This is a genomic window from Polyangiaceae bacterium, from assembly GCA_020633235.1.
In the GTDB taxonomy this organism is placed as follows: domain Bacteria; phylum Myxococcota_A; class Polyangia; order Polyangiales; family Polyangiaceae; genus JACKEA01.
This window is the reverse complement of record JACKEA010000002.1, coordinates 229,124-344,466: the sequence shown is the minus strand read 5'-3', so window position 1 is coordinate 344,466 and position 115,343 is coordinate 229,124. Positions and strand designations below refer to the sequence as shown.

At 67.7% G+C, this 115,343-nt stretch carries 97 protein-coding genes (2 of these 97 running past the window's edge); 45 read left to right on the top strand and 52 right to left on the bottom strand.

Going from position 1 to position 115,343, the window contains the following annotated elements:
• Positions 1–843 carry the 3' portion of a patatin-like phospholipase family protein gene (locus H6717_12080; GenBank protein MCB9577750.1) on the top strand. The gene continues 78 nt to the left of window position 1, outside the view, so only the last 843 of its 921 coding nucleotides appear in the window; its start codon lies off the left edge, out of view; the stop codon is at positions 841–843.
• Between the two features lie 86 nt (positions 844–929).
• Here the strand turns inward: H6717_12080 and H6717_12075 are convergent, their stop codons facing one another.
• The 3 genes from H6717_12075 to H6717_12065 all read right to left on the bottom strand — a co-directional run bounded on the left by H6717_12075 (position 930) and on the right by H6717_12065 (position 3,177).
• Positions 930–1,712, bottom strand: a complete 783-nt coding sequence (locus H6717_12075) for a zinc ribbon domain-containing protein (protein ID MCB9577749.1) — start codon at positions 1,710–1,712, stop codon at positions 930–932.
• 3 nt (positions 1,713–1,715) lie between these two features.
• A complete protein-coding gene (locus tag H6717_12070; protein ID MCB9577748.1) occupies positions 1,716–2,231 on the bottom strand; it encodes a hypothetical protein in 516 nt (171 codons plus the stop codon).
• 115 nt (positions 2,232–2,346) lie between these two features.
• A complete protein-coding gene (locus H6717_12065) occupies positions 2,347–3,177 on the bottom strand; it encodes a class II glutamine amidotransferase (GenBank protein MCB9577747.1) in 831 nt (276 codons plus the stop codon).
• A 264-nt stretch (positions 3,178–3,441) separates the two neighbouring features.
• Here H6717_12065 and H6717_12060 point away from each other — a divergent pair, with 264 nt between their 5' ends.
• Together H6717_12060 and H6717_12055 are read left to right on the top strand one after the other, a co-directional pair.
• Positions 3,442–4,152: an iron-containing redox enzyme family protein gene (locus H6717_12060; protein ID MCB9577746.1), complete on the top strand. Its 711-nt coding sequence runs from the start codon at positions 3,442–3,444 to the stop codon at positions 4,150–4,152.
• Entirely contained in the window at positions 4,149–4,841 is a 693-nt protein-coding gene (locus H6717_12055; protein MCB9577745.1) for an NAD(P)H-binding protein, read from the top strand. Before H6717_12060 ends, H6717_12055 begins: the two co-directional genes overlap by 4 nt.
• A 25-nt stretch (positions 4,842–4,866) precedes the next feature.
• Here H6717_12055 and asnS read toward each other — a convergent pair whose 3' ends face one another.
• Positions 4,867–6,159 (bottom strand): asparagine--tRNA ligase, encoded by a 1,293-nt coding sequence (asnS, locus tag H6717_12050; protein MCB9577744.1) that lies wholly within the window; start codon positions 6,157–6,159, stop codon positions 4,867–4,869.
• 51 nt (positions 6,160–6,210) lie between these two features.
• On the opposite strand from asnS, the gene H6717_12045 reads away from it, so the two are divergent.
• The 5 genes from H6717_12045 to H6717_12025 all read left to right on the top strand — a co-directional run bounded on the left by H6717_12045 (position 6,211) and on the right by H6717_12025 (position 12,398).
• Positions 6,211–7,041, top strand: coding sequence for a PDZ domain-containing protein (locus H6717_12045; protein ID MCB9577743.1), 831 nt, complete (start codon positions 6,211–6,213; stop codon positions 7,039–7,041).
• An 80-nt stretch (positions 7,042–7,121) separates the two neighbouring features.
• Positions 7,122–8,024: a folate-binding protein YgfZ gene (locus tag H6717_12040; GenBank protein MCB9577742.1), complete on the top strand. Its 903-nt coding sequence runs from the start codon at positions 7,122–7,124 to the stop codon at positions 8,022–8,024.
• Positions 8,025–8,060: 36 nt separating this feature from the next.
• Positions 8,061–9,020 carry a cysteine synthase A gene (cysK, locus tag H6717_12035; protein MCB9577741.1) on the top strand — a complete coding sequence of 320 codons (960 nt, stop codon included), beginning with the start codon at positions 8,061–8,063 and terminating at the stop codon, positions 9,018–9,020.
• A gap of 8 nt (positions 9,021–9,028) precedes the next feature.
• The gene (locus tag H6717_12030; GenBank protein ID MCB9577740.1) at positions 9,029–9,655 is read left to right on the top strand and encodes a TetR/AcrR family transcriptional regulator; all 627 of its coding nucleotides are present in this window, start codon (positions 9,029–9,031) and stop codon (positions 9,653–9,655) included.
• 85 nt (positions 9,656–9,740) lie between these two features.
• Complete coding sequence (locus H6717_12025; protein MCB9577739.1) at positions 9,741–12,398, top strand: penicillin acylase family protein; 2,658 nt, start codon at positions 9,741–9,743, stop codon at positions 12,396–12,398.
• A gap of 4 nt (positions 12,399–12,402) precedes the next feature.
• On the opposite strand, the gene H6717_12020 is transcribed toward H6717_12025, so the two are convergent.
• Positions 12,403–12,855, bottom strand: a complete 453-nt coding sequence (locus H6717_12020; GenBank protein ID MCB9577738.1) for a hypothetical protein — start codon at positions 12,853–12,855, stop codon at positions 12,403–12,405.
• 163 nt (positions 12,856–13,018) lie between these two features.
• Between H6717_12020 and mazG the strand changes: the two genes are divergently transcribed.
• The 6 genes from mazG (at position 13,019) to H6717_11990 (ending at position 20,304) form a co-directional block, all read left to right on the top strand.
• A complete protein-coding gene (mazG, locus tag H6717_12015; GenBank protein MCB9577737.1) occupies positions 13,019–13,864 on the top strand; it encodes a nucleoside triphosphate pyrophosphohydrolase in 846 nt (281 codons plus the stop codon).
• Complete coding sequence (rlmN, locus tag H6717_12010) at positions 13,861–15,024, top strand: 23S rRNA (adenine(2503)-C(2))-methyltransferase RlmN (GenBank protein ID MCB9577736.1); 1,164 nt, start codon at positions 13,861–13,863, stop codon at positions 15,022–15,024. Before mazG ends, rlmN begins: the two co-directional genes overlap by 4 nt.
• Before the next feature lie 39 nt (positions 15,025–15,063).
• Complete coding sequence (locus H6717_12005; protein MCB9577735.1) at positions 15,064–16,782, top strand: phospho-sugar mutase; 1,719 nt, start codon at positions 15,064–15,066, stop codon at positions 16,780–16,782.
• Positions 16,783–16,802: 20 nt separating this feature from the next.
• Complete coding sequence (locus tag H6717_12000; protein MCB9577734.1) at positions 16,803–17,417, top strand: hypothetical protein; 615 nt, start codon at positions 16,803–16,805, stop codon at positions 17,415–17,417.
• Positions 17,418–17,539: 122 nt separating this feature from the next.
• The gene (locus tag H6717_11995) at positions 17,540–19,789 is read left to right on the top strand and encodes a hypothetical protein (protein ID MCB9577733.1); all 2,250 of its coding nucleotides are present in this window, start codon (positions 17,540–17,542) and stop codon (positions 19,787–19,789) included.
• Between the two features lie 56 nt (positions 19,790–19,845).
• Positions 19,846–20,304 carry a hypothetical protein gene (locus H6717_11990; protein MCB9577732.1) on the top strand — a complete coding sequence of 153 codons (459 nt, stop codon included), beginning with the start codon at positions 19,846–19,848 and terminating at the stop codon, positions 20,302–20,304.
• A gap of 284 nt (positions 20,305–20,588) precedes the next feature.
• Here H6717_11990 and H6717_11985 read toward each other — a convergent pair whose 3' ends face one another.
• The 4 genes from H6717_11985 to H6717_11970 are packed head-to-tail and all read right to left on the bottom strand — an operon-like array spanning position 20,589 to position 25,337.
• Positions 20,589–21,908, bottom strand: coding sequence for an insulinase family protein (locus tag H6717_11985; GenBank protein ID MCB9577731.1), 1,320 nt, complete (start codon positions 21,906–21,908; stop codon positions 20,589–20,591).
• Positions 21,905–23,269 (bottom strand): insulinase family protein, encoded by a 1,365-nt coding sequence (locus H6717_11980; GenBank protein ID MCB9577730.1) that lies wholly within the window; start codon positions 23,267–23,269, stop codon positions 21,905–21,907. Before H6717_11980 ends, H6717_11985 begins: the two co-directional genes overlap by 4 nt.
• Position 23,270: 1 nt before the next feature.
• Complete coding sequence (lepA, locus tag H6717_11975) at positions 23,271–25,076, bottom strand: elongation factor 4 (protein ID MCB9577729.1); 1,806 nt, start codon at positions 25,074–25,076, stop codon at positions 23,271–23,273.
• A gap of 60 nt (positions 25,077–25,136) precedes the next feature.
• On the bottom strand, positions 25,137–25,337 hold the full coding sequence (locus H6717_11970) for a ribbon-helix-helix domain-containing protein (protein MCB9577728.1): 201 nt from the start codon (positions 25,335–25,337) through the stop codon (positions 25,137–25,139).
• Between the two features lie 397 nt (positions 25,338–25,734).
• On the opposite strand from H6717_11970, the gene H6717_11965 reads away from it, so the two are divergent.
• From H6717_11965 to H6717_11955, 3 genes are read left to right on the top strand one after another with little or no spacing between them, the layout of a single operon-like run.
• Positions 25,735–26,349, top strand: coding sequence for a hypothetical protein (locus H6717_11965; protein MCB9577727.1), 615 nt, complete (start codon positions 25,735–25,737; stop codon positions 26,347–26,349).
• Positions 26,346–27,101 carry a hypothetical protein gene (locus H6717_11960; GenBank protein MCB9577726.1) on the top strand — a complete coding sequence of 252 codons (756 nt, stop codon included), beginning with the start codon at positions 26,346–26,348 and terminating at the stop codon, positions 27,099–27,101. The genes H6717_11965 and H6717_11960 overlap by 4 nt, the downstream gene beginning before the upstream one ends.
• Positions 27,098–27,907: an rRNA pseudouridine synthase gene (locus H6717_11955; protein ID MCB9577725.1), complete on the top strand. Its 810-nt coding sequence runs from the start codon at positions 27,098–27,100 to the stop codon at positions 27,905–27,907. The genes H6717_11960 and H6717_11955 overlap by 4 nt, the downstream gene beginning before the upstream one ends.
• Here the strand turns inward: H6717_11955 and H6717_11950 are convergent.
• The 6 genes from H6717_11950 to H6717_11925 are packed head-to-tail and all read right to left on the bottom strand — an operon-like array spanning position 27,894 to position 32,424.
• Positions 27,894–28,517, bottom strand: coding sequence for a DUF2238 domain-containing protein (locus H6717_11950; GenBank protein MCB9577724.1), 624 nt, complete (start codon positions 28,515–28,517; stop codon positions 27,894–27,896). The genes H6717_11955 and H6717_11950 overlap by 14 nt on opposite strands.
• Complete coding sequence (locus tag H6717_11945; GenBank protein MCB9577723.1) at positions 28,514–29,479, bottom strand: hypothetical protein; 966 nt, start codon at positions 29,477–29,479, stop codon at positions 28,514–28,516. The genes H6717_11950 and H6717_11945 overlap by 4 nt, the downstream gene beginning before the upstream one ends.
• Positions 29,476–29,865 carry a hypothetical protein gene (locus tag H6717_11940; GenBank protein MCB9577722.1) on the bottom strand — a complete coding sequence of 130 codons (390 nt, stop codon included), beginning with the start codon at positions 29,863–29,865 and terminating at the stop codon, positions 29,476–29,478. The genes H6717_11945 and H6717_11940 overlap by 4 nt, the downstream gene beginning before the upstream one ends.
• Positions 29,862–30,485 carry a hypothetical protein gene (locus tag H6717_11935; protein ID MCB9577721.1) on the bottom strand — a complete coding sequence of 208 codons (624 nt, stop codon included), beginning with the start codon at positions 30,483–30,485 and terminating at the stop codon, positions 29,862–29,864. The genes H6717_11940 and H6717_11935 overlap by 4 nt, the downstream gene beginning before the upstream one ends.
• Positions 30,473–31,768, bottom strand: a complete 1,296-nt coding sequence (locus H6717_11930; GenBank protein MCB9577720.1) for an aminopeptidase P N-terminal domain-containing protein — start codon at positions 31,766–31,768, stop codon at positions 30,473–30,475. The genes H6717_11935 and H6717_11930 overlap by 13 nt, the downstream gene beginning before the upstream one ends.
• A 44-nt stretch (positions 31,769–31,812) precedes the next feature.
• Positions 31,813–32,424, bottom strand: coding sequence for a hypothetical protein (locus tag H6717_11925; protein ID MCB9577719.1), 612 nt, complete (start codon positions 32,422–32,424; stop codon positions 31,813–31,815).
• Positions 32,425–32,510: 86 nt separating this feature from the next.
• Here H6717_11925 and H6717_11920 point away from each other — a divergent pair, with 86 nt between their 5' ends.
• Genes H6717_11920 through H6717_11905 form a run of 4 tightly spaced genes read left to right on the top strand, consistent with a single transcriptional unit; the run spans position 32,511 to position 36,938 of the window.
• On the top strand, positions 32,511–32,987 hold the full coding sequence (locus H6717_11920; GenBank protein ID MCB9577718.1) for a hypothetical protein: 477 nt from the start codon (positions 32,511–32,513) through the stop codon (positions 32,985–32,987).
• Between the two features lie 50 nt (positions 32,988–33,037).
• A complete protein-coding gene (locus H6717_11915; GenBank protein ID MCB9577717.1) occupies positions 33,038–33,424 on the top strand; it encodes a hypothetical protein in 387 nt (128 codons plus the stop codon).
• A complete protein-coding gene (locus tag H6717_11910; protein ID MCB9577716.1) occupies positions 33,421–36,063 on the top strand; it encodes a prolyl oligopeptidase family serine peptidase in 2,643 nt (880 codons plus the stop codon). The genes H6717_11915 and H6717_11910 overlap by 4 nt, the downstream gene beginning before the upstream one ends.
• 2 nt (positions 36,064–36,065) lie before the next feature.
• Entirely contained in the window at positions 36,066–36,938 is an 873-nt protein-coding gene (locus tag H6717_11905) for a prolipoprotein diacylglyceryl transferase (protein ID MCB9577715.1), read from the top strand.
• Between the two features lie 29 nt (positions 36,939–36,967).
• Here the strand turns inward: H6717_11905 and H6717_11900 are convergent, their stop codons facing one another.
• Positions 36,968–37,894, bottom strand: a complete 927-nt coding sequence (locus H6717_11900) for a diacylglycerol kinase family lipid kinase (GenBank protein MCB9577714.1) — start codon at positions 37,892–37,894, stop codon at positions 36,968–36,970.
• 173 nt (positions 37,895–38,067) lie between these two features.
• Here H6717_11900 and H6717_11895 point away from each other — a divergent pair, with 173 nt between their 5' ends.
• The 7 genes from H6717_11895 (at position 38,068) to H6717_11865 (ending at position 46,467) form a co-directional block, all read left to right on the top strand.
• Entirely contained in the window at positions 38,068–38,931 is an 864-nt protein-coding gene (locus tag H6717_11895) for a hypothetical protein (GenBank protein MCB9577713.1), read from the top strand.
• 230 nt (positions 38,932–39,161) lie between these two features.
• Positions 39,162–40,196 (top strand): rod shape-determining protein, encoded by a 1,035-nt coding sequence (locus tag H6717_11890; protein ID MCB9577712.1) that lies wholly within the window; start codon positions 39,162–39,164, stop codon positions 40,194–40,196.
• Positions 40,197–40,249: 53 nt separating this feature from the next.
• Entirely contained in the window at positions 40,250–41,122 is an 873-nt protein-coding gene (mreC, locus tag H6717_11885; GenBank protein MCB9577711.1) for a rod shape-determining protein MreC, read from the top strand.
• Positions 41,123–41,128: 6 nt separating this feature from the next.
• Positions 41,129–41,653: a rod shape-determining protein MreD gene (gene mreD / locus H6717_11880; GenBank protein MCB9577710.1), complete on the top strand. Its 525-nt coding sequence runs from the start codon at positions 41,129–41,131 to the stop codon at positions 41,651–41,653.
• A complete protein-coding gene (mrdA, locus tag H6717_11875) occupies positions 41,650–43,575 on the top strand; it encodes a penicillin-binding protein 2 (GenBank protein MCB9577709.1) in 1,926 nt (641 codons plus the stop codon). The genes mreD and mrdA overlap by 4 nt, the downstream gene beginning before the upstream one ends.
• Complete coding sequence (gene rodA / locus H6717_11870; protein ID MCB9577708.1) at positions 43,575–44,693, top strand: rod shape-determining protein RodA; 1,119 nt, start codon at positions 43,575–43,577, stop codon at positions 44,691–44,693. The genes mrdA and rodA overlap by 1 nt, the downstream gene beginning before the upstream one ends.
• A gap of 184 nt (positions 44,694–44,877) precedes the next feature.
• Positions 44,878–46,467 carry a hypothetical protein gene (locus tag H6717_11865; GenBank protein ID MCB9577707.1) on the top strand — a complete coding sequence of 530 codons (1,590 nt, stop codon included), beginning with the start codon at positions 44,878–44,880 and terminating at the stop codon, positions 46,465–46,467.
• 10 nt (positions 46,468–46,477) lie between these two features.
• Here the strand turns inward: H6717_11865 and H6717_11860 are convergent, their stop codons facing one another.
• On the bottom strand, positions 46,478–48,361 hold the full coding sequence (locus tag H6717_11860; protein MCB9577706.1) for a hypothetical protein: 1,884 nt from the start codon (positions 48,359–48,361) through the stop codon (positions 46,478–46,480).
• A 264-nt stretch (positions 48,362–48,625) separates the two neighbouring features.
• Here H6717_11860 and H6717_11855 point away from each other — a divergent pair, with 264 nt between their 5' ends.
• Complete coding sequence (locus H6717_11855; protein ID MCB9577705.1) at positions 48,626–49,069, top strand: hypothetical protein; 444 nt, start codon at positions 48,626–48,628, stop codon at positions 49,067–49,069.
• 73 nt (positions 49,070–49,142) lie between these two features.
• Here the strand turns inward: H6717_11855 and H6717_11850 are convergent, their stop codons facing one another.
• From H6717_11850 to H6717_11830, 5 genes are all read right to left on the bottom strand, one after another.
• The gene (locus H6717_11850) at positions 49,143–52,442 is read right to left on the bottom strand and encodes an SNF2 helicase associated domain-containing protein (protein MCB9577704.1); all 3,300 of its coding nucleotides are present in this window, start codon (positions 52,440–52,442) and stop codon (positions 49,143–49,145) included.
• Positions 52,443–52,472: 30 nt separating this feature from the next.
• Entirely contained in the window at positions 52,473–54,641 is a 2,169-nt protein-coding gene (locus tag H6717_11845; protein MCB9577703.1) for a sodium/proton-translocating pyrophosphatase, read from the bottom strand.
• 296 nt (positions 54,642–54,937) lie between these two features.
• Positions 54,938–55,546 carry a biopolymer transporter ExbD gene (locus tag H6717_11840; protein ID MCB9577702.1) on the bottom strand — a complete coding sequence of 203 codons (609 nt, stop codon included), beginning with the start codon at positions 55,544–55,546 and terminating at the stop codon, positions 54,938–54,940.
• Entirely contained in the window at positions 55,543–56,094 is a 552-nt protein-coding gene (locus tag H6717_11835) for a biopolymer transporter ExbD (GenBank protein MCB9577701.1), read from the bottom strand. Before H6717_11835 ends, H6717_11840 begins: the two co-directional genes overlap by 4 nt.
• A gap of 22 nt (positions 56,095–56,116) precedes the next feature.
• Positions 56,117–56,749, bottom strand: a complete 633-nt coding sequence (locus tag H6717_11830; protein ID MCB9577700.1) for a MotA/TolQ/ExbB proton channel family protein — start codon at positions 56,747–56,749, stop codon at positions 56,117–56,119.
• 624 nt (positions 56,750–57,373) lie between these two features.
• On the opposite strand from H6717_11830, the gene H6717_11825 reads away from it, so the two are divergent.
• From H6717_11825 to H6717_11810, 4 genes are all read left to right on the top strand, one after another.
• The gene (locus H6717_11825; GenBank protein MCB9577699.1) at positions 57,374–58,033 is read left to right on the top strand and encodes a MotA/TolQ/ExbB proton channel family protein; all 660 of its coding nucleotides are present in this window, start codon (positions 57,374–57,376) and stop codon (positions 58,031–58,033) included.
• Between the two features lie 73 nt (positions 58,034–58,106).
• Positions 58,107–58,673 carry a biopolymer transporter ExbD gene (locus tag H6717_11820; protein MCB9577698.1) on the top strand — a complete coding sequence of 189 codons (567 nt, stop codon included), beginning with the start codon at positions 58,107–58,109 and terminating at the stop codon, positions 58,671–58,673.
• 7 nt (positions 58,674–58,680) lie between these two features.
• Positions 58,681–59,262 carry a biopolymer transporter ExbD gene (locus H6717_11815; protein MCB9577697.1) on the top strand — a complete coding sequence of 194 codons (582 nt, stop codon included), beginning with the start codon at positions 58,681–58,683 and terminating at the stop codon, positions 59,260–59,262.
• A 36-nt stretch (positions 59,263–59,298) separates the two neighbouring features.
• Positions 59,299–60,420, top strand: coding sequence for a hypothetical protein (locus tag H6717_11810; GenBank protein ID MCB9577696.1), 1,122 nt, complete (start codon positions 59,299–59,301; stop codon positions 60,418–60,420).
• Here H6717_11810 and H6717_11805 read toward each other — a convergent pair whose 3' ends face one another.
• From H6717_11805 to H6717_11785, 5 genes are read right to left on the bottom strand one after another with little or no spacing between them, the layout of a single operon-like run.
• Positions 60,421–61,260, bottom strand: a complete 840-nt coding sequence (locus tag H6717_11805) for an ABC transporter ATP-binding protein (protein ID MCB9577695.1) — start codon at positions 61,258–61,260, stop codon at positions 60,421–60,423.
• Between the two features lie 20 nt (positions 61,261–61,280).
• Positions 61,281–64,802 carry a hydantoinase B/oxoprolinase family protein gene (locus tag H6717_11800; protein ID MCB9577694.1) on the bottom strand — a complete coding sequence of 1,174 codons (3,522 nt, stop codon included), beginning with the start codon at positions 64,800–64,802 and terminating at the stop codon, positions 61,281–61,283.
• Entirely contained in the window at positions 64,799–65,782 is a 984-nt protein-coding gene (locus H6717_11795) for a DUF4339 domain-containing protein (protein MCB9577693.1), read from the bottom strand. The genes H6717_11800 and H6717_11795 overlap by 4 nt, the downstream gene beginning before the upstream one ends.
• Before the next feature lie 10 nt (positions 65,783–65,792).
• Positions 65,793–66,884: a MaoC family dehydratase gene (locus tag H6717_11790; GenBank protein ID MCB9577692.1), complete on the bottom strand. Its 1,092-nt coding sequence runs from the start codon at positions 66,882–66,884 to the stop codon at positions 65,793–65,795.
• Positions 66,885–66,896: 12 nt separating this feature from the next.
• On the bottom strand, positions 66,897–68,600 hold the full coding sequence (locus H6717_11785) for an acyl-CoA/acyl-ACP dehydrogenase (GenBank protein MCB9577691.1): 1,704 nt from the start codon (positions 68,598–68,600) through the stop codon (positions 66,897–66,899).
• Between the two features lie 172 nt (positions 68,601–68,772).
• Between H6717_11785 and ccrA the strand changes: the two genes are divergently transcribed.
• Positions 68,773–70,014, top strand: a complete 1,242-nt coding sequence (ccrA, locus tag H6717_11780) for a crotonyl-CoA carboxylase/reductase (GenBank protein MCB9577690.1) — start codon at positions 68,773–68,775, stop codon at positions 70,012–70,014.
• 140 nt (positions 70,015–70,154) lie between these two features.
• Here ccrA and H6717_11775 read toward each other — a convergent pair whose 3' ends face one another.
• Positions 70,155–70,295: a hypothetical protein gene (locus H6717_11775; protein MCB9577689.1), complete on the bottom strand. Its 141-nt coding sequence runs from the start codon at positions 70,293–70,295 to the stop codon at positions 70,155–70,157.
• Positions 70,296–70,557: 262 nt separating this feature from the next.
• Here H6717_11775 and H6717_11770 point away from each other — a divergent pair, with 262 nt between their 5' ends.
• The gene (locus H6717_11770; GenBank protein MCB9577688.1) at positions 70,558–71,751 is read left to right on the top strand and encodes an acetyl-CoA C-acetyltransferase; all 1,194 of its coding nucleotides are present in this window, start codon (positions 70,558–70,560) and stop codon (positions 71,749–71,751) included.
• Between the two features lie 124 nt (positions 71,752–71,875).
• Here H6717_11770 and H6717_11765 read toward each other — a convergent pair whose 3' ends face one another.
• The 3 genes from H6717_11765 to H6717_11755 form a co-directional block, all read right to left on the bottom strand.
• Positions 71,876–73,588 (bottom strand): hypothetical protein, encoded by a 1,713-nt coding sequence (locus tag H6717_11765; GenBank protein ID MCB9577687.1) that lies wholly within the window; start codon positions 73,586–73,588, stop codon positions 71,876–71,878.
• A gap of 404 nt (positions 73,589–73,992) precedes the next feature.
• Entirely contained in the window at positions 73,993–74,745 is a 753-nt protein-coding gene (locus H6717_11760) for a hypothetical protein (GenBank protein MCB9577686.1), read from the bottom strand.
• An 850-nt stretch (positions 74,746–75,595) separates the two neighbouring features.
• The gene (locus tag H6717_11755) at positions 75,596–78,130 is read right to left on the bottom strand and encodes an AAA family ATPase (GenBank protein MCB9577685.1); all 2,535 of its coding nucleotides are present in this window, start codon (positions 78,128–78,130) and stop codon (positions 75,596–75,598) included.
• Between the two features lie 65 nt (positions 78,131–78,195).
• On the opposite strand from H6717_11755, the gene H6717_11750 reads away from it, so the two are divergent.
• Both H6717_11750 and H6717_11745 read left to right on the top strand, forming a co-directional pair.
• On the top strand, positions 78,196–79,362 hold the full coding sequence (locus tag H6717_11750) for a hypothetical protein (protein MCB9577684.1): 1,167 nt from the start codon (positions 78,196–78,198) through the stop codon (positions 79,360–79,362).
• Positions 79,359–80,939 carry a hypothetical protein gene (locus tag H6717_11745; protein MCB9577683.1) on the top strand — a complete coding sequence of 527 codons (1,581 nt, stop codon included), beginning with the start codon at positions 79,359–79,361 and terminating at the stop codon, positions 80,937–80,939. The genes H6717_11750 and H6717_11745 overlap by 4 nt, the downstream gene beginning before the upstream one ends.
• Position 80,940: 1 nt before the next feature.
• On the opposite strand, the gene H6717_11740 is transcribed toward H6717_11745, so the two are convergent.
• The 8 genes from H6717_11740 to H6717_11705 all read right to left on the bottom strand — a co-directional run bounded on the left by H6717_11740 (position 80,941) and on the right by H6717_11705 (position 90,559).
• Positions 80,941–81,912 (bottom strand): sel1 repeat family protein, encoded by a 972-nt coding sequence (locus H6717_11740; protein MCB9577682.1) that lies wholly within the window; start codon positions 81,910–81,912, stop codon positions 80,941–80,943.
• Between the two features lie 200 nt (positions 81,913–82,112).
• The gene (locus H6717_11735) at positions 82,113–82,415 is read right to left on the bottom strand and encodes a hypothetical protein (protein ID MCB9577681.1); all 303 of its coding nucleotides are present in this window, start codon (positions 82,413–82,415) and stop codon (positions 82,113–82,115) included.
• Between the two features lie 145 nt (positions 82,416–82,560).
• Entirely contained in the window at positions 82,561–83,355 is a 795-nt protein-coding gene (locus tag H6717_11730) for a hypothetical protein (protein ID MCB9577680.1), read from the bottom strand.
• A 170-nt stretch (positions 83,356–83,525) separates the two neighbouring features.
• Positions 83,526–85,808 carry an ATP-dependent Clp protease ATP-binding subunit ClpA gene (clpA, locus tag H6717_11725; protein ID MCB9577679.1) on the bottom strand — a complete coding sequence of 761 codons (2,283 nt, stop codon included), beginning with the start codon at positions 85,806–85,808 and terminating at the stop codon, positions 83,526–83,528.
• Positions 85,805–86,149: an ATP-dependent Clp protease adapter ClpS gene (gene clpS, locus H6717_11720; GenBank protein ID MCB9577678.1), complete on the bottom strand. Its 345-nt coding sequence runs from the start codon at positions 86,147–86,149 to the stop codon at positions 85,805–85,807. Before clpS ends, clpA begins: the two co-directional genes overlap by 4 nt.
• 50 nt (positions 86,150–86,199) lie before the next feature.
• The gene (locus H6717_11715; protein MCB9577677.1) at positions 86,200–87,639 is read right to left on the bottom strand and encodes a LamG domain-containing protein; all 1,440 of its coding nucleotides are present in this window, start codon (positions 87,637–87,639) and stop codon (positions 86,200–86,202) included.
• Positions 87,636–89,843, bottom strand: coding sequence for a VCBS repeat domain-containing M23 family metallopeptidase (locus H6717_11710; protein ID MCB9577676.1), 2,208 nt, complete (start codon positions 89,841–89,843; stop codon positions 87,636–87,638). Before H6717_11710 ends, H6717_11715 begins: the two co-directional genes overlap by 4 nt.
• Complete coding sequence (locus tag H6717_11705) at positions 89,840–90,559, bottom strand: hypothetical protein (GenBank protein ID MCB9577675.1); 720 nt, start codon at positions 90,557–90,559, stop codon at positions 89,840–89,842. The genes H6717_11710 and H6717_11705 overlap by 4 nt, the downstream gene beginning before the upstream one ends.
• A gap of 142 nt (positions 90,560–90,701) precedes the next feature.
• On the opposite strand from H6717_11705, the gene H6717_11700 reads away from it, so the two are divergent.
• Positions 90,702–91,676, top strand: a complete 975-nt coding sequence (locus H6717_11700; protein ID MCB9577674.1) for a hypothetical protein — start codon at positions 90,702–90,704, stop codon at positions 91,674–91,676.
• A 31-nt stretch (positions 91,677–91,707) separates the two neighbouring features.
• Here H6717_11700 and H6717_11695 read toward each other — a convergent pair whose 3' ends face one another.
• Together H6717_11695 and H6717_11690 are read right to left on the bottom strand one after the other, a co-directional pair.
• Positions 91,708–92,793, bottom strand: coding sequence for a hypothetical protein (locus H6717_11695; GenBank protein ID MCB9577673.1), 1,086 nt, complete (start codon positions 92,791–92,793; stop codon positions 91,708–91,710).
• A 133-nt stretch (positions 92,794–92,926) separates the two neighbouring features.
• Positions 92,927–93,712: a zf-TFIIB domain-containing protein gene (locus H6717_11690; GenBank protein MCB9577672.1), complete on the bottom strand. Its 786-nt coding sequence runs from the start codon at positions 93,710–93,712 to the stop codon at positions 92,927–92,929.
• 90 nt (positions 93,713–93,802) lie between these two features.
• Here H6717_11690 and H6717_11685 point away from each other — a divergent pair, with 90 nt between their 5' ends.
• Complete coding sequence (locus H6717_11685) at positions 93,803–95,761, top strand: protein meaA (protein MCB9577671.1); 1,959 nt, start codon at positions 93,803–93,805, stop codon at positions 95,759–95,761.
• 29 nt (positions 95,762–95,790) lie between these two features.
• On the top strand, positions 95,791–96,705 hold the full coding sequence (locus H6717_11680) for an ArgK protein (GenBank protein ID MCB9577670.1): 915 nt from the start codon (positions 95,791–95,793) through the stop codon (positions 96,703–96,705).
• A gap of 1 nt (position 96,706) precedes the next feature.
• Here the strand turns inward: H6717_11680 and H6717_11675 are convergent, their stop codons facing one another.
• Both H6717_11675 and H6717_11670 read right to left on the bottom strand, forming a co-directional pair.
• Positions 96,707–96,847, bottom strand: coding sequence for a hypothetical protein (locus H6717_11675; GenBank protein MCB9577669.1), 141 nt, complete (start codon positions 96,845–96,847; stop codon positions 96,707–96,709).
• A 48-nt stretch (positions 96,848–96,895) separates the two neighbouring features.
• Positions 96,896–97,837, bottom strand: a complete 942-nt coding sequence (locus H6717_11670) for a 3-hydroxyacyl-CoA dehydrogenase family protein (GenBank protein ID MCB9577668.1) — start codon at positions 97,835–97,837, stop codon at positions 96,896–96,898.
• Between the two features lie 176 nt (positions 97,838–98,013).
• Here H6717_11670 and H6717_11665 point away from each other — a divergent pair, with 176 nt between their 5' ends.
• Both H6717_11665 and H6717_11660 read left to right on the top strand, forming a co-directional pair.
• The gene (locus tag H6717_11665) at positions 98,014–99,519 is read left to right on the top strand and encodes a DUF2083 domain-containing protein (protein ID MCB9577667.1); all 1,506 of its coding nucleotides are present in this window, start codon (positions 98,014–98,016) and stop codon (positions 99,517–99,519) included.
• A 63-nt stretch (positions 99,520–99,582) separates the two neighbouring features.
• Complete coding sequence (locus tag H6717_11660) at positions 99,583–100,401, top strand: hypothetical protein (GenBank protein MCB9577666.1); 819 nt, start codon at positions 99,583–99,585, stop codon at positions 100,399–100,401.
• A 622-nt stretch (positions 100,402–101,023) separates the two neighbouring features.
• On the opposite strand, the gene H6717_11655 is transcribed toward H6717_11660, so the two are convergent.
• The 3 genes from H6717_11655 to H6717_11645 form a co-directional block, all read right to left on the bottom strand.
• Complete coding sequence (locus tag H6717_11655) at positions 101,024–102,046, bottom strand: 2-oxoacid:ferredoxin oxidoreductase subunit beta (GenBank protein ID MCB9577665.1); 1,023 nt, start codon at positions 102,044–102,046, stop codon at positions 101,024–101,026.
• A 2-nt stretch (positions 102,047–102,048) separates the two neighbouring features.
• Complete coding sequence (locus tag H6717_11650; protein ID MCB9577664.1) at positions 102,049–103,920, bottom strand: 2-oxoacid:acceptor oxidoreductase subunit alpha; 1,872 nt, start codon at positions 103,918–103,920, stop codon at positions 102,049–102,051.
• Positions 103,921–104,083: 163 nt separating this feature from the next.
• A complete protein-coding gene (locus H6717_11645) occupies positions 104,084–104,524 on the bottom strand; it encodes a hypothetical protein (GenBank protein ID MCB9577663.1) in 441 nt (146 codons plus the stop codon).
• 154 nt (positions 104,525–104,678) lie between these two features.
• Here H6717_11645 and H6717_11640 point away from each other — a divergent pair, with 154 nt between their 5' ends.
• Complete coding sequence (locus tag H6717_11640; GenBank protein ID MCB9577662.1) at positions 104,679–106,355, top strand: protein kinase; 1,677 nt, start codon at positions 104,679–104,681, stop codon at positions 106,353–106,355.
• 78 nt (positions 106,356–106,433) lie between these two features.
• Here H6717_11640 and H6717_11635 read toward each other — a convergent pair whose 3' ends face one another.
• Positions 106,434–107,621, bottom strand: coding sequence for a hypothetical protein (locus tag H6717_11635; protein MCB9577661.1), 1,188 nt, complete (start codon positions 107,619–107,621; stop codon positions 106,434–106,436).
• Between the two features lie 129 nt (positions 107,622–107,750).
• On the opposite strand from H6717_11635, the gene H6717_11630 reads away from it, so the two are divergent.
• A complete protein-coding gene (locus tag H6717_11630; protein MCB9577660.1) occupies positions 107,751–108,746 on the top strand; it encodes a hypothetical protein in 996 nt (331 codons plus the stop codon).
• A gap of 155 nt (positions 108,747–108,901) precedes the next feature.
• Here H6717_11630 and tgt read toward each other — a convergent pair whose 3' ends face one another.
• From tgt to H6717_11605, 5 genes are read right to left on the bottom strand one after another with little or no spacing between them, the layout of a single operon-like run.
• The gene (tgt, locus tag H6717_11625; protein ID MCB9577659.1) at positions 108,902–110,005 is read right to left on the bottom strand and encodes a tRNA guanosine(34) transglycosylase Tgt; all 1,104 of its coding nucleotides are present in this window, start codon (positions 110,003–110,005) and stop codon (positions 108,902–108,904) included.
• The gene (gene queA / locus H6717_11620) at positions 110,002–111,045 is read right to left on the bottom strand and encodes a tRNA preQ1(34) S-adenosylmethionine ribosyltransferase-isomerase QueA (protein MCB9577658.1); all 1,044 of its coding nucleotides are present in this window, start codon (positions 111,043–111,045) and stop codon (positions 110,002–110,004) included. Before queA ends, tgt begins: the two co-directional genes overlap by 4 nt.
• A 4-nt stretch (positions 111,046–111,049) precedes the next feature.
• A complete protein-coding gene (locus H6717_11615; GenBank protein ID MCB9577657.1) occupies positions 111,050–112,087 on the bottom strand; it encodes an ATP-grasp domain-containing protein in 1,038 nt (345 codons plus the stop codon).
• Positions 112,084–113,130 (bottom strand): hypothetical protein, encoded by a 1,047-nt coding sequence (locus H6717_11610; GenBank protein ID MCB9577656.1) that lies wholly within the window; start codon positions 113,128–113,130, stop codon positions 112,084–112,086. Before H6717_11610 ends, H6717_11615 begins: the two co-directional genes overlap by 4 nt.
• Positions 113,131–113,136: 6 nt before the next feature.
• A complete protein-coding gene (locus H6717_11605) occupies positions 113,137–114,567 on the bottom strand; it encodes a sigma-54-dependent Fis family transcriptional regulator (protein ID MCB9577655.1) in 1,431 nt (476 codons plus the stop codon).
• 135 nt (positions 114,568–114,702) lie between these two features.
• On the opposite strand from H6717_11605, the gene H6717_11600 reads away from it, so the two are divergent.
• Positions 114,703–115,343, top strand: the beginning of a protein-coding gene (locus H6717_11600) for a response regulator (GenBank protein MCB9577654.1). It continues 829 nt past the right edge of the window; 641 of the gene's 1,470 nt are visible here — the first part of the coding sequence; it begins with the start codon at positions 114,703–114,705; its stop codon lies beyond the right edge, outside the window.

Genomic DNA, 115,343 nt, shown 5'->3' with positions numbered 1-115,343 from the left:
TGCGAGGAGCTCGGCATCTATCCGGAGATCTTCGTCGGCGCCAGCGCCGGCGCGATCGTCAGCGCCACCTACGCCCAGGGCATCCCCCTGGACGTGCTGCTCGATGGCTACCGCCTGCCGTGGAAGCGCCGCCACCGAGGGCCGCGCTTTCACATGCGCACCTTCTTCGGTGCGCCGAAGATTCGAGATCTGCTCGACCCGGGCTACCTCACCAGCGGCCTTTTCTCGATCGATCGTCTGGAGCGCTATCTCCGCCGCCACCTTCCGGTGAACGACTTCCGTCAGGTCGATCGGCGATTGATCGTGACCGCCGTCGACATCGATCGCGCCGAGCGCGTGCTGTTCGGCCGCGGCTACGATTCCGAGACGCCGATCAGTCGCGCCGTCGCCGCTTCGTGCTGCGTGCCCGGGCTGTTTCGACCCTACGAGATCGACGGCCGCTATCACCTCGACGGCGAGGTGGCCCGCACGTTGTCCGCCGACGTCGCCGTGGAAGCCGGCGCCGACGTGGTGATCATCTCCAACATCTACCGGCCCGCTCCCGGGGGCCGTGAGAGCCGCAGCATGGCTCGCCGGGGCCCGCTGCAGGTGATCAACCAGTCGTTGAACATCATGCTCACGGAGAAGGAGCGACGCGGTGTGGATCTGTATTCGCACGTTCATCCGCGCTGTCACTTCATCGACGTGGCGCCGGACATCGGGCGTTACGGCTACTTGAATCGCTTCGCGGCGCGCTCGCTGGTGATGCGCGGCTATCGTGCAGCGCTCCAGGCGCTGGTCGTCGCCAAGGAGCAGGGCGTATTCGACGTCCCGCGCTCCGCCGTCTCCGGTCCCCCGAACTGAGCGCAGATCGCTGCCAGCAGCCAGATCTTGTCGGGGCGGCGCGGCCACGTCGCGCTGCACGACACGGCGCGAGCACGCCGTCTCGGTCAGCGCACCATGATGGCGCAGCTCTGGCCGTCGAGGGTGCGGGTGTCACCTTCGCCGCCCGCGGCGCGGGCGGTCCACACCGCGCGATCGTATTTCTGGTTGTGGGCGTAGCTCAGCGTCAGCGCCTTGCTCGACGGGAGCCCCGACGCGACGGCGGCGCGCCAGGCGGCGTCCAGGGTGCAGCTGGGCTCGGCCACGCCCACGCTCTTGTCCGCGTCTTGCGCTTGCTTCTCCGAAGCGCCGACGACGGTGACGGTGACGACCAAGCGGGCGGGGCCGACGGGAGCACCGGGACCGAGGCGTCCCGTGGGTTTGCCCCAGGTGACGACGACACTGGCCTTGGGATCGTCGAGCTTGCCGGCGGCTACGGGCGCGGCTTCGATGCTCAGCAAGCTCGCGTCACGGTACCAGCTGGTCGCTCGGCGCCGGGCGTCGGTGAGCGCCTGAGACAGCTCCACGGACGTCGGAGCTGCGCTGTCGGTCGGGGCCGGCGGCGGCGGCGCGGCGGCGCTGGCCGAGGGCGCGGGCTTCGCGCCGGCGCCCAGCGTCCACCAAAGCAGGAACACGCCCACGATGATCACGGCGCCGCTGACCATCAGGATGGCCATCACCGGGGCCTTTGGCTTCGGCTTGGGACGCGCCATGACGCCGCGATGCACTTGCTGTGGAACCGAGCCCATCACTTCCGGAAGCAGTGCACCGCAGGACGGACAGCGACCGCCCCCGGTGGAGACGAAGGTGCCGCAAGCGGGGCAGGCGTGGGAGTGCGGAAGGTTCGACATGGGTCAGGGGATCTGAAACTCCTCGAGCATCTCCACGATCACGAAGCCGGTGCCCGAGGGCCGCAGCAAGAACGCGATCTCGTCGCCGAACAGGCGCGTGCGCCCCGTTCGCGGCACGGCCACCGGAACCTTGATCAAGACGTCGTCGCCTTGGACCGACATCGGAAGGGCGCGCGGCGGACGGAGCTCGTTCACGTCCTTGGCGCTGTAGGTCTCGAGGTCCGCCTCTCGAAAGATCACCTGACCGGCGAGGGAGCCGTAGTCCAGACGGCTGAGGCGCATCTGCCAGAAGCTCCGGGCGCGCTGGCGACCGCCGCTCGACCCGCCGTTGACCCAGGCCTGCTCGTCCAAGAGTGGCTCCAGGTCGTCGTAGGAGCTGCGGGCGATGGCGCTGAAGAACTCGCGCACCACGTCGCGTGCACGCTCCGGATCCGCCGGCGCGTCCAGGCTCACCAGTCCGCTCTCGGTGTCCGCTTCCGCGCGCGGCGGTGGAAGCTCCGGCGCGGGATCCACTGCCACGCCCGGTGCGTGTCGCGGTTCGTCCGAGAGCTCGCCGGTGGTCGGGAAATTTGGTGGCCGTTGGCCACACGCGCTCAGCACGAGCAGGCCAAAGGCCCAGGGCCCGAGGCTTCGATCAGAGCGGCTCCGTGTGCGGGTCATCCGTGCGAGTGAGCGTCACGATGCACGGGCTTTCGACGGCTGTCCAGCCCGCCGGAATGGCATCCAGCTCCGAGCCGATCACGGTGAAGCGGGTACTGTCGATGCTGGGGATGCGCGTCTTGCGCAGGCCCTCTTCGCCGAGCAGCTCCTCGACGTCGTGGCGGCCCTTGAGGACGCGGTAGGCCATGGTCCCGTTGCGGTGCACCGCGAGCATGTGCTCGCCGTTGGTGACCAGGATGTCCCCGCGGTTTTCGGCGTGGCCTTCCTCGGCGCTCAGGCGATCCACCAAGGAAATGCTGCTGCGCAGGGCCTGGGCCACGTGCTCCGGGGCGACGTGGGTCTGGTTCAGATGCCCCGCGTCGTGCAGGAACGACAGGAACAGGTAGAAGAACATCTCGCTGTCCGTGTCCCCGCGGATGTTTCGACTCAGAAACTCCGGCTGGGAGGCGAGCAGACGATCCCGGAGGCGCTCGAAGCCCACGATGGTTCCGGTCTGGGCGAAGAGCCAGTTGCGGTAGCGGAACGGGTGGGTGTTCTCGGTCCTCAGCGTGCCCACGCTCGGATGACGCACGTGGCCGACCAGGATGTCGGTCCGGATGTTCTCCGCGGCCTCGGCCAGGTCGATCACGTCTCGCTCGTCCACCGGGCGGCGGCGCAGAAGGACTTCCCCAGACTGATAGAAACCAATCCCCCAACCGAGCGGTTCCTCCGGCGACGCTTTCACGCGCAGCACCGGTGCGTGCAGCGCGAGCACACGCGCGCCCAGGTCTGCACGATTACCGATGAAACCGAACATGCGGGCCATCAATTCCTCCGGGCTTCCCTCGGGAGTCGAGACATCCTCGTTAGCATGGGTCCTCGGAAGCGAGTTGTCACATCCGCTTTGACATCTGCAATGACCCAATCCGTGGCTCCGGAGAAACGAGCCCGCTTCTCACCATGCGTCAAGAGGCAGACCGCATGTTTTTCGGCCAATAGGCCGAGCAGCGGGACTCGCGTTGCTCGCCAGAGCGCGCTAACACCCGAGATCGTGACTGGTTCGGACTTCAAGGAACGCCTGCTCGCCGTCATGGAACGGAAACAGCACTGGGCGTGGCCGGCGTTTCAGAGTGGGTTGGTGCCGGCGGCGCGCCTACACGTTCACCTCGAGCAAGAGTACGCGACCTACGTGCGCGACTTTCCGATCATGGTGGCGCGCGCCTACGTCACGTGTCCGATTGCCGCGGCTCGCCGCGAGCTGATCGAAAACGTGTACGAAGAGGAGACCGGCGGGCTCGTGGCCGGTCGTCCGCATCCGGAGTTGTTCTTGGACTATCCGCGGGGGCTGGGCATGGATCTGGAGCGTTTCGAGCACGTCGAGCTGCTGCCGGGAGCCACGCGCTACCGGGCCTACCTGGACGACGCCACCCAGCAGCGGGGATGGGACGTGGCCGCTGCCGTAACGACACTCTTCGTCGAAGGCACCCGCTTCGAGCGGGGCGAGCTGGATCCCGCAGCGGAGCGCCGCCCGGAGCCACCCCTGTCCGAGCATCCACTGGTGAAGCACTACGGCCTGCCCCTCGAGCGGCTGGCCCTGACCAAGGCGCACCGTCAGGTGGAGGGCTCGCATCGCGCGGCGGCTTGGCGCGTGATCCTCGAGCATGTCCCCGAGGCGCGGCAAGACGCGGTGGTGGAGGGGCTGTCCGGGGCTCTCGAGGCGTGGCTCGACTACCGCGACGACGTGGCTCGGGCGGTAGGGCTCGTGCGCGGGCCGAGCGGCGAGATCCGGGTGACTTCGTGAAGACGGCCTTCGTGGGCGGCGCCACCGGCTACACCGGCCGCGAGGTCGTGCGCCAGCTCGCCGAGCAGGGCGTTCGCGTGGTGGCTCACGTGCGACCCGACTCTGGACGCCTCGCGGAGTGGCGCGAGCGGTTTTCCGCCATGGGGGCGGAAGTGTCCACCGCCGCCTGGGAGCTCGGGGCCATGACCGAAGAGCTCACGCGCCTCTGTCCCGAGGTGGTGTTCGCGCTGCTCGGTACCACGAAGAAGCGCGGCGCGACGACGGGGGACAGCTACGAGAGCGTCGACTACGGCCTCAGCGCGTTGTTGCTGAAAGCCGCCGAGGGGTCGGGGGTCGCGCCGCTGTTCGTGTACCTGTCCGCGGCGGGCGTGAGCGACACGGCGAAGGGCGGTTACTACGGCGCGCGGGCGCGCGTGGAAGGGCTGCTGCGCGACTCGGCGCTCTCGAGCGTGATCGCGCGACCGTCGTTCATTACCGGGCCGGACCGAGACGAGTCGCGCCCTGGGGAGCGTATCGGAGCGACGGTGAGTGACGCCCTGCTCACGACGCTGTCGTGGGTGGGGGCACGACGTCTCAAAGAGCGGTACCGATCGACGAGCAACGTGGAGCTTGCTCGCGCTCTGGTGCGCGCCGCACCAACACCCAATGAAAAAATGCTGATTCTCGAGTCCGAGGATCTCCGCAGCTGATTTTCCGGCCTCGGCGCGATCCCCGTCAGGGCGAGAGGCGGTTCAGCATGCGGGGGAAGGGGATCGTCTCCCGAACGTGTGGCAGGCCGCACATCCAGGCCACGGTGCGCTCGATGCCAAGGCCGAAGCCTGCGTGGGGGAAGCTGCCGTAGCGGCGGACGTCGAAGTACCACTGGAAGGCGTCTTCCGGCAGGCCGTGGGTCTTCACTGCGGTTTCGAGGACCGAGAGATCGTCTTCGCGCTGTCCGCCGCCGATGACCTCGCCGTAGCCCTCTGGGGCGAGCACGTCCATGCACAGGCTGAGCTCGGGGTTTTCGGGATCGCGCTTCATGTAGAAGGCCTTCAGCGCTGCCGGGTAGCGATGCACGATCACCGGACGATCGAACTTCTGGCTGATGACGGTTTCCTCGTCGCCTCCGAAGTCGTCGCCGGGCTTCGCGTCGTGACCGGCCTCGCGCAAGATGTCGATGGCCTCGTGGTAGGTGATGCGCGGGAACGGCGCCTTTATGGCTTCCAGCTTGCTCACGTCGCGCTCCAGGACCGCGAGCTCCTGCCGCCGCGTGGCGAGCACGTGAGCGGCGATGGCCGACAGGAAGTCCTCCGCAAGTTGCATGTCACCGGCGAGGTCCATGAAGGCGACCTCTGGCTCCACCATCCAGAACTCCGCCAGGTGGCGTCGCGTCTTGCTCTTCTCCGCGCGGAACGTGGGGCCGAAGCAGTACACCTGCCCGAAAGCAGCGGCGGCGGCTTCCATGTACAGCTGGCCGGATTGCGTCAGGTACGCCTTCTGCTCGTGGTACGTCGTCTCGAACAGCGTGCTGGTGCCTTCGCATGCGTTGGGCGTGAAGATCGGGGCGTCCACCAAGGTGAAGCCGCGATCGTCGAAGAAGCTGCGCACGGCCTGGATGATCGCGTGGCGCACCCGGATGATCGCGTGCTGCCGGCGGCTGCGAAGCCACAGGTGGCGATGGTCCATCAAGAAGTCCGTGCCGTGGTCTTTCGGCGAGATCGGGTAGTCGTCCGACGGCGCCAGAACGGTGAGCTCCTTGACGCCCACCTCGAAGGTGTCTTCGTGCTTGGGATGGGCACGCACTTCGCCCACCACGCGCAATGACGACTCCTGCCCCAGGCCGTCGGCCAGCTGGAAGAGCTCGGGGCTCACGTCTCCCTTGAACACGATGCACTGCACGATGCCGGTGCCGTCGCGAAGCTCCAGGAACACGAGCTTCTTGCTGGAGCGCTTGTTGTAGAGCCAGCCTTCCAGGGTGACGGTTTCGCCGACGTGGGAATGGAGGCTATCGATGCTGACGCGGGCCATGGGGGCGAGATAGCTCATTATCGCGTCGATGTGGTAGCCTGCGCGGCTGTCATGAAGTCCCTGCGGGATTCGTTCGCCAATTTCGCGCTCCCGCTCTGCGCGGCGGCGCTGGTCTGCGTCCTTGCGGCCTTCGGTTGCGGTGCCGTGTACCCGGAGATCAAGACGCCGGTGCGGCCGGCGCCTGCGGGCAAGGAGCTGTCGCCACCGCCGCCGGCGGACGTGCTCTACCTGGCGTTCGAGGGGGCCACCATTCCCAGCACCACGCGGGATGGCCGGCGTTGGGACGCCGTGGGCGGCGCGGCGCCGGACCCCTTTGCCAAGCTGTTTCTGGGGGAAGAAGAGATCGTCCGCACGCCGGTGCAGTCCAACACCCTGACGCCCACCTGGCCGGACGGGGTGAAGAGCAACTACCGGGTGCCCAAGGGCAGCGTGCTGCGTGTGGAGCTTTGGGACAAGAACCCCATCAACAACCATCCCATCTGCGTTTGGGACATCAAGCATCCGCATCGCGAGGCGCAGCAGGGGAGCCTCGACATCTTGTGTGACAGCGGCGCCAAGGTGCGGCTCGCCATCGCCCCGGCCAAGGCCAAGATTGGCGTGGGCTTCTACTACGAGCTCCGGACCCAAGACGTGTACGTCAGTCGCGTGGTGGCGGAGTCTCCGGCTGCCCGCGCCGGCGTGAAGCCCGGGGATCGCATCATGGCCATCCAGGGCAAGGACGTCCGCAAGATGGAAGAAGGCGAGCCCAAGAGCCTGATCAACACCAACTCGCAGGTGGGCTTGCACCTGACCCTGAAACACGACGACGGCTCGGTGGTGGACGTCACGCTGAAAGACGGTCCCATGTACCCGCTGCACAGCGAGGAAATCCCCGTCGAGTAGGTGTTTGGCTCGCCGCTGGCTCGCCGTCGCTGGCGACGGTGCAGCTTGACGCCCCCGGGGGACGGGCCAAGAGACAGGCCATGACTTCGCTGCAAGATCGCGCGGCGCGAGAAGGCGCGCTGGTCGTCGCTGCGCCCGAGCTCGGCTGTCTGGAGGTCACGGGAGCGGACCGGGCGAGCTGGCTGAACGCCGTGCTCACCTGCGATACCGCGGGCGTGGCGCCGGACCGAGGCGCTTGGGGCCTGTCGCTGACCAAGCAGGGAAAGATCGTGAGTGACCTGGTGCTGGTGGCCAGCGCGGACGCCATCTACTCGAGCGCGGCGCCGAACCGCACGGCGGAGCTCTTGTCGCATCTGGATCGGATGCTGGTGATGGAAGACGCGGAGATTGCCGACCGCAGCGCGGAGCTCGGGTTCCTGTTCCTGCACGGCCCCAAGGCGACGGAGCTCGCGCGGGACGAAGGCGCCATCGCTCTGGGCGCGGTGGACCTCACCGGTCTCGGGGGCGCGGCGGTCGTGGTGCGCCGAACCGACGCTCGAGAGGTGTTGGAGCGGCTCACGAACGCGGGCGCCGTCGTCGGGAGTGCGGAGGACTGGGAGCGCCTGCGAGTGGAACGCCGGGTGCCGCGCTTCGGGGTCGACTTCGACGCCGGGGACAATCCCCACGACGCTTCGCTGGCGGAGCGCGCGGTGTGTTGGACCAAGGGCTGTTACCTGGGGCAGGAGGTCGTCTACATGCAAAACGCCCGAGGCAAGACCAAGCGCAGTGTGATCACGCTGCGACTGTCCGCAGACGCGACGCCCGGCATGGCGGTGAATGCGCCCGGACACGACGCGGCGGTGGGCGAGCTCACCACGGTGGCCAACAGCGCCGTCGCCGGGCAGCTGCTGGCGCTGGCTCGGGTTTCTGCTGCCTTTGCGGAGCCGAAGACCCGGCTCTTGGTGGCGGGAGCCGAGGCGGAAGTGCTCGCCGAGCCCGTCTGATTGCAACCGGCGAGGCCGACCACTACCGTAGCCGAAATGGCGTCGAAGAGAGAGTCCGTGCTGCCCGGCGAAGACCACCGCACCGAGAGCGGCTACCGCGTCGCAGAAGGAGTCTTGGGGCTGATCGGCGCGACTCCCCTGGTGCGGTTGGCACGGGTGTCGGACGCCGCTGGGGCCACCGTGTGGGCCAAGGCGGAGCTGATGAACCCGGGCGGCAGCGTGAAGGACCGCCCGGCCTTCGGCATGATCCTCGGCGCGGAGCGGGAAGGTCGCCTGAAGGAAGGCGCCACCATCGTGGAAGCCACCAGTGGCAACACCGGGATCAGTCTGGCGATGATCGCTGCGGTGCGCGGCTACCGCTGCGTGCTGGTGATGCCGGAGGACATGAGCCTGGAGCGACGCTACATCTTGCGCGCGTACGGCGCGGAGATCGTGCTCACCTCGGCGCTCGATGGCATGGCTGGCGCCGTGGACAAGGCCGAGGAGATCCTGGAGCAGACCGACGGCGCCTTCATGCCGAGTCAGTTCGATAACCCCGCAAACCCCGAGTCTCATGCCCGGGGGACGGCGCACGAGATCCTCGAGCAGGCGGCGCCGGGCCTCGCGGCGTTCGTGGCGGGGGTGGGCACCGGGGGTACCGTCACCGGCGTCGGCCGCACCCTCAAGCAGCACGACAAGAACATTCGCATCGTTGCCGTGGAGCCCCAGGCCAGCGCGGTGCTCAGCGGCAAGCCGGCGGGCATGCATGGCATTCAGGGCCTGGGCGCGGGCTTCGTGCCGGAGATCGTCGACCGCAGCGTGATCGACGAGGTGGCGGCGGTGAGCGACGTTGCTGCCGAGCGCATGGCACGGCGTCTGGCACGGGAAGAAGGACTGCTCGTCGGCCCATCCTCCGGCGCCAACGTGCACGCCGCCTGTGAGCTCGCCAAGACGCTGCCCAAGGACTCGAAGGTCGTCACCATCTTGTGCGACTCCGGCGAGCGCTACTTGTTCTGACCGCGGTCGTGTCCAGCAACACCCAGCCGCGGCGGCGACCGAAACGGCGCTCGGGCCGTCAGATCGTGGAGAGCATCCTGGATGCGGCCCGCGCGATCTTGGTCGAGCAGGGGTTCGACAAGCTCACCACCAACAAGATCGCGGAGCGTGCCGGCGTGAGCGTCGGTTCGGTGTATCAGTACTTCCCGAACAAGCAGGCGGTGGTGGCGGGGCTCACCCAACGCATCAACGACGCCATGCTGCTCCGCTTGCGAGAGGTGATGGCTGCGGAGCTCTCCACGACGGAACGCCTGCGGTCGGCCCTCGACGTGCTTTGCTCCACGAGCGTCGCGGATGCCGAGCTGAGGCGCGTGCTGCTATTGCACGTTCCCCGGAGCTGGGAGCACACCGGCATCGTCGACGCGGAGCGCGAGGTGCTCGAGGTGGCACGAGGCTTCGCCCGGGAGCTCGCGCCGGATCGCTCGGACACGGAGCTCGAGGATTGGATGCACGTGATCATCTTCGCCACTCGGGGTGCGGCGCAGGGCGCACTTTTGTATCGACCCGCGCTATTGGAAGAGGGCCGCCTCACCGCGATACTGCTGGACATGTTCTTGGCCGCGAAACCTGAGCAAAGTCAGGGTCCATCGCGCTAAGCGCTCGGATTCGAGAAGGATTTTCGGCTTCCTAGCGCGAGTTTCGACGTCGGGCTTCGGACGCTAGCTTCGCTTCGAGGAAATCATGCGAGGCGCGAAGATCCTGGCTTCGATGGCGTGCGTGTTGGCCCCGCTCGGTTGTGGGGACGGGGAATCCCCGGCCGAGGTGGCGAGTAGCGGGGGCGCGGGAGGACAAGCGGGAGCTGGCGGCGCGGTGGGCGTCCAAATCTCAGGGTTGTCTGCGCCGGTGGAAGTGTCCTTCGACGATCGCGGCATCCCGAGCATGAGCTGCCAGACCAACGCGGACTGCATCGCCACGCTCGGCTACTTCCACGCTCGAGATCGGTTCGTGCAGATGGACCTGCGCCGCCGGATCAGCACCGGCAGGCTCAGCCAGGTCATTGCCGAGGGCCTCAGGAACGCGGCGCTGAACATCGACGTAGAGAACCGCGGCCGCTACTCCACGCGAACGGGCGAGCCGCTGGAGAGCTCGATCGTCGAGAAGTCCGACGCCGAGACCCAGGCGATGATGGAAGCCTACAGCCGCGGCGTGAACGCGTGGATCGCCGACGTGAAGGCAGGACGAAACGGCGCGCAGTTCCCTCGCGAGTACCAGCACACCGGTCTGCTCGACTACGACGCTGCCCGCATCCCGGAGTGGACTCCGAGCGACTGCGTGGCGACGATCCTGGCGCTCGTCGACTCCCTCACCAATCGCGCGGGTGTGGAGATCGAGCGAGGTCGGCATCGGGCCGAGCTCAAGGCACGCTTCGGCGACGTCCAGGGCGAGACGATGTTCCGCGACCTGTTCGACATCCGGCCCGACATCGATTCGCCCATCTTGCCGGGCTTCGGCAGCGCCACGGCGTCGCTCTGGCACGCGCCCAATCGATCCGTGATCAGCGGCAATCCCGCTCTGCCGCCGGGCCCCGGGCCTCACCGCGGCCTTCTGGATCCGCTGCTCCCGAGCCCGGAGCGGGAGACCGGCATCGGTTCCAACAACTGGGTGGTGAGCCCGGACAAGAGCGCGACGGGCAACGCCTTCCTGTCGAACGATCCGCACCTCGGCATGAGCAACCCCGCCCTCGCGTACTTGGCTCAGCTGGACAGCAAGACCCACGGCACGGGGGACTTGCACGTGGCGGGCATGACCTTTGCGGGCATGCCCTTCGTGCTCATCGGTCAGAACGAGCACTTGGCCTGGGGCGCGACCAACAGCAACTTCGACCTGACCGACGTGTACGTGGAGGAGGTGAGCGCGGACGAGGGCAGCGTGACCTTCAAGAACAGCCAAGTGCCCATCATCGAGAAGAAGGTGAGCTTCACTTTCTCCGACGGCAGCTCGGTGGAGCGCGAGCTCCAGTTCGTTCCGCATCACGGCCCCGTCTTGCCACGGAAGAGCGCGAGCGATCCGATGATGACGCTACGCTGGACCGGCAACGACATCGACACCGACGTGAACTTCCTGATGAAGCTGGCCAAGGCCAAGGACGTCTTCGAGGCGCAGACGGCCCTGAAGAGCATCACCGGTGTGGGCTCGAACTGGGTCGTCGCCGACGTGTCCGGTAACATCGGCTATTTCCCCTACAATCGCGTGCCGAAGCGCCCCTGGGCCACGGGGTACTCGCCGGCCAGCGGTGTGGAAGCCGTACCCTGGTTGCCGCTGGACGGCCGTGGCGACTTCGAGTGGGAGAGCTACTACTCGTACGACGAGCTGCCGCAGGTCATCAATCCGGATCTCGGCTACGTGGCGACCGCCAACAATGACATGACCGGCGCGCTGTTCGACGGCGATCCCACGGACGCGCCGCACGGCGTGTTCCAGACGAACATCGAAGCGGGATATCGGCATCGGCGCATCATGGACTTGCTGGGCGCCACGGATGCTCACGACATGGCGAGCATGGAGGCGTTGGTCTCCGACACTCACTCGCTGATCGGTGAGCAGCTGGTCCCGCACTTGCTGACGGCCGCGAGCTCGCTTTCCTTGTCGGCAGCAGGGCAGAAGGTCCTGAGCGCCCTGGCGCAATGGAAGTTTGGCTGCCCGACGGGCCTGACGGGAACGGACGGAGCCAAGGCGCCGCTCGTCAGCGACGCTGCGGTGCTGCAAGAATCCGCGGGCTGCGCAGCGTTTCACGTGGTGCTGTTGGACATCAACCACGCCACGGTGGACGACGAGGGCGTGATCGGCGAGCGCGGGCCGAACCTCGTGGTCGTCAAGATGCTGAAGGGGGAGCCGACGCTGGAGGGCGGCGAGTACTGGGACGACGTGGATACTCCGGTGGTGGAGACCAAGGACGACATCCTCACGGCCTCCTTCGACGCAGCGGGCGAGTATCTGGTGAAGGCGTTGGGGGACGACGAAACCCAATGGGCCTGGGGTCGGATCCACACCGTGACCCTGCGTTCGGATCTGGATACTGCCAGCGGCGGCCTGGTGCACGACTTCAACGAGTACGGCTTCGCCAACGACGGCGGCATGTTCACCGTCGACGTTGCCAATCCCACCGACGACATCACGCAGGCGGAAGGCGCCGCCATGCGCTTCGTGTGCGAGGCAAAGCCCGATCGGCCGCATTGCACCATCCAGCTGCCGGGGGGCGAGTCCTCGCATCCCGACTCCCCGCACTACCTGGACATGCTGCCCGACTACTTGGCCAATGTTTCCCGACCCCTGCCCATGGATGTCGATGCCGAAAGGGAGTCCGCCGAGACCACGATGGTCCTGACCCCCGCGCCCTGAAGCCTCAGAAGTCGTCCGCGACCGGCCATGAGCCCTCGCTCTCGAACCGGTCCCACACGTCCGTGATGCCGTAGTCGGGGTCGTCGATGCCGTCGAAGTAGCCGTCTTCGATGCTGCGGGCGTGCTGATAGTCGATCTCGTCGTAGGCCAACGTGACGTGGGCAACGTGGGAGTAGCCCCGCGCACCGTGCTCTTCGCAAACGAGACCGACCAGGTCCAGCGCCTGCATCAGGCCGCGAGAGTCGCTTTCGTCCGTCTCGTCGTAGAGCAGCACCAGCGTCTTCGCGTTCGGCCACTCCACGGTCCACGCGGCGTGGCCCTGCCACTCGTCGAGGATCTCGCTGACGGGCGTGTCGCCCCACTCTTCGTCGCCGCCGGGCTCGCCACCTTCCGGCAGTGTCACCGCGCGAAGCGCGCTTTCATCCATGCCTTCGATGCGGATCAGCGCGTTGAACATGGGCGGAAGATACCACCGAGATTGGTGCCCAAGGTTGCCAAAGGTGTCGGACGTTCGCGACGGGGATCGCGCCGGGCCAACAAGAAGATCGGAAAGCGCGGCGAAGTGCGAGGCCGGGGCGTGCCTCGTTCTCTCGGGAGATCCGTGCTAAGTCGCGCGCCTCATGGGCGCATCGTTCGAGGTTCCGGAGAAGCTGCCGCTCGCCGAGCAGCGCGGGCAGACCTTCCCGCGGCTGGTGGAGCTGATGCAGCAGTTGCTCGCGCCGGAGGGCTGCCCCTGGGACCGCGAGCAGGATTTCTCCACACTGCGGCGCTACGTGCTGGAAGAGGCGTGCGAGGTGATCGACGCCATCGACAGTGGGGATTTCGACCACTTGTGCGAAGAGCTCGGGGATCTGGCGCTGCAGGTGGTGTTCTTGGGGGAGCTCGCGCGGCGTGAAGGGCACTTCGGTCCCGACGACGTGGTGCGCGAGATCTGCGACAAGCTGGTTCGCCGCCATCCCCACGTGTTCGGCGATCTGGACGTTGCGGATGCGGACGAGGTGTTGCGGAACTGGGAGGCGATCAAGGCCAGCGAGAAGGCGGAGCGACCGCTCTTGGCCGGGGTCCCTCGCTCGCTCCCCGCTCTCTATCGCGCGCAGCGCATGAGCGACAAGGCGAGCCGCGTGGGGTTCGACTGGCCGGACGGGCGCGGCTCCCGGGACAAGGTGAGCGAGGAGATCCGCGAGCTGGACGAGGCCGTTTCTTCGGGAGACGCGGAGCGCATCGAGCACGAGCTCGGAGATCTCTTGTTCGCGCTGGTGAACCTCGCGCGGCACCAGAAGGTGGACGCGGAGATCGCCTTGCGCAAAGCTGGGGATCGCTTCGCGGCGCGCTTTGGTCACGTGGAGGCGCGGGTGAAGGAGCGCCACGGCGGTTGGCCGCAAGGGCAGGACGCAAAGCCTGGCCGCGGCATTTCCCTCGAGGAGCTGGACGGCTACTGGGACGAGGCCAAGCGAGCGGGGAAATGAGCGACGAGGCCACGGACCTGCACCCCCTCGGGCGCCTGCCGGAGGATTGGCAGCCAGTGCTGGCGGCGCTCGGGGAGCCGCCGTATCGCGCGCGGCAGGTGTTCCGCTGGCTCCACAACGGCGGCGCCACCGACGTGGGTAGCATGACCAACCTGCCGCGGGCGCTCCGGGAGCGGCTCCGGAACCTGGATCTGTCGCTGCCCGCCGAGGTGCTGGACGTGCATCGCGCGGCGGACGGCACGCGCAAGATCGTGCTCGGCATGGCGGACGACGCGCGCGTGGAGTGCGTCGTGATCCCGATGACCAAGGAGCCCTCGGCGGATGCGGACGTGGCCGCCGCGCCGGACGACGACGAGGACGAGGAGAGCGAGCGGCGCCAGCGGGTCACGTTGTGCATCTCCACGCAGTTCGGCTGCGCCATGGGCTGTACCTTCTGTGCCAGCGGACGCGCCGGGCTCACCCGCGGGCTCACGGCAGCGGAGATCGTCGCTCAGGTGATGGTCGCCAAGAGCCACCTCGAGCCGAACGAGTACCTGCGGAATCTGGTGTTCATGGGCATGGGGGAGCCGCTGCACCACTACGACGAGACGGCCCGGGCGATCCGACTGCTCACCCACGCCGAAGGCCACGACATGAGCCCGCGCCGCATCACCGTGAGCACCGTGGGGCTGGTGCCGGGCATTCGTCGCTTGGGGCAGGACTTCGACGGCAAGGTGGGGCTTGCGGTGTCGCTGCACGCGCCGGATGACGCCACGCGGGATCGCATCGTGCCCATGAATCAGCGCTACCCGATCCGGGATCTGCTGCAGGCGTTGCGCGAGTACCCGTTGCCGCGACGCCGTCGCATTACCATCGAGTACACGCTCATCGACGGGCAGAACGACGGCGCCGAGCACGCGCGCGCTCTGGCGGCGCTGCTGCGGGGGCTCAAGGTGAAGGTGAACCTGATCCCGATGAATCCGGTGGAGGGATCGGGGCTATCGGCTTCCAAGCCGGAGGTGGTGGCACGCTTCCGCGAGGCGCTGGCCGGGGCGGGGCTCTCGTGCTTCGTGCGGACGCGCCGGGGGGACGACGTGAGCGCGGCCTGCGGGCAGCTCGCGATGAAGGGTGGGGACGTTCCTGCGGAGCGGCTGCGGGGCATTCGGCGACAAGGTCGCTGAGGCGTTGTTCGCCCGGCGGCTTGGCGTATGCTGGCGCCGATGGCCGACAAGAGCCCCGTGGAACGTGCGCGTGAGTGGATGGACCAGGACCCGGATCCGGAGACTCGAGCAGACCTTTTGGCGCTGATCGACGCCGGCAACGAGACCGAGCTCGCGGAGCGCATGCACGCGCCGCTGGAGTTCGGCACCGCCGGCCTGCGCGGCGTGGTGGGCGCGGGCATCAATCGCATGAACCGCGCCGTCGTGATCCGCGCCACCCGCGGCCTGGCGGACCGGCTGTTGAAGGAACCCGACGCCCGCACCCTGCCGGTGGTGGTCGGCTACGACGGGCGCACCCACAGCCGGCAGTTCGCCGAGGACGCCATCGCCGTACTGGTGGAAGCCGGCATCCCGGTGCGCTGGTTCGACGGACCCACGTCCACGCCGATGGTCGCCTACGCGGCGCGGGAGCTCTCGGCCCAGAGCGCCATCGTGATCACCGCGAGCCACAACCCGCCGGAGTACAACGGCTACAAGGTGTACGCGCCGAACGCGGCGCAGATCGTCCCGCCGTGGGATACCGAGATCGCCGAGGCCATCGACGCCGTGGGGCCTGCGAAAGACGTTCCGCTGGCCCAGGACGCCCTCAGCCGGGCGGAGACGATTCCGGACAGTCTGTTCGATCGCTATTTGGCCGAGGTGGGCGCGGTGCGTCCCAAGATCGCGACGGACCCGAGCCTCACCATCGTGTACACGCCGATGCACGGTGTGGGCTGGCGCTTCGCGAAGCAGGCCTTCAGCTACGCGGGCTACGAACACGTCCACGTGGTGCCGGAGCAGGCGGAGCCGGACGGCCGCTTCCCGACGGTGCGTTTCCCCAATCCGGAAGAGAAGGGCGCGATGGACCTCGCCCTCTCCCTGGCAGACAAGCAGAAGGCCGAGCTCATCTTGGCCAACGATCCCGACGCGGATCGCCTGGCCGCCTGTGTGCCGACGGCGGCGGGGCGTTGGGTACAGCTCACGGGCAATCAGATCGGCCTGTTGTTGGCGGACTTCATGCTGGCGCACGCCTTGAAGGCGCCCCAGCCGCTGGTCGTCTCCAGCATCGTGAGCTCGCCCATGCTGGGTAGCATCGCCGAGGCGCACGGCGCGCGCTTCGAGCAAACGCTCACGGGTTTCAAGTGGATCGCCAACTGTGCCATGGATCTCGAGCGCGACGCCGGCGTGCGCTTCGCCTTCGGCTACGAAGAAGCGCTGGGTTATTCCGTCGGACGCATCGTGCGGGACAAGGACGGCATCAGCGCTGCGGTGCTGCTGGCGGATCTCGCGGCGCACCTGAAGACCGAGAACAAGACGCTGCTTGACCAGCTGGACGCCCTGTACCGCCGCCACGGGCTGTGGGTCAGCCTGCAGAAGAGCATCACGCGTCCCGGCAGCGAAGGGCTTGCGGAAATCGCGAAAGCCGTGGAGCACGTGGCGGCGAACCGCCCGGAGCTCCTGGCCGGCCAGGCCGTGACGGCCATGACGGACTATCGCAGCGGCGGCGACGAGCGTCCGCGCTGGCTGCCCGACACCAACATGGTGGGTCTGGCCCTGGGGCCCAAGGGCCGCGTGCTGGTGCGCCCCAGCGGTACCGAGCCCAAGCTCAAGATCTACGTCGATCTCGCCGTGGAGGTCTCGGCATCGGCGAGCGTGCGGGACAAGGAGGCCGAGGCCCTCGACACCGCTCGCGCCATCGCGGATGCGGTGGCCGAGCATGCGGGGCTCGGCGCGGAATGAGCAACACAGGAGGACTCGACATGCGGAAGCTCATCTTCACCACGACAGTGGCGGCAGCGTTCTTGGCAGCGAGTGCGGCAACGGCGGAGCCCCGCCTCGGATACAAGGGCGACGCGGCGCTGTCGGCGGATCGCATGATGGGGTTCACCTGGTCCCGAGCTCACCGAGAGTTCGGCGGCCAGTCCGAAACCGTGAACGTTACCGGTGCCACGTTCATGTGGCGCGGCCGCGCGCAACCAACGCCCTTCGAAGCACCGCGCTTGTCGTTCGACTACTTCGTCATCGATTCGCTGAACATCGGCGGGACGGTAGGATACGCTTCCTATGGTGACGACGCAGATTCGGAGCATTTCCTCCTTGCGCCGCGTGTCGGCTACATGTTCGGGATCTCCCAGGCTTGGGGTTTCTGGCTCCGCGGTGGCCTGACATATCACTCCGTGAACGGGCCCGGGAACAACGGCGACGAAGACGGCATGGCGCTCACCGCCGAGGGCATGTTCACGGTCACGCCGGTGGACCATTTCGGTTTCACCTTCGGGCCGACCTTCGACATGGACATCACAGGCAGCGCGGGAGACGCGGACCAGACCTACCGGAGCTTCGGCATCAACGCCGGCCTGGTCGGCTGGTTCTAGTCGTTCCTTTTGTTGGCGCGGCGCGGAAACGTCCCGCGACGGGCGTCGCGCCGCGCCAACATCAAGCGGACGCTGACGGTCGGCAGGGCGGTCCGCGGTCCGGCGCGCTATGCTCGTCGATCATGGCGGCACGATGGGCGGTGTGGGCGTGTGCGGTGGCGCTCGGGCTCGGCGCGGGCGTGGCGTGCGGTGGCGGCTCGGACGACCCCGCCGGCGGCGCGGGGAGCGGCGGCGGTGGTAGCGGGGGCGGTGGCGGCACCGGCGGCAAGGTCGAGCCGGTGCCCCTGGAGCCCGGGCAGTACACCTACACCCTGGAAGAGAGCCCGGCGAACCTGCCGCTGTGGACGACGCCGGCCACCCACAAGATCACCACGGCGGATCTGCCGCCGGCGGAGAAGCGCGCCGGTGGCCTCGAGCTGAGCGCCGCGCGGAACGAGTTCGAGCCGGTGCAGCTCGCGTTCGGTCCCGCCAGCGGCAGCGTGACGGTGAGCGTCGCGCCATTTCCGGATCTGGGTAGCGGCCAGCGTGTGGAGCTTTCCACCCTACGCTACGAGGGCGACTGGGCGGAGTACCTCGACCCGATGGCGTCCGGCGGCTCCATCACGCTCAGCGGCGGACGCGCCGAGGCAGTGTGGCTCACGGTGTACGTGCCCGAAGGCGCACCCAAGGGCGAGCACACCACCACGCTCACGGTGACGCCGGCGGGCGGCAGCGCCATCGACATTCCGGTCACCCTCACGGTGTTCGACTTCTCGCTGCCCAAGGAGATCGGCTTCGCCACCCAGCTGAACGTGAACGTGCAGTCGCTCCGCGGCGGCGGCAGCGTGGATCAGGCCAAGAACCTGCTCTACGAGCACCGCATGACGCCCAAGAGCGTGACCTGGCCCAGCGGTTTCAACTGGGGCATCACCTGGGACAACGGTCAGCCCGGCGCCTGCACCACGTTCTACGACGAGCCGAATGACGGCGAATACTCGATCAAGCTCCTGTCCAAGAAGTACATCCTGGGAGAGGGCTGGAATGGCGTCGGTTTCCCCAACGCGATGATCTTCCAGTTCGTCGATAACTCCACGCCCCGGCCGGACAGCTTCTGCGGCATTCCGCGGGGGGACGCCTTCGGCAGTGCCGCCTACAACGCGGAGTGGAGCGAGTTCCTCGGCGCGCTCAACACGTACCTGGTGCAGAACGGCCTGGAGAAGAAGGCCTACTACTACGTGCAGAACGAGCCGCAAGATGCCGCCGACGACAAGCTTGCCGCGCACTTGTGTCGACTCACCAAGCAAGCGGCGCCGGATCTTCGCATCGCCATCAGCGAGCAGCCCAAGCCGAGCATCGCGGAGGACCCGGACGGCGCCTGCGGTTACGACATCTGGATCGCCTACATTCGCGACTACGAAGAGAAGTACGCCTGGCAACGTCAGAAGGACCACGGCGAGACGGTCTGGTTCTACAGCTTGGACCAGGATCCCGATCCGTACTTCAACCCCACCCGGGTCGACCGTCAGGGCATTCACGAGCGCATCATTCCGTGGGCGGCCTGGAGCCACCGCATCCGTGGCTGGGCGTACTACGACGCGAACCGCTTCTTCGACGGTAACCACCCGACGATCCGCGCGGAGCTGTTGCGCGAGGGCTTCGAAGACTACGAGTACCTGCTCTTGGCCAACGGCGGGCAGCCCCAGGTCGACGTGACCGAGGGCGCGGACGCGACCGTGAAGAGCGTCGCCGCCAGCATGACGAGCTTCACCAAGGACGTGGACGCGCTGATGGCATTGCGCCACGAGCTCGGGCGCTACATCGAGGGCTCCCGCACCACCTGGCCGGTGCTCTCGGTCTCGAACAGCGTACGCCCCCGCGGCGCCTACTACGTGAACTTCCAAGACCCAGCGGGCCAGCCCACGGCCGACCCCCTCGTGATCGACGGCAAGACGTACATGAAGGTGGGCTGGCAGCCGTTCGACGCGAAGCTCGGCCTCGGCTGGTCCGGCGAGAACATCGGAAATCCGTCGATCGCGCTGTTCGGCTTCGACGACGTGTCCGGCTACAGCGACGCGCAGAAGTCCTACGTGTACGACGACTACGGCCGCGACAACCTGTTCGAGTTCGCTATCGAGCCCGGCAAGTACCTGGTCACCGTCGGCGTCGGCCGCCCTGCCAAGGGCTACCCCGGGGATCCGCACAACGTGTCGGTGGAAGGGCAGAAGCTCATCGACGACCTCGTGACGACCGACGCCGCGCCCACCATCGAAAAGAGCACCACGGTGGACCTCACGGACGGCAGCATTTCCGTCGTGGTCGGCGGCAAGAGCGCCTCTACCGGTAATTGGGCCTACACGTTCCTGTCCTACCTGTGGGTCGAACCCGCGAATTGACGCGCCCGCAGCTCCCTGAGACGTCCAACCTGACGACCGACATCCCGACTCTCGCAGTGCAGATCCGTCGCCTGTTCGCCAGCGGACCTCCAAATGGATGGCTGCTCGGCTGGGACCGGGACAGGGGGTTCGACGACCTGTCCGCTTTGGTCGCTCCCCTCGCTGCGACGAACAACACCAGTTTCGACTACGCCTTCTGCAACCACTTCGAGGTGAGGCTGTCGCTGGCCGAAGAGCGCTACGCGGTGCTCACAGTGCTGACGAGCTTCGTGGCCGACGTCTTTTCGGTGCACTGGACCGTCTACGATCCCGGTGGGCAAGCGGGTCGCGTCGTGGGCCAACCGCCGGAAGGAAAGCGCATCGAGGCGGATGTGCGCGCCTGGCTCGGGCGACGGGGCTTGCGGGAGCTTCCCGACGAGCTGTTGCGGCAGCCCATTCCGGGCATCGAGCTCGAGCTCAGCGGAGCCGACGATGTGACCCTCGGCAAATGTCTGTTCCGCGACTCCGCGGGCTGACGGCCAGAGCACGCGGCGCTGTGGCCCACATTGGCGGCCGTGCGTACGGTGCGACCATGAACCGGGAAGAGCTCGCTCGGACGTGTGTGAATGGCTCTATCGAACGCTGGAAGCGGACCCTGCCGTCAGACCGAGGTAGGCGTCGCGACCACCAGAGCCAGCTAGCAGATTGCCAGCGCTGAATTCCTGCCAGGGGTGTGCTGGTGCGGTGCGAGCCACGGCGGCGGGGCGCGACGGGTATCGCGCCGGACCAACATTCCCTCGAGAAAACTGCGGGGAGGGCGTCAGTCTTGGTCGAAGGGGACGACTTCGACGTTCTCGAGGCCGTCGATGGCTTCACGGACGGGGCCGCCGATGTCGGACTCGGTGCCCACGACGGTGACCAGCAGATCTTCCGCCGAGAGACGGTGGCGGAGGGCGGCGTTGGCTTCCTCCAGCGTGACGGCCTGCACGCGATCCGTGTAGCTCTCGTAGTAGCCGGCGGGCAGGTCGTAGATCAGCGCGTCGAGCTCGAGGGCGACGCGTTTGGAGGCGGTGTCCAACGCGAAGGCGTGGCTGCGCACGAGGTAGCGCTTGGCCCAGGCGAGCTCCCGCTTGGTGATGCCGTTGTCGATCAGGTTCTTCAGCATGTCGAGCTCGACCCGGATGCAGGGCGCGGCGTCGGATGCTTTCGGGAAGGTCCACATGGAGAAACCGCGACGGTGGCGGTCGTAGGGCATGCTCGAATAGGCGCCGTAGGACCAACCCCGCTTGGAGCGGATCTCGCGGGTCATGCGTGCGGTGAAGGTGCCGCCGAAGACGGTGTTGGCGACGTGCAGCGCAATGTGATCCTGGTCGTGGGGGTGAGAGCCGGAACCCCCGATGAGGATCTGCGTCTGCGTGCGCTCGGGTTTGTCGACGATGACGAGGCGGCGGCCCTTGGCCATCACCGGATCGGACAGCTTGTCGGAGATGGCGGCGCCGCGGGACAGCCCCGAGGCGATGCGCTGGGCGACGGCTTCGGCCTGCGGGCGATCGATGTCGCCGGAGAAGGTAAAGACGAGGTTCTCCTGAACGAAGAGCCGCGCCCAGTGGCGGCGGACGTCGGTGTCGCCGAAGGCCTCGATGGTGGGGATGCGGCCGACGGTGGTGCGGCCGTAGGGGTGCCCTTCGTACAGCTTTTTGCCGAAGAAGTAGCGGGCCAGGGCACGGTCGTTGTCGCGGGCCTCGATGAGCTCCGCCTCGGACTCGCGCTTCAGGCGCTCGAGCTCGTCGGCGGCGAAGCTGGGCTCCGCGATGACCTCGCGCACCAGCTCCACCATGGGGTCGAGGGAGCGCGCGATGAAGGTGCTCTGGAAGCCGGCGGTGCTGTGGGAGGTGTCCACGCCCAGAGACCCGCCGAGTGCGTCGACGGCGATGTCTATCTCTTGCGGCGTCTTGCCGCCGCCCGTGCGGCGCATGAGGCGGCCGGTGAAGCGCGTGAGGCCTTCTTTCCCGTCGGGATCCTCGATGGCGCCGGTGCGCAAGGAGACCGCGAGGGAAACCAGCGGCAGCGCGCGGCTCGTTTCCACCAGGACGGTGGGAGTGATGGCGGTGGTGGTGACGGGGGCGGCGGCGGCGCTCACTCTGCGGCCTCCTGAGTGGCTTGGGCGGAGGGACGCACGAACACGAGGGTGCGCGTGGAGTCCGTGAGGTATCGACGGGCGACGCGACGCAGATCGCTCGGGCCCATGCGGCGCACGGCGTCCAGCCGCTCGAAGGCGGCGGCGGGGCGGCCGAGCACGGTGTCGAAGAAGCCGATGGTGCTGGCCTTGCCGTCCGCGGTCTCCAGCCCGGCAAGGAGGGAGAGCTCGAAGCGCGCGCGGGCGCGCTCGATCTCCGCGTCGGCGATGGGCTCTTCGCGCACCCGGGCGAGCTCCGCGTCCAGGGCGGCGAGCAGCTCTTCTGCGCTGTGCTCGCCGCGGGCGACGCAGAAGATCTCCGTCAAGCTCGGGTCCCGGAAGGGGCCGACGAAAGCGCGGACCTCGGAGGCCAGCTCCAGATCCCGGACCAGCTTCTGGTGCAGCCGGCTGGCGCGGCCGCCGAACAAGACCTCGATGAGCACGCTCATGGCGACGTGATCGAAGTCGCCGAGAGCCGGGCTCTTGTAGCCGACGCACAGCTTCTGCGTGGCCGTGGGCTTGTGCACCTCGCGCCGCCGCTCTTCGGTCTGCGCCGGCTCGGGCCTCACGTCTTCCGCGGGGACGTTGCTCGAGGGCAGGCTGCCGTAGGCTTCCTGCACCAGGCGGAGGAGTGTCTTCGCGCTCGCGTCTCCAGCCACCACCAGCGTGGCGTTGTTGGGCGCGTAGTAGGTTTTGTAGAAGTCGACGCAGTCCGCCGTCGAAAACGCCTCGATGTCCTGCATCCAGCCGATGGTGGGCCAGTGGTAGGCGTGGGTCGTGAAGGCGGTGGCCCACAGGATCTCACTGACGGCGCTCTCCACGTCGTCTTCCACGCGGTAGCGGCGCTCGTTGGCGACCACTTCCTTCTCGCTGGCCACCTGGGGGTCCCGCACCACCAGGCGGGACATGCGCTCCGCCTCCAGGCGCACGACCAGGCCGAGCTGACCCTTGGGGATGGCGACGTGATAGTTCGTCCAATCCAGCCAGGTCCCGGCGTTGCTTTCGGCGCCGGCTTCCTCCAGCTTGCGATCGAACTCGCCGGCCTTCAGGTTCTCGGTCTCGTTGAACATCAGGTGCTCGAACAGGTGCGCGAGCCCGGTCTTGCCGGTGACCTCGTGGCGCGAGCCGACGTGGTACCAGGTGTGGAACGCCACCACGGGAGCGCTCTTGTCCTCGCAGTGCAGGATCTCGAGGCCATTGCCCAGGCGGTAGCGCTCGACGCTGAGGCTGGGTCCAAACGGGCCGCTGCCCAGGTACTCGACCCGAGACAGCTCCGTGGCGCCGGCGTTCAGCTCGGCGAGGATCTTGTCGACGTTCTTCGGCATGTCAGTTCTCGATCTTGAGTATCGCCAAAAAGGCTTCCTGGGGAACGTCCACGCTGCCGACGGACTTCATACGCTTCTTCCCCTCTTTCTGCTTCTCCAAGAGCTTGCGCTTGCGGGAGATGTCACCACCGTAACACTTCGCGGTCACGTCCTTGCGCAGTGCGCGCACGGTCTCTCGGCTGATGATCTTGGAGCCGATGGCCGCCTGGATGGCCACCTCGTACTGCTGCCGGGGTACCAGCTCCTTGAGCTTCTTCGCCAGCGCGCGCCCCCGGGTGTAGGCGTTTTGCCGGTGCACGATCACGGACAGGGCGTCCAGCGGCTCGGCGTTGAGGAGCAAGTCCAGCTTCACCAAGTCGTCTGCTCGGTAGCCTTCGAGCTCGTAGTCCATGCTGGCGTAGCCCCGGGACGCGCTCTTGAGGCGGTCGTGGAAGTCCAGGATCACCTCCGCCAGGGGTAGCTCGTAGGTGATGACCACGTGGGTCTTGGTGGCGAAGTGGATGCCGAGCTGAGTGCCACGGCGCTCCTCGCACAGGGCCACCACGGCGCCCACGTACTCCGCGGGCGTGTGCACGGTGACCTTCATGATCGGCTCTTCCACCAGCTCCAGATCGCCGACGGCCGGCATCTTGGAGGGGTTGTCGACCGTGATGACCTCGCCGTCCTTCTTGTGGGCCCGGTACACCACGCTGGGGGCAGTGGTGATGAGATCCAGGTTGTACTCCCGCTCCAGCCGCTCCTGGATGATCTCCATGTGGAGCAGCCCGAGGAAGCCGCAGCGGAAGCCGAAGCCGAGCGCGTCGGAGGTGTCCGGCTCGTAGTGGAAGGACGAGTCGTTCAGGTGCAGCTTGCTGAGGGCGTCGCGCAGGTCCTCGTAGTCCGCCGAGTCCGTGGGGTACACGCCGGCGAACACCATGGGCTTCACTTCCTTGAAGCCGGACAGCGGCTTGTCCGTGGCACGAGACGCCAGCGTGACGGTGTCGCCGATCTTGGTGTCCTCCACGCTCTTGATGTTGGCGGCGATGAAGCCGACCTCACCGGTGGTGAGCTCCGAGAGGGCCACGGGGTGGGGGCTGAAGCAGCCCAGAGCGGTGACCTCGTAGCTTCTGCCGGTGGCCATGAACTGGATCTTGTCTCCCTTCTTGAGGGAGCCATCCACCACGCGGACCATCACCACCGCGCCACGATAGCTGTCGTACCAACTGTCGAAGATCAACGCCCGCAGCGGCCCATCGGTGCTGCCCGACGGCGGCGGAATGCGCTGCACCACCGCCTCCAGGATTTCACCCACGCCTTGGCCCGTTTTCCCGCTGGCCAGGATGGCGCCGCTGCAGTCGAGGCCGATGACCTCTTCCACCATTTCCGCGGTGCGATCCACGTCGGAGCTGGGCAGGTCCACCTTGTTGAGGACCGGGACGATGCTGAGGTCGTGGTCCAGGGCGAGGTACACGTTGGCTACCGTCTGCGCCTGAACGCCCTGAGTGGAGTCCACCACCAACAGCGCACCTTCACACGCTGCCAGGCTGCGGCTGACCTCGTAGCTGAAGTCCACGTGGCCCGGCGTGTCGATCAGCTGCAGCTGATACTCCTGCCCGTCCTTGGCCTTGTAGCGGAGCCGGACGCTCTGAGCCTTGATGGTGATGCCGCGCTCTCGCTCGAGCTCGAGCTTGTCGAGGAACTGCTCGACCTTCTCCCGCGCGGTAATGGCACCGGTGACGTCCAGTATGCGGTCCGCCAGCGTGCTCTTCCCGTGATCGACGTGCGCGATGATCGAGAAGTTTCTTATGTATTTCAGATCCGTGGGCATGGCGGCCGGGCGCGCTCTTTACCCCGCTATCGCTGCGCGCACCAGGGCGCACACGCCCTGCTACTTCTTCGTAGCCTTCGGCGGATTGTCCGTGAGGCTCATCTGTCCGGGCAGCGCGTGCTCGTAGCGCTTGAGCACGAGGTCGATGCCTTCTCGGATGTACACCGCAACCGGGACCTTGGTGCGGTTGTGGAGCAGATGCAGTCGCTCGTTCTGTTCGGGCGTGATGTAGACCGTTGTCGAGATCTTCTTGCGTGACATGGTGTGCTCGAGCCCGAAGGGTGACTGCCAGCCGTTACAATAGATTCCAATACGTATGGTGTCAATGCCGGTTCCGTGCGGTGGTTTCTGGGATAATGTAGTGATATTGAACAGTTGGGCGACCATTGCCGAGGCTTGCAGGGGCTTCTTTGAGGGGCTTGTCAGGGGGTGGGAGAGGGGCCTACGATGCGGTTCGTACCTGCGGCGGGGTGGTCGCCGCTGGAGCCGGCGTTGCCGCGCTCCTTCGGAGGCTTTAGACCTGCACCGGAGTCCGAGAATGACTTGTCTTCCTAGCCGTGGGACCGGTGTTGCGTCCGCGTTCGCATTCCTGATGCTTGTTTTTCAGTCAGGCTGTAGTGCTTCGGCCAGCGCGGGCGCCAAGTCGCCGGAAGATGGCGTGACGCGGCGCGATACCCGAGTGGTGCACGACGATTGCGACATCAAGGACGGCGAGAAGCTCGACGCCAACGGCGACGGCAAGCCGGACGTGTGGATCGCGAAGGGCTGTCGCGCGGTCGATCTGAACTTCGACGGCAAGATCGACGCCTACACCTACTTCGATGGCAGCGGCCAGGTGCGACGCCGGGAGCACGACTACGACCGCGATGGGCACATCGAGGAGATTTCCATCTACAAGGCGGGCGTGCTCACCGAACAGGAGCGCTCCACAACTCTCGCCGACAAGCTCGATACCTGGCACTTCTACCAAAACGGCAAGCTGGCGCGCACCGAGCGGGACTCCGACGGCGACGGCGTGGTCGATCAGTGGTGGGAGTACAAGAACGACCAGTGCCCCATGATTCACAGCGACGTGGATGGCGATGGGCGGCCAGACCCCGGCGCGACCGTGGACTACTGCAAGGTCACGGGTTACGTGCCGCCGGAGCGTTCCTCGGCGCAGGCGCCCAAGCATACCTTCGAGCGCCCCGGCAGCCTGCCCACGGAGGTGGAGAACAAGCCGGAAGACGGCTCCACGCCCGCTCCGGAGAACGAAGGGGAGAAGAAGAAGTGAGCCTGCTGGTTCGCACTGTGGGGCTTTCAGGGGTCGTGCTCGGCTTCTTCGTCGCTTGCGGCGGCAGCGAGCCGCCCAAGGCCAAGGCGCCCACGCAAGATCGCGCCGTGGACTTGCACGGCGGGGACGACCGCTCTCGTTGCGACTTCAAGGGCCGCACGGACCGCGAGGTGATCGAGACCACCGGCCCTGGCGCGGTGCAGCCGAACATCCGCCGGGTGTACGCCATCGTGGGTGAGGGCGAAGACGCCCGCAAGGTGCTGCTCTGCCGCGAGGTGGACACCAACTTGGATGGCGTGAAGGACGTGGTGCGCACCTACACCGACAAGGGCGATGCGCTCTACGAGCAGGCGGACTCCGACTTCGATGGTCGCGTGGATACCTGGATCACCTTCTCTCGCGGCCGTATGTCCAAGGTGCAGGTGGACGAGAACGGCGACGGGCGTCCGGACGAGACCCGTTACTACGTGGACGGGAAGCTCAGCCGCGTGCAGCGGGATCGCAACTACGACGGCAAGGCCGACGTGTGGGAGATCTACGACAAGGGGCATCTCCAGCGCATGGGGATGGACCTCGATTTCGATGGTCACGTGGATCGCTGGGATCGGGACGAAGAGCAGGCTCGCCTCGAAGCGCTGAAGGAGCGTGAAGAGGAAGAGAAAGCGGAAGCTGCGGCGGAGGCCGATGGGGGCGCGACGGAGCCGAGCGACGCGGGCGTGACGGACGCCTACGTCAGCCCGCGGAATCGGTGAGCGGCGAGCGCTTGCAGAAGGTCCTCGCTCGCGCGGGGATCGCCTCCCGGCGCAAGGCGGAGGAGCTGATCGCCGCAGGTCGGGTGAAGGTCGGCGGTCGCGTCGTGACCGAGCTCGGCAGCAAAGTGGACGCGCGCCGCGAGCGCGTGGAGGTGGACGGCCGCCGGGTCCACGCCGAAGCACCGGTGTACATCGTGCTGCACAAGCCTCGCGGCGTGATGTGCACCCTCTCCGATCCGGAGGGCCGCCCCACGGTGCGAGAGCTGGTGCGGGGTGCGGGCGCTCGTGTGGTGCCGGTGGGGCGCCTCGATTTCCACACCAGTGGCGTGCTGCTTTTGACCAACGACGGCGAGACCGCCGCGGCGCTGGCGCATCCGCGCCGCAAGGTGCCCAAGGTGTACGTGGCCAAGGTGCGCGGCGTGGTGGACGACGCCGGGCTCGAGCGCTTACGCCAGAGCATCGAGATCGATGGCCGCCGCACCGTACCCGCGGAGGTGCGCCGCCTCAGGGTGGAGGGCGACAAGACCTGGCTCGAGCTCACGCTCCGCGAAGGACGCAACCGCCAGGTGCGCCGCCTGGGAGACGCGGCAGGATTCCCGGTGATGCGCCTTTCGCGCGTGCAGTACGCCGGGGTCGACGGCGAGGGCTTGCGGCCGGGGGATTGGCGGCCCCTCTCCACCGACGAGCTGGTGCTGCTCAAGAAGACCTACGGCGTGCCCAAGAGCGTGCGCGCTGCCCGAGCTCCCGAAGCTCCCAAGCGCCCTCGACCCGCGAAGAAGAAGAAGAAGACGGCTAGGCGTCGCTGACGCGGGCCATCGATCGGTCGTGCGCTCTGGAGAGCGTGGCGAGGGCCACCACGGCGCCCACCAGCGCCAGGAACATGTCCCACTGCGCGTCCCAGGGGTCGCCCTGACTGCCGAGGAACGCCGTCCCCACGTCCCCCGCCACGATCAGCGTGGTCCACCACTCGAGCAGCTCCCAGAAGGCGCCGATGGCCAGACAGACGCTGCACACGATGAAGAACAGCCACTTGCCGCGCACCAGGGGCGACGTTCGCAACAGCACCTCGCGGCCGATGAACGCCGGAAAGAACCCGAGGGCCACGTGGCCCACGCGGTCGTAGTGGTTGCGAGCGAGATGAAAGTGGTCCTTCGCCCAGTTACCGAGGGGCGTGGCGGCATAGGTGTAGTAGCCGCCGTAGATCAGGATGCACACGTGCAAGAACACGCACACGTACACGAAGCTCGACATGCGAAAGCGCCGGTACGCCGCCCCCAGCACCGCCACGATGCACAGCCCCGGCACTACCTCCAGCGCCCAGTTCAGCCGCCCCGCCGGCGGCGCGTAGCCCGTCGCCAGGCACAGCAGGGCCAAGAGCGCGAGGAGCGCCGCGGGCAGTCGGTCTTGTCGCTTCATTCCGGCTTCTCTTGTTGGTCCGGCGCGGGCACGACCCGGATGCGATCTTCCTCGCCCGGTGCCGTCGCGGCCAGCATCTCGAAGCGCACGCCGTCGCACTGTCGCGCGAGCACCAGCGCGCCCACGGCGTCCCGCGCGCAGCGCGACGCCGGGAGCACGGGCTCGATGGCGCCGGACACGATCTGCACCGAGCGCGCGATGGCTTCGGTGCGCACCTGAGCATCGTTCGGCTTCACGGCGTCGAGCCCGGCGGCCTCTCCGACGCGGCTCCACAGCTCCGGGCCGGTGACCGTGGCAGAGCTCACGCCGCCCTGCTCGAGCTCCAGCACCACGTCGAACACCACCTTGCGGGCGCGCAGGCGGCCGGAATCCGGGATGGCGTAGTCGAGCCCCACGGATTTCTTGCAGTGGCCGCTGGCGCAATGCCCTTCCGGCGGCTCGAGGCGGAAGTGATAGATGAGCTCGTGGGGGAGAGCCGAGGTGCGATCCCCGAAGCTCCGGATGCTGGCGAGCTGTTTGGACCAAAGCCCAATCTCGCGCACCACAGTCTTGCGCAGGGCGTCTGCGTCCGAGAGCTTCTCGAGCAGCGCGCCCGCTTCTTCGCTGAGACGCTCCTCCCGGCGCTTTTCGTACTTGCGAGCAAGATCCAGCTCCGCCAGACGCTCGCGAGCGGCCTTGGCGTGCGGACCGCGGGGCAGGATCTCCAAGTACTCGAGCAGGCCGGAGCGTGTCTTTCGAGCGTGTTCGAAGTAGCGCGTCTCGCTTTCGTCGTACCAGGCCTTCACCTCGTCCCGATAGCGGCCCTTCGGTTGGCCCGCGAGGTAGTTCTGGCTATGGCTGAGGCGCTCCTCCACGCTGGTGGAGGTTCGCACCCGACGGTAAGCGTCCCAGTCGCCGGCGTTGGCGAGCAGCTGACCGCTGCAGCCGCTGGCCAGCAGCGCGAGGAGCAGAGCACGCTTCAATTGCCGCCTCGGGGCGGACAGAAGTTGCACTCGCTGGCGGTGGTGGGCGCCGCGTCGTCCATGTAGCCCACGTAGTCGTCGCACGAAGCGTAGAGCAGCGCGCGGAGGCACACCTCGCCGTCGTGCACCAACGGAACGCAATCTTCGGGGAACTCGGTGTCGTAGGGAACGGTGGTGTCACACGCGTCCCGGCACGACTGAGTGGTGAGGCCGCACTTCTGACACTGGCGGCAGTCCCGTGCCTTCTTGTTGGCGAAGAAGGTCGGCGCGTCGAGGATCTGCGGATCCTGGCCGCAGCCGCCCACGTCTCCGGGGGTGGGCGCGGCGCAGAAGATCGCGGCGATGGCCGCCAGCAACAGCGTCAGCGGTTTCGGTCCCCGACTCATGGCAGCACCTCGTAGTCGATCAACGCGCCGATCTGCAGCGACAGCATGGGAATGGTGGTGACGTCGACCTCTTGCGTCGCGGCGCCGTAGAACACGCTGCCGACGAGCTCCGCCGTCACACCCAGACCGCCGGTGATCAGCACCGCCCCGCCCAGCGCCGCTTCCAGGCCGAAGGTGGCGTCCGGCTCCAGCACGATGGGCACCCCCGCCCGGCCGTAGGTGATGAAGCGCGGCGGCAGCCGCAAGAGGGCCACGTAGGAGGGCGTCGCCACTTCTTGCGGGATGCCGCTGAGCGCGCTCGACAGGTGGATGGAGCCGCCGTGCTGGAGCCCGTTCGGATCGCCGAATGCGGCCGTGGCCGCAAGATCCAGGTACGTGGCCGACAGGGACAAGCTCTCGGCGTCGTTCCCGAGCGGGGTCGCCAAGCGGTACGGGTTGTTGAAGCGCAGGCCGCGGCCGATGGACACGGCACCCAGCAGGTGTACGTAGGTGCCTTGCGGCGGCAGCTGGAGCTCGCTCTCGGGCTCCGCGCTCGCCGGCGTGGCGAGCAGCAGACACAGTGCCCCGAACGCCGTGGCCGCCTTGCGCATGATCTCGAGGGTTCGGGTCAGGCGCTGCAAGCCCGCTCGACGTCGTCGACGGTCTTGGGGATGGCTTCGCTCAGGACGCTGGGCCCCTCGGCGGTGACCAACACGTCGTCCTCGATGCGGACGCCGATGCCGCGATAGCGCTCGGGAACTTCGGTGGCCGCGGCATTGATGTAGATGCCCGGCTCCACCGTGATGACCATGCCCGGCGCCAGTGGGCGGGCCTTGCCCTCGATGAAGTACATGCCCACGTCGTGCACGTCCATGCCGAGCCAGTGGCTCGTGCGGTGCATGTAGTAGGGCTTGTAGCTCTGCTTTTCGAGGATCTCGTCCAGCGTGCCGGACAGGATGTCCAGGCGGAGCAGGCCCTCGGCGATCACGCGCACGCTGGCGTCGTGGACTTCTTCGAGCGTGGCTCCCGGGCGAGTGCGCTCGATGCTCGCGAGCTGCGCCGCCAGCACGATCTCGTAGATCTCACGCTGCGGCTCGCTGAACTTGCCGTTCACCGGGAAAGTGCGGGTGACGTCCGAGGCGTAGTAGCCGTACTCCGAGCCCGCATCGATGAGCAGCAGATCGCCATCTTCCATTTGGCGATCGTTCTTGTGGTAGTGGAGCACGGTGGCGTTGGGGCCGGAGCCGACGATGGGCTCGTAGGCGTGCCGTTCCGAGCCGTGCTTGCGGAACACCGAACGGAGCAACGCCTCCACCTCGAACTCGTGCATACCGGGACGGGTCGCGGCCATGGCGGCAGTGTGTCCCTCGGCCGTGATCTCCACCGCGCGCCGCATGAGGGCGAGCTCGTCCTTGCTCTTGATGGTGCGCATCTCGTGCAGCACCGTGCCGGCGTCCACGATTTCCGTGGGCCACCACCTCCCGAGCTTCGCGCGGCCCCGAACCTTGGCGATGGCGTCGAGCACCCGGCCGTCGAAGGCGCGGTCCCGACCGAGCCGGTAGTAGAGGCGGCTGGTGTTCTCGAGCAGGTCTGGGAGCTTTTCCGAGAGCTCCGCGATGGGAAAGGACTGGTCCGCGCCGAAGTCCGCGACTGCGCCGTCCACCCCAGCGCGGGCGCCGTCCCACACCTCGCGCTCCGGATCGCGCGGCCGGACGAACAGCACCGTGCGGGGTTCGGAGCTCCGCAGCACCAGCACGCTCTCGGGCTCGTCGAAGCCGGTCAGGTAGTAGAGGTCCGAGTCCTGCCGGTAGGCGTGCTCGACGTCGTTGTTGCGAAGGGCGACCGGCGTGGACGCGATCACCATGCACGCCGAGCCCAATTCTTCGAGCACGCGCTGGCGGCGCGCTCCAAAGTCCACGGTCATCTGGGCTCTATAGTGCAACCGCTGCCCCGCCGCGACCGGGGGGTTCAGCGTAAGCGCCAGATTTCGATGGCGTAGGATCCGGCGCCGCGCTGCGCGTGCACGCGGGCCCGATACTCGCCGCCTTCGGCCACGCAGAAGGGCCCATCGGGCTTGACCACCGGCCAGCGGTCGTCGCTGGTGTCGAAGGCGATGCGACGGCCACGGGGCGACAGCACCTCCACGTCGAGGTCCTCCACGCTCGGCTCCCCCACGGCGAAGATCCGGTAGCAGTCGCCGGGCTCGGCGGTCCAGCGGTGCTCTCGGCCGGGGCCCCCGTCCCGAAGCTTCGCCTCCTGGACGTCCGCGACCTTGCGCATCCCGTTCGACGGCCCGCAGGCGAGGCCCAACCGGAGGACGTCGAGCTTGGGATCGGTGCGCGGGCGAAAGCCCGCGTAGCAACGGAGCCAGTTGCCGCCAACGGGCGCCACCTGCACGTCCGCTCCGGCGTCTTCCGGTGCCGGCGTCGCGGTCGCAGACTGCAGGACAGGGGGGGCTCGGCTCGCCGCCGGAGCCATCGGCGCGGAGGACGTGGCCGGCGTGGGCGCGGGCGTCTCATTTCGGGAGCAGCCGAGCGCGGCCAGCCCCAGCAGCCCAATCAACCGTAGCGACGGCCCCATCGGTCCGGAGCCATACCACGCCACGTATCATCCCGGCCAAGCCGGGGCATTTGACTGACGCGTTGCGCCAGGGTAGTTCCGGCGGCGTGACGACCGAACGTCCGCCTTCGGAGCCCGAAGAACACGAGCGTGAACGGCGCCGCCTCGAGCGCATCCTCCCCGAGGTCATCAAGCGCTTGATGGAAGCGGGCTACGAGAAGATCAGCGAGGGGCCGGAGAACGTCCGAGAGTTCGTACGGGAGATGAAGCTCCCGAAGGAGGCGCTCGCGCTCATCCTCGCGCAGATCGACGAGACCAAGAATGGGCTCTACCGCGTCGTCGCCAAGGAGATCCGCGACTTCCTCGATCACACGAACTTCTCCGAAGAGATGGCGAAGGTTTTGACGATGCTGTCGTTCGAGATAAAAACCGAGGTTCGGTTCATCCCGAACGATGCCAAGGCGGGTGGTCCGCCGCGGCCCGACGTACGATCCAAAGTGCGCATCAAGAAGGACAAGCTCGAGGACGAGACCGAAGCTCCTGCTTCGGTTCCGGAGGGGAATGACGACGAGGAGAAGCCGTGAAGCCCCTGACTGCAGGAAGTGAAATCGATTCTTGGTGTACACGCTGCCGAATGGACCTCGGTCATCGCATCGTGGCGATGGTGGACGGCAGGCCCAAGCGAGTGATCTGTCTCACGTGCAACTCCGAGCACAACTACCGCGCGCCGGCTTCGGAGAAGAAGACGACCAAGACGCGGCGCACGGCCGGGACGGCCGCGCAGCGCGTGACTCAGAAGGCCAAGGCGGAAGCGGAGCGCGTGAGCGAGTGGGAGGGCCGTATCGCCGGCCAGGCCAACGACGCGTTCGTTCGCTACTCGATGGACAAGTCCTTCGCTCCCGATCAGCTCGTGAACCACAAGAAGTTCGGTGAAGGGTACGTCGTGGAAGTGCTAGACGACGGCAAGGTCAGCATCATGTTCCGCGACGGTCCGCGCGTTCTCGCACACGGTCAGGCGTGATCCGGAGCGCGCCGCTCACTGTCGCCGTCACGTTGGTGGGCGGCGCGGCGCACGCAGAGATCACCCTGGCTCCGGGAGCGGACGGAAGCTTGGGCGCGTGGCTCTTGGCGGGCCCCGTGTCGAGCGCTGCCGCGGACAAGCAACCGCTCGGTCAGCTGTCGCCCCGCGCGGGGCAGTCCGCTCTGGGGGCGCGCTGGCGACTGCTGGCGGAGGCGCCCGGCGCGCTCGATCTCGGCAAGCAGCTCGGACTCGGCCGAACCGGCGGCGGCGTGGCGTTCTTGGGGGCGAAGCTCTCCGCGGAGCGACCCTTCGACGGGTGGCTGCTTTTGTCGGCGGACGGAGCGGTGCGCGTGAGCGTCGCCGGCAAGCAGGTGTTCGCTCGTGACGAGCCCCACCTCCGCCACTACTCCTGGGACGCCATACGAGTGAGCGTGCCGAAGGGCGACAGCGACGTGGTGATCCGGCTCACCCACCCGGGACAGTGGTTCGCGGTGGAGGCGCGCCTGCTCGGCGCGCGGGATCTCGCGCCGCCCCGCGACGTGCGCGTGAGCCTGCCGGGCACCGACGCCGACGACGAGAGTCGCGCATGGCAGAAGCTCGTGTCCCTCGACGTGACGTCCGGGCTGGATCGCGACGGCTACGCGCCGGTCGTGTCCGTGAAGGCTCCCCGCGGGGTTCCGCGGCGGGCCGACACCAAAATCAAAGCGGAGGTCTCGGTGGACGGGGGCAAGCCGCTCTACGAAGTGGCGCTCGGTTCCTTGCCGCTGAACGCGGCAGGGGTCTATCCCTTGTCGGCGCGTTTGCCCGAGGTCGCCGAGAAGGAGCTCGGGCGTTCGCTCACCGTGCGGGTGACGGTGGGCGGGGAGGCGCTCACGCGCACCCTCTCGACCAGCAAGGACGCGGTGGCGCTGGTGCGCCGAGCGGAGAAGCTCTCGCCCCAGGACGCCACCGTGAAGGCGACCCTCGAGTGGGAGCTCGCGGAGCTCGGGCGCACCACGACGGAGCGGCATCTGAGCGCGCTGCTCGACGCGCTGGAGAGGAACGAGGACCCGCTCAGCACGCCCGGCGTTCGGCGCCTGGCGCGGCGCTCGAAGATCGACGGCGCGCCGGATCCGATGCTGGTGCACGTGCCGGCCGGGCTCGATGCCAAGAAGCGCTACCCGTTGGTGGTCGCGTTGCACGGCTTGAACGGCACGCCGGATGGGATCATGGAGGCGTTCTTGGACTCCCAGTCCCATGCGCCGCAGGTCGACGGCTTCGTGCTGGCGCCCTACGCCCACGGCAATGCGTTCTATCGCGGCCCGGGGGAGCAGGAGGTGCTCGATGCCATCGATTGGGCCCTCGCAACGTATCCCATCGATCCGGATCGGGTGAGCATTACCGGCGTGAGCATGGGCGGGACGGGCACGGCGCAGGTGGCCTTTCACCACGCGGATCGCTTCAGCGCCGCGGCCCCGCTGTGTGGCTATCACAGCTATTGGGTGCGGCGGGACACCTCCAAACGGCCGCTCCGGCCTTGGGAACGTGCGCGCATGGATCACTGGTCCACCACGCGCTTCGCGGACAACGCGCGGCATGTCCCGCTGTGGGTGGCGCAGGGCACCAAGGATTTTCCCTTGGCGAACTCCCGCGTGCTCGTCGATCGCGTGAAGCAGCTCGGTTACGCCATTACGGACGAGTGGCCCGACACCGGGCACGCCGTTTGGAAGAAGACCTACGCTCAGAAGCGACTGTACCCCTGGCTCACTCGTGCGAAGCGTCCTCGAGCGCCGAGCCACGTGACGCTGGTCACGGACTCCTACGCGGAGGGGAAGTCCTACTGGGTGCGCATCACCCAGCGCAAGGCGGGCATCGCGCGCGTCGATGCGGAAGCCAAGAACCCCACGCGCTTGGAGGTGACCACCGAGAACGTGGACGGTCTGCTCATCGATCGTGATGCCCTCTCCAAGGACCAGCCGGTGGACGTGGTGATCGATGGAGCGACCCTGCGCTTCGACGCTGCCATCGAGCTCGCTCGGAAGGACGGCAAGTGGCAGGCAGGGCACGCCGCGCCGGGGAAGGGCGACAAGCGACCGGGGGTGGAGGGACCGATCCGCTCGGTGTACGACGGCCCCCTGGCGTTCGTGTACGGCAGCGGTAGCCCTGCCACGCGGCGCGCCAACCGCGAAGTGGCGGAGTACTTCGCGCACGTGGTCCCGGGACCCGACGTCGACTATCCGGTGCTCGCCGACTACGAGGTGACGGGTGACGAGGACCGCTCCTTGGTGCTGGTGGGCACCCCGAGCGATCACCGACTGCTCGCCGGCACCCAGCTGCCCATCCGGGTCCATGACGGAAAGCTCGCCATCGGTGCGGAGACCTTCGCCAAGGCGGGCACCGGCGCCATCTTCGTGGTGCCCAGCCCGCGCCGCGAGGGGCGCCAGTGGGTGGTGGTCACCGGGGTGGACGCGGCCGGGATCTGGCGCGCGCTGAGCCTGCCGGCGCTGCTCCCGGACTTCCTGGTGTACGACGAGGGGCTGGCGCTGGCCGCCGGAGAGCAGGTATTGGGGCAGGCGCACGTGCTCGCCGGGGGAATGTTCGACGAGCACTGGGCGCTCCCCGGCAAGCTGGGAGATGCACCCGGCGAAGCGAGAGACTGATGCTGGCCGCCCCCTTGATTCCTTACATCGATCTTCCGGAGCTCGTGCTCCTCAAACCCGGTGCCCTTTGGGCGGGGTTCCCGCCCGAGCCGTTTTCCATCAAGCCCTTCGGCACGCTGGTGGCCATCGGCGTGTACGTGGGCGCCTACCTGGCGGTGCGCCAGGGCAAGCGTCTCGGGATCCACGAGCGCTCGCTCACGTCGTTCATCTTCTGGGTGGTCGCCGGTGGCTTCATCGGCGGGCACATGCTCGACACCATCTTCTACCATCCCGACGTGCTCGAGTCCGATCCGCTGAGCCTCATCAAGCTGTGGGAGGGGCTGTCGAGCTTCGGCGGGTTCACCGGCGCTCTGTTCGGTGCCTTGGCCTGGAAGCTCCGCTACCGCACGCGCTTGATGCCGTATGTCGACGTGGTGGCCAGCGCCTTTCCCATCGCTTGGGTGTTCGGTCGCAGTGGTTGCACCGTGGCTCACGACCACCCCGGCCTGCACTCCAACGTCTGGTTCGCCGTGAACTACCCCGGCGGTGCGCGCTTCGACCTGGGCCTGTACGAGATGCTGCTCACCGTTCCCCTGGCCGTCGCCTTCTTGTGGCTCCGCAGGAAGCCGCGGCCCTGGGGCTTCTATGCTGGCGTGATGAGCGTGGTGTACGCGCCCACGCGCTTCGCGCTGGACAGCCTGCGGGTGCGCGACATGAAAATCGCCGACGCGCGCTATGCCGGCCTCACCCCTGCACAGTGGGCCTGCTTCGGCCTCTTGGCGCTCGGGTCCATCTTGCTGTGGCGCGCCCTCGACAGCGCCGGCACGGAGGCCGCGCTGCTTCCCCCGGCACCCGCTTTCGAGACGTCCGAAGCCCCCCAGGACAAGCCCGCTTGACGAGATCTCGTCGGTACGCCGCGGAAGCTCTAGGCCCGGATCCGCACGGCTCCGGCAGCGACGCGGGCCGTCAGGGGCAGGCGTCCCGGCGTTTCGCCGTCCATGTCGATGAGCACCACGTCGGACGCCCGCACCGGTGTCGCCTCCACCCGGGCTCCCCGCGTGATGCGCACGCCGGGCGCCGTCACGTGCTCGCCGGTGTAGATCTTCCGCGACAAGGTCATCGCCCCGAGGCGGCTCAGATCCCCCAGGGCGACGACGTCGAATCGGCCGTCCGCGGGGTCGGCGTCCGGCGCCACGTTCATGCCGCCGCCGAAATAGCGGCCGTTGGCGATGGCCACGTTGAAGATCGGTCCCTCCAGCCAGGGGTTCCCGTCCACCGTGACCTTCACCACCGTGTTCTTGTAGATGGCCATGGCGCGCAGGGTGCCCACGAAGAAGGCCGCCCGACCGCCCATCCACTTGGGGCTGTCGTTCACGATGCGATCCGTGAGGCCGCCGATCCCGAAGCTGGTGATGTTGATGAAAGCGCGGTGCAGGCGCCCGCCGTCATCCGCCGTGACGGACAAGAGCCCCAGATCGATGGGCCGCGGCTGGGAGTCCGCCAGTCGGCGCACGGCGGCCTCCACGTCGTCCGGCAGGTCGAAGGTCTTGCGGAAGTCTCCGCCCGTCCCCGCCGGGATCAGGGCCAGGTCCGGGCCCGGCAGCGCTTCGCCGGCCGGGTCGATGTACGCCTGGCAGGCCTCGTTGACGGTGCCGTCGCCGCCCACCAGGGCCACGCATTCCACCCCATCCTCACGGGCGGCGCCGACCAGCCGCGCAGCGTCCCCCGGGCCCTCCGTTCGGACCACGTCATGTGCGAGGTCCGCGGCGTCGAGCGCGCGGGAAATCTCGCCGACTCTTCGACCCGCCCGGCCGCTTCCGGCCATGGGATTGACGATCACACGGAGCTTCATGGGCGAGCGGAGGATGGCACGGAGGCCGTGGCTGGGGGAAGCTTGGCGCCGCCCGGCGACCCATCGCGCGGGCTTGAACCATCAATCGGCTAAAGTTATCGTCTTTTTGGTGCACGGCTTGGCTCGCCGGGCACAGCCCATCAACCGACCAGAAGCCCAAGAGGAACCCTTTCATGTCAACCGAGGATGAGCGCAAGCTCTTCGTTGCGGGCTTGCCCGACTCCATTACCGAGGAGGTCTTGCGCCAGATCTTCGAGGCGACGGGTGGTACCGTCGTCGACGTTTCGCTGCCGCGTCATCGCGACACCGGTCGCCCCCGTGGCTTTGGATTCGTGACCCTGTCGTCCGCCGAGGAAGCTGCCAGCGCGCGCAGCTCGCTCGACGGCTCGATGCAAGCCGGTCGCTCGATTTCCGTGCGGCCGTTCCAGTCCGAGCCCCCGCGCCGCGAGGGCGGGCCAGGCGGTGGCGGAGGCCCGCGCGATAGCGGACCCACGTCACAGGGCGGCGGCGGCGGTGGTCCGGACCGCACGCTCTATGTCGGCAATCTGCCGTATGACGCCACGCAGGCGGACGTGGAGTCGTTGTTCAGTGAAGCAGGTGCGGGGCCCGTCGTGCGCATCCATCTACCCACGGGTCCAGATGGTCGCGCGCGGGGCTTCGGCTTCGTCACCATGGGCAGCGCCGAGGCCGCCAACGGCGCCATCGTCGCGCTGCGGGACAAGGATCTCAAAGGCCGACGGTTGATGGTGAACATCGCCCACCCGCGGGGAGAGCGTCCCAGTGGGGATCGTCCACCACGGCGCGATGACGCGGGGCCGAGCTCCAGCTTCGACCGCAGCGGACCTCCCCCCAGCCGGGATTTCGACGGTCCGCCCCCGGACATCAACGCCAGCGCCAAGCCCGAAGGACGACGAGATCGTTGGGACCGCGCGGCGGAGAAGAAGAAGAAGAAGAAGCGCGGCCGCAACAACGATCAGCCCGAGCCCGGGCGTCGTGGCCGCGTGAATCCCCGGGATTGGGAGGACTGGGACGACTGAGCCCCATCCTGGCTCCCACCGTCAAATGTCCGAAATCCATCGTCAATGCATGAGGCTCCGGCCGAGCGCCGGAAGCCTCGCGGGAAAGCTCTCGGCCGATTGGCCGGCATGGCGCCGAGGCGGATTGCACCCTCACTTGGGCGCGTGCTACGAAGGGTCCCCTCGCGAGAGCCGACTTACCTGGGCGGCGGTTTCATGAGTTGCACCGCCCGGCTCTGTATGAGCGTCCGATGATCTTCGACTGGCTATACGGCCTTTTCTCGAACGACCTCGCCATCGACCTAGGAACGGCGACGACGCTCATCTATGTCAAAGGCAAGGGCATCGTGAGCTGCGAGCCCAGCGTGGTCGCGGTCCAGCGGGACGTCCGGGGCGACAAGAAAGTCCTGGCGGTCGGCCGCGAGGCCAAAGAGATGCTGGGACGCACCCCCGGAAACATCCAGGCCATCCGGCCGCTGCGGGACGGCGTCATCGCGGACTTCGAGATCACCGAGGCGATGCTCCGGTACTTCATCGCTCGGGCCCACAATCGTCGCACCCTCGTCAAACCCCGCATCATCATCTGCGTGCCCTTCGGCATCACCGAGGTGGAAAAGCGCGCGGTGAAGGAGAGCGCGGAGAGCGCCGGCGCCCGCGAGGTGTACCTGATCGAGGAGCCCATGGCGGCGGCCATTGGCGCCGGGCTGCCCATCACGGAGCCCAGCGGCAACATGGTGGTCGACATCGGCGGCGGCACCACGGAGGTGGCCGTCATCTCCCTCGCGGGCATCGTGTACTCGCAGAGCGTGCGCGTCGGAGGCGACAAGCTCGACGAAGCGATCGTCGCCTACATGAAGCGCAAGTACAACTTGGCGATCGGTGAACAGACCGCCGAACGCATCAAGATGACCATCGGGAACGCCTACCAGCTCGAGCAGCAGATGACGATGGAGGTCAAGGGTCGCGACATGGTCGCGGGCATCCCCAAGACCGTCGTCGTCAACTCCGACGAGATCCGGGAGGCCCTTGCAGAACCCATCAACGCCATCGTGGAAGCGGTGCTGCTCGCCCTGGAGCGCACCCCGCCGGAGCTCGCAGCGGACATCGTGGACAAGGGCGTCGTCTTGACCGGCGGCGGCGCTCTCCTCAAGAACATGGATGTGCTCCTGCGGGAGGAAACCGGGCTTCCGGTGATGGTGAGCGACGATCCGATCAGCGCCGTCGTGCTGGGCAGCGGAAAGACGCTCGACCACATCGAGTTGCTCAAGGAAGTGACCATCGGCTGACCTGAGCCGGGGTCTTACGGCGGCCACGGCCGCCGAGCCAGAGAAGCTGCGAAGTGGGCTCGTTCCGTCGCTACCGTGACATCGCCATCGTGGTGCTCCTGCTCGCGGTGCCGTTCTTCTTTCTCCGCGCCAGCATTCGGCGGCCGGAAGAGATGAGCGTGGTGGATCGCACCATCATGCGCATCGCCGCGCCGTTGCAGTACATCTCCGCCACCCTCGCGCGGGGCGTTTCGAGCCTGATCGGCGACTACGTCTACTTGGTGGACGTCAAGAGCGACAACGACAAGCTGGCTTACGAGAACGCGCGGCTGCGCGCCGAGGTGCGGCGGCTGAAGGCCACCGAGGCGGAGAACACGCGGCTACGCCGGCTGTTGAACCTGCGAGAGACGGTCCCCGCGGAGACGGTCAGCGCGGTGGTCGTGGCAAAAGACACCACGGAGTATTTCCGGGTGGCTCACCTCACGCTCGACAATCCCGGCGCGGCGGTGCGCACGGGCATGCCGGTGCTGTCGCTGGACGGCGCCGTGGGCACGGTCCTGCGGGTTGCAGGCGAAAAGGTGGACGTGCAGCTCACCGTCGACAGCGGTTTCGGCGTGGACGTGGTGGACGAGCGCACTCAGGCCCGGGGCTTCATTCGTGGCATTGGCGACCGTTCGCGCTATGCCTTGCGCGTCGAGTACATGCAGCGCACGGACGAAGTCGACATCGGTGACGTGCTGGTCACCAGCGGTGTGGGGTGCCGTTTCCCCAAGGGTCAGCCGGTCGCGCGGGTCACCAAGGTGATCAAGCGGGACTTCGGCATGTACCAGACGGTGGAAGCGGAGCCGACGGTGGACTTTTCCCGGCTCGAGGAAGCGCTCATCGTGCTGTCCGACAGCAAGGACTGCGACAAGGGCGGGGCGCGGCGGCCACGGGCGCAGAGGTAGGGCCCGATGCGGAACGTCGCGTTCATCGGCATCGGTCTGCTCCTCATCCTGCTGCAGGGGAACCTGTACCGGGTGCTGGGCCAGTTCCACATTCACGGCGCCACGCCCTCGCTGGTGTTGCCGCTGGTGATCTTTCTTGGCGTGCACGAAGCCAGCATGGCTCGCGGTGCGGGGCTCGCCTTCGTGCTCGGCTACCTGCTGGACATCTTCGCGTCGGCGCCCATCGGGCTCTTCACCTTCGTGATGGTGGTGGTTTGGTTGGTGTCCCGCGGTGCCGGCGTTCGGCTCACGGCGCAGACCATTCTCACGCGCATGTCCCTGGCCTTCGTGTTCTCCATCGTGGAGAGCGCGGTGGTGCTCACCCTGCTGGCGATCTTCGGCGCGGACACCAAGCGGCCGCTGGAGATCGGCACCGTGGTGCTGCCGCGCGCGGTGTCCACGGCGCTGTTCGCTCCCATCATCTTTCACATCGCGCAGAAGCTCCACCAGAGCACGGCACCGGTGCACGGCTCGCAAGAGGGCGCGCGGTGACGATCCTGGTGCAGCGTTCCGACGTCGGCGAGTTCCGGCGCCGCTACCGTTGGATGGTGCTGTTCGCGCTGGTGGTCATGCTCGTGCTCATCGGCCGGCTGGTCCAGCTTCAGGTGGTGGAGGCGGAGCTGCACAAGTCCCAGGCGCGCCGCAACATCGTGGGGGAAATCACGCTGGCCACGACCCGCGGCGTGATCCGCGACGCCTACGGCAAGGTGCTGGCGGCCAATCGCCCGAGCTACAACGTGTACGTCGTTCCCGAGCTCATCGACCTGGAAAAGACCTGGCCCCGGGTCGCCCAGCTGATGGAGCTGACGGACGACGAGAAGAAGGACTTCCTGGATCGCATCGTCCACATCCGGAAGTCGTCGGGCTCGCGCAAGAGCCAGCAGACGCTGCTGAAGGTGGACGTCGACCGGGACGTCGTGGCTCGCCTGGAGACCTACGAGCGAGACCTCAAGGGTGTGGAGGTCGCGCCGGTGCCGGTGCGCTACTACCCCTACGGCGAGCTTGGCGCGCACATGATCGGCTACATGCGCGAGATCGATCCCGATACCCTCGCGCGCCTGGAAGGGCGCGGCTATCGCGCGGGGGATCGGCTCGGAGCCATCGGCGTGGAGCGGCGCTGGGAGAGCTACCTGAAAGGGCAGCGCGGTTGGCGTAAGGTCCTCCGGGGTCTCAATCGTCGGCAGAGCCGCGAGGACTTGGAGCCGGAGTATCTGGAGGAGCCGCGGCGCCTCGAGCCGGTGCCTGGTCGTGACGTGTCCCTCACGGTGGACATCGAGCTCGAGAAGTCCATGGAGCGCGCCATGCGTGGGCAGCTGGCGGGCGCCGTGGTGGCGGTGGACGTGCGCACGGGTCGCGTGCTCGCCGCGCTGTCCAAGCCCAGCTTCGATCCGAACGTGATCTCCGGCGGCAGCGGCAAGCAGGCAGTGCGGGATGCGTTCCGGCGCCTGTACACCGATCCGTTGAAGCCCACCTTGGACAAGACCATCTCCGCGGCCTATCCGCCAGGCTCCACCTACAAGCCCTTTTCTGCGCTGGCGGCCTTGGCGGAGGGGCTCATCAACCCGCGAATGCAGGTGGATTGTCGCGGCGGCTACGAATACGGCAAGCGCTACTTCCGCTGTACCGGGGTCCATCGCCACGTGAACCTGCACGAAGCCATCGTGCGGTCCTGCAACACCTACTTCTACACCGTGGGTGAGAAGGTCCAGATCGACGGGCTGGCCAAGATGGGCATGGATTTCGGCTTCGGTGTGAAGACCGGTATCGGCATCAACCCGGAGGCCCGGGGCCGCATGCCCACGCGCAGCTGGTACACGCGTCGATACAAGGGCGCGTTCCGCGGCGGTTTCTCGCTGCTGGCCGCCATCGGTCAGGGCGCCACCACCGTCACCGTGCTGCAGCTGGCGCTGGCCTACGCTGCGCTGGCCAATGGTGGCACGCTGTATCAGCCGCAGGTCGTGCGCAGCATCGAGACCAGCGACGGCACCATCGTCCAGGAGTTCCCGCCCCGTGTACGCCGCACCGTGGACGTGGATCCGGACAACCTCGCCTTGGTGAAGGAAGGCCTGGTGGGCGTAGTGCGGGAGCGCGAAGGCACCGCCTACAAGGAGACGCCTTCCGACGTGGACATGGCGGGAAAGACCGGTACCGCCCAGGTCAGCCACGTCACGCCACGCGGGGTGGACCCTCACAAGGTTTGGTACTTCAACCGGGATCACGCCTGGTTCGCGGGCTACGCCCCGGCGCACAGCCCGGAGATCGCCATCGTGGTGATCGTGGAGCACGGCGGCGGCGGCGGTAAGAACGCGGTGCCCGTGGCCTCCAAGGTGATCGCCGACTGGCAAAAGCTCAAGGCCAAGCGGCTGGCCGCGCGCGAGTCTGGCAAGCGCACCGCCAAGAGGAGCACCCTCTGATGCGACGCGACGCGGGCACTTTCCGCAGTGGCATGCAGATAGACATGCCTTTGCTCCTGGCCATCGTGGCGATCGCCACCTTGGGCGTGGTCAACCTGTACAGCGCCACCAGCGTGTACATCGACGCAGGCAAACGCTCCGGCCTGGCGGACATCTACGTGTCCCAGGTGTACTGGATCGTGGTGGGCGGATTGGTGGCCATCGCCGTGGCCGCGATCGACTACCGGCACTTCGAACGTCTCGCGTACTTCTTTTACGTGGGCGGTCTCGCCTCGCTGGGCCTGGTGTTCGTCCTCGCCGCGGACATCCGGGGCTCGTCCCGCTGGATCCAGCTCGGGAGCTTCACGTTCCAGCCCAGCGAGTTCATGAAGATCCTGGTCATCCTGGCCATCGCCAAGTGGCTGCACGACGACCCCAAGACGGAACCCCGCACGCTGATGGACCTGGCACCGGCCTTCGGCCTCACCGCCGTGCCGGTCGCCCTGGTCATGGCACAGCCGGATCTGGGCACCTCACTCATCTACCTGCTGACCGTGGGCAGCATCCTGGCCATGACCAAGATCCGCCGCCGCAGCCTGGCCGTGCTCGGCGGCATCGCCGTCACCGTGCCCCCGGTGTTCTGGAAGTACTTGATGAAGGACTACCAGAAGGCCCGCATCACGAGCTTCCTCGACCCCGAAGCCGACAAGACGGGCGTGGGCTGGCACGCGTTCCAGAGCAAGACCGCCATCGGCAACGGCGGCCTCCTGGGGGAGGGGTTCATGCAAGGGACCCAGAACCAGTTCGGCTTCTTGCCCGATCAGCACTCGGACTTCCCCTTCGCCGTGTTTGCCGAGGACTGGGGCTTCGTCGGCTCCCTGGTGCTGCTCTCGCTCTATGCGTTCCTGGTGATCTGGGCGATTCACATCGCGTCGCAAGCGAAGGATCGCTTCGGCGCTGCGGTGGCCGTCGGCGTGGGCAGCATGGTGTTTTGGCACATGGTGTTCAACGTCGGCATGGCCATGGGCCTTCTGCCCGTCGTCGGCGTCACGCTGCCGCTGTTCTCCTACGGTGGGTCCAGCGTGGTCACCATGATGATCGGCCTGGGCCTGCTCATGAACGTTTCCATGCGCCGTTGACGCCCGAGGTGCGTCCGCCGTGCTCCGCCGGCCGACGCCGCCCACCGAAGTGCGTCCGTACTCCAGCTCCGCGCCACCTACGCCCTGCTTCCGTCTGTCTTTTTTGTTGGTGCGGCGCGAGCCCCGTCGCGCCGCACCTCGTGACCCCCTCGACACACGGGCCGCGTTGGTGTGACCTCCGGCCATGGCGGTGAAGCGAGAACCGGCAGCACTCCCCGAGGCGCTCTTGAATGCGGCGCTCGCGGCATTCGAAGACGGCGACTACGAAGCGCTGGACGACGAGCTGGCCACGGCGATCGCCGCGGCCAGCAGCGCCAAGGCGCTGCGGCAGTTGATCTTCGACCCGGCGTTGGGACAAGCATCACTGGGTGACGACGGGTTCGGCACTCGGGTGTCCAAGGCGCTCGTTCAGAGCGCCAAGGCCTTCAAAAAGGCAGACGACAAGGCTCGAGCTCTGGCCATTGCAGTGCGGCTTTGCAGCGCAGAGCGCGGAGCAGTTTGTCGGCCACGGCCCGAGCCCGGCGACGAAAACAAGGCCTTGTTTCGTCGAGGGCTCGAGGAGAGCCTGCCCGACGTTCGGGCGTTTCTTGGCGCGCGGGCGGCGGCGGTCAAGGTCGCGGCTGCGGCCGTAATTGCGGTGGTCTCCGTCGATGCGTCGGACGGCGAAGCACTGCTGGGGCTCGCCAAGGACGAAGAGGGCAGTCTCGCCGCCACAGGGTTGATGGGCGCTGCCAACGTCGGGCTGCGGAGCGGCTCTCCCGAGCTCCACGCAAAGGTGGCGAAGCTGGCTGGATCGGTCGGGGGCAAGGCGCCGCTCATCGTGCGAGTAGCCGCAGGAGTCGCTCTACACATCCTGGGCGAAGCGCCTTCGAGCGTCCTCTCGAAGGCGTTGGTGGACGGGCTCGCCTCGTCGGAGCCGCTTCCGTTGGCTTGGGGTTGGTACTCCGACGAGCGCGCTGGCAAGCCCGCATCGCTGAGCGACCTCGCCGCACGCTTCGCGCAGGCGATCCCCGACGAGCGCCGGGCGGAGCTCATCGAGAAGCTCACTTCCAAGCGCGTCAATCCCGAGCAGGCAGCGTGGCTGCTCTCCGTGGCTTTTCCTCCGGGCACCATCGCGTCCGTCGGAGTGATCCCTTCGCGACTGGATGCGGGACAGCGCAAGGTGCTGTCTTTGTTCTTGAGGCCGCCGCTCTCCAGTTGCAGAGATCTCCTGGTTCCGCTGGGCTACCAGCACTGGACACACCTGAAGCAGTTATTGGACGAAAGCGGGCCGAGCTGGGCGCCGATCCCCGTCCAGTTCGATGGCGCTCCCACTCGACTGCCCCCCGTAGTGATCCTGCGCGCGGTGCTCCACGACGAGCTGGCTTCCGACGTGGCCTACCAGGCTCTGGTCGACAGCCTGAATGAAGAAGCGCTGATGGGTCTCCTCACCGATCCCATGAGGACTCCGCTCTCGAGCATCCCTGATCGGCCTGCGCTGCCCGAGGGAAACGATCGCGTGCAGGAGCTGCTTTTGCGACTTTGGCAGTCGTTGGAGAGCCGCGGGATGACGCCGGACGCATTGGAGCAGCGGGCTCATGCCGGCAAGGATGCAGTCTCGGAAGGTCTGTTGTTGCTGTGGCACGCGGTGGAGGGGCGCGGAGGCGCGGCAGAGCTCCCTCCGGAGGTCGTGGCCAAGCTCGACAAGGCGCGCAAGCTGGCTCGAGGCAAGCAGCCGTTCCTGCGCCTGGAGGCCGCCTTGACCAAGGCTCAGCGAGCGAAGCTCGGTGGTTGAAGAGCGCGGGTCAGTCCTTGCGGACCCAGATGGAGAGGTTCGCGCGGGTACGCGCGAAGCGGGTGGGGTAGCGGCGGTCGAGGACGTAGCGACTCGGGAGCACGTCGTTCAGGTAGTGATCCGTGAGGGACTGGGCGGCGCTCTTGGTGGACCACAAGCTGAACATGCCACGCCACATCTTGGGCTCGCTCGGGTGGATCACCACGACCTTCGGGGGGTGGGCGTCGAGAGTCGCGAGGTCGTTCGCCAGGAGCCGGCGCGGGTACTGGTCGACGAACACGATGGCACCGCGGATGGGCGGGCGCGGGCGGTCGATCAGGCCGACCAGCTCGAGATCTTCCGGCAGCACCAGCACGGTATCGTCCGGCTTGGTGAGCTCGCGCACGTGCTCCGCCGCCTGCATCACCACGGCACCCCGCTCGTTGACGTAGAGGCCGGCGAAGTATCCCGAGCTCACGGGGATGCGCGCCTCCATGCTGCGCTCCAGCTTGGTGCCGTGGAGCACGGTCATGGAAAACGCGAGCACGAGGATCTTGAAGCGTGGCAGCGCGGCGCGATCCAGCGCCACGAACAGGAACAGGAACGAGATCGGGATGATGGGATTGTTGTCGTAGAACGGACGAAACCCCGGGAACGAGAGGTTGTGCAGCATGCTGCACACGAAGGCGGCGATCACCACGGCGTTCAGCACGTGGCCCCGCTGGATACGCGGCGCAACGTCGTCGTCCTTCGGGCTCCAACGCTCGAGTTGGCTCAGGAACACCAGGCCCGCGAGCACCAGACCGAAGCTGGGCACGGCCTTGGCGCGCTCGGACCACGCCACCAGGGCGGGGGGGAGGGACGTGGCGGAGCTCAGCAGAGCCAGGGCGCCGGCGCCAAAGGCGATGACGGAAACGGCGAGCACCGCCAGCAGGGGGCGAGGGTCTTGGGGCTCGGTTCGCTGGGGCTCGTCCCCGAAGGCGAGACGACCGTCGCGCCGCAGCACTCGTAAGACGATCCAGGCCAAGATCAGGATCAGACCCAGGGACGCTGGGAACGCTTCGAAGCGAAACAGATAGCCGAACAGGTTGAAGAGCAGCTTCTTGTTGCCGCCCTTGAGCTCCGGCCCGTCCAAGAACACCGCTTGGATGAAGGCCGCGGGGGTGGAGCCCACCGCCAGCACGACCACGAACACCAGCGCCGTCCCCACCGCCGCCCCAAGAGCCCAGGGGCGTGCATCGGCGAGCCGCCCTCGCAGTTGAGCGCGGTCCCCGGAGGCCAGGGCGACCCCGCCGAGGTACGAAAGGGCCAGCACCCAGCCCGCCACCATTCCCGATCCGGTGCTCTGTTTGAACGCGAAGGTGAAGCTGGCCAGGGTGCCAGCCAAGAACCACAGCCGTGATCGCCGCTTGCCCTCGGAAAATAGCGCGTGAACCCCTGCCGCCACGCTGGCCCAGGCCACCACCTGAGCCGTGTGGTCGTAGGCGCACTCCTTGTAGAGCTGCACGACCGTCGCCAAGGTGGCGGCGCTGACAGCAAGGGCGTTGGCGCGGGTCGTGATGGGGCGCGCCATCGTGTAGGCCAAGAGCGCCATCAGCAAATGACACACGGCGGCAACCCACAGCTCCTGGATCAAGTGGGCCTTGCCGGCGGCGGCTTGGATCGCCGCCATCACCACGAAGCTGCCGGGCGGAATGGGCAGCACGAAGTCGACGTACGGGCGAGCGCCGTGCAAGAGCCGTTCGCCCATCGGCCCGCTCCAGCCGGAAAACTCGCTGTCTCCCACCAGAACGTTGGTCAGATGCGGGACGGCGAGCAGCGCGTAGACGGCGAAAGCTGCGGCCAGAACGGGTACCGGAGCGAGCTTTTGCCAGCGTCGCGGCTGGTCCCTGTTTTCGCTTGCCGATCGACTCACGCTTTGCCGCGCATCCTAGACGGCGCGGACCCGGTGCACGCGACTAAAGCGCGTGGCACCCCGTGGACTGCCTGAATGGAATAATGCTCTCTAGGCACAGTGCGCATTCTTCTTCGCGCTCGTTCGATTCTGGCTGTCCGATTTCGACGCCCCTGTCGAGATCAAAATCCTTTCGTCCAGCCGGCCTTTTGGCGCTAAACTCCCAAAAGTCCAAGGCTCGGCTCAACGGCCGAGTCGAGGTGTGCTTGGCAAGGAGGCCCGCCCGTGAGCTCGCGTCTATCCCGCGCTTTGATCGTCAGCTTTTCCGTCCTGAGCCTTGGTGCTCTGTCCGTCACCGCGTGCGCGTCGAGCGACGACAGCGCGCCGATTTCCGGAACTGGTGGCAGCTCCGGTGACGCTTCCGTAGACACCGGTAGCGGTGGCGCGGGCAACAGCGGTGGTGTGGGCGCAACGGGTGGCGTTGGTGCAACCGGTGGAACCGGCGCTGTCGGTGGAACCGGCGCGACGGGTGGAACGGGCGCAACAGGTGGCACTGCCGGAACGGGTGGCAGCGGAGCTGGTGGCAGCGGTGGCGGCGGTACCTGCAACCCGGCGTTCTGTCCCTCGGTGGGAACGGGCACGCCGTGCTGCATCACGCCGAACGGGCCCTGCGGCGTGGACTACGGGTTCGGTAACGGTTGCGAGCAGCCGACCGGTCCCGACGTGTGATTCGACCGACACGTTGAAGCGTCGAGTATCGGCCCCGCCGCTCATGAAGCTGCGGGGCCGAAACGCGTCTGTGTCAGTCGATGCGGAACAGATCGTCGAGGTCCTCGCGGGTGAGCTTCTTGGCTCCACCGGAGTCCTCCGTGAGCACGCTGGCGACCAGGTCCTTCTTCTTCTGCTTCAGCTGCGAGATCTTCTCTTCGATGGTGCCCGCGGCCACCAAGCGATACACGGTCACGAGCTTCTTCTGACCGATGCGGTGCGCGCGGTCCGAAGCCTGATCCTCCACGGCGGGGTTCCACCACGGATCGAAGTGGATCACCGTGTCCGCCGCGGTGAGGTTCAGACCCGAGCCGCCGGCTTTCAGTGAGATCAAGAACACCGGGATGGTGGGATCGCTCTGGAAATTCTCGATGCGCTCGGCGCGATCCGTGGTGCTGCCGTCCAGGTACTCGTAGCGGATCTTGTCTTCGTCCAGCGCTTGGCGCATGAGCTTGAGCATGGACACGAACTGACTGAACACGAGCACCTTGTGTCCACCTGACTCGACTTCGTCCACCAGCTCCCGGAGCGCGGAGAGCTTGCCGCTGTCGTCGTGGGAGAACTCCCGCGGTAGACCCAGCAGCCGCGGATCGCAGGCCGCTTGGCGCAGCTTGGTGAGGCCCGCCAAGATGTGCAGCTGACTCTTGGCGACGCCGACGCGTTCCACTTCTCCCATGACCTGTGCGCGCACCTCGCGCAGCACCTGCGTGTAGATGGCGCGCTGGTCCGGCGCGAGGTCGATCACCTTGTCGATCTCGATCTTGGGCGGGAGATCCTTGGCCACCTCGACCTTGGTGCGACGCAGGATGAACGGATGGATGGTGGCGCGGAGCCGTGCGGCCGTCTTGGAGTCTCCCTGGTCGATGGGCCGGGCGAAGCGCTCCTCGAACTTGGGCAGGGGGCCCAAGAGCCCCGGGCTCACGAACTCGAAGATGCTCCAGATCTCGCTGAGGCGGTTCTCGATGGGGGTACCGGTCAGAGCCAATCGATGCGCGGCGGTCAGCTCCTTGGCCGCCTGGGCCGTGGCGCTCATCGGGTTCTTGATGGCCTGCGCCTCGTCCAAGATGGCGTAGTCCAGCTTCAGCTTTTTCAAGAGGTCGATGTCACGGCGCAAGAGCGCGTAGCTCGTGATGATGACGTTGGCGCTCTCGAGCTCGGACTTCTGCTCCTTGCGCCCGGCGCCGTGCCACAAGGCCGTGGTGAGGGACGGCCCGAAGCGCTCGATCTCACGCACCCAGTTGGTCACCACGCTGGTGGGGGCGACGATCAATGCGCGCAGCTGGCTGCTCTTCTTCTCTGCCTTGAGCGACAGCATCAGCGCGATGGTCTGCACTGTCTTGCCGAGACCCATGTCGTCGGCCAGCACGCCACCGGAGCCGATGTCGTGAATGAACCTCAGCCACGAAAGCCCCTGCTCCTGATACGGGCGGAGCGTGGCCTTGAGGCCGCGCGGCTTCTTGACCGTCTTGATCTCGTCGATGTCGGCCAGCTTCTGGAACAGTGCCTTGGCGCCCGCCGCGACGTTCACCTCGTTGGCGTGGGAGAGCAGTTCCTGGATGCGCCCCGCTTGCGAGAGCGGGAGGTGTCCGTTCTTGCCGGCGGACGCGATGAGCTCGACCTCGCGATCCAACATCGCCTGGACCTTGTCCGAGTCGATCTCGGCGTAGGTGTCGTCGGAGAGCCGCACGTACTTGTTGCCTTCACGCAGACACTTGGCCAGCTCGTCGCGATCCACGCCCACGCCATCGCTCTGATAACTGACCTTGACCGCGAGCCAATCCACGCCGCTCGACACGCGGGCGTTCATGGTGACGGGGTGCTTGCGCACCGTGGTGCCGACCAGATGCTCCGGGACGTACAGGTCCCACTTCTTCGGGAGCTTGCCAACGCCGTTGGACCAGAAGTCGATGGCCCGGCCACCTTCCGCCACGAAGGTCTCGCCGCTCTCGTCCGCGGAGAGCCCGAGCTCGAGCAGCTTCTCCACCGCCTGCTGCTGCGCCACGATGTCGGTGCGGATACAGGTGGCGCGCTTCTGCCCTTCGGCGGGGGGGAGGATGATGACGGGAGGCGAGATGCCGTCGGCGCGAACCTCCACGTCCAGATCGCCGTAGGTGGCGTGGAGCTCCGCCTGCGCTTCCGTGATGTCGCCGCCCGCGCGGAAGCGAAATTTCGGTTCGAGGTCGATGACGTCCGCCACCTGGGACAGCTCCGGCAGCTCTGCGCCCACCTCGCCTGCGACCCGCGGCAGGCCGTCCGTGATCAGGCTGATGAGCTCGCTCGCCGGCTCGGCGATGGTGGGGCTGCGGAGCAAGCGCCGCAGCGCGGCGGGGGACACTCGATGATCCAGCGGCCGGGCGATGCCTTCGCTGGTGTCGATGTGCCAACCGGGCGCGCCTTCGAACCAACCGCCCGAAGTGAGCTGGAAGCGACGACCGTCTCCCGCGCGCTCGAAGGTGACCTTGGCGACGATGGTGTCGGCGCCCACCATTTCCAGATCGAAGCGCGGCTTGATGGCCTCGTCCGCGAAGCGGAGCTGCATCAAGGCCGGCTCGAGCAGCACGCGCCGCTCTCTCAGCAGCGGCAGCAGCTCCGCGGCGTCCTCGCCGCGGATGTCCACCGCCGGGTGACGCGGATTGCCGCTCTCGAAGCGCGACAGTACGCGTAATGCCCCACGATCCGGCGTGGGTGTCGTGGCCTGCCAGCTGAGGGCCACGCTGGGCAGCAGCGGGACCCGGGCGTCGGTATCGAGCACGGTGACGGTGAGCCCGCCCTGTCGCACGTGGACCCGGAACTCCAGGTTCTGATTCCTGACGGCGCCCTCGGGAGGCAGCCAAGCGCCGATGCCGGTGGGGCGGGCGCTGGCGTCGGGCGGCGGCGGCGGCTGCACGCCGGGCGGCACCACGTGTTGCTGCGCTTGCGCTCGGCGCCGTCGATCCCGCCGCCGGCTGGCCTTGCTGCCGTCGGGCTGCTGCTGCTCGCGCTCTCGTGGTTGTGGTTGAGGCTGGGGGACCTCGCGGCGGGGCAGCTGAGCGCGGGCTTGGTTGCGCACGGTGATGAGCAACGCGGCGACGTGCTTGCAGTGCTGTCCCGTCTTTTGGAAAGCGGGGCAGGTGCAGTGGGATGTGATGCCCTCTCCGCCGAGGCGTATCGTCACCTCGTAGGGATCCGGATCCGAGCCCTTGACCCGACCGTGGGCGGTCGATTCGTTGACGCCGACGTCTTCGACGACGCGGCGTTTTTCGTAGTCCAGGCCACGGAGGAAAGTGCGGGCGCCGAGCAAACGGCGCAGTCCGCGATCGGAGAGGGTTGAAAGAGCGTCGGCCAACGACGACAAGGGCGTCCTCGTGTCAGGTTGAGGGTCGAATCAGTGGGACAGGAAAGGGGCGACGGCCAGGGCGGCGACGGCCAAGGCCTTGATCAAGAGAGTGGCGGCTGGGCCCGCCGAGCTGCCAATCACGTCTGCCACGGCGTCCCCGGCGAGAGCGGCGCCATGACCGGAGGTGTTGCCGTGGGGGCGGCTGGACCGACGTGCCGCGCTCAGCGTGGCACGCGCGCCATCCACCGCTAGGGCTGCTCCCAGACCGGTGACCGCGGCGACGACGACGAACGCCGACAATCCTTCGGTGGCCAGGCCAGGATCACCCTTTCGATACAAGAGATGCAAGGCGACGCCAAGTGCCGCGGGGAGCGTCACCGCCATGATCAACGGTGACCAGAGTCGGCTCATTGCCGCCCGGCTCGCGGCGTCGATACAGGCCTTGTAGCTGGGCGTGAAGTCGGCTGGGAGCTGGGGGCGCCCATGCTGACGGGGGAAACCGCGGAGCTGGCGGTCGACCTCTTGAAGCAGGACGCGAGCGCCGGCGAGGGCCGTGCGCATGGCCCCGCCGGCGTGAGCCAGCACCACCGCAAACCCCAGGGCGCCGCTCCACAGCACCACGGGCTTGGCGAGATCGATGCGGCCGCCGCCGCCTCCGCCCCCGAGGACGGGCAACGCGAAGGCGGTGACGATGGCGGCAAGACCACCGAGCACGATGAAGTAGGGCTGGGCCACGGTCCCCGCCGTGAAGCCGGCGTCGTCCAAGCGCGCGGTGCGCCGTTGTGCTTCCGCCGACATTCCCGACGCCGTCATGCTGGAGACGCCGCGCGCCGCGTCTGCGATAGGGCCGAAGCTCGAGATGGCGAGGATGAAGGGCGCCGCGGCGACCATCGTGGAGACGGCGGTGAGCGATGCCATGAAGCCACCACCGGTGATCTTGGTGCTCGCGCCCAGCTGCCAAGAGAGAGCCATGGCCAGTGCGATGGCCAGCACCGGAACGACCACTGCGCGCATGCCGGAGCTGAGCCCGAGGGCGACCGTGGGCGCACCGCCCACCCGCAGCGACTCCATCACTTCTCTGAGCGGAGCGAAGCGCTTGTCGACGCGATAGCGCGCGGCGTGCGCCGTGACGAGGGCGGCCGCGAGACCCGCCACTCCCGCCCAGAAGAACGGTTGCCAGTGGCGATCCAGGAGCCACAGGGTGGCTCCTGCGAGGCCGCCCGCTGCCACCACGGCCGTCGTGCCCTGACCCCGCCACAGAGCCAACGTGGGAGCGCTGGCTTCGTCCGTGCGCACCACCATGATGCCGAAGGCGGACGCGATCACTCCGAATGCACGCACCACAGCCGGGAGGAACACCAGCCCCAAGACGGCCGGCTCCAGCGCGTAGGCGGAGCGATACAGCGCAGCCCCGATCACGACGACAGTGACGTTGAGCGCCGTGGCGCTGACGAACAGATCCACCGTGCGCCCCGCCGCGTGGCCCACGTGATCGCCGACCAGGTCGGCGATCACCGCGGGATTCTGGGAGTCGTCATGGCCGAGGCCGGCGTCCAGCTCACCGCCGAGGTCGGCGCCCAGGTCGCTTGCCAAGTGAAAGGTGCTGCCCGCGCGTTGAATGATGAGCGCGGCGCCGACGGCGCCGAGGGCGAAGCTCGGAACGATGGTCGCGAGGGTGAGGGTGAGCTTGGCCGCGTCCTCGAGGGCCATGCGCTGTCCACCCTTCATCGCGAACAAGAGCGCGAAGACGCCGCCCACCGCCAATACGCTGATGGCTTCCGCCAGGAGCCCTGCGGCGCCACCGGTGCGGGTCACGATGGTGAGGGCGCGATCCGTACTGTGGCGGGCGGCGCTCAAGCTACGGAGGCTGGCGTCCAGGGCACTGCGAGCGGCGATGCGCGCCACCACGCAGGTGGCGCCGGCGCCGAGAGCGAGGGTGAGGGCAGCCCAGAAGGCAGCCTCCAGCGGGGCCAGAGGACCGCTGCGATCGGCCAGCGCCGCGTGAACGCCGAAGGTGATGGAGGCGAGGGCTCCAGCAACCATGCCGACCCGGCGGATCTCGCTCCACAGGAACGCGTCCACCGCGCGACCGAGGGCGCCGCCCACGCGACGCACGTCCGCGCCGCCGGCGTCCCGCCCGACGAGCCACCGCGACAACAGCAGGGCGAAAGCCAAGCCGCTGGCATCGATGGCCAGTATCAGCCCGAATTCGGTCACTTCAGTCCTAAACAAGCCCGTGCAGCGAAAGCGCTGCCGGCTCAGGCCGGCGAATAGGAGCGCCGGTGCGCCTCGCGTTGGGTTCGCCTCCGTGACATCAGCTGCGGAGCGACGGGGCGATCCGCAGGTGGCGCCGGGACGCTCCCCCGTGAGGAGCGCGAGCCTTCCGACGTTCGTCTAGCACGGCCCTTCAGGGGGGAGCAAGGCCGATGGCGCCGTTTTCAGGCGTTTTCGTGGCGAGGGCGGGGCTCACCCGACGTGGCCCGCGCCGCCCCGACAATCCCCCGAAAAAAGCTTCACTTACCGGAGCCCGAGGACTGCATCACCATCAGGTGATACTTGCCGAACTCGTTCTGGCCCAAGGTGAAGAGAACCTCGATGAGCAGACGGTAAGGTGTCGTGGAGTCGGCGATGATGATGGCCTCCGACGACGTCGGATCGAGGCCCTTCGCGGTCCGGATGACCTTGTCCGTGCGGCGCGCCGCCTGCAGGGCATTGCCCAGGGGAACGATGTAGAGGTCGTTCGGTCCACTGCGCTTGTTGCGGGCGCCCACACCCGTCTGCGCCACCGACTCTCGGCTGGGCAGGGTGAGCACGCGATCGTCGCCCACCAGGATTTGTGTCTTGCTGACGGTGAGCACGACGCCTTCTTCGCTGGGCTGCGTGCGGATGATCGACTTGGGCAGCCGGAGGTCGTCGCTCTGCGGGATGCTGGCGCTGGATTCCCCGAGGCTCTTCAACAGGAACACCAGGATGATCGTCATGATGTCGAGCATCGCGGTGATGTTGAGGAAGTTGACCTCCGGCGCCTCGGCGTTGCGGCGGATGGCTTTGCGCAGCTCCGCCTTGTACTTCACCACGGGCACGCCGTGCGGTTGTCCTCCGGGCTGTCCGGGCTGGCTCATCGGGGCACCTTGAAGTTCACGTCGTCGAACAGCACATCGCCCTTTGGTGTGGTGCGCAGTGCGTCGATTACCGCGATCACCGTCTGGTAGTCGGTGCCGGGATTCGCGGTGATGTACACCTGGTTCTCTTCCTTGAAGTCCGAAGAGGCGTTCTTGAGCTTGGCCGCGCAGGCGTTGAGCGCGGGGTAGTCGTACTGACCATTCTTCTTCGGAATCGTGATGCCGGCGCCGGGGCTCTCACAGCCCGGGGCGATGTTGCCGCCGGAGGCCTTGAGGGAGAAGCCGTCGTTGACGATGAACACCGTCAGGTTCAGCGCCGAGCTTTCCATGTCCTTGCGCACACCGCTCGACTTGCTTGCGGGCGGCGTGGTGTCGATCGTCGCGGTGAAGGTCACCGCGACGGTGGCCAGCACGAAGATCAGGATGTTCACGATGATGTCGAGGAAGGGGACGATGTTGAGCTCGCCGCCCTCCTCGTCCGGAGACAGCTCCGTCGGTTGACTCAGGCGGCGGATCTTTCCGCGCTGGGCTGCGCTGAGCTGGGACATGGGGCCGGAAGTCCGAGGTTCCTCAGTACTGCCCGGGCCGCTGCTGGATCGTCAGCAGGTTGAAGGTGCGCTCCATCGTCGCTTCCAGGTCGTGCTGAATCGCCTTGGCGCGAGTGTGGAGAATGATGTGCGTGATCATGCAGAACACCGCGATGCCGAGACCGAGAGCGGTGTTGTACATGGCTTCCGCGATGCCGTTCGACAGCATGCGCTGCTTGTCCGACTGCGACAGACCCGGCGCTGCGATGGCGGCGAAGGTGGCGATCAGACCGCTCACCGTACCGAGCAGACCGATGAGGGTCGCGATGTTGGCGAGGGACCACAGTGCGCCCACGCGCTTCTCGGCTTGGGGCTTGAGCTCCGAGAGCTTCTCGCTGAGCGCCGCGTCGATCTCGTCCGGGCCCTTGTTGGCGTGGGTGAGACCGGACTTGACGAGCTGCAAGATGGGGAAGTCACTCGCCTCGCAAAGCTTGATGGCGCGGTCGATGTTCCCCGCGGTCACCAGCTTCTTCACCTGGGCGAAGAACTCTTTGGAGTTCACCCGGTACCGCGTCATCTGGAACGCGAAACGCTCGACGACGATCGTGAGGACCACGGCCGACGTGATGAGGTTCAGCACCATGAAGGTCGGGTTGTGCTTGAAGGCCTCGACCAACTGGCTGGAACCGGTGGATTGTGCTGCTACGAGCAGGAGCTGCATTCCGCTAACCCTCATTGGATCTTAACGACGTCGAACCGCGCGCGACGCCCGCGCTGAAGCCAGGCGACTATAGCCGCCGCGTCTCGGCCAGTGCAAGACGACTCGAACGCTTCCGTGCAATCGGATTTCGGCCGGGAGAATCATGACTTAACGGCCCTTGGGCTGGCCCCCGGGCCTATTGGGAGGCCGCCCGCGGGACCCCGCCTGACGACGTGGGTGGCGGGAGCGGTAACTACTTATGGATGTCCATCGTCACGATGGCGTCTTCGGACTGCTACGTCACGACCCGTCGCGGCTGGAAAATTTCAAGCACGCTCGCGCGTGGCGAGGGACACAAGTTACGGTGCGAGAGTTGTAACTTTTTGGTCGCATACGAACTTACACTCTGGACCCAATCTCTCTTGACTGTATTGGGTCTGCCTTAGCAAGATGCGACCAGTCCTCCCCGGCTTTTCAGTTTGCGCGTGGGGGACACCTAAGACGATGACGGTCGGGGCTCGGCAAAATTCGGATCGAGAAGCGCTCGACCCGAGCTGGCTCCGGTCAACCCCGAGCAGGAGCATTACGGGAAGGTAACCAATGTCGAATCTCTGGCATCACTACCAGGCGGGCGGATGGGCAATGTGGATCATCCTCTTTTGGTTGATCTGCTCTATCGCCGTGATCGCCGAGCGCGCCGTCTACCTGTATGGCGCCTCCATCAACAAGGAGGTGTTCCTCGCCACCATGCAGAAGTGCATCTTGGCAGGAGACGTCGCCAAGGCCGTCAAGATGGCTTCGGCCGCCAACGCGCCTCTCGCTCGCATCGTGCAGGCGGGGCTCGTCAAGGTGAACCGTCCCGACGAGGAAGTTCAAGCGGCTATGGACGAGGCGGCGCTTCGCGAGATGCCGCGGATCAACAAGCGGACGGGCTACCTGGCCCTGTTCGCGAACCTGGCGATGCTCTCCGGCTTGTTCGGCACCATCGTCGGTCTGATCAAGGCGTTCGGCGCGGTGGGCGGTGAGTCCATCGACCCCAGCCAGAAGGCGCGAATCTTGGCCGAAGGTATCTCCGAGGCCATGAACTGCACCGCTTTCGGTCTGATCTCCGCGATTACGGCCCTCGTCGGCTTCGCGTTCCTCAACGGCAAGACCCAGTCGCTCGAGGACGACATCAACGAGGCGAGCGTCCAGGTGTTGAACCTGGTGGTCGCCAACCGTCAGAAGGTCAGCCTCCAGGGCTTGGAGCAGGCCGCCTGATCCGCATCGGGCTCCGCGATCGTGCGGATTGCGGAGCCCGAATCGTTTTCTCGAGATCCCAGGAGATCGTTAGATGGCCGGTATCGATGTTGGTGGTGGGCACGGCGGACGGCGTGCGAGCAATCACGAAATTCCGCTGATCCCGTTCATCGACTTCCTCCTCTGCCTGGTCGCGTTCCTGCTGGTCACCGCCGTGTGGTCGCAGATGGCGCGAATCAACGCGGACGCCCGCGTTCCCGGTCCGCCGCGGCCGGAAGAAGAGATCGAGAAGCAGCAGAAGGAGAAGCAGCTCCACGTGGAGATGCGCGGTGAGCGCAAGTTCCAGCTCGTCTGGAAAGAAGGCAGCACGGTGGTGAACACCATCGACGTCGAGCGCAAGCCGGTGAAGAACGGCGAAGACATTCGCTATCCGGATCTCGCCAAGAAGATCAGCGAAGAGTGGACCCAGAACGGTAGCCACCGCGCTGGGACCGACAAGAAGTTCGACCAGGCCGTGCTCCACACGGACAACTCCACGCAGTTCGCCGACGTCATCGCCGTCATCGATGCGATCTATGCGCCGCAACGGGATTTCACCATCGCGGGCGCAGGCAAGCCGGAGAAGGTCCCCGCGTTCAACGTCACCTTTGCGGTGAACTGAGAAGCTCATGTCGGAAAAGCCTCTGCATCGTTTCGAGCAGCCGATCAGCGTCCCGGGGCGCCGGCTCCTGCACCACATCCCTCTCGGGTTCGTTCGCAAGAAGGTGAGCGGTGGTGGTCAGCGTTCGGTGAACCAGGAGATCCCGCTGATCCCGTTCATCGACTTCTTGCTCTGCATCGTGCTCTTCCTGTTGGCCAGCTTCTCGGCGACGGGCGAGCTGCCAGTGGACAAGAACGTTCAGCTGCCCAAGGCAGAGAACGTAATGGACATGGTGGAGGCCCCGATGGTGGCCATCACCGGTACCCAGATCCTGGTGGACGGCGTGCCCGCTGGGAATACCCGGGCCATCGAAGAGGCCAATCGCCTTCAGCGCGTGGACGAGCTGTTCAACGTGCTCAAAAACAAGCGCGAGCTGTGGAAGAGCCTGAATCCCGGCCGGGATTTCCCGGGTGTGGCCGTTCTGCAGGTCGACCGCCGCGTGCCCGCGTTGGTCGTGAAGAGCGTGTTCCAGACGTCCGCGTTCGCCGGCTATCCGAACATCAGCTTCATGGTCGGTCGCTTGGGCGACGAGGGCGGCGGCGGCAAATGAGCTGCCGACCTCGGCCGCGGGTCGAGGTAACCGCCTGTGGCAACGACGACCCGACGAGATAAAGACCGCCAGCGCGGGCTGCCATCGCTGAACGAGGCGCGGGCCGAGCGGCGCCGCGCCATCGTAGCGGGCAAGGTCCGTATTCGCGCGATGCCACCGCAGTTCTGGCTGTGGACTGCGTTGGCTCTCGCCGCCGTGCTGGTGGTCTACTGGAAGATTGCCCAGGGCAAGCTGGAGAGCCAGAAGAACGCGGTGATGGCCAAGCAGCGCGCCATCGCCCAGTCCTTGGGGCCGCAGATCTTGCCCTTCCGCGACAAGATCGAGGGTTGGGTTACGGGCTTGGCGGGAAGCTACAAGGGTGACTACTTCGACCCCAAGGCGCGTTACGGGGAGATCTCTCGCGCTCCCGGGGTCTACCTGCGACTCCGGTCGGAGAACGCGCAGACGCCCGAGGCCATCCGCAAAGCGGCCGTGCGCTCGCTGCACGACGGCTTCACGAGCTGCTTCTTTCGGGGCACGAACCTGGCGGACCAGAGCAAAGGTCCGCCCTGCGAGTCGTCCGCGGACTGCGCCGAAGGGCTCTTGTGCAACGAGTACGACAAGTGCGCACCTCCCCCGGAGCCGTTCAACATGCGGCTCGCGTATCGCTCGCTGAGAGTGCTCTCGAGCGCATGGACCGACGAGCTCCACGAGGCGACGAATGATCTGGCAGTGACGGCGTATGACCGCGACCTGGATCGGGTCACCCGCGAGGACGTGCCCATCGCCGCGAAGATCTTGGCGCGCGCCAAGTACTTCGTCGCCGTCGTCGACGAGGACCCGAAGGGCGGCCTGCCGGAGGTGAGCGACGGCGGCGTGGAGTCGGACGAGGAGCGCGTTCAGCGGGTAGCGCACGTCTCGCGTATCGGTATCTGGCGCCTGTCGGACGGCAAGCTCGTCTTGCGCATGCGGCGTATGGCGCAAGGTCGCGTGGTCCCGGTTGGTGACCACGTGATCACGCGGGAGCGCACCATCAAGGCGCAAGCCCGCCAAGCAAACAGCTGTGCGTTGGCGCTGGAAGCGCGCAACGTCCTGTCGCCCATCGAGCTGCCGGCGCAGGTGGACGGCGGCGCTCCCGCGGACGCCGGCGGCCCGGCGGACGCCGGCGCCCCCCGGTAGTCAGATGTCGCGGCCGAAGTCGGGCTCCGTCCGCGGCCGGGGCGTGGCGGGGGGCGGAACCTCGTCGCTCTCTTCTCGCGCGATCTTCTCGATCTCCGCCGAGAGCTCCCGGGCAACGCGGGTGACCAAGAGCGACAGATTGCGATCGTAGGGATCCCGCGGCCGCGGCAGGTCGCGCTCCACGTCGAGCTGGAGCTTCACGCGGCCGGGGCGGGTTCCCATCACGATCACGTGGGTCGCTAGGCGCACGGCCTCGCGATTGTCGTGGGTGATGAACACCATGGTCGCGCCGGTGCGCTGCCAGGCGCGCTCCAGCTCCTGCTGCAGGAGCTCCCGGGTGTGAGCGTCGAGCGCCGCAAAGGGTTCATCGAGCAGCATCACCTCGGGCTCCATCACGAGAGCACGGGCGATGGCCGCCCGCGCACGCATGCCGCCGGACAGCTCGTGGGGCTGGGCGCCCTTGAAGCGATACAGGTGCACGAGGCGCAGCGCCTCTTCCACCCGACGCCGAGTCTCGGAGGCGTCGATGCCGGAATCCCGAAGCGGGAACGCGACGTTCTCCTCGACCGAGAGCCAGGGGAACAGCGCGGGATCCTGGAACAGCACCACGCGGTCGGGCCCGGGTCCGACGATGGCACGGTCGTCCGCGAGGACCTGCCCCGTGCTGGGCGTCTCGAAGCCGGCGATCAAGTTGAGCAGCGTGGTCTTGCCGCAGCCGGAGGGACCTACCAAACACACGAAGCTTCCCGGTGGGATCTCGAGGTTCACCTCCGAGAGCGCGGCAATCTTGCCGTCGCGTCCAGTGAAGGACTTGGTCACGCCGCGCAGGGACAGATGCATGCCGAGCGGAGCATAGCGCGTCAGGGGGGCTTGCCGAAGCCGCCGCCGCCCGGCGTCTCGATGCGAAGGACGTCACCGGCGGCCACGTCGAAGGTCGCCTTGCCACCGACGTTTCGGCCGTTCCAGAGGTTCGCGCCTCGGGCCCCCGCTTCGCCGCCGGCCAGCCCGAAGGGCGACCGCTCGCGCCGTTCGCTCAGGATTGCCACGGACAGGGGGGCCAGGGCCTCGAGCTCGCGCACGACGCCATTGCCTCCCGGGAACTGCCCGCTACCGCCGGAGCCACGACGAATGGCGAAGCGAAGCAGCCGCACCGGTGCCCTCGACTCCAAGACTTCTGGGTCGGTGATGCGCGTGTTCGTCATGTGGGTGTGGATCGCCGAAGCGCCGGCGAAGTCCGGCCCGGCCCCCGCGCCACCGGCGATGGTCTCGTAGTAGCCGAAGCGCTCGTTGCCGAAGGTGAGGTTGTTCATGGTGCCCTGGCTCGCGGCGGCGCGCCCCGCCGCTGCGAGCAGCACGTCCACGACGCGCTGGCTGGTTTCCACGTTGCCGCCGGCGACGGCGCGCTCCGGATCCGGGGACAGGATGCTGCCCGCTGGGATGCGGATCTCCACGGGTCGCAGGCAACCGCTGTTGAGCGGGATGGGAGCACCCACCAAGGTGCGCAGGAAGTAGATGACGGCGGCCACGGTGACCGCGTGGGGAGCGTTGAGGTTCCCGTCCACTTGAGCCCCCGTGCCCGCGAAGTCGACGACCATGCGGCTGCCGTGCACGCGCAGCGTGACGACGATGGGGGTGCCGTCGTCCATCGCGTCCGTGAAGGCGTGCGCCCCGTCGCCCAGGCGGGCGATCTCGCGGCCGACGCGGGCGGCAGCGTCGTCCTGAACGTGCCGCATGTAGCGTTGGACCGTGGCGAGTCCGTAGCGGGCGGTCAGCTCTGCCAAGAGCCCTGCGCCACGCTGGTTGGCGGCGATTTGCGCGTCGAGATCCGCGCGATTGGTCGCGGGATCCCGCGCCGGCCAGGGCCCGCCTTCGAGCACTGCCGCGAGTGCCGCGTGATCCAGCCGGCCGCCGCGCACGAGGCGCAGATTCCTGAACACCACGCCCTCTTCCGCGAGGCGACGCGAAAGCGGCGGCATGGACCCTGGCGTGATTCCGCCCACGTCCGCGTGGTGCCCGCGGCTCGCGGTGAAGAAACGGCACGCGCCGCCTTCGTCATGTACCGGGCTCACCACGGTGATGTCCGGCAGGTGCGATCCGCCGGCGGCCGGGTCGTTGCTGACGAACACGTCGCCGGGGCGGAAATCGGGGTGCGCCGCGATCACCGCCCGCACGGATTCGCCCATCGCGCCGAGGTGCACCGGAATGTGGGGCGCGTTGGCCACGAGTCCGCCGGTCTCGTCGAAGATCGCGCACGAGAAATCGAGCCGCTCGCGAATGTTGGTGCTGATGGCCGTCCGGCGCAGCGCTTGGCCCATCTGCTCTGCGATGCTCATGAACAGATTGCTCATGATCTCGAGCAGGATGGGATCGGGGGCGTCGCCGTGGCCGACGAGGGCGAGCTCCGGCGCCTCGCCGTCCGGGCGCTGACTTTCGGCGGAGAGTACGCCGTCCGCGCGTACGGTGAGCTCGAACCCGGGGTCGACCACGATGGTGCCGGTGGCTTCCAGGATCACGGCGGGTCCCGAGATGCGTTGACCCGCGCCCAGGTCTTCTCGGGCGAAGACGGGAACGTCGTCCACGAAGGCTCCATCCAGGAACAGACGATGACGCGCGATCGCCTTCGAAGCAGGGCGGGGAGCCAAGGGCGGAAGGTCGAGGGGCCGGCTCTCGGCACGCACTTCGACCCGCGCCTGAGTGAGCTCCACCTCGGCGTCCGGGCGGGCGTAGCCGAGCTGACGCTCGTGCTCGCGATCGAAAGCGGCGCGAAGCGCAGCGGCTCCGGCGAGCTCGAGGGTGATGCTCGACTCAGTGCCGCGGTAGCGCAGGTCCACGCGCTGGACGACGCGAGCGTCCGGCCGCCCCAGGGCCGCCTTGCCGCGAGCGGCGAGCTCGGAAAGGGCGGGGGCCAGCGCTGCGAGATCGTCGTCGGAAAGCGTGCGTCGGCCCGCGTCCACGTCGCCGTGCCAGCTCTCCGGAGCCAGGCCGATGCCCCAGGCACTGAGCACGCCCGCGAGCGGGTGGAACAGCACGGTCGTCATTCCAAGACGTTTGGCCAGCGCGCAGGCGTGCTGCCCGCCGGCGCCCCCGAACACGACCAGGGCGTGGTCCCGGGTGTCGTAGCCGCGGGCGACGGAGATCTGGCGAATGGCTTCCGCCATGTTGGTGTTGGCAATGTGAAAGAAGCCCTCCGCCAGCTCCTCCCGAGACTTGTCGCCGAGCCTCGAGGCAAGGACCGCAAGAGCGCCTTCGGCGCGCTCGCGGTCGAGGGGAAACGCGAAGCGGTCGGGCAGCAAGCGTCCGAGGACCAAGTTCGCGTCCGTGATGGTCGGCTCCGCGGCTTCGGCATGGCCGTAGCAGACAGGCCCGGGCGTGGCGCCGGCACTCTCGGGGCCGACCACCAGCCTGTGGCCATCCAGGCGACAGATCGAGCCGCCGCCCGCGGCGACGGTCACGATGCGCATCATGGGTGCCCTGAGACGTACTCCGGAGATTTCCGTTTCGTACACCCGCTCCGGCTCGCCATCGAAGCGCGACACGTCCGTCGAGGTGCCGCCCATGTCGAAGCCGATGACCCGCGCCTGACCGGTCTGGCGGGCGATCTCCGCGAGGGCCACCACGCCACCGGCGGGCCCGGAGAGGAGCGCGGCGGGGCCGCGAAAACGATGGGCGTCCGTCAGGCCGCCGCTCGATTGCATGATGGCCAGCGTGCAGTTCGGCAGCTCGGCGAGCAGCGTCGCCACGTAGCGACGGATCAACGGTGTGAGGTACGCGTCCACGACGGTGGTGTCCGCCCGGGCGAGCAGGCCGAGCTCCGGCGCAACCTCGTGGGAGATCGCGACGTGCTCGAAGCCGACGTCGAGGGCCAGGGCCGCCAGCTCCTGTTCGAGGCCGAAGGCGCGATACGCGTGCAGCAGCACGATGGCGACACTGCGGATGCCGCGCTGATGCAGGGCATCGAGGTCAGTCCGCACACGCGTCGCGTCGAAGCGTGAGAGGGTGCGGCCTTCCACGTCGGAGCGCGCGGCGACCTCGAGCACTGCGCGGTGCAGCCGCGCGGGCTTCTCGATGTTCAGCGCGAACAGATCCGGCCGTGCCTGGGTCCCGATGTCGAGCAGGTCGCCAAAGCCCTCGGTGATGCACAAGGCGCACGGCGTTCCGCGACGCTCGAGCAAGGCGTTGGTCGCCACGGTGGTCCCCATGCGAATGTCGCAGGGCGGAACGGGGTCCGATTCCTTCAGGCCCAGCAAGGTGCGAATGCCGACGAGGGGCGCGCGATCCGACGACAGCACCTTGGCCACGACCAGCGGGCCGCCGTCCGGTGGGACACCGAGGCAGTCCGTGAAGGTGCCGCCACGGTCGATCCAGAATTGCCAACGTGTCATTGCCGAGCGATCAGCAGCACGAGCACGACCGTGAGGCCCATTGCCAACAGCACGATGAGCACGATCAGCAGCTTGATGCCGGCGTCGCTCTTGGGCTGCACCGCCGGCGGCGGAGGGGTCGGCGGATAGCCGTAGCTCTGCTGCACGGGGGCGGGTCCGTAGCTCTGCTGCGCGGGCGGCGGACCATAGCTGGGCTCGACGGGCGGCGGTCCGTAGCTGGGTTCGACGGGCGGCGGTCCGTAGCTGGGCTCCGGTGGTGCCGCCGCGCTGGGCTCGGGGAAGGGCGGCAGCTTGGGCTGGGGAAACGACGGCATGTCGCCCGTGGGCAACAGCTCCCGCCGATCCATGTTCAAGGTCGGCAGCACGCCGAACGGCTTCTGCGGCGCTGGTGCTGCTGCCGGAGAGGGCCGAACCGCGACCCGCGTCATGGTCTCGTCCAGGTTGTCGTACGACTTGCGCGCCGCTTCCAAGAGCTCACTCGGCGGGGCGCGCACGGCCGTGAGCTCGCCCATGGTCTCACTGGGAGGTGCGACCACGTGAGTCATCACGTCGTCGTCGTCTTCGTCGTATCCGTGGCTGCCCGCCTCGGGCATGACGGGTGGTGCCACCGGCGGGGGCCCGGGGCGCTTGCGCGAGGGAAGCGGTGGCGGCCCCGGCCTGCTTACCGGCGGCGGTGGTGCGCCCGCGGCGGGCGGCGGAGGAGCGTCCAGGGCGGGCGGCGGTGGTCCGTTGGGGGCGGAGGCGAAAGGATTGGATGCGCCCTCGAACCACGGCGACTCGGTGATGCGAGTCATGCCGTCGACGAACGCGAGGTCCGCGAACTCCGGAACCATCTCGATGGGCAGCCAGTTGTCCTCGCCGGCCCGGGACACTTCCCAGTCCACGCCCATGCGCCCGTCCTCGACGGAGCGGACGATGTCCTCCGTCGTGTAGGGGCCGATCGGCTCGCTGCCGAGCTCGCGGACCAGCCAGTCCGTCATCTACCCCAGCTCATCTTGGACGTTTGCGCACCAAGAGCTTGCGGGTGATCTCCACGACCTTGTCTGGGATCTTCCCTTCGGTCTTGCTGAGCTCCGCTGTGAAAAGACCGCCGGGAGAAACGAACAGCTCCTCTCCGGTCTTGTTCTTGGTTCCGACGACACGAAGGGTCAGGATACCAGCCTCCGGGCCGGCGTCTTCCTTTCCGACGATCTGACTCGAGGCGTACAGGGTGTCCCCGGCGAGCACGCCGTTCGGATGGGCGCCCTGGTCGAGCCCCAGGTCCCAGACCGCGTTTCCGCCGAGATCCCGGCTGGTGAGGGACAGCACCCACGACAGAACCAGTCCGCCGTACACCACGCGAGTCTTCGCGAAGGACTTCTCCTTGCAGTAGATCTCGTCGAAGTGGATGGGGTGCGAGTTCCGGCACAGCTGCGTGAGCTGCATGTGCTCGGATTCCCCCACGGTCTTGCCCACGCCGTGGAAGACGACGTCCCCGACGTCGAAGTCCTCGTAGAAGCCGGAGAATCCGCCGCGCCGCTGGGGGGGCTTCACGCCGGTCCGGAGCTCCGGGGGCAGGGGGTTGTCTTCGCCCTCCGGCTGCGTGCCCTCCGGCCATACGTCGTCGGGGCGTCCGCTGACGCGACCGGCGCGCACCAATGCCTTGCGATCGAAGCGACACACGATCTTGCCGTCTTGGTTCGTGAGCACCGTGCGCACGCCGACCACCCCGCGATCACCCTTGGACGTGGCCTTGGCCGAGAGCACCTTGCTCGACGCCGTCACCGTGTCGCCGGCGTAACATGCCTCGGGAAAGCGCACGTCGATGTACGCCAGGTGCGCGATGGCCTGCTCGCTCACGTCGTGAACGCTGAACGAGAGGCCCAGGTTCAAGAGCAAGAGCGGATGCACCGGCCGATCGGAAAAGCCGAGCGCCTGCGCATAGGTCTTGCTGGCGAAGGTGGGCATCGCGTCCTGGAAGGACGCGGAGAAGAACGCGACCATTCCGTGATCGATGGTCACGTCCCAGGGGTGCTCGTACACCTTGCCGGTTTCGAAGTCTTCGAGCTTGCGACCGTACTCCGGGGTGCTGACTCCGCTCATGGTGGTCTCCTTTCACTTCTCCGCGAGACCCTGCTCGAGCAGGCGGCGGGCGATGACGTGGGCCTGAATCTCGTTGGCGCCTTCGAAGATGGAGAGCACCCGCGCATCCACCAGCAGGCGGCTGGCCACGTACTCTTCCGCGTAGCCGTTGCCGCCGTGGATTTGCACGCAGGCGTCCGCGGATTCCCAGGCGGCGCGGGTGCCCAGGAGCTTGGCCATGCCGGCCTCCAGGTCCGAGCGTATGCCCTTGTCCTTCTCCCGCGCCGCGAAGAACGTGAGCTGCCGCGTGGCCATGATGCGACAGATCATGCGGCCCAGCTTGCGCTGCACCCGCGGGAAGTTGGCGATGGGAACGCCGAACTGGATGCGCTCGTGGGCGTAGCGCATGGCTTCTTCCAGCGCGGCCTGCGCCACGCCCACGCCGCGAGCGGCGGTCTGGATGCGCGCGCTCTCGAACGTGGCCATCAGCTGCTTGAACCCCTGACCTTGTTGGTCACCGAGCAGGCCGCGAGCAGGCACGGAGAAGCCGTCGAAGCCGATTTCGAACTCCTTCATGCCGCGATAGCCGAGCACCTTGATCTCGGTTCCCGTGACGTGATCGTCCGGAAAGCCTTCGGTCTCGGGCTTATCTTCACTACCGCGCTGCTTGGGCGCCAGGAACATGCTGAGGCCCGCGTAGCCCGCCTCGTCGGGGTTCGTCCGCGCCAGGAGCGTCATCAAGTCTGCGCGCGTGGCGTGGGTGATCCACGTCTTCTGGCCGAAGATCTTCCAGGAGCCGTCCGCTTGCTTTTCGCCGCGCGTCTTGATGTGCGCCAGGTCCGAGCCGAAGTTCGGCTCCGTGAACACCGCAGTGGGTAGCGTCTGTCCCGAGGCGATTTTCGGCAGCCACTCCTGCTTCTGCTCGTCCGTGCCGCCGATCAGGATGAGCTCCGCGGCGATTTCTGCCCGGGTTCCCAGGGAGCCGACGCCGATGTAGCCGCGGCTGAGCTCCTCCGTCACCACGCACATGGCCACCTTGCCCAGGCCCTGACCGCCATATTCTTCCGGGATGGTGAGCCCGAACACGCCCAGCTCGCCCATCTTGGACAGCAGCGAGATCGGGATCAGCTCGTCCTTGCGGTGCACGTCCTGAGCGATGGGCACGACCTCGCTGTCCACGAAGCGGCGGAACTCCGCGCGGATCGCCTCCAGCATGTCGTCGTCGTGGCCGTGGGCGCCGAAGCTGCTCTCCGCGTGGGCCAGCTTCGCGATTTCGCAGACGGCTTCACCCGAGGCGTAGCGCTCCGAGATCGCCTGCACCGCGGGGGCGCGCAGCGTGGCGTTCAGATCGTCTTCCTCGAGCCACATGCCACTGAGCGGAATGGACTCGCAGGCGCCGAGGTCCACGCCGCCGAGCAGTACGCGGCACAGCTCGCCGACGTAGCAGCCGGCGATGCGGCGCTCGAGCTCGCCGGCGCTGCCGTTCTTCTCCAGACCTTCGAGCCACGCGACGAGCTGCCGCGCGGCTTCGAGCTCCGTCGCCAGGTAGGCGAGGGCGTGGGCAGCGAGCTGGTGCTTCTCCAGTGCACGCGAAGAAATCCGCGCGCCTTCCGTCACGTGATCGAGCACGTGCTTCTGGGCGCGGCGGTAGAGCTCCTCCAGCGCGCGGATGGCGGGCCGGAGGTCGTCGCCGCGCTGAGTGGGGGGGATGGCCTGCTTGGCGCTGTCTTGGGTCACGTCTCCGTGCTCCTTTCCGGCCCAGGCCGCGGGCCGCCGAGCCTTGGCAAACCGCAAATCCACGCCGGTTTTGGCTAGTGCATAGGTCGGAGCAGTGCGGCGCGTCAACTCGGCCCCTGGCTTCGGTCAGCCTTGGGTTTTTGTGCGCTGTGTCATAGGATTCCGCTCCGCCATGGCCAAGCAAATCTACGACCTGGGCGAGATTCCGGAGCTCGGCAGCGTTCCGGAGCGAATGTTGGCGCAGGTGATCCGGGCAGAGCGCTTCGGTGAGCCCAAAGATGCCTTCAAGCTCGAGGAAGTCCCAGTGCCCGAAATCGGGCCACGGGACGTGCTCGTGTACGTGATGGCGGCCGGCGTGAACTACAACAACGTGTGGGCCGCCCTGGGCATCCCCATCAACGTCATCAAGACGCGACAGAAGGCGGGAGAGAAGGAGGACTTTCACATCGGCGGCTCCGACGCGAGCGGTGTGGTGTGGAAGGTCGGCGCCGACGTCAAGAATGTGAAGGTCGGCGACGAGGTCGTCGTCCACTGTGGCTCTTGGCAGCCAGACGATCCCCACGTGCTCGCGGGCAAGGATCCGATGCTCGCGCCGACGCAGAAGATCTGGGGCTACGAGACCAACTGGGGAAGCTTCGCGCAGTTCACCAAGGTGCAGGATCACCAGTGCTTGCCCAAGCCGCCGAAGCTCTCCTGGGAAGCCGCCGCGGCTTACATGTTGGTGGGCGCTACGGCGTACCGCATGCTCCATGGTTGGGCCGGCAACGAGGTACAGAAGGACGATGCCGTCCTGATCTGGGGTGGAGCCGGCGGACTCGGATCCATGGCGATTCAGATCGTGGCTGCTGCCGGTGCCAAGGCCGTCGCCGTGGTGAGCAGCGACGACAAGATCGACTACTGCAAGCAGCTTGGCGCCGTGGGCGTGATGAACCGCAAGCACTTCCACCACTGGGGCATGCTCCCGCACTGGAAGGACGACGCCGAATACATGGAATGGCTGGGTCAGGCGAAGGCCTTTGGCCGCGCCTTCTGGGATGCGTTGGGGGAGAAGAAGAACCCCGCCATCGTGTTCGAGCACCCGGGCGAAGCCACCGTGCCGACCAGCATCTTCCTGTGCGACACCGGCGGCATGGTCGTGATCTGCGCGGGCACCACGGGTTACAACGCCACCCTCGACCTGCGCTATCACTGGATGCGCCAGAAGCGGCTTCAGGGCTCCCACTTCGCCAACGACGACCAGGCCAAGGGCGTGAACGATCTGGTCATCGCAGGCAAGGTGGACCCGTGCTTGGCGCAGACCTTCGAGTTTTCCGAGACGGGCGACGCGCACCAGCTGATGCGCGAGAACAAGCACCCGAACGGGAACATGGCGATCTTGGTCAACGCCAAGACGCGGAACCAAGTCGGGCTTTGAGCTGCGCCGCTCCGGGCCGAGAGGCCTGACGGCAGATCGACGTGGCGCGGGGACGCGACGCGTGGTTCCGCGGCGGACCGACAGCAGGCGTCATCAGAAGGTCACGGAGCGTGGCACCGTGCCTTTGTTTTCGGCGATCGTTACTGAGCTGACGTCGTCGCCGCCGGTGGCGAGCTGGCCAGCGTGGTCACGCCGTAGGTGAGTCCCAGCATCACCACCAGGCCGATGCCGAATCCGATGAGGGCGTCCCGGAGCAGGGTCTTGGGCTCGACGGAGATCATGCCCGCGCACCGAGCAAGCTGCGTGCCAGTCGTCGGGTGCGCTAAGGGCGCGAAATCTGGCGGGGTGTGCCACCCGGTGTGCCAGATGACGGGGGCCAAAGTGTCATCTTCTGGCAACGGTGGTTTCAGCTCGTTTCAATTGTCGGTCCGCCGCGAGCCGCTTCGGAACCCTCCCTGCGCGATGCCCTTTCGACGACCGGCGCGCTGTTCTAGGTTCCCCGCGGATTGATTCGGGCTCGCGCCCGGCCGCCGAGGAGACCCCATGAAGAAGCTCGCCAAGGAAATCTGGATCGTCGCCGCCAAGCGCACCCCCTTCGGGACCCTGAGCGGCACGCTCAAAGGCGTGAGCGCCATCGACCTGGCGGTGCACGCCGGCAAGGCTGCCATCGCCCAGAGCGGCATCGCTGCCAAGGACTTCGACCACGTGGTGCTCGGCAACGTGCAGCAGACCAGCGCGGACGCGATCTACGGTGCCCGGCACGTCGGCCTCAAGGCAGGGCTGCCCATCGAGACCCCCGGCCTCACGGTCAATCGCTTGTGCGGCTCCGGCTTCCAGGCGGTGATCACCGCCGCGGAGCAGATCCTGCTCGGAGAGAGCAAGGCCGTGCTCGCCGCCGGCAGCGAGAACATGAGCCAGGCGCCGCACGTGCTGTGGGGCCTGCGGGACGGCGCCAAATTCGGTCGCCCGCCGCAGCTGGTGGACTCCCTCTGGGAAGCGCTGACGGACAGCTACTGCAAGACACCCATGGCGATGACCGCGGAGAACCTGGCCGAGAAGTATGGCATCACCCGCGAGGACGCCGACGCCTTCGCCCTGAAGAGCCAGCAGCGCTGGGCCGCCGCGCAGGAGTCCGGTGGCTTCGCCGACGAGATCGCGCCCATGGAAGTGGCGATGGGTCGCAAGAGCGTGACGCTCGACAAGGACGAGCACCCGCGGCCGCAGACCACGATGGAAGCTCTCGCCAAGCTGCCGCCGGTGTTCAAGAAGGACGGCGTGGTGACCGCGGGCAACGCCAGCGGCATTTGCGACGGCGCCGCGGCGCTGGTGGTGGTTGACGGCGAGTGGGGCAAGGCCCAAGGCCTGAAACCGCTGGCCAAGCTGGTGCAGTGGGGCGTCGCCGGCGTGGAGCCGACGATCATGGGCATCGGCCCTGCGCCCGCCATTCGCATCGCCCTCGAGCGCGCTGGCCTGAAGCTGGACGAGATCGGCCTGTTCGACGTGAACGAGGCCTTCGCGCCGCAGTTCCTCTCCGTGCAGAAGGAGCTCGGGCTGCCGGACGACAAGACCAACGTGAACGGCGGCGCCATTGCCCTGGGCCATCCGCTGGGCGCTTCCGGTGCCCGCATCACGGCGAACCTGATCTACGCCATGAAGAAGAAGAACGCGAAGCTCGCGGTCGGCTCCGCGTGCATCGGCGGCGGTCAGGGCATCGCCGTCGTGCTCGAAGCCGTGTGACGACAGCGACAGCGACGGCGGTCTCGCTTCCCGCGGGGCCGCCGTTTCCAATTTTGTCGGGGCGGCGCGATGCCCGTCACGTTGCGCGTTCGATCAGGAGCACGTCGCGCAAAACCCCGGTGCGCTACTGATACGAGCCAATGTCGTTGCCTGCCGGCAAGAAGGGTGTGGCGATGCCCTTGCCCTTGAGCGTGCTGCCGGTGCCCAGGCTGAAATCGTAGTTCTTGGGATCCACGAACTTGGGATCGGCGGTCGTGACGTTGGTGCCCGAGGGAACGGCGGGCGCGTAGTTGAAGAAGTTCACGCTGCTGTAGGAGACGTCGGCGGGGTATCCGGGGCTGCCGCCGGTGCTGAACGAGTACTTGGGGATGTCCGAGAAGATGCAGTTGACGAACTTGGTGTTGCTGTTGGCCCTGCTCAGCTCATAGTGCCAGCTCGCGCCGTAGAAGGTGCTGTTGTAGAAGGTGTTGTTGTCGGCGCTGGAGCTGAAGTAGCCCTGCTTGAAGTAGTTGAAGGCCACCGCGGACTGGGCGTTGATCACCGTAATCCGGTTGAAGACAAAGCCGTCGGCGCTGTCCGCTGCATCCCCCGCCAGCCCGTCCGGCCAGTCGCAGAAGCGGACCAGGCAGTTCTCGAAGAAGACGTTGTCGATCGTGCAATCGTAGGCGCCGTTGGCCAGCCTGGCGCCGGCGCCGGTGATGCTGGCCTCGCTGAGCGGCCGGAACACGTAGCCGTTCTTAACGGTGTTGTCGTGCACTCCGGGGAACTGGATCTCCAGGTTGGTGTTGTCGATGATGAAGCCGGTGACGTTGTTGTTGTAGCAGGGGCTGGGCGTCTTGTAGACGATGCCGTGGCCGTCGTGAGCCAGTTGGCCTACCCGGTGAACGTAGATGTTGGTGGCGGTGTTGTCGTGCCCTTCCTGAAACAGGAAGTAGTAGTCGGTGGGGTTGGTGGTGTTGTCGGAGACCACTGAGATGGCGTCGTAGGTGCCGCCGTTGCCCCGGATGGAGAAGTTCTGGGCCCCGGAGTTTTCCACGTAGATGTTCTTGTAGTGGTTGTCGTTGCCGTAGTTGTAGACGCCCTTGCCACTGTATGCGTCGGAGGCGAAGTCGCCCTGCTCGGTGAAGATCAGGTTGGTGAGCTGGCAATGATCGCCGCTCACCCGCATCCCGGCTTCGTAGTACTGGAACTGCAGGTTGTTGAGCACGACGTAGTCGCCATTGATCACCAACGCGGTGCCGCTACCCACCGAGCCGGAGCGGTTCTCCCGCAGCAGCGGCATCTTGCTGGCATCCACCTTGTCGCCATGAGCAAATGAGGCGAGCACCTGGATGGTCTGGGTGCCCAGGCTGTAGCTGGTCTGCGCGTGCGGGTTGATGTCACCGGGCGTCGACGTGTAGCCGATGAACTGGATCGGGTTCTCCGACGTGCCGTTGCCGTTCTGGGTGATGGTGAAATCAGCGTACAGGCCCGCCTTGACGTACACGGCATCCCCCGCCTTGGCGGTGGCAAAGGCGTGATCCAGGCTCCAGGCGGTCTGCTCGGTCTTGCCGTCGTTGGAGGCCTTGCCCGTTGGGGTGACGTAGTAGTCTGGCTCTGGCGGCGGTGGCGAGGCATCGGGAACGGCCGCATCCGCTGCAGGGCTGCCGTCCTGGCTCACGGCAGCATCGCCGGTGGCATCTGGCTTGTCGGAAGAATCTGCCGCGGCGGAGGCATCCTTCGCGCCGGCGCCGCCACCGCCACCGTCGGCAGTGGCTGCGGCGTCGTTCGATTCGCCACTGCAGGCCATCGCAAGCGTCGCGCTCAGCAGCAGCAGTGCCCAGAATTTCAGGTTCATGTACGCCTCGATGTTCTCGTAAAATCGCCAGGAAGGTGTAGGGCCCTGACGTTGTGCAAGGGAGGTGCCAAGCTCGAAACGCGGGTATTTGCGCCTGAAAGCACACGCTTTCGGTGCGGATCAGAAGTGAAGCCTCCCGCGCGGGAACTGATAGTTCCCGCGCCCGCCCTGCTGTCGGGGCGGCGCGATGCCCGTCACGGTTCCTGGCGCGGGCTGTCGCCTGAGATTCGGAGCGCCTGGAGGCCGTTTATCGCCTTAGCTCGCTCTTCACAGTGGTCCACTATCAAGTGGAGGCCCAACGGGATCGACTATCGCGGAGATGCCGGTGGTCGTTGCGCGGACCAGATAGACCGCGCAGCGCCGCAACGCGAACGCTGCTGTCCCAGCGACTGCCCCAGAGGCTCCTAGTTGTAGGTGAAGCTACCGGTACAGGCTTCCTTCGACGCGATGTTGCCCCAAACGCACGTTCCGTCGCAGTGCCGCGTTTCGCACTGTCCGGCGCTCGTGCACGCCGAGCCCAACGGCAGCTGGGCCTCGCACGTGGTCCCAACACAACGAGCACCCTCCGCGCACTCCAGAGCGGGCGCACAGGCCTCTCCCGCCTCGGGGAGTGCCACACACACATCGACATCGCAGTACACACCGTCCTCCTGAAGGCACAGCGTATCGCCCCCCGAGCCGCAGGAGTCACCCACCGCCCCGTGCAGGTACACGCGACAGGCTCCGCTTTCACAGAGTGGGATGCCGCCACTCGGCGCGCACTCTTCGCTGCTGGCGCAGGGCTGCCCGGGAGGCACTGTACCAACGTAGACCTTGTGGCACGCCGCCAAGCTCGGCCCGTCCGACGCACACTGGCTGACGGCCCTTTGGAGCGCCTTCACACAACGCTCAGCTGCGTCGGAATCGTAGCGCGTGTTGTCCGGTTGGAAGCCAGATGTCCCTTGAATCAACGCACGGCACGCCCCGGCGTCGTACGGCAGGCCTGCCTGCGCGCAGCAGGGGCCCAGCTCGTCGCAGGACGCGTGAGCGACGGCTGCCGGAAAGTCCCCTTCCGGAATGCCTGATTCCTCCGCCCCACAACCTGCCGCCGCCAGGAGCATGCTGAACAGCACCCCCGACAAACCGCCAACGCCCGGTCCCCACGCAGCGTCTACCATGAGCTCATCCTACGCCACGCGGCGTCACGCGCAAGCCTACGGCGCCGACCTGCGACAGCTGCTGACGCAGGTCGGCGCCCTTTACTCGCTCCGAACGTGCGCGGGACCATGCAAGCGTCCGCACCCACCTTGACTCGCGCACAGCGCACGCCACCATGCCTACGGGAAGGTGCGGACATGGAGACATTCGGGGCAACACACGTCAGGGTCGACTGGCTGCGCCGCGTGGTCCTGGCCGTCGGGGCACTGCTCCTGGCGTGCAGCGACGCTGCGGAGCCGGGAGCAGTGCCGAGCTACGTCGACTGCGTCCACACGACCACAGATGACCCCGGGCGTCGCGACACAGACACACTGCCGGTCGGTGCGTGCCGCCCATCGGAGCCCGCATGCAACCTGGTTCTTCGTGAGCCCTGTCCGTGCAAGAGCCAGGTTCCGCGGGCGTTCTACACTTGCACCTGCAAGTCTGGTGCGTGGTCCTGTGAACTCGTTTCACTAGATGCGGGGATCTGCGCGATCGCAATGGACGGGAGCTGCATCTACGGTGAATACGATGCTGCCACGGACTGAGAGGTGAGCGCCGTTGGCACCCGTGCTCCCGGCGCGAAGTCCGGCAGCGTCGCCGACGACTGCTGCGGACAACGATGCTCACGGCGGGCCCCTCGCTTGCCCTTCGGGCTGGTTCGGAGATACGCCCGAGGCTCGATTGCATCTCGCCATCGTCAGGTTGCGTGCCGTGGAACAGCGACGTCGACCACTTGATCGACGGCCTGGTGAGCCCGGACTTGGTCAACGACTCCGGGAACGACTACGAGCCCACGATGCTCGACTTCCTGCAGAGCCACCCGCTGCCTTAGCCGCGCTCCACGCGAAGATCCGGATCGAGACGGTAGCCGTCGTCGTGGGTCAGGAGCACGTCGCGCAAGCCGAGCTTGCGGAGCGTGGCGACGGCGACGCGCACGCGGGTGGCGGCGGCTTCCGCCAAGATGCGCTCGTCGGGCCAGCCCGCGCCGAGGAGCGCGGCGCCGCCGAGACTCGGGCTCGGCCGCGCGGCGTGGGCGCTGACCAGCGCGTCGAGCATGCGCCGCAAGCTGCCGCGGCGGCGGAGATCCACGCGCGCGGCGCCATCGAGGGAAAACCACGCGCCAGCGCGCCCCACCACGAGAATGCGCGGAGCCGCGGCGTGCGCGGCGAGGGCGCGCTCCAGCATGCGCAGGGCGAAGCGCGTGTCCAGGTTCCGCCGCACGCTTCGGCTCCGCGCGTCGTCTTGGGTCGTGAGGTCGGCGTACTCCTGGCGCCGGCGCTCCACGGTGGCGGCGTGGATTCGCGGATCTCGGAGCTCCACGGCGTGGGTCAAAAGCTCGAGCATCTGACCCAGGACGCCTGTCGCCCCCCGCTGCGAGTGGCGTGCGGAGAGCTCGAGCTCCGCTCGGGCGGCGTCGGGGTCGCCCGCCTCGGCCTCCGCGAGGGCGGCGATGGCGTGCACCACGGCGACCTGGATCGGCAGGTTCACGCGGGACAGAAGGCGCTTTGCGCGGACTAGGCTTTCGCGAGCGGCGTCGGGGCGCTTCCACTCGAGGTACAGGCCCGCGCGGCGGGTCGCGTAGATGCCTTCGTAGTGCACCTCGTTGGCGTCCGACAGGCGACGCAGGGCCCGCTCGAACAAGTCGTCCGCCGTGACGAAGCTCCGCATCTCTTGCTCGAGCTGGGCCAGGTTGGCGATGCCCAGGGCCGAGAGCCACAGATCGCCCATGGCGTCGCACAGCTGGGTGGCGCGACGATTGAGCTCGCGGGCGGCGTCGAGGTTGGAACGGTCGCACTCGAGCCGCCCCATGCACGCCGTGTTCATGGCGGACAGGCGTGGGAGGTCGTGGCTCGACAGCAGCGCCTCGGCACGTTGGTGGTAGCCGAGGGCACGCTCCGTGTCGCCGTCGGAGCGCAGCTGGATCCCAGCGTACACGTAGGCGAAGCAACGAAGGCCGGGGTCCACGTCTTCCGTGTCGATCACCTGGTGCGCCAGCGCCAGGGCCTCGTCGAAGCGGCCGAGGGCGGCGAGGGAGGATTGCCGGGCGAGCAGGGCTTGCGCGCGTTGATTCGTGGTCAGCGGCTCGGCGAGAACGGCGACGAGGTTCTTGTCGGCCTGATCCGCGGGCACCAAGTGGAGCAGGGCGAGGGCCGAGGCGAGGGTGGCGCGCAGGGTGGGCTCGCCGTCCAGCGAAGTCGCGTGCTCGAAGGCGGCGACGAGATTGTCGCGTTCGAGACGCACGCGGCCCATGGCGCGGGGGTCGGGCTCGGCTGTCCTGAGCAGCCGCGCGGCGATCAGCTCCTCCGCGAGGCGAGCGTAGTAGCGCGCGTGGGCGAGGCGTGCGGTGCGTCGTTTGCCGAGCTCCTCCAGGCGCTTGTCGGCGAACTCCGCGATGCTCTGGTACAGGGCGAGGCGTCCGGCTTCGTCCAAGCTCAGGAGCGACTTGTCGCGCAGGGCGGCGATGCGGTCGAGGGGCGCCGAAACGCCGGCCCGTCCGATGAGCGCCTCGGCGGCTTCGACGTCGAAGCTCTGGCGGAACACGGAGCAGACGGCGAGGGCGAGCTGCTCCTCGGGCTCGAGCAGCGACCACGACCAGGCGATGGCAGCGGACAGTGTGCGGTAGCGACCCGAGCCGGTTCGGGCGCTGCCGAGAACGTCCTCGCCGCGACCGAGCCGCCGCGCGAGCTCCGCTGCGGGGAGCAGCCGGGTGCGCGCCGCGGCCAGCTCGATGGCCAGCGGAATGCCGTCGAGGCGCCGCACGATTTCGACGACGGAGTCCAGGTCGTCGCTCGCCGGCGCGCCGGCCTGGTGAGCGCGGGTGAGGAACAGCTGCACCGCGGCGGACGCGCGCTGCTCACGCTGCCCCGCGCCGGGCGGCGGCAGCGACAGCGGCGCGAGCTCTATGACGTGCTCGCCGTCGATGGCGAGACGCTCCCGCGACGTCACGACAAAAACCAAATCCCGATGTTGCGACAGCCAGTGGTGGATCACGGCCGCACAGCTGGAGAGCTGCTCGAAGTTGTCGAGCACCACGAGCTGGGGTCCCTGCGACGCGAGCAACGCGGACACTGCGTCGACGCTGTCGGCGATGACGCCGAGGCCCAAGCTGGAGGGCGAGCGTTCGTCCAAGGCGGACGCCACTGCGAGGCACAGCGCCTGCTCCGTCGCGGCGCTCGAGAGATCGCAGAAGCGCGTGCTGAAGCGACCCGCGACGCGCTCCCGGGCCGCGGTGGCGAGGCGCGTCTTGCCGATGCCCGGAGGCCCGAGCAGGGTGACGAGGCGCGCGCCGGCGTCGAGCTCCCGGAGCACGGCGTCGAGCTCCGCGTCGCGGCCGATGAGCGGGGTTTTCCCGAGCGTGGACATGCCCGACACCAACTTTAACGAATTGTAACTGGCTCCCGGTGGGAGCTTGTCCCACAGTGCGCGCCATGACTGGACGGAGCCTTTTCCTGCTATTTGCGGCGTTTTCTTTGCTGGGTTGCGGCAGCAGCGACGACGGCGCGAGCCCCGGCGGCGGCGGATCCGGAGGCGCCGGTGGGAGCGGCGGCAGCGCGGGTGCGGCGGGCATGGCCGGCGCCGGAGGCAGCGCAGGGCAGGGGGATGCGCTGGAGGCGGCGGTGCGCTCCCACGACTGGACCAAGATGACGAAGGCGCCGACCGTGAGCGCCGGCAAGCAAGACGACGTCTTCTTCGTGAGCCCAACGGTGGGCTACTTGGCGAGTGGACCGAAGGGTGCGGTCTACAAGACGGACGACGCCGGAGAGACGTGGGCACCGGTGCTGACGAGCAGCACGGCGTACTTCCGCTCGGTGCTGTTCACCAGCGAGCAGCACGGCTTCGCGGGCAACATTGGCGCCGGGCTCGCCGCCAGCATCAGCGACGCCACGCTGATGTACGAGACCAGCGACGCGGGCCAGACCTGGAACCCGGTCACCAACATCACGGGCTCGGCGGCCAAGGGGCTCTGCAACTTCACCGCGGTGGACGCCGATCATCTCTTCGGCATTGGGCGCGCGAACGGCCCGGCACATCTGCTGGTGAGTGAGAACGGCGGCAAGGACTGGGTGGCGAAGGACATGTCGTCGGTCCTGAGCATGGCCATCGACGCGCGCTTCACCTCGCCCACGACGGGTTTGGTCGTGGGCATGAGCGCCACCGGGGCAAAGTGCACCGTGGTGAAGACCACCGACGCGGGGGACAGCTTCTCCACCGTGTTCACCTCCGACACCGTCGGCAGCCTGTGCTGGAAGATCCAGTTCCCCTCGGAGCAGGTGGGCTACGTGGCCGTGCAGGACAGCACCAACGGCCCGGCCACCTTCGCCAAGACCACGGACGGTGGCGACAGCTGGAGCGAGCTGCCGCTGCCCGGCGACGGCAGCGCCTACGCGGCCATCGGCGTCGGCTTCATCAACGAGAAGATCGGCTGGATGGCGCCGGAGGAAGCGTCGCAGCCGGTGTACCGTACCTTCGATGGCGGGGAGACGTGGGAGGAGGATCCGGCGTTGAAGGCGCCCATCAATCGCTTCCGCTTCATCGACGATCACACGGCGATCGCGGTGGGGGGCGCGGTGTGGAAGCTCGATCTCGCGAAATGAGACTGGCTCTTGCCGTCGCTTTGGTCGCGAGCGTGGTCGCGTGCGGCCCGCGTGAACCGGCATCGCGGGCCGAGCTCGCCTTCGAGGGCGTGAACGCGAGCGGGAAGCCCGCGCGCATCACGCTGGGGGACTTCTCGGGGTCGCGCCTGCTCGTGATCCTGGAGACGGGGGGCGCCTGGTGTGGCACCAGTCGCGACACCGCGGCGCACTTCGACGACGCGCTGGGCGAGCTCCGGGGGCGCGTGGATCGCCTCGATCTGATGACCACGGATCGCGACAACGCCCCCGCCGAGGTGGACGACGCCGCGGCGTGGCAGATGGAGCGCGCTGCGGGTGTACCCGTAGGCATCGACTCCGGGTTCGCCTTCGGAGCGCCGGGCATGTTGCCGCGGGTGCTGCTCGTGGACGAGGCGTCGATGGAGGTCGTCGACAGCCTCGCCAATCCGTCGACCTTCGAGCTTCGCGGTCGCGTGGCCGCGGCGTTGGGCGAGCCTCCGCCGGACCCACACGAAGAGCTGGTGGACGGCTTGTTCCACGACAACGAGTGGCGCCTGTTCCAGGCCATGGCCGAGGTGCCCGGCGCGCCGCCGCCGGATCCCACGAACGAGGTGGCCGACTCGCCGGCGGCGCGACGCTTGGGCAAGGCGCTGTTCTTCGACGCTGGGCTCTCGTCCTCGAAGGACGTGTCCTGCGCGACCTGCCACGATCCCGCGAAGGCGCTGTCGGACGCGCGCCCTCAGGCGTTGGGCGCGGCCCTCGGCGATCGCCGGACGCCGTCCATCGCGCTGTCCGCCCACGCGCGCTGGCAGATGTGGGACGGCCGCGCCGACACGCTGTGGGCGCAGGCGCTCTTGCCCTTCGAAAATCCGAAGGAGATGGCGTCGTCGCGAGAGGATGTGTCCGCGCGCGTGCTCGGCGCCCACGGCGACGCCTACCGCGCGGCGTTCCCCGCGGCGGCCCCGGACGCGACGCGGGTGTTCGTGAATGCCGGCAAGGCCATCGCCGCCTATGAGCGCACGTTCCGCGTGCGGCCCACGCGCTTCGACGCCTACGTGTTGGGCGACTTCTCCGCCCTCAGCGAGGACGAGAAGTACGGTCTCGTGGTGTTCGCGCGCTCCGGCTGCACCCAGTGTCACTGGGGACCACGCCTGACGGACGACGCCTTTCACGTGACCCGCGTGGCCACGGGCCGCGCCGACGGTCACGCGGATCGCGGTCGCGCGGACGGCATCGCTGCCTGGGCCGAAAGCGAGTTTCGCGCCGACGGTCCCTACAGCGCCGCGCCGGCGCTCGGCCAGCGCGCGCACGCGAGCGCCGCCCTGCTGGGCCAATTCAAGACGCCGTCGCTCCGCGGCGTCGCAGAGCTCTCGTTCTTCGGCCACGGCGGCAAGCAAGGGGCGCTCTCGGACGTGACCGTCGCCTACGGCAGCGGCGGCCTACCGCCGGACGATCCACGCGCCGTCGGCGGGCGCGAGCCCTGGCTTTCGCCGTTCGGCGAGACCGCCCAGTGGGGCCTGGTGCCGTTCTTGAAGACGCTCACCGCCGAGACTTCCGTGCCCCGCGTGGGCGTGCGCTGATTCAGATCTCCTTGGCGAAGCGCGTGGCGTTGTCGGCGACCAGCTTGCACGCGTCCGAGGAGCCCATGTCACAGGCGTAGGGCGCGATCTTGCGGAGGCGGGCTTTGCGTGCTTGGTAGGTGGTGTCGATGTCGAGCTTGAAGCGAAAGCCCCGAGCAGCGCTGGTGCCTGGCTTGGGTCGCCCTTCCGCGATGTACAGCTGGACCTCATGGGTTTCGAGCCACTTGAGGTGCTTTTCGGCCTCCACGCGACACGCGTTGTCGCGCTGCTCGAGGCCGCCGGCCAGGCCTGTGTCGCAGGCCTTGGCCAGCAAGCGCAGGCTCGCGGCGTCGTCGTCCTCCACGAAGGCTCCGAGGGAGAAACAGCCGCGCGCGACGCCGTGATCGCAGGCGGACGTGTACAGCGCCGTGGCCAAGGGGCGCTTTTCGGGGTCGCCGAAGTCGAAGTAGTAGTTGTCCCCCAAGACGACGCAACTCTCGTACATCCCGCTCTTGCACTCCTGGTCGAGGAGCGCCCGCGCTTCCGGCTGCTTCTTCTCGATCTTGCCGTCGGGATACTCACGTCCGCTGGCGAGGATGGAGCCGGCGACGGCACATCCGAGCGCCACCTTGTCCTTGCAGGCCTTGTCCGCCAGCTCGTAGGACTTGATGGTCTCGTAGGAGCTCATGCTGGCGAGCTTGGCGCAGCCGAGCTGGAGGTCGGCCTTGCATGCCTTGTCGTACGCGGCCTTGGCCGCTTCCGGGTTCCACTTGCCCAAGCTGCCGTGCGCTTCCGTGCGGTGCATGTCTCCGAGCTTGATGCAGGCGAGGGTGTCGCTGCCGTTGCAAGCGCTCTCGCACGCCGAAAAGCTCGCGCACTTGCTCTCCTGCTTTCCGGAGACCAGCTGCTTCACCTTCTTGCAGCCGAGCAGGGTGACGAACAGGAGCCCTGCGGACAGGGCGGTGGACCAACGGGAGGAACGGCGAGTGAGCATGCGATCGCATTCAGCAAGCCATGTGCCATCGACATTTCACGGGTCTAGGGCTGCGGGGCCGCGTCGTCCTGTAGCGCGTGGGTACCAGTTCTCGACCCCGAGTTACCCCGAGGTGCACGACTCCGGGGCTCTCCCAGCAGCAGAATGTTGGTTCGCCGCGGAACCACCCGCGGCAAATGGGCGGAGATGCCGGCGCGCCGCTACTTGTGCATGCGAGAGATCGTCGAGTCTTCGGTATTGGACCAGTACACGTAGTCGCCACTCTCCGCGACGGCGTACGGCAGCGCCTGGGACGGCGCCATCACCTCGATGAGCCCACCGGCCTTGGGCACCCGAAAGACGGCCCGCTCGTGCTCCGCCGCGAAGTAGACGTACGTGCCGTCGATGGCGAGGCCTCGCGGGTGGCTCACATACGGGACGAGGACGCGAGAGCCGCTGCCGTCCAGGTTCGCCTGGTGCACCCGGCCATCCAGCGAGGTCCAGTACACGCCGGTCTCGTCCACGACCACACCGTCGGCATGGTGTCCGGGGACGTTGCGGTGTTCGGCAAGCCGACGACCGGTGGCGACGCGGACGCGTTCGTTGCGCTGGTGACCCTGCCGGGGGGCTGAAGCTCGGCGCGACGGAACAGGTCGACCCCTGACGCCGCTACGGGGTCAGGCAGAACGTCATGTCGATGGCGCCGGCCACGGCGTTGCCGGGCATCGCTCCGGCGCGCGACACCTTGTCGACGGTGATCGTCTTGTCGTTGCCCTGAGTGGAGACCGTCACCGAGTCCATACAATAGACGGCTCCGGGATCACTGCTCTGATCGGAAAGCAGCAGGACACCGTCCAGGGCCGGGTCACTCTGGAGCTGGAGGGTGCTGCCGTCGTCGAAGTCGACGAAGTAGTGCGTGTAGCCGGGCGGCGGCTGGTCCGTCGTTACCGTGCCCGCCCCGTTCGAGCTCAGCGAAATCGACGTGCCGTCCAGCGTTCCGCTCAGCGTGTTCGGGTTCGCGCACGACGACTGCAAGCCGAAGCCGAAGCAGCCCGAGAGCGATCCGCTCACCGGCGTGCCGGGGCAAGTGCCGACCCGATGCAGGCCTTCGAGGTGAACCGTCGAGAAGGGGAATCCATACTGCAGGCTGGTGCTGTCGCTGAAGAGCTGAGCGCCGGCGAGAAACGAAGAGGGAGGCGCGGAGAGCAGGCCCTTGCCCGTGACCATCTCCTTGTCCGCGGCCGGCGCGTCTCCCCAGGCCCGGAGCAGACCGTGGACGAAGAAGATCTTCTGTTCCCAGGGACCGACGCTTGCGCCGTTCTGTGCTCCGCGACCGGCGATGGTTCCGGAGATGTCTTGTCCATCCACACTTCCGCTGAACGTCCAGTCGTTCAGCTTGCACTTTCCGCCGCTGGCGTCGGAGTCCGAGCTCCCACACCCAGAAATCCAAAGCGAAAGTGCCATCGAAACCGCGAGGGGGAGCCGCCAGGCCATGGACCGATGATGCGACCTCCGCCGAGCGCCGCCAAGCCGAGATCCGCGCAGGCTGCGACGGTCGTCGACGTGACGCCACGGAAGCTTCGAGGGCGCGACGGGGTTCGCGCCGGACCAACAATCTTTCGGGGGAGAGGCGGTTAGGCCTTTTCCTTCTTCTTCTTCGGCTTCTTCTCTGCGCCCTTCACGTCGAAGGCGATGGCGCCTTCGCGGTAGTCCACGGAGACGTGGCCACCGTGCTCGAGCTGGCCGAACAAGAGCTCGTCGCCCAAGGGGCGCTTGATCTCGTCTTGGATCAGGCGGGCGAGGGGACGAGCGCCCATGTCCTTGTCGTAGCCCTTCTCCGCGAGGTAGAGGCGCGCGCGATCCGTGAGGCTGACGGTGACGTCGCGCTCGGCGAGCTGCGCGTCCAGCTCGAGGATGAACTTGTCCACCACACGCTCCATCACGTCCGGGGTCAGCGGGTCGAAGGAGATGCGTGCGTCCAGGCGATTGCGGAACTCCGGGCTGAAGGTGCTCTTGAAGGCGATCTCGTCGCCACCGGCACTGCTGCGCTCGCCGAAGCCCAGCGGGCGGCGGGCGAGATCCGCGGCACCGACGTTGCTGGTCATGATGATGACCACGTGGCGAAAGTCGCTCTTCTTGCCGTTGTTGTCGGTGAGTGACCCGTGGTCCATCACCTGCAAGAGCACGTTGAAGACGTCGGGGTGAGCCTTTTCTATCTCGTCGAGCAGGAGCACACAGTGGGGCGTCTTGGCGACCGCTTCCGTGAGCAGACCGCCGCGATCGAAGCCGACGTAGCCCGGCGGCGCGCCGATCAGGCGGGAGACGGTGTGGCGCTCCTGGTACTCGCTCATGTCGAAGCGCACGAGCTCGATGCCCATGGTCTTGGCCAGCTGGCGTGCGGCTTCCGTCTTGCCGACGCCGGTGGGTCCGGTGAAGAGGTACGAGCCAATGGGCTTGTCCGGGGGGCGGAGGCCGGCGCGGGAGAGCTTCACCGCGGTGGCGAGCTCCTTCATGGCGCGATCTTGGCCGAACACCACGCGCTTGAGATCCACTTCCAGGCTCTTGAGCGCGCTCTTGTCGTCCGTGGACACCTGCCGTGGCGGGATCTGCGCCATGCGCGCCACCACCGTCTCGATGCGATCGACGCCGACCACGGCGCCATCGCCCTCTTCCAGCTTGGCGTCGGCGCCGGCTTCGTCCATCAAGTCGATGGCCTTGTCCGGCAGCTTGCGATCGTGCAGGTGCTTCTGGGCGAGCTTGCCGGAGGCCTCCAGCGCTTCGTCTTCGTAGCTGACGTGGTGGAATTCTTCGTAGCGAGGCCTGAGGCCCTTGAGGATCTCGATGGTTTCGTCGAGCGTGGGCTCGAGCACCTCGATCTTCTGGAAGCGGCGCGCCAGCGCACGGTCCCGCTCGAGGTGGCTGCGATATTCCTCGAAGGTGGTGGCGCCGATGCAGCGGAGCTTGCCGCTGGCGAGAGCGGGCTTGAGCAGATTGGCGGCGTCCAGGCTGCCACCGCTGGCAGCGCCGGCGCCGACCACGGTGTGCATTTCGTCCACGAACAGGATGGCGCCGGGCTTCTTCTCCAGCGCCTTGATCACCGCCTTGACCCGGTTCTCGAAGTCGCCGCGGAACTTGGTGCCGGCCACCAGGGAGCCCATGTCCAAGGCGAAGATCTCGGCGTCCGCGATGGCGCTGGGGACCTCTTTGGCCACGACCTTGGCGGCGAGGCCCTCCACGATGGCGGTCTTGCCCACGCCGGCGTCCCCCACGAACAAGGGGTTGTTCTTCTTGCGGCGCGCGAGCACCTGGATGGCGCGGCGGATCTCCTTCTCGCGACCCACCAGCGGCTCGATGCCGCCTTCTTTCGCGCGCTCGTTGAGGTTCACGGCGAATTTGTCGAGCGGATCCTTCACCGGCTCCGCTTCGCCATCACCGCCCTCTTCGTCGCCCTCGGTCATGGGCTCGAGGTCGTCGTCTTCGCCGTCCTTGGAGACGCCGTGGGAGATGTAGCTCACGACGTCGTAACGGGTGACGCCGTGGTCCGCGAGGATGGCCACGGCGGGGGAATCGACCTCGGCGAAGATGGCCACGAGCAGGTTCTTGCCGGTGAGCTCTTCCTTGCCGCTGGACTCCACGTGGATGGCGGCGCGGTTCAAGACGCGCTGGAAGCCGCGGCTGGGGGCGGGGCTCACCGGGCGGCCTTCCGGGACCTCCGGCAGCTCTTCGTCGAGCACCTTGGCGAGGGCCTTCTTGATGGCGTCCACGTTGCCGCCGCTCTTCCTCACGACGACGGCGGTGCCTTCGTCGTGGAGCAGGGCGTAGAGCAAGTGCTCCACTGTCATCAGATCGTGACGGCGCCGCTGCGCCTCGTTCAAGGCGAGGGACAGGGCGATTTCGACCTCGGCGCTGACTTTCACTCTTCTTCTCCGTCGTCCGCCGGCTCTGCCGTGACGCGCAGCGGATGGCCGTGCTTCTTCGCGTAGGCCATCACCTGCTCCACCTTGGATTCGGCGATGTCCCGCGTGAACACACCCACGATGCCGTAGCCCTTGTGGTGGACCTCCAGCATGATGTGGGTCGCCTCGGTCTCGTTCTTGTGGAAGAACTTCTCCAGCACGTGAACGACGAACTCCATGGTGGTGTAGTCGTCGTTGTGGAAGACCACGTGGTACTTGCGAGGCCGCTTGGTCTTCTGGCGTTCCTCTACGGCGAGGTCGCCATCATGCTCTGGTTTGTCGTTCGGTCCGCGTGTGGGCATCCGAGGGTCGAGCAAATTTGGTCACATCGGTGCCCGCTGTCGAGCCCCCCTTACTCGAACCACGAGAAAAGCGGCCAAGTCCGCTCCGGACCCTTCTTGCCGATCTGGTAGTGGAGCAGCGTACGGCCGTCTTTCAGGGCCTTGGGGTAGATCGCGACCTCGTCGAGAGCGCCCAGAAAACGGGATTGTGGCGCGGCAAAGCCGAGATGCAGCTCACCGCTCAGGCGCACCGTGAAGGCTTCCTTCAGCGTGGCGACGGACTTGCCGTCGAGCAGCATCGTGGCGGTCAAGCCGTCGTAACTCACCAGCAAATGATGCCAAGCGTCCGGACCCGGGTGGGCGTCCCCGGAGCTCAGCACGTGGGCGTTGTCGTCGGTGTCCGCGAAGGTGACGGTGACGGCGCCTTCGCCGTCGATGGCGATCACCGGACCACCGACGGTGTCGTCCCCGAAGGCGAGCAGCGGCTGCCCCAGGGAAGACTCCGTACGCGAGAACCACAGCTCGATGGACAGCTCGTTGGAGTCGGAGAAGCTGCCGGCGGCGATGCTCACTTGGTCGTCGGCGCCGTCGAAGTGCGTGGCGGGATTGTCGTCCTCTGCCAGCGCGCCGGGAGTGACGCTTTCGGGGTCGCCGCTCTGAGTGGCGGACAGCCCGTTGCCGGAGGCGTCGCTCGCGCTGCCGCCAAGGCGCAGGTACGCGAGGGGCGCGTCGGCCTTCACGGCCGAGTCGTAGGGCGTGCTCAGGCAGTAGCGGCGTTCCCCGGCGGGCGCGCAGCGGCGGGAGGCGTCGCAGAAGGAGCTCTGGCATTCGCGGTCGCTGGCGCAGCTCCAGCCGTCCGTACGCAATGGGTGGCACTCTCCCCACACGCCCGGCTTCCAGCCGGCGGGCAGATCGCACCACTGATTCGAGGGACAGTCGAAGGCGTGGGAGCAGCTGTCGTCCTTGCGCTCCTCGCACACGCCCATCGGTGAGCCGTCCCCTTTGAGGTACAGCCGGCAGCTCGAGCCCGTGCTGCAGGAAAGGGCGCTGATCATGAGGGCGTGGGAGCTGGTGCTCTCCGGCGTGCAGTTGGCGCCGAGCTCTCCGGTGCCTTTGAAGGCGGTCGTCACCTGCGCCACGCTGATGGGCTCGGCGAAGCAGCCCTTGGCGGCCGCTTCCAAGGCTGCGACCACCTTGCCGCCCGCTGTCGCGTCGTAACCGGTGCGCGGATCCTCGACCAGATCGCCAATGGTGCCGCGGCAGGCGGCCACCTGTTTCGTGACGCAGTCGTCGGCGCCGGGCCAGCCGGCGCTGCCGGCGCTGCAGCACTCGGATTCGGAGCTGCACACGACGTCCGCGACGCGGTCACAGAAGTCCGCCGCGCTGACGGGCTTGCCGGCGGGCAGCGGTGTGGTGCCGCCGTCTTCCGGCGTTGGATTGCTCTTGGCGGGATCCGAGCTCGAGCTGCAGGCGCTGAGGACGAGCAGGGCGGCGATGGCGAAGGACTTCACGGTGTACCTCTCTTGCGTCGGAGGAGGAGGAGGAGCGCGCACAGGAGCAAGAGCGGGCTCGGGGCGCTCCGCGGAACCGCGCCGCAGCTGCAACCGGGCGGGGGCTCCTCTGGGTCTTGGGTGGAGGGCCGCGGGGTGCTGCCGGAGCTGCCCTCGGGTAGGGCGGCGAGACCCGCGACGCGGATGGTGTGGTAGCGCTCGGCGGCCTGAAATCCTTGGCTGTCGCCCCAGGCGGGGCCGGCGATCTCGCGGCCGAACCCGCCGGTCTCGAACAGCCAACAGGTGAGCCCCGACGCCTTGCGGCCGCACAGATCCGCGCGGCCATCGCCGTCCAGATCCGCGAGGCGCAGGGTGCGATAGTGGCTGGGCTCCGTCCAACCGTCGGCGTCCGTCAAGCTCGGGCCCTGCACCACGACGTCGAAGCCGTTGCCGGAAAAGAGCCAGCAACGAATGCCCGTGTCGCCACGGCCGCACAGATCCGCCGCGCCGTCGCCGTTCAGGTCGGCGAGCAGCAGCGAGCCGAAGCGATCGCGGCGACCCCACTCTGCATCCGGCAGGGGCGGCCCGACGATGCTGGTGCCGAAGGCGGCACCGTCGAACAGGTAGCAGACGAACTGCTGGTTTTCGCGCGCGCACAGGTCGGCGCGACCATCGCCGTCCACGTCGGCGAGGCGAATGGTGCTCCACGCGTGCCAGTCGGACCAGCCGGTGGCGTCGGACCAGGCCGGGCCGAGCACCCGCTCACTGAAGCCGCCGGCCTGGGAGAGCCAGCACGACATGCCGTCGGCGCCGCGGGCGCAGACGTCCGCGCGGCCGTCGCCGTTCACGTCGCCGATGCGCAGCGTGCCGTAGTGATTCACGTCGTCGAAGCCGGCGGCGTCGGAGAGCGCCGGCAAGAGCTGCTGCGCGCCGAAGCCGAAGCCCGTGCTCGGGTAGCAGCCGAGCCCGGCGGCGCCGCGCGCGCACAGGTCCAAGCGGCCGTCGCCGTCCACGTCCGCGAGCCGCACGGTGGAGAAGTAGCGCGCGTCGCTCCAGCCGCTGCCATCCGAGAGCGGTGGCCCCTCGAAGCGCTTGCCAACGCCGGTGGTGCTGCCCGCGAAGCAGCGCACGCCCTCCGGAGTGCGGAGGCAGAGGTCCGCACGCCCATCCCCCGTGACGTCGCCACTGCGCAGGGTGGAGAACACCGACGGCGAGTCGAGCGCCGAGGACTGCACGTCCACCGGCAGCGCGGCGCCGAAGCCATTGCCCGACGCCAGGTGGCACTCGAGGCCGCCGTCGGCGATGGCGCACGCGTCGGAAAGCCCATCGCCGTCGACGTCGGTGCTGGCGCCGGGATCGAGCGTCGCCGCTTGCCATGCCTCTTCCAGCTCGCACACCTCGTCGTCGTCCACGCTGCCGTCGCAGTCGTTGTCGCGTTCGTCGCAGGTCTCGAGCTTGGGGGTCACGCCGCCCTGGCACTCGCCCCATTTGCCGTTCTGGCAGGTCTGGGTTCCGAGCTCGCATTCACCCACGTCGCTGCCACAGGGCTGCGTCACGTCCTCGTCGATCTTGCCGTCGCAGTCGTCGTCGGCGCCGTTGCACACTTCCGGCTGCGGCACGCAGCCGCAGTCGGCTCCGGGCAAGCCGTTGTAGCTGCCCTGGCTCAGCCACCAGGACCCGCTCGAGCCGCAGGAGCCGGCGAAGGGCTCGAACGAAGCGTTGTTGGCCGTGACGCGGGGCTCGAAGTGCAGGTGGGGGCCGGTAGAGTTGCCGCTCGAACCGACGCGACCGAGGGTCTGGCCGCACTTCACCTGCTGTCCGACGCTCACTGCCACGCTGCCCGTCTTCATGTGGCAGTACATGGTGGAGATGCCGTCGGCGTGGGCGACCTTCACGTAGTTGCCGCAACCGCCACCGCAGCCGCAAGCGCCGGAGGTGCAACGATCCCAACAGCCGTCGCTCGCGTATACGACCACGCCGTCTGCAGCGGCGTAGATGGCGCGGCTGCCGCTGTCCATCACGGCGAAGCCGCCGATGGCGATGTCCGTTCCGTGGTGGCCGTCGTAGGTGTGCGTACCGCAGGCCCAGTCGAGCTTCACTCCCGGGCCCGCGTGGTCACGGTAGGCCGAGACGCCCGCCGGCGTCTCGATCGGCCGCCGGAAGCCGACGGCGTGCGCATCGAAAGCGAGCAGGGTCAGCCCGAGGCACAGGAGCAAGAACCTCACAGTGTCCTCGCTGCGCCCGAAGGCAGCTCCACGCGGTAGCGGCGGCCGCCGCCCGCGTCGTAGCTCAGGTGATCGCTCGCCACCTCGATGACTTCGTTGGGCGGCGGGACGAAGCCCGTGAGGGGCCGCCCGGGAGCGAGCCCGCGGTTGGTGAGCTGGGAAGCGGGTCCGCCGCGCGGATCCACCTGCCACAAGGAAGCGATGCCCGTGCGACCGGAGACGAACACCACGCTGCCGTCGGGCAGCGCGATGGGCAGGTCGTCCGGGCCGGGCGCCGGCGCGAGGGCACGCGCTTCGCCCGTAGCGCTGACCTGCCAGAGGTCCGTTTCCCCCAGCTCCTTTTCCCGCGCGACGACCACGGAACCATCGCCCAGCAGCGCCGGTTTGCCGCGCGCTTGCTCGAGCAACACGCGCTCGCCCCGATCGTCGATCAGCACGAGCTGCCCCTCGGTCGTGACCGCGAACACGCCGCGCTCGCCGAGGACGGCGCTCCGCACTCCGCTACGAAGCCGAACCAAGGCGTCTCCCTCCCGCCGATACAGCACGCGAACCGGCTGTTGATCCGTGTCCGGCATGCCGGGAGCGGTGCGCGCGAGCAGCGTGACGGAGCCGCGCCGCTCGAGCGTTTCGAGGCCGCTCGCTTCCTGCTTCTGGGCCGGCTCAGCTTGGCAGCCCAGCAGCGAAACCGACGCGCACACGAACGCAAACACCCGCATCGTGGCCACGCAGTGCAAGCACCGTTCCGCGGTGTTCGCGCGCGATTTCCCGCGCCGCGCCAGCGCTCGCGACAACTTCGGGTTGCGCGCTGCCAACCTCGGCTTGGCGGCAGGGGCGATCCGTCTATGATGCGGACCTCCCGTGCAGCCGCCGCCCGAATTCCCTGCGCCTGACGCTCCCGCGCCGATCTCCGTCACGGATCCGATCGGCAAGGCCTTCGAGCACACCAAGCGCATGCTGTTCCCCTTCGACGCCGGTAAGTGGTTCACCCTGGGCTTCGTCGCCTTCCTGGCCACGCTGGGGGAAGGCGGGGGTAGCACCTTTCAGGTGCCGGACACCGGGGGCTCGGGCCGCGGCGGCAGCCCGCTGAATCCGGTGATTCAGTTCGTGCGGGACAACTTGGAGCTGGTCATCACGCTCGGGATCGTGGTGGTAGTGCTGGGTGTGGCGCTGGGCATCGCGCTCCTGTGGGTGTCGAGCCGCGCCAAGCTGATGTTCATCGACTGCATCGCCAACGACCGCGCCGCCGTCGAGGAACCCTGGCGTCGCTTCAAGGAGAAGGGCTCGCGGCTGTTCCGCATCCGCTTGGTCCTCGCCTTGATTGGCTTCCCCCTGGTGTTTGGCGCCATCGCCCTGGGTGTGGTGCTCGCCTGGTCCGACATCACGGCGGGTCGCTTCGGCAGCGGCGCGCTCCTCGGACTGCTCCTGGGAGGCGGCATCTTGGTGCTCGTATCTCTCGTGCTCGGCGTCGCCAGCGCCATCGTCGAGGACTTCGTCGCCGTCGCGCTCTATCTGCACGATGAGCCCGTGAAGGAAGCCTGGCAGCGTGTGAAGACGGAGCTCTTCGCGGGCCGCGCGGGCACCATCGTGGTGTTCTACGTGATGAAGTTCTTGCTGGGCATCGGCGTGGGCGTGCTCGCCACCATCGGCACGTGTCTCACCTGCTGCATCGCCGCGCTGCCCTACCTCGGCACCGTGATCCTGCTGCCGCTGTTCGTCTTCACCCGCGCCTACGTGATGTACTTCATCGACCAGTTCGGCCCTGCCTGGCGGCTGTTCCCGGAGCCCGAGCCCGCGCCCTGGCAGTCCGGGTTCGCGCCGCCTCCCGCAGCCTGACGTTCTTCTTGTCGGTGCGGCGCGATGCCCGTCAGGGCACGACGTCGGCGGTGCGCGGATCGTTCAAGAGCTTCCAGAACGTGGTCAGCTGCTCACCCTTGAGCTCCCAGGAGCCGGTCGGCGAGTTGAGCGAGGAGTCGAAGGCGCTGAGCCCCACGACGCGGGCGCCCTGGCCGTCCTTGTCCGAGCCGGCGGCGGCGTCGTACCACGCTTCTTCGCGCTGTCCCGCGGCGACGTCGGTCCCGCGCATGCCCCACTCGCCCACGGCGACGTCCACACCCTTGCCCTTGGCCCAGCTGCGAACCGTGGCCCAGGTGGCGGTGAGCAGCGTGTCCTCGGCGTCGCGGTAGTGATCCACGCCCAGGAAGTCGTAGATGCCGGGCTTCCACCACTCTTCGGGATCGCGACCGGACGCGGGGTTCCAGGTCCAGGACATCAGGATGGGCGCGAGGGCGACGTTGTCGACTTTGAGCGCGGTCATGCGCTGACGCACCCGTTCGTTCATCGCCACGTGCCCGCTCGGTCCGGCGGGATCGTCCGGCGCGTTCACGCCGCCGCCACCTTCGGGCTCGTGGTGGATGGTGAGCCACACCGGACCCGGCAGCGCGTCGATGGCCTTGAGCATGTCGTCGATCTCGGCGTCGTGATCGCCTGCCGCCATCTCCGCCCAGGACGGCGTCTTGACGCTGACCCACGGTACGCGGTGGTGCGCGAGATCGTCCGTGGCGGTCTTGATCAGCGCCGTGGTGCGCTGGTTCCACTGGTAGAAAGTGCGGCGCACCGCGAGGGCGTGGCCCGCCGGTGTCTCGTGGCGCACGACGGGATCGCCGTTGCCGCTCACGGCGGCGCCCCACAGGATTTTCCCGGCGGGGGGCTGCCCCGGGTAGTCGGGCAGGGCGCCCGCGCCGCCGCTGCCGGCGGCGCCCGCGCTGCCCGCCGCGCCAGCGTTGCCCGCCGCGCCAGCGTTGCCCGCCGCGCCCGCGCTGCCCGCGGCGCCCGCGCTGCCGGCGGCGCCGCTGGCGGCATAAGCGCTGCCCGACGTCCCACCCGTTCCGCCAGTGGAGGCGCCGCCGCTGCCGGCGGCGCGCTCCACTGGCGGAACCGTCGTCGCCCCCATCGTCACTGCCGCAAGCCGACACCGAGAGCACGAGGGCGAGAGTGAGCGTCGCGAGTCGCATCCGACGAGGATACCACCACAGCGCGGCTTCGGACCGCGAGGCCAGCGCGGCGGATCGACAAATAAGAAGACCTTATTTGAGCAGACCCGAGACGAAATCGAAGAGCGCCACGCCGGCGTCGGCCAGCTCGACGCCGCGGCGGGTGTTCTCCATGCGATTCCAGCTGCTGGCGGGCGCCGAGAGCGGCTCGAGCTGACGCTGCACGGCGGCGAGCCGATCGCGCCGGGCCTGTTCGCGGGCGTCGTCGGCCTCGCGCTGGCGCGCGATGGCCAGGCCGCCGGCCTCCACGAAGGCCAGCACCCGCGGCAGCTCTCCGGCGTCGAACCAGGTGCCGTGCTTGGCGCACACGTCCACGATCACGCCACTGGTGCGCCCGAAGTTTCGCCGCGACATGATCTCGTTGCACACCGGGCACGGCACGTAGCGCACCGGTTGTTCCAGCGGATTGCTGCGCGGCAGGTTTCGCGGCGGCGCGGCGCCGTACACCTCACGCTGCTCGAGCAGCGCCTTCAGGAGGCCGTGCTCCACGAACTGACCGCCGCAGTCCTCGCAGTCTCGCAGCAAGCCTCCGACTCCGTGAAAGGCGGAAAAGGGACGCTTGCAGTCGGGGCAATCGAGACGGTCCGGCTCGCCGACGGGCTCGAGGCCGAGCTCGCGACCGCAGCCGGTGCACAGCGCCGAGCTCGGCAGGTTCATGTGGAAACACTCGCCGCAGCGCACGATGGCGATGGGGGAGCCACAGGTTCCGCACTGACGGGGCTCCCCGGCGAGCTCCGTGGCGCAGGTGGGGCACACCACGATGCCCGGACGAGGCCGGAGCGAGGGGGGCGCCTTGCGATACGGGCCGGAGTGGTCCACGAGGCAAAACTGCCGGACGACAGCGTGGAGTGCAAACGGGCGGAACGGGACGTTGCCGAAAGCGCCCGCGGAGGGGAGTATTCGGGCGCCATGGCCGACAAAGACCGCCCCTGGATCATGCGGACCTACTCCGGGCACTCGAGCCCGGAAGCCTCCAACGCCCTGTACCGCCAGAACTTGGCGCGGGGTCAGACCGGCCTGTCCGTCGCCTTCGATCTGCCGACGCAGACGGGCTACGACCCGGACCACGTGCTCTCGCGCGGGGAGGTGGGGCGCACCGGAGTGCCCATCGCACACCTCGGGGATCTCGAAGCGCTGTTCGACGGCATCGAGCTCGAGAAGATGAACACCTCGATGACCATCAACGCGACCGCCGCGTGGCTGCTCGCGCTGTACGTGGCCACCGCGGAGAAGCAGGGCGCGGACGTGAAGCTGCTCCGTGGCACCACGCAGAACGACATCATCAAGGAGTATCTGTCTCGGGGGACCTACGTGTTCCCGCCCGGACCCAGCCTGCGGCTCACCGCGGACGTGATCCAGTTCACCGTGGAGCACGTGCCGGAGTGGAACCCGATCAACATCTGCAGCTATCACCTGCAAGAAGCGGGAGCCACGCCGGAGCAGGAGATCGCCTACGCGCTGACGACGGCCATCACCGTGCTGGACACGGTTCGCGCCCGGGGCGTAGACGGGGATCGGCTGGCGCAGGTGTTCGGGCGGCTTTCGTTCTTCGTGAACTCCAGCCTGCGCTTCGTGGAGGAGGCCTGCAAGGAGCGCGCGTTCGTGGAGCTGTGGGATCGTCTGGGCAAGGAGCGCTACGGCGTGCAGGATGCGAAGCTCCGGCGCTTTCGCTACGGCGTGCAGGTGAACTCCCTGGGTCTCACCGAGGCGCAGCCCGAGAACAACATCGTGCGCATCGTGCTCGAGATGCTGGGGGTGACCCTGAGCAAGAAAGCGCGGGCGCGGGCCATCCAGCTGCCGGCGTGGAACGAGGCGCTCGGTCTGCCGCGGCCCTGGGATCAGCAACTGTCCCTCCGAGCGCAGCAGATCCTGGCGTTGGAGACGGATCTGCTCGAGTACGGCGATCTGTTCGACGGCTCGCCGGTGATCGAGAAGAAGACCCGGGAGCTGGCCGACGCGGCGTGGGCCGAGGTCGAGGGCATTCTCTCTCGCGGCGGAGGCGTGGCGGCGGTCGACAGCGGCACCATCAAGGAGCGGTTGGTCGCTTCCAACGCCGCGCGCATCGCGGCGATCGAGCGTGGCGAGCAGACGGTGGTGGGCGTCAACCGCTTCACCGACACCGCCGAGAGCCCGCTGGGCGGTGCCGACGCCATCTTGCGGGTCGACGAAAAGGCAGAGGAGCAGCGCATCGCTGCCGTGGAGGCCTGGCGCAAGCGGCGCGACGACGACGCCGTGAAGCGCGCTCTGGAGGAGCTCGAGCGCGCGGCACGGAGCGACGACAACCTGATGGTCGCCTCCATTGCCGCCGCCAAGGCCGGCGTCACCACCGGGGAGTGGGGCGACACGCTGCGGCGCGTGTTCGGTGAGTACCGCGCGCCGACGGGCGTGGGCGGGGCGCGCACGCCGGAGCTCGGGGACAGCTACGCGGCGCTGCGCGAGCGGGTGGCGAAGCTCGAGAAGTCCCTCGGCCGTCGCCCCAAGATCCTGGTGGGCAAGCCGGGTCTGGACGGCCACTCCAACGGCGCCGAGCAGATCGCGCTGCGCGCGCGGGATGCGGGCTTCGAGGTGGTGTACGAGGGCATTCGCACCACGCCGCGGGACTTGGCGCGCGCCGCGGTGGACGAAGGCGTGCACCTCGTCGGGCTCAGCATTCTGTCCGGTGCCCACATGGAGCTCGCGCGGCAGACGCTCTCGCTCTTGGCCGAGCGCGGCGCGAAGGTCCCCGTGGTCGTCGGCGGCATCATTCCGGAGACGGACGCCGCGGAGCTGCGCGCCGCGGGCGTCGCCGCGGTGTACACACCGAAGGACTACGAGATCGCCCGCGTGCTCTCGGAGCTGGTCGAGATCGTGGAGCGAACCGCCGCGTGAGCGTGGACGTCACCGAGCTCGCGCGCGGTGTGACGACGCGCAGCGCCGTCAGCGTGGCCCGCGCCATCTCGCTGGTGGAGGACCGGCGTCCGGCGCAGGAGCCCAAGATCTTGAGCCTGCTCGCGAACCTGGCGAAGAGTCCGAACGTCGCCGCGTGTCGTCGCGTGGGCATCACGGGGCCTCCCGGCGTGGGCAAGAGCTCGCTGGTGAGCGCGCTGTGCCGCGCGCTGCGCGCCCAGGGGCACTCCGTGGGCGTGCTCGCGGTGGATCCCTCCAGCCCGCGCAGCGGCGGCGCGCTGCTCGGGGACCGCGCGCGCATCGTGCACGATCCGGACGACGGCGACGTGTTCATCCGCTCCATGGCATCCGGCGGGCATCTCGGAGGGCTGGCCCGCGCCGCGGGCGCCGCCGTGGACGTGCTCAGCGCGGCCTACGACTGGGTGCTGGTGGAGACCACCGGCGTGGGCCAGAGCGAGACGGACATCGAGCACGTGGCGGACACGGTGCTGCTCGTGATCCAGCCGGCGAGCGGCGACATGCTGCAGTTCATCAAGGCCGGCATCCTGGAGATCCCCGACGTGCTGGCCGTGAACAAGGCGGACCTCGGCGAAGTGGCCGCGCGGGCGGGGGCGGAGCTGCGCGCCGCTCTGGAAGCCCTGGGCACGGCCCGCACGCCGCCGGTGGTGCACACGTCCACGCTCACCGGGGAGGGTATCGACGAGCTGGTCAGGGTGCTGGCCGAGCACCGCGACGACATCGCGGACCTGTCGGCACGCCGGATCGAAAAGAGCGCCCAGTGGGCGCTCCGGCTATTCACGCATCGCTACGGCGAGCTCGGGGTGGACGACCGCGGCGGCCCCAGCGCTCTGCGCGCGGAGCTGTCCCGACTGATCGCGTCCGGAGCCAGCAGCCTCTCGGCCGTGGCACAGCTCGCGCCGCGCTGAATCAGGTGGCGGTCTTGGGTGGGGCCTTCGGCTTCGCGTCCTCGGCGTTCTCGGCCGCGCGCTTCAGCTCCCACTCCAGGTTCTTCTTGGCCCGACGCTTGCGCTGGCGACGACGAGCACGAGGATCTTGCGGGGTTCCCATAGCGGCGCGGTCTTTAGCGCGAACCGCGCCGCCGTTCCACGGAAATCTTCAGGCTGCGGGGCTGGCCCCGCGGCTCACCGGGGAGCTAGGGCGGTCGAAGTCGAACAGGCTGGGATTTTCCCGGGTCCGCTCGGCCTCGTACAGGTAGAAGCCCGCGCCGGTCTTCTTGCCCAGGCTGCCCGCCAGCACCAGACGGCGGAGCAGGGTGGGGCAGCGATAGCGCGGATCGCCGAGCTCCGCGTACAGGTTCTTGCTCATGGCGAACACCACGTCCAAGCCGATGTGGTCCGCCAACGCCAAAGGACCCATGGGATGCGCGCAACCGAGCTTCATCGCCGTGTCGATGGCTTCGGGTCCGGCGACGCCCTCTTCCAAGGTCTCGATGGCGTGCAGGATGTAGGGTACGAGCAGGCGATTGACGAGGTAGCCGGGGTGGTCCCCCACCTCTACCGGAACCTTGCCGATGTGTTGGCAGAAGCTCCGCATCGTCTCCACCACGTCCGGCGAGGTGGCCGCGATGGGGCCGATTTCCACCAGCTTCATCACGTTCGCGGGGCTGAAGAAATGCAGCCCCACGAAACGCTCGGTACCTTCCAGGGCCTCTGCCAGGGTGGTGAGGCGCAAGGACGAGGTGTTGCTACCGATGATGGCCAGGGGCTGCGCGTGGGCTTCGATACGGCGCAGCAGATCCTGCTTGGCCACGACGTTCTCCGCGGCCGATTCGATGATCAGATCCGCTTCGGCCACGCGGGAGAGCTCCGTCGTTACTTCCAGGAGCTCGAGGGCTCGGTCGCGATCCGCGGCGCCGAGCTTGCCCTTGTCCACCGCCCGAGCGAGGGAACGCTCGATGCGACGTCGAGCGCTCGACGGGTCCCCGCCGGTGGCCTTGATGGCGATGGTGCGAAGGCCGCTCTGGACGCAGGCCTGGGCGATGCCCGTTCCCATCAGTCCGCAGCCGATCACCGCGACGGTTTGGATTTCGCTCACCATGGTGCCTCCCGGTTTCTTTACAAACTCCACTAACGCAGTGTGTTGTAACCACGGAATAGGTGCCGGTCAACTCAAAACCTGTTTTAATATAAGCAGTTACGGCTTCGCGTCACTTTACAAGTTGATGGCGCATATTAACTTGTAAACGGCCTGTAAACTCCCCGAAAATCCTGGGGATGGCCGAGACCCCCTCCCTCAACAGCACCGTCGGGCGCCGCCTGCGGGAGCTCCGCCTCGAGCGGGGCCTGGCTCAGGGCGAGCTCGCCCGACGCCTGGGCATCAGCCCCGCCTACCTCAGCCTGATCGAGAAGGGGCGCCGCACCGTGCAGCTGCCGCTCTTGTGGAAAGCGCTCGAGCTGCTCGACGTGGATCCCGAGCCCTTCATCCGCAGCCTCGGGGAGCGCCCGGTAGAGCAGAGCTTGGGGCAGCTCCTCGACGAGCCGTTGCTCCGCTCCTTGGACATCGATCGCGAGACGCTCTCGAGCTTGAGCGAGCCCGGGGCAGCCACGACCATCGCGGCACTCTTCAATCTGTACAAGAACACGCGCACGCAGCTCGACAGCCTGCTCGAGCACCTGTCCCGCCAAGAGGCCGGGCGCAAGGCCCGCGCCTCCCTCGACGAAACGGACGCGCTGCGCTTCGACTTCTCGCCCCTCGACGAGGTGGCGGACTTCGTGCAGCAGAGCGACAACTACTTTCCCGCCATCGAGGAGGCCGCCGAGAAGCTCCGGCGGGACGTGGCCCTCGAGCGGCGAGTGCTCTCGGATCAGCTCGCCGGTGCCCTCGACAAGCTCGGTCTGCGAGCGGTGGGGGCCGCGCGCCCCGGGAGCAGCGTGGTGCGCCGCTACGACCCCGAAGCGGGCACGGTGGAGCTGTCGCCGGAGCTCAGCGAGGCGCGCCGCAAGTTCGATCTGGCCCACGTGATCGGCCTGAAGCTCCTGGAAGAGCGCGGTCTCAACGAGGCCATCACCGCGTCGTTTCGGCCGCGCCACGCCGAGACCCTCACGCTGCTGCGCGTGCATCTGGCGAACTATTTCGCCGGCGCGCTGTTGATGCCCTACGACGACTTCTTCCGCACCGCCCAGGGCACCCGCTACGACGTGGAGCGCATCGCGGATCTGTTCGAGATGAGCTACGAGGCCGCCGCCCACCGGCTCACCAACCTCTCGGACCCCCGCCGTCGCGGTGTGCCCATGCACTTCATGCGGGTCGACGTCGCCGGCAACATCTCCAAGCGCTACAGCGCCACCGGGCTGCGCTTTCCTTCGGGCCTCGGCTCGTGCCCCAAGTGGGCGGCGCATACCGCGTTCCTCACGCCCAGCGCCATCAGCAAGCAGTTCTCCGTGATGCCCGACGGTACCGCGTACTTCTGCTTTGCGAAGATCACGAGCCAGACGGTGCGCGGATCCATGGTGAAGGGCACGGTGTACTCCATCGGCCTCGGTACCCACGCGGAGGACGCCGACAAGCTGGTGTACGCCGACGAGCATCCGCGCTGGGCGCCCGAGCGCGCCGAGCGCATCGGCGTGCCCGTGGGCGTCACCTGTCGCTTCTGCGATCGCGCGGACTGCAACCAGCGCGCGGCCCCCAGCTACAAGTTCGCCTTCAGCCCGGACGCGCTGGTCAAGAAGGACAACTTCTTCTCGCCGATCCTGGAACGAGACTCCTCCCGCAGAAAGTGAATGTCGGGGCGGCGCGAGCCCCGTCACGGACGGCCGTCGGGGCAAGTGCTATCCTCCGGCGCGATGCGACGCGCGCTACTCTTCTTCACGGCACTGGCGCTCTCGGGCTGCGGGAGCCGAAGTCTCTTGGAAACGCCGGACGGCGGCGCGGGCACCGGTGGCGCCGGCGCCACGGGCGGCGTCGGTGGCACCGCCGGTATTGGCGCCACGGGCGGCGTTGGCGCCACGGGCGGAGTCGGTGGCACGGGCGGCACGGGCGGCACGGGCGGCTCCGTATGCGGCGGTCCCGGCGCGGCCTGCGCGCATCTGTACGACTGTTGCGATTCTCTGACGTGCTACGCGGGGCAATGCCTGGTGGCGTCGCCTCCCTGTGCGCCCCCGGGGGAGATGTGTGGTGTGGCGCCGTGCTGCAATGGGACATGCGGACCGACGGGCGAATGCCCCGTGCCCGGCTGCCTTCCGGTAGGCGCGAAGTGCGACTACTTCAACCCGACGTGCTGTCCTGGCCTCAAGTGCTCGAAGATCGGCATCTGCTCCGAGATCGCGCCGCCCGTGTGCTCCGGCCCCGGACAGCCCTGCGCCAACGGCTGTTGTGATGGGCTCGTGTGCACGAACGGGATCTGCAATCCCCAGCTGCCGCCCAAGTGTCCGCCCGGCAACACGCCGTGCACGTCGTGCATCTATCAGAGCTGCTGCCCGGAGCTGAACGACTGCCAGGCGGACCCGGCCTGCAACAAGACGTGGTTCTGCATCGAGCAGTGCTTGCAGCAGCCGAACCCGAACCAGTGCGCGTCGAACTGCGTTTCGGGCGGGCTGCCGCCCGCCTTCGTGCCGCTCGCTCAGTGCGTCGGCAACGTCTGCAGCTTCGCCTGCGGCGGATAGCGCGCGGTTCCGCGCCGAAGTAGACCAGGGATGAAAGCGAGAGTAGCTCTGACACTGGTTGGAGCTGCGGTGCTTTGGATGGCGTCGGCTTGCGCGTCCAATGGACGCAATGCGCCCGAGGGCGGCGGCGGAGGAGGTGCAACGAGCGGCGCTGGTGGGTCAGGGGGAGCAGCGGGAGCTGCGGTGTGCGTTCCAAACGCGGACGCCGTCAAGAAGACCCTGGCCGACTACCTCGCTTCACAAGCGCCGTGCACGCTCGACGCGGACTGCACAGTGGTCGACTCCTTTCACATCCAAGAGTGTCAGGGATGGTGCACCCTCGCCGTGCGCGCAGATGCCGTCGACGGCCTGTGGCAGATTGCGAGCTTGCCATGCACCACATGCAAGCAGAACGCGCGGTGGTATCCCGAGTGCCTTGATTCAGGGATTCCATCCGCGGTCTGCAACGCTGGAAAGTGCGAGGTGAGCTTTCCCGCGTCGCAGATCGACGCGGGAGTAGACGCCGACACACCGGACGCTGCTACCGAGTAGAGGCCAGGGAGCGCGGTTCCGCGCCGAACCGACAAAAATGAAGAACGCCACCGGGAGGGGATCCCGGTGGCGCTTTGCTCGAGCGTGACGCTCAGACGGTCCAGGTGTTGCCGGAGTTCAAGAGCTTCTCCAGGCTGCCCTTGCCGAGCTTCTTCTGGGTGGCCTCCCGCTGGGAGGTGACGGTCGCGTCGTAGGTGGGCCGATCGGAGGCGTACAGCACGCCGACCGTGACGGGGAACTTGGGGAAGGGCATGCGCGCGAGCATGTACGCCAGGGTCGCGTTGGTCTCGTCGTGCACGATGATGTCCTTCTCGGTGATGCCGTTCTCTCCCAGGGTCACTACCTCGAGGCCGAAGGTGCGCGGGTCGATGCGCAGGCCCTTGTTCTTCTCCTTGCCGAAGAGCAAGGGCTTCTCGTGCTCCACCCGCAGCAGGGCGTCCGCCATGTTGGCCTTGTCGCGGAAGGCGTCGAAGGCGCCGTCGTTGAACACGTTGCAGTTCTGATAGATCTCGATGAACGACGCGCCGGTGTGCTGGGCGGCGCGTCGAATCATGTCGCTCAAGTGTCCGGCGTCCGTGTCGATGGAGCGCGCCACGAAGCTGCCGGAGCAGCCGATGGCGAAGGTGCAGGGATCCACCGGGAAGTCCGCCGAGCCCGTGGGGGAGCTCTTGGTGACCTTTCCGAACTCGCTGGTGGGCGAGTACTGACCCTTGGTGAGGCCGTAGATGCGGTTGTTGAACATCAGGATGTTCACGTCCAGGTTGCGCCGCAGGCAGTGCATCAGGTGGTTGCCACCGATGCTCAGGCCGTCGCCGTCCCCGGTGACGATCCACACGCTGAGATCGGGGTTGGCGACCTTCACGCCCATGGCGATGGCTGGCGCGCGCCCGTGGATGGTGTGAAAGCCGTAGGTGTTCATGTAGTAGGGAAAGCGGCTGGAGCAGCCGATTCCGCTGACGAACACGATGTTTTCTCGGGCGACGCCCAGCTCCGGCATCACCTTCTGGACGTTCGCGAGGATCGAGTAGTCGCCGCAGCCCGGACACCAGCGGACGTCTTGGTCCGTGGCGAAGTCCTTCTTGGTGAGCTTTTCCGTTTGAATCACGTTCGACATGCTCAGCTCTCCATCGTCTGGCGAATGCGGTCCTCGATCTCGTCGATCTTGAACGGCTGCCCTTGGATCTTCGGATAACTCTCCGCCGGTACCAGGTACTGACCGCGGATGATGTGGACGAGCTGACCCATGTTCATCTCCGGGATGAGCACGCGCTCGAAGCGCGAAAGCACGTCCCCGAGGTTTTTGGGCAAGGGGTTCAGGTAGTGGAGGTGCGCGTGGGACACGGACAGGCCGCGATCCCGCGAGCGCTGCACGGCCTCGCGGATGGCGCCATAGGTGGAGCCCCAGCCCAGCACCAAGAGCTTGCCGCTCTCGTCCCCGACCTCGATGCCGAGCTCCGGGACGTCGTTCGCGATGTTCGCGATCTTCGCCGCCCGCGTCTTGCTCATCAGCTCGTGGTTGTCCGGGTCGTAGGAGATGTGACCGCTGTTGTAGTCCTTCTCGAGGCCGCCGATGCGGTGGAGCAGGCCCGGCGTGCCGGGGATGGCCCAGGGCCGCGCCAGCGTCTTTTCGTCCCGCAGGAACGGGTGGAAACCCTCGGGATCCGTGCGGTAGCTCACCTCGATCTTGGGCAGCTCGCTCACGTCGGGGATCTTCCAGGGCTCCGCGCCGTTGGCGAGGTAGCCGTCGGTGAGCAGGATCACCGGGGTCATGTATTTGACCGCGATGCGCACCGCCTCCAGCGCCATGTGGAAGCAGTTGCCCGGGGTGGACGCCGCCAGCACGCACATCGGCGCTTCACCGTTGCGGCCGTACATGGCCTGGAAGAGATCCGCCTGCTCCGTCTTGGTGGGAAGCCCCGTGCTGGGACCGCCGCGCTGGATGTTCACCACCACGAGGGGCAGCTCCGTGGCCACCGCCAAGCCCAGCGCCTCGCCCTTGAGGGCAATGCCGGGACCGCTGGAGGTGGTGACGGCGATGTTGCCCGCGTAGGCGGCGCCGATCGACAGGCACACGGCCGCGATCTCGTCCTCGGCCTGGATGGTGGTCACGCCGAAGTGCTTGAACTTGCTGAGCTCGTGCAGCACGTCGCTGGCGGGGGTGATGGGATAGGCGCCGAGCAACACCGGGCGACCGGTGATCTCCGCGGCGGCCACCAGACCCCAGGCCAGCGCCACGTTGCCACCGATGTTGCGATAGCGACCGGGCGCCACCGGAGCGGCGGGGACCTCGTAGCGGTAGTGGCTGATCTCCGTGGTCTCGCCGTAGGCGTGGCCGGCCTTGAGCGCCGCCACGTTGGCATCCACGATCTCCGGCCGGGAGTGGAACTTGCTCTCGATCCACTTGATCGTGGGCGCCATGTCGCGGCCGTAGATCCAGAACATCAGACCCAAGGTCCAGAAGTTCTTGCAGCGGTTGGCTTCCTTGCTGCTGACCCCAGTGCCCTCCACCGCTGCCACCGTTTGCTTGGTGATGTCGATGGCGATCACGGCGTAGCCGTCCAGCGATCCGTCATCCAGCGGGCTCTTCTCGTAGCCGGCCTTCTTCAGGTTGGTGTTGCTGAAGGCGCCGCTGTTGACGATCAGCAAGCCGCCGCGCTTGAGGTCGCGGATGTTCGTCTTCAGGGCCGCGGGGTTCATGGCCACGAGCACGTCGGGCCGATCCCCGGGCGTGAACACGTCCCGAGCGGCGAAGTTGATCTGGAACCCCGACACTCCGTAGGTGGTACCTGCGGGCGCGCGGATCTCCGCGGGGAAGTCGGGAAAGGTCGCGAGGTCGTTGCCGGCGAGGGCTGCGGCGACGGTGAACTGCGAACCGGTAACCTGCATGCCATCGCCGGAGTCCCCAGCGAATCGAACGACGGCACCTTGAAGCTGTTCCGGATCGGACTCCCCGGAATCTCGCTGGGACACGGGCTGTGCGTTTGCCATCCTCGTCGAATACTCACTTTCCTGGATTGGCGGCGCGGCTCCCGACCCGGCGCTGCCTCGAACGAGGGGCGGCCATGCGGCCGTCCCGAAACCCCGGCGTGCTACCACCGGAGTCTCGGAGCGTCACATTCTCCGCATCTGGACGGTTGTCAAGCAGGTTGGCTCAGGGAGCGTGGCGATCGAGCATCTCGCCCAGGCGGGGGGCCGCCGCCTCCACGTGCTTCTTGGCGGAGGGTCGGAGCTTCTCGTAGGCCTTCTTGATGGCCTTTCGCTGGGCGTTTTCCGCCCGCTTGTCGGTGATGGCCAGCAGCGCGTCCGCCATGCGGCCCTTCTGCTCTACCAAGTGGACGCTGGGCTTCTTCTGCTGCTCCAGGGCCTCCTGATACAGGGGGTCGAGGGCGTCCAAGAAGTCGTCCAGCAGGTGGTCGACCACCTCCGGCACGAAGCCGGGTTTCACGCCTTGGACGATCTTGTACGCGCCTTTGATGGCCAAGCCAGTGACCCCGGACTTGTCCGCGACCTCCTGGTCGAGGACCGTGCAGGCCTCGCGGACCACGGTCTGGCGCTTGTCTCCTTGGGCGGCGATCTCTTTCAGAGTAGGCATCGAGGTCGGCCTGCTAGCACCTCTCCGAGCCGACCGAAAGCGCCAGGATACGATGTAGGCGCGGGGTCGCCTTGACGGCACGGGCCGGGAGCGGGCCAAATCACGCGTTGATTGGTAAACTAGCCGCTGGAGCAGCCCTCCGAGCAGGCAGCCCGTGCAATCCGTAGATTTTTCCACCGCCCCCGAAGATCTCAAGCGCGGTACGCGCTTGGGCCGTTACGAGCTTCTGCTTCGGATCGGTCGCGGTGGGATGGCCACGGTGTGGGTGGCGCGGGAGCGCGGCGAGACGCGGCAGCAAGATCGCCTCGTCGCGGTGAAAGCGATCCTGAGCGACCTCGCCTCGGATGACGACTTCGTCAAGATGTTCCTCGACGAAGGACGCATCATCCGAATGATCCGCCACAAGAACGTGGTGGACGTGTACGAGCCGGGGGAAGACCGCGGCGTGATGTTCCTCGCCATGGAGTGGGTGGAAGGGGACTCGCTCCACGCCGTGATCGCGGAAGCCGGCAAGCGCCGTCCAATCCCGGCGGAGATGGCGGTGCGGATCATCGCCGACGCAGCGGCGGGATTGCACGCCGCACACGAGCTCCGGGACGACAAGGGCGAGCTGATGAACGTCGTTCACCGCGACGTGTCGCCGCACAACATCCTGATCGGCGTGGATGGCGGCATCAAGCTGGTGGACTTCGGTGTCGCCAAGGCCATGGGGCGCGTGAGCGAGGCCACCAGCGCCGGCCAGCTCAAGGGCAAGTTCGGTTACATGTCGCCGGAGCAGGCGATGGCCAAGAAGGTGGATCGTCGTGCCGACGTATTCGCGCTGGGCATCGTGCTGTTCGAGCTCACCACCGGGCGGCGGCTGTTCCGGGGCGAGCACGACGCCGAGACGCTGCACCTGGTGGTCAGCGGCAAGATCCCTCAGCCCAGCAGCATCGACAAACGCTATCCGAAAGAGCTCGAAGGCATCGTGCTGAGGGCCCTGGAGCGGGACGTCCAGAAGCGCTTCCAGACGGCGGAAGAGCTGCAGCACGCCCTCGAGAGCTACCTCAAGGCGGAGCGCGTGGTGGTGCCCCGCGCCGGCATCGCCAACCTGCTCAAGAAGGTGCTGGGCGGGCGCATCGAACAGCGCCGCAAGGCCATCCGCTCCGCACTCCGAGCCATCGACGGCGACGCGCCGGTGGGCAGCAACGTTCCGCCCAGTGATCCGCTCGCCAGCGCCGTGCCGCCGGATCACGCCAGCGTCACCGGTGTGAGCGCCGTCACGGACCCCAGTCACCCGAGCAGCGTCAGCAACGTCGGGAGCGTGAGCAACGTCAGCGTTCCCAACTTCACGCCCAGCGGACCTTCGCATCAGGGCATGAGCGGCACGCGACCCGCGGGGCTCCACTACGGCACCGGCGGTGAGGTGTCGCACACCGGTCACTCGCAGCTGAGCCAGGTGTCGTATCCCACCGGTGGAACCGTGGTCGTCAAGCGCGGCGGTATCGGCGGCTACGTGATCGGCGTGCTGGGCTTGGCGGTGGCTCTCGGCGTTGCCGTGTTCTTCATCGTCAACCCACGGGTGCGCACCACGACCATCGTGAGCATGCCGGCGGCCTCCGCGGCTCCGCAAGAGGCGCCCCTCGCGCCCGCGCCTCAGGTGCAAGACGACCCCGGCGTTCCCAAGCTGAACCTGGACGAGCAGGCGGATGCGGGCGTCGAGAAGGCCAAGACGCAGCCCAGGCCGAAGAGCTGGAAGCCGCCCCCCGCGAAGACCGCGCCGCCCGTGCAACCGAAGAAGCCCCCGCCGGCCACGACGACCGCGCCTCCGCGTTCCAACCCCTACGAATAGCGGCGCGCCGGGGATCGCGCCGCCCCGGCAAGACCCTCGGTCAGCTGACAGATCTTGTCGCTGCGCCGCGGAAACGGCTCACAAGGGCTTCTTCGGGACCTTGCGGATGAGCCCGGAGCTGGTCGCGTACACGATGTCCGCCGGGGCTGCGGCGATGTCCACCGGGCCGTCGTCTTCGGGGGCTATTTGCGTCACCTGGCCGCCCGCTGCGGAGCTCGAGAACACGCCGCCGCCGGCGAAGTTCGCGCTGACGTCGCCCTCCGCCGTCCAGGCCAGCTTGCCCTCGTAGGTCACCAGATCGCCAATGCCGGTGAAGCCTTCCGTGAGCTTCTCTTCCACCGAGCTGCCCGAGTCGCAGGCCGTGCTCACCTTCTTGCGCCACACGCTGCCGCCCGCCCGCGTGTAGTAGAGGTACACGGCGTCCGCTGCCACGCCCACCGCATCCGTGATCGCGGTGGAGAGCGCCGCCAGCCGCGCGCCGCCGGTGGTGGGGATGCCCCACACGTCGCCGTTGCTGACCCAGTACACGCAGCCGCCGGTGACCACCACGTCGCCACCGGACTCGTTGCCGTCCGCCGTCACGTACAGGGTTTCCCCGGTGGTGGCGCCGGCCGTGAGCTGGAAGCGCAGGAGCGCCGTGGTGTTCTGCGCGATCGCCTTGGTGCTCACGTAGGCGTAGCCGTCCGCCGCGGCGGCGATGCCGACGGCGAGCTCGATGGGCGTCTGCGGCGTGATGCTCTCGGCGGCGCCGCCGGCCTTGGGCACGCGCACCAGAGTGCCGCCGCCCTGGTCCGTGCCGCCCACCACGAACACCGAGATCGAGCCCGTGGGCGCGACCATGGCCTGCGGGCGCTCGAGGGTGAAGCCGGGCACTTGGTTGCCCGAGCCCCCGGCAATGGGATGGCGGAACAGGGGCACGGAGGTGCCGTCGAGCTCGGTACGGAACACGTCCGAGTCGTCCACGCTGATGATGGCGCGGGCGGAGGTGCTCGCCAGGTTCGTGACGGGGTACTTCGAGGCGTCGTAGGGCACGACGCCGGGCCAGGGAGAATCCGGTCCCGAGTCGACGGTGCCGCCGGTGCCGCCGGTGCCGCTGGTGCCGCCGCTGCCGCCGCTGCCGCCGGCGTCGCCGCCGGTCGCGCCGGAGCCGCCCTCCGTGGAGGCGTCAGCGGCGCCGATCTTGGACTCGTCGAGAGTCTTCAGGCAGCCGACGACCAGCGCTGGGGCGAGGAGCAGCAAAGTAAGGCGACCGCGAAGGCGCAGCATCTCGAAAGCCATGATACAGGGTTTTCATCGTAGCGTGACACGTTGGCGCCTTGGCACCACGCCCCGCTTCCCGGCTGGGCTCCGCGCCGCCACTGTTCCATGCGGCTTCAAAACGCTGTAGCGTCGAAGATGGTGAGCAGTTTTGCGCGTTGGACCAGCGTAGTGGTGCTGGCGGTCGCGAGCACGGCCACGGTCGGGTGGCCCACCGCCGCGCACGCCCAGGGCGCCAAGGCGGAGAGCGGCAAGGACGACGCGCGGCGCTTTTTCAAGGCCGGGCAAAAGGCCTTCGCCGCGGGGCGCTACGAAGAGGCCGCCCGTGCCTTCGAAGAGGCGTTTCGCATCAAGCCGCACCCCGCGCCGCTGATCAACGCGGGAGACGCGTACGAGAAGGCCGGCGAGCTGGCGGCTGCGGCGCGCGCGTACCAGCGCGTGCTGGATCTGGAACAATCCCAGGAGCAGGACCGGCAGGACGCGACGGATCGTCTTGCGCGGCTGAGCCCCAAGCTGGCGGTGATTCAGCTCAGCGGTGATGCGTCCCAGCGCGTGCGGGTGGACGAGGACGAGTTCACGGGCGACCAGCGCGTGTACGTGGTGCCCGGGGAGCACGACGTGAAGCTCTTGGACGTGGACGGCGCCAAGGCGCGACGCGTGGAAGTGGCGGCCGGCAGCACCCGCACCGTGGAGATCTCCACGCTGATGCCGAAGCAGGAGACGTCGAGCGGCACGGGCCCGTCGATGGATGACGCAGACGGGGACGAGCCCATCGCCGACAGCGGTGGAGAGAAGAAGTCCGGAGGCATCCGCGCGCCGACGTGGATTGCCTTTGGCGTCGCTGCGGTGGGCGCCGGCGGCGCGGTGTACTTCGGGCTGCAGGTGAACGACGCGGAGTCGTCCTTCAACGACCACCCGAACCAAGATGACTACGACCGCTTCAACAAGAACAAGCTGTTCACCAACATCAGCATCGGCGTGGCCGCCGTGGGGGCGGGGGTCGGCACCTATCTGCTGATCAAGGACTTGGGGCGGAAGGAAAAGCAGACCAGCGTGCGTCACCATTTGCCCGTGGCGGTGGACGCCGTCCCGCTGCAGGGCGGCGGAATGCTCCTCGGCAGCGGCCGCTTCTGACCGCCCAAGACGCCTCGACGCTTCTCGGCGCTCGCGCAGTTGCCGCGAAGTCGCATCGACAAACCAATCTCTCTCCCTCTCCCGTTCTCTCTCTCTCTGATCTTGGCGCTCTTGGCGACTTGGCGGTTGGCGTTCTGGCTGCGCGAGCGGGTTGCTCAGCGCGGGGTGAGCAGGGGGAGGACGCGAGCGGACAGCGCGGCGAAGCGGCCCTCCAGGATGGCCGTGCGCGCTTCGGCCACCAGCCGTTCGTAGAACGTGAGGTTGTGGATGGACAGCAGCCGGTGGGCGAGGATCTCGCCGGCGATGAACAGGTGCCGCAGGTACGCGCGGCTGTAGCCGCCGCGGCAGGTGGGGCAGGGACAGTGCTCGTCCAGCGGGCGTAGGTCCGAGCGGTGAGCGGCGTGCTTGATCACTATCTTGCCGTCGAAGGTGAACACCTGGCCGTTGCGGGCGTTGCGCGTCGGCATCACGCAGTCGAACACGTCCACTCCGGCGCCGATGGCGCGGATCAGATCCGCGGGCGTCCCGACGCCCATGAGGTAGTGTGGCCGCGCGGGATCCAGCTTGGGGCCGACCTGCGCCAGGGTCTCGTGCATGGACGCATTCGGCTCGCCCACGCTGAAGCCGCCCAGGGCGATGCCGTCCACGGGCAGGCGCGCGAGCTCTTCCGCGTGCCGCAGGCGGAGCTCCACGTCGGTGCCGCCTTGCACGATGGCGAACAGCGCCTGGTCCGCGCGCTTCGCCGCCAAGCAGCGCTCGGCCCAACGCGTGGTGCGCGCCACGGCGCTCTCGAGCACCTCGCGGGGCGAGCCCCCGGGCGGACACACGTCGAGCTGCATCGCGATGTCGCTGCCAAGGAGGCCCTGGACGCGCATGCTCTCTTCCGGCGACAGACGATGGCGCGAGCCGTCGAGGTGGCTCGCGAACTCGAAGCCGTCTTCGTCGAGCTTCACCCGCTCCGCCAGGGAGAAGGCCTGAAAGCCGCCGGAGTCCGTGGCGATGGCGAAGGGCCACTTGGAAAAGCCGTGCAGCCCGCCGTGCTCCGCCACCACCTCGGGGCCGGGCCGGAGCCACAGGTGGTAGGTGTTCATGATGGTCATCCGCGCGCCCGTGTGAGCGACCTCTTCTGGCGTGAGCGCTTTGACGGTGGCCTGGGTACCCACGGGCATGAAGGCCGGCGTGGGGACCTCGCCGTGGGGCGTGACGAGGGTGCCCGCGCGGGCGGCGCCGTCGGTGGCGTCCACGCTGAAGCGGATCACGACGCTCGCTCCGGGATCCACATCGCGTCGCCGTAGGAGAGGAAGCGGTAGCGCCGGCGCACGGCCTCGGCATAGGCGCTCCGCACGCGGTCGAGGCCGGCGAAGGCGGCCACCAGGGCGATCAGGGTGCTCTTCGGCATGTGGAAATTGGTGAGCAGGGCGTCCACCACGGAAAAGGCGTAGCCCGGCTGGATCAAGAGGCGGGTCTCGCCGGCGAAGGGCGTGACGTGCCCCGGACGCGCGGGATCGCGTGCGCTCTCCAGAGCGCGCACCACGGTGGTGCCGATGGCCACGACGGGGGCGCCCCGGCGCCGTGCATCTGCGATTGCGGACGCCAGCTCGGGGCCGACCTCCAGCCACTCCGAGTGCATGTCGTGCTGGTCGAGGTCGTCCGCGGTCACGGGCTTGAAGGTTCCGGCGCCCACGTGGAGCGTGGTCTTCGCGACGCGGACGTCGCGCTCCGCGAGCCGCGCCAGCATGGCCTCGGTGAGGTGGAGCCCCGCCGTGGGCGCCGCGACCGAGCCCTGGCGCTCGGCGTACACGGTCTGGTAGCGCTCGCGATCCGCGGCGTCGTCCGGGCGCCGCACGTACGGCGGCAACGGGACGTGACCCACCCTCTCCAGGGCGGCGTCCACGTCGCCGTCGGCCGTGAGCAGAACCTCGAGACGGCCGCCGTCGAGCCGTTCCAGCACGCGGGCCGTGAGCGCGCCGAAGTGGACCTCCGTGCCGGGACGCAGCCGCTTGTGGGGACGTCCCAGTGCCAGCCAGCGCTGTCCGTCCTCGGAGGTTCCGCGGTGTCTCGACAAAAGCAATTCGGTACTTCCGCCGCTGTCGCGCTGGCCGAGCAGTCGAGCGCAGAGCACCCGCGTGTCGTTCAGCACCAGCAGAGCGCCGGCGGGGATGCGCTCGGCGAGCTCGCGCACCTGGGCGTGCTCGAGCTCCGAGCCGAGCACCAGCATGCGGCCGCCGTCGCGCTCCGGTGGCGGGTGCTGTGCCACCAGCTCTTCGGGCAGCTCGTAGTCGAACAGCTCCGTGCGCATGCCCTCACGCCGCGTCGTTCTTCTTCCACTCGGCCTGGTAGCTGAGCCCGACGTTCAAGATCTTCTGCAGCAGCTGGGGGTAGGGAATGCCCGCGGCGTGGGCGCTCTCGGCGAAATCTTCGCCGTACTTCAGGTCGGGATTCGGGTTCGCTTCCAGCACGTACACCTTGCCGTCGTCACTGAGGCGAAGATCCATGCGGCTGTAGCCGCTGAGGCCCAGGGCGCGATACACGCGCTTGGCGAGCCGGCCGATTTCCTGCTCCGCGCCCTCTGGCAGGTCTTTCGCCCGGTGCGTCTTGATGCGGTACTTCTTCTGGTAGTCGAGGTCCCACTTCACCTTGGCGGTGGCGATGTGCGGTACGCCTTCCGGCAAGAGCTCGAAGGGCAGCTCCCACACCGGGAAGGTCTGCAGCCGCTGGTTGCCGAGCACGCCCACGTACAGCTCTCGACCTTGGATGTACTCCTCTACGATCACATCCACGCCGAAGGTCTCGTGCATGAACTCGACGCGTTCTGCCAGCTTGGCGTCGTTGGTCACCACCGAGGCCTGGGAGATGCCGAGGCTCGCTTCCTCGTTCACGCTCTTGACCACCAGCGGATAGTCGAGGTGGCGCGGCCGTTTGCCTTTGCGCCCCACGGGGAACACGTGGAACTTGGGCACCCGAATGCGGTGCGCGGCGAGCAAGCGCTTGGACAGGGCCTTGTCTCGAGCCAAGAGCAGGCCCCGCGGGTTGCATCCGGTGTACGGCTTCTTCAGGAGCTCGATGTAGCTCACCACGTGCTGGTCGTAGACGGCCACGCCGTGAAAGTGCACCAGCAGGTTGAAGGCGATGTGGGCCTTGGTCTCGGCGAAGGCGTCACGGATGGCGCCCAGGTCGCTGCCCACCCCCGACATGTACACCTCGTGGCCGAGCTTCTGCAGCCCCGCGACCACGTCGTACTCCGTCGCCCACTCGGCGATCTCCTTCTCGGAGTAGCCCTCCAGGCTGTCCGGCGGGACCAGGTCCTCGTGCATCAGCACCAGTACACGGAGCTTCTTCATCGCGCCAACCTGTGATGACCGCCATGCAGGTAGTTCATGGTCTGGACCGTGAGCAGCATCAACGCATCCTGTGCCACATCGGTGTCGGCGCGGTCCGTGCGTACGTCGAGCTCCTCGCAGCGCTCGATCATTTCCATCAGCACCTGGTCTATCGTGTATTGGTACTCGCCGGTCCAGCGCGCCACGCGCCGACGGAGCTCCCGGCGGTTCTTGCGCAAGATGGTGGCGGCGGGTCGTCCGCGCACGCCCTCTGGCAGGGTGGGAAACACCTTGCGCAGATCGCGGTCGTAGAAGCTCGGGTGATCGAGGCCGTAGCGGGCCTTCTTCTTCGCGTAGTGCTCGCGGAGGGTGGTGCGGTTGGTGCTGAGGGGCTCCACCCGCTCGCGGGAGCGCACCTTGGCCGGAGTGCCGGAGATCTCCCGCATCAGGCGGTCGAGGTACTGCAGCTTCTTCAGCGCGGGCCAGCCTTGGTAGCGCTTGCGCCAGCGTGAGTGTGGGTCCAGCCACACCGCGAAGGTCTCGGCGAAGTCCTCCGCCGGGTGGCTCTGGGCGTACCAGAGATCCAGGTGCAGCACGTAGCTCTTGCTGTAGGGCTTGGGCTTGTAGAACTTGGAGTACGGCTGCGCGTAGGAGCCGAACACCTCGCGCCAGGTGCGCTTGCGGTGCAGCCGGTAGGCGGAATCCAAGGCGTGGGCGGCCTCGTGGCGGAGCAGCTGCATGCACCAACGTGGCGTGCCGCCCTCTACGTCTAGGATCTGATGCTCTTCCAGCCGCGTGAGGCGCGGATGCGCCAGATAGAACGGGATGGCGATGCCCGGCACTCCATCCGGCGAGAACCACTCCGTGGACAGCCAGCAATGCGGCCGGAAGGGGAGGCCACGGTGGTTCAGCTCGTCATGCAGCTTGTGAACGCGCTCTTCGAGGGTCGTTCCTTCGATGCTCAACTTGAGGTCGCAGAAGCGGACGTCGAGCAGCTCTTCGTCGGATAGTCGAGCCCAGTCGGGAACCGAGGCCTTGCGTTTCGGCCGACGCGCAGGAGCCATCGCGCGTCAGCGGTCCTCGTAGGTGATGCCCAGTCGCGTCATCTTGCGCCACAGCGTGGTGGGGCTGATGTCCAGGGCTTCTGCCGCGCGCTCGCGGCTGCCGTCGAAGGCGCGCAGCGCTTCTTCCACTGCGCGCCGCTCGGCGTCGTCCACGATGTCCGCCAGGGTGCGGCCGGTGGTGCGACTCGGTCGCTTGGGCGCCTGAGGCAAGATGTCGTCTACGGTGATCACGCCACCTCCGGAGAGGGCCACCGCTTGCTCCACCATGTTCTCCAGCTCGCGGATGTTGCCCGGGTAGTCGTAGGTGACCAGCTGGTCCATCACGCCTTCGCCGAGCTTGGAGCGAGCCTTCATCTTGCGGTTGTACTTCTCGAGGAAAAACTCCACGAGCAGCGGGATGTCTTCTCGGCGCTCGCGCAGCGGCGGCAGATGGAAGCGCGCCACGTTCAGGCGGTAGTAGAGGTCCTGGCGGAAGCGCCGCTCTTCCACGGCTTGGGCCAGATCCACGTTGGTGGCGGCGATGACGCGGATGTCGACCTTCACGCCCTTGTTCTCGCCCACCCGGCGGATCTCGCCTTCTTGGATGGCGCGCAGCAGCTTGGCCTGGAAGCTCGGCGTCGTTTCCGCGATCTCGTCGAAGAAGAAGGTGCCGCCATCGGCTTCTTCGAACAGACCCTTGCGCGCGCTCACGGCACCCGTGAAGGCGCCCCGGCTGTGACCGAACAGCTCGCTCTCGAGCAGCGTCTCGGTGATCGCGGCGCAGTTGACCGTGACGAAGGGTCGATCGGCGCGCTTGCTGTTGGCGTGAACCGCCCGCGCGATCAGCTCCTTGCCGGTTCCGCTCTCTCCGGTGATCAGCACGATGGCGTCGGTGGGGGCGATCTTGCTCACGCGAGTGAGCACGTCCCGCACTGCCTGGCTGCGCCCCACGATGTTCTCGAAGTGGTAGCGCTCCTTGAACTCCTGGGCGAACAGGCGAACCTGTCCGTGGAGCCGCCGGCTCTCGAGCGCCTTGTTCACCTTGACGATGAGCTCCTGCTCCGTGAACGGCTTCTGGATGTAGTCGAAGGCCCCCAGCCGCATGGCCTCCACGGCGCTTTCGATGGTGCCGTAGGCGGTCATCACGATCACCTCGGTCATGGGCTGCGCTTCCTTGATCGCCCGCAGCACCTCGATGCCGTCGTATTCCCCCATGCGGAGGTCCGTGATCACCACGTCATAAGCACCGGTGGCCCCCTGCTCGCGCCCCTCGGCGCCATCGGCGGCTTCGTCCACCTCGAAGCCCCCGCCGCGCAACATCATGGCCAGGGTGGTGCGCATGTTGCGCTGATCGTCGACGACCAGGATCTTTCCCGGACTGCCGACGGCCAGGGCGGCGCCCTCCTCCGCCGCAGGGGCCGCCCCGGTGGCGGCGCTCTCGTTGCGATTTCCCTGCATCGTGTGCCCGAGCCCCCGAGGGCCTGTTGGGAACGTTAGTTCCTCGCAGACGGAGTGACCAGAGGCGGAAGGCCACGGCTGCGCGATTTCGCGCCCTTACGCCGCGTCGTATCGTAGAATGCCGGCCTCGTCACGATGAGTCAGGGCCGCAAGCAGATAGGCCGGATCCTGCTGGCGCAGCGAGCCGTGACCCCGGAGCAGCTCGAGCAGGCGCTCCAGCAGGGCGGGGGTCGGTTGGCGTCGCGCCTCGCAGAGCAAGGGACGATCACCGGAGTCTCGGCCCTCAAGGCGCTGTCCGAGCAGCACGGCATCCCTGGCATCGATCTCAACCAGATTTGCCTCCGGTTGGAGGACCTCGACATCTTGCCGCGCGAAATCGCGGAAAAGCATCTGATCTTGCCGGTGCTGATGCGGGACGACCGGCTCTTCATCGCGATGGCCAACCCCCGCGAGAAGAAGGTGCTCGACGAGCTGGAGTTCGTCACGGGCAAGAAGGCCTACCCCTACGTGGCGCTGGAGGGGGTGATCGCGCAGGTGATCCAGGAGGCCTACACCCGCAAGGCCCAGGGCGAGGCCTACTACGTGGGGCCCGCCTGCCCGCCGGAAGTGCTGGAGCGCGTGGGCATCGATCAGAACGGCAACCCCCTGGCGGGAGCCCTGCCGGAGCTCGAGGACGAAGCGCCGCTGGGGGCTCCTGGGGTGGTGGTCGACGACGCCGTGGGCCGCATCTCGCAGAGCGACGAGATAGAGGACACGGAGTTCGGCGACACCTCGCG

What these genes read in the sequence shown, in the direction of transcription:
- ccrA (MCB9577690.1), top strand. Translation starts at nt 68,773, where the DNA reads ATGGCCAAGCAAATCTACGACCTGGGCGAGATTCCGGAGCTCGGCAGC.
- H6717_11930 (MCB9577720.1), bottom strand. Translation starts at nt 31,768, where the DNA reads ATGACCGTGGACTTTGGAGCGCGCCGCCAGCGCGTGCTCGAAGAATTG.
- clpS (MCB9577678.1), bottom strand. Translation starts at nt 86,149, where the DNA reads ATGCCCACACGCGGACCGAACGACAAACCAGAGCATGATGGCGACCTC.
- H6717_12005 (MCB9577735.1), top strand. Translation starts at nt 15,064, where the DNA reads ATGGCCGACAAGAGCCCCGTGGAACGTGCGCGTGAGTGGATGGACCAG.
- H6717_11660 (MCB9577666.1), top strand. Translation starts at nt 99,583, where the DNA reads ATGCGACGCGCGCTACTCTTCTTCACGGCACTGGCGCTCTCGGGCTGC.
- H6717_11695 (MCB9577673.1), bottom strand. Translation starts at nt 92,793, where the DNA reads ATGGGGGCGACGACGGTTCCGCCAGTGGAGCGCGCCGCCGGCAGCGGC.
- H6717_11705 (MCB9577675.1), bottom strand. Translation starts at nt 90,559, where the DNA reads ATGCGGGTGTTTGCGTTCGTGTGCGCGTCGGTTTCGCTGCTGGGCTGC.
- H6717_11805 (MCB9577695.1), bottom strand. Translation starts at nt 61,260, where the DNA reads ATGCATCTGTCCCTGCGCGGCGTGACCAAGTCCTTCACTGGACGCGAC.
- H6717_11615 (MCB9577657.1), bottom strand. Translation starts at nt 112,087, where the DNA reads ATGAAGAAGCTCCGTGTACTGGTGCTGATGCACGAGGACCTGGTCCCG.
- H6717_11940 (MCB9577722.1), bottom strand. Translation starts at nt 29,865, where the DNA reads ATGAGTCGGGGACCGAAACCGCTGACGCTGTTGCTGGCGGCCATCGCC.
- H6717_11950 (MCB9577724.1), bottom strand. Translation starts at nt 28,517, where the DNA reads ATGAAGCGACAAGACCGACTGCCCGCGGCGCTCCTCGCGCTCTTGGCC.
- H6717_12040 (MCB9577742.1), top strand. Translation starts at nt 7,122, where the DNA reads ATGACTTCGCTGCAAGATCGCGCGGCGCGAGAAGGCGCGCTGGTCGTC.
- H6717_11835 (MCB9577701.1), bottom strand. Translation starts at nt 56,094, where the DNA reads ATGTCCCAGCTCAGCGCAGCCCAGCGCGGAAAGATCCGCCGCCTGAGT.
- H6717_11760 (MCB9577686.1), bottom strand. Translation starts at nt 74,745, where the DNA reads ATGGTAGACGCTGCGTGGGGACCGGGCGTTGGCGGTTTGTCGGGGGTG.
- H6717_11865 (MCB9577707.1), top strand. Translation starts at nt 44,878, where the DNA reads ATGGCGGTGAAGCGAGAACCGGCAGCACTCCCCGAGGCGCTCTTGAAT.
- H6717_11605 (MCB9577655.1), bottom strand. Translation starts at nt 114,567, where the DNA reads ATGCAGGGAAATCGCAACGAGAGCGCCGCCACCGGGGCGGCCCCTGCG.
- H6717_11925 (MCB9577719.1), bottom strand. Translation starts at nt 32,424, where the DNA reads ATGGGGCCGTCGCTACGGTTGATTGGGCTGCTGGGGCTGGCCGCGCTC.
- H6717_11795 (MCB9577693.1), bottom strand. Translation starts at nt 65,782, where the DNA reads ATGACGGACTGGCTGGTCCGCGAGCTCGGCAGCGAGCCGATCGGCCCC.
- cysK (MCB9577741.1), top strand. Translation starts at nt 8,061, where the DNA reads ATGGCGTCGAAGAGAGAGTCCGTGCTGCCCGGCGAAGACCACCGCACC.
- H6717_12075 (MCB9577749.1), bottom strand. Translation starts at nt 1,712, where the DNA reads ATGTCGAACCTTCCGCACTCCCACGCCTGCCCCGCTTGCGGCACCTTC.
- H6717_11995 (MCB9577733.1), top strand. Translation starts at nt 17,540, where the DNA reads ATGGCGGCACGATGGGCGGTGTGGGCGTGTGCGGTGGCGCTCGGGCTC.
- H6717_11915 (MCB9577717.1), top strand. Translation starts at nt 33,038, where the DNA reads ATGGACCTCGGTCATCGCATCGTGGCGATGGTGGACGGCAGGCCCAAG.
- H6717_11665 (MCB9577667.1), top strand. Translation starts at nt 98,014, where the DNA reads ATGGCCGAGACCCCCTCCCTCAACAGCACCGTCGGGCGCCGCCTGCGG.
- H6717_11655 (MCB9577665.1), bottom strand. Translation starts at nt 102,046, where the DNA reads ATGTCGAACGTGATTCAAACGGAAAAGCTCACCAAGAAGGACTTCGCC.
- H6717_11650 (MCB9577664.1), bottom strand. Translation starts at nt 103,920, where the DNA reads ATGGCAAACGCACAGCCCGTGTCCCAGCGAGATTCCGGGGAGTCCGAT.
- H6717_11610 (MCB9577656.1), bottom strand. Translation starts at nt 113,130, where the DNA reads ATGGCTCCTGCGCGTCGGCCGAAACGCAAGGCCTCGGTTCCCGACTGG.
- H6717_11970 (MCB9577728.1), bottom strand. Translation starts at nt 25,337, where the DNA reads ATGTCACGCAAGAAGATCTCGACAACGGTCTACATCACGCCCGAACAG.
- lepA (MCB9577729.1), bottom strand. Translation starts at nt 25,076, where the DNA reads ATGCCCACGGATCTGAAATACATAAGAAACTTCTCGATCATCGCGCAC.
- mreD (MCB9577710.1), top strand. Translation starts at nt 41,129, where the DNA reads ATGCGGAACGTCGCGTTCATCGGCATCGGTCTGCTCCTCATCCTGCTG.
- H6717_12025 (MCB9577739.1), top strand. Translation starts at nt 9,741, where the DNA reads ATGCGAGGCGCGAAGATCCTGGCTTCGATGGCGTGCGTGTTGGCCCCG.
- H6717_11840 (MCB9577702.1), bottom strand. Translation starts at nt 55,546, where the DNA reads ATGAGCCAGCCCGGACAGCCCGGAGGACAACCGCACGGCGTGCCCGTG.
- H6717_12065 (MCB9577747.1), bottom strand. Translation starts at nt 3,177, where the DNA reads ATGGCCCGCATGTTCGGTTTCATCGGTAATCGTGCAGACCTGGGCGCG.
- H6717_11980 (MCB9577730.1), bottom strand. Translation starts at nt 23,269, where the DNA reads ATGCCGAAGAACGTCGACAAGATCCTCGCCGAGCTGAACGCCGGCGCC.
- H6717_11790 (MCB9577692.1), bottom strand. Translation starts at nt 66,884, where the DNA reads ATGAGCGGAGTCAGCACCCCGGAGTACGGTCGCAAGCTCGAAGACTTC.
- H6717_11630 (MCB9577660.1), top strand. Translation starts at nt 107,751, where the DNA reads ATGGTGAGCAGTTTTGCGCGTTGGACCAGCGTAGTGGTGCTGGCGGTC.
- H6717_11635 (MCB9577661.1), bottom strand. Translation starts at nt 107,621, where the DNA reads ATGCTGCGCCTTCGCGGTCGCCTTACTTTGCTGCTCCTCGCCCCAGCG.
- H6717_11765 (MCB9577687.1), bottom strand. Translation starts at nt 73,588, where the DNA reads ATGAACCTGAAATTCTGGGCACTGCTGCTGCTGAGCGCGACGCTTGCG.
- rlmN (MCB9577736.1), top strand. Translation starts at nt 13,861, where the DNA reads ATGAGCGACGAGGCCACGGACCTGCACCCCCTCGGGCGCCTGCCGGAG.
- H6717_11815 (MCB9577697.1), top strand. Translation starts at nt 58,681, where the DNA reads ATGTCGGAAAAGCCTCTGCATCGTTTCGAGCAGCCGATCAGCGTCCCG.
- H6717_11770 (MCB9577688.1), top strand. Translation starts at nt 70,558, where the DNA reads ATGAAGAAGCTCGCCAAGGAAATCTGGATCGTCGCCGCCAAGCGCACC.
- H6717_11755 (MCB9577685.1), bottom strand. Translation starts at nt 78,130, where the DNA reads ATGTCCACGCTCGGGAAAACCCCGCTCATCGGCCGCGACGCGGAGCTC.
- H6717_11670 (MCB9577668.1), bottom strand. Translation starts at nt 97,837, where the DNA reads ATGGTGAGCGAAATCCAAACCGTCGCGGTGATCGGCTGCGGACTGATG.
- H6717_11775 (MCB9577689.1), bottom strand. Translation starts at nt 70,295, where the DNA reads ATGATCTCCGTCGAGCCCAAGACCCTGCTCCGGGACGCCCTCATCGGA.
- H6717_12045 (MCB9577743.1), top strand. Translation starts at nt 6,211, where the DNA reads ATGAAGTCCCTGCGGGATTCGTTCGCCAATTTCGCGCTCCCGCTCTGC.
- H6717_12060 (MCB9577746.1), top strand. Translation starts at nt 3,442, where the DNA reads ATGGAACGGAAACAGCACTGGGCGTGGCCGGCGTTTCAGAGTGGGTTG.
- H6717_11895 (MCB9577713.1), top strand. Translation starts at nt 38,068, where the DNA reads ATGTCAACCGAGGATGAGCGCAAGCTCTTCGTTGCGGGCTTGCCCGAC.
- H6717_11890 (MCB9577712.1), top strand. Translation starts at nt 39,162, where the DNA reads ATGATCTTCGACTGGCTATACGGCCTTTTCTCGAACGACCTCGCCATC.
- H6717_11685 (MCB9577671.1), top strand. Translation starts at nt 93,803, where the DNA reads ATGGCCGACAAAGACCGCCCCTGGATCATGCGGACCTACTCCGGGCAC.
- rodA (MCB9577708.1), top strand. Translation starts at nt 43,575, where the DNA reads ATGCGACGCGACGCGGGCACTTTCCGCAGTGGCATGCAGATAGACATG.
- H6717_11745 (MCB9577683.1), top strand. Translation starts at nt 79,359, where the DNA reads ATGAGACTGGCTCTTGCCGTCGCTTTGGTCGCGAGCGTGGTCGCGTGC.
- H6717_12000 (MCB9577734.1), top strand. Translation starts at nt 16,803, where the DNA reads ATGCGGAAGCTCATCTTCACCACGACAGTGGCGGCAGCGTTCTTGGCA.
- H6717_12020 (MCB9577738.1), bottom strand. Translation starts at nt 12,855, where the DNA reads ATGTTCAACGCGCTGATCCGCATCGAAGGCATGGATGAAAGCGCGCTT.
- H6717_11800 (MCB9577694.1), bottom strand. Translation starts at nt 64,802, where the DNA reads ATGACACGTTGGCAATTCTGGATCGACCGTGGCGGCACCTTCACGGAC.
- H6717_11675 (MCB9577669.1), bottom strand. Translation starts at nt 96,847, where the DNA reads ATGGGAACCCCGCAAGATCCTCGTGCTCGTCGTCGCCAGCGCAAGCGT.
- mazG (MCB9577737.1), top strand. Translation starts at nt 13,019, where the DNA reads ATGGGCGCATCGTTCGAGGTTCCGGAGAAGCTGCCGCTCGCCGAGCAG.
- asnS (MCB9577744.1), bottom strand. Translation starts at nt 6,159, where the DNA reads ATGGCCCGCGTCAGCATCGATAGCCTCCATTCCCACGTCGGCGAAACC.
- H6717_11900 (MCB9577714.1), bottom strand. Translation starts at nt 37,894, where the DNA reads ATGAAGCTCCGTGTGATCGTCAATCCCATGGCCGGAAGCGGCCGGGCG.
- H6717_11645 (MCB9577663.1), bottom strand. Translation starts at nt 104,524, where the DNA reads ATGCCTACTCTGAAAGAGATCGCCGCCCAAGGAGACAAGCGCCAGACC.
- queA (MCB9577658.1), bottom strand. Translation starts at nt 111,045, where the DNA reads ATGCGCACGGAGCTGTTCGACTACGAGCTGCCCGAAGAGCTGGTGGCA.
- H6717_11750 (MCB9577684.1), top strand. Translation starts at nt 78,196, where the DNA reads ATGACTGGACGGAGCCTTTTCCTGCTATTTGCGGCGTTTTCTTTGCTG.
- H6717_11740 (MCB9577682.1), bottom strand. Translation starts at nt 81,912, where the DNA reads ATGCTCACTCGCCGTTCCTCCCGTTGGTCCACCGCCCTGTCCGCAGGG.
- H6717_11730 (MCB9577680.1), bottom strand. Translation starts at nt 83,355, where the DNA reads ATGGCACTTTCGCTTTGGATTTCTGGGTGTGGGAGCTCGGACTCCGAC.
- H6717_11825 (MCB9577699.1), top strand. Translation starts at nt 57,374, where the DNA reads ATGTCGAATCTCTGGCATCACTACCAGGCGGGCGGATGGGCAATGTGG.
- H6717_11820 (MCB9577698.1), top strand. Translation starts at nt 58,107, where the DNA reads ATGGCCGGTATCGATGTTGGTGGTGGGCACGGCGGACGGCGTGCGAGC.